We start from the raw sequence: 115,343 nt of genomic DNA on the forward strand, positions 1-115,343 counted from the left end.
ACCATTGCTCTCAATGTCTGTGATGATCAATTGATTCTGACGGTGCGAGATAACGGCTGTGGTTTCGACCCAAACCAAACCAACCATCATGCCTCTTTTGGTTTGATTGGTATGCGTGAACGAGTGCTTGCCATGCAGGCAAAATTTGCTTTAGAGAGCGTCTTAGGGGAAGGAACCCAAATTGAAATCTGCATTCCATTAATACCACAGGAGGTCGCGTAATGAGTGTCAACTTGTTGATTGTAGATGACCACTTAATTGTTCGAGAAGGTCTCAAGCAGTTGTTATCACTTTACTCAGATTTTCACATTGTGAGTGAAGCCAGTAATGGCAATGACTTACTCGAGCAATTGCAAGAGAAACCACAATATCCCGATTTGATTACCTTGGATATTTTGATGCCCGGACTCAGTGGAACGGCGTTAATTGAGCGACTTAGAGAGGATTACCCTCACATCCCGGTTTTGGTTCTGAGCATGCACAACGAAACACAAATTATTCGTCGGGCACTATTGGCAGGGGCCAAAGGCTATCTGACCAAAGATTGCGATGCGGACACTTTAGTTGAAGCGATTCGCCGCATTGCCAACGGTGGGCGGTACTTAGAGTGTGATATTGCTGAAAAATTGGCATTTGAGCCGGCAGAAATTCTCGCCAATGAGGAAAAACACCAATCATTATCCAAACGAGAGTTTCACGTTTTTTGCTTACTCGCCAAAGGGTTATCCGTTAACGATATTGCTGAGCAACTGCATATCAGCAACAAAACCGTAAGCACCCATAAGTTTCGTTTAATGCAAAAAATGGATCTCAACAGCAACAGTGAAATTGTTCGTTATGCCCTCGCCCACAACCTTATTCAGTAATTCATAGATATACCCAAGTAACCGCATCTTGAGGTCATTTGGGTATATGGAACTAGCCATGAGATTCGACCACATAAGCAATGGAGAACGACACCCTCGCACTCTTGTGTAGGGCATCGCCAACCACCCAATGCCACAAGCCCGAAGGACTTGATGGCACAGTCAAATCTTAGAGATAGGAACATAACGGATGATGTCGTTAACAATTCAAACCGGTTCGGCCGGCGGAATGAGTGGCCTAGGCGGTCTAGGCGATATGGGTTCATCAAATTCACTCTCTGGCTCCAACTCCCTTGGACTGAGTGGACAAGATTCAGGATTACTTGGCTCACAAAGTGGTCAAAGCAATCCACTTGAGCAGTTGATCGGCATGATGGTGAAAGCCCTACTGAAAATGGTGCAAGGTGGCGAAAGTGGCGCCTCAGGCCAAGATCAGGGGACAGGCGCAAGCCAAGGTGGCCAAGGTTCCGATTTAGGTGACATGCTTAAACAACTGCTTGAGCAAATGACCCAAGGAACCCAAGGTAATAGTGGAGCATCTACCGGCCAAGGCGGCGACGGTAATAGCTCTGGTGCTCAAGGTCAAATGAGCATGGAAGAGATGATGAAACTGCTCATGATGATGATGAAACTCATGATGAACGGTTCAGACTCAAGTAGCTCAGACAGTGGCGCCGGCGCAATAGGTGGCACTGGTGGCACAGGGGGTTCTGGCGGTGCTAGTGGTCTTGGCGGCGCAAACAGCTTAGGTGGTTCAGGTTCCACCGATGGCGGTTTTTCGATGCGAGATTTGGGAAAAAGCCTCGTCGATTTGGGTAATAGTTTGATGCAAGGTTCGAGTGAAAGTGCCCTCAACAATACCATCTCACCAACTCAAGATGGCGGTGGTCAAATCGGTGATATGTTCAAAGATGTACTCAAACTGGTGGCAAAAATGATGGACAACAACAGCGGATCATTTGGGCAATCAGGATTAGGGCTAGGTGACGCGATGGGTGGAATGGGTGGCCAAAGTGGTGCTCCTTCCGTCTCACTTTCGATCGGCTGAACTCATTGAGTGAACAGGCTCTGGAGTCCAGAGCTTGTTTTTACGTGTAACAGGACCAACTATGACGCAACAAAACTCAACCACCCCACAAACATGGCTAGAGCTGATTGAAAAAGGTGACGGCTATCTTAATCCAAAGCAACGCCAAGCATTTGAACAAGCCATAGAACTTGTCATGGAACGACTCACTATCACGTTGGGGCGACATTCCACCCCTGCAGAGCAAAATGAACCTTTTGATTTTTCAACCTATATTGAACGTTTAGAAGATCGTTTCCTTGCCGATGCAGAGCAAGAGTCTGAACTTGAGCAAGATGCCGCACTCACCGCAGCTCGTGTTGTTTCTCATATTGCTCAATTAATTCAATCCCACACTCCTCACTAATTCCTCACTAGATACCTTGTCCCTGCCCACCATGTGGCAGGGCTAATCTCACCCTTCTCTGGAACTTTTTTACCCTCCGACGCCACCCATCTAAAAACCGTTGGCAAGCCGTGGTTGCTGACACCAGCCCAATGAAACGTATCGCACAACGCACTCAGTATCCGGAGCCTAAGCCCAATGAATATTCAAGCCATACCGAATACGCCACCACAACCCTTAGAGCCGATAACGCCACTCGCTGCAGCGACCAAAACGGTTGCTCCTGTCATGGTCAATCCAGCACAAGACATGGCCGACTCCATGGAAGAGATCTCGATGAGATTTAGCGAAAATGTGGAAAAAAGTACCAAGAGTCTAGCTGAACGGAGTATTAAAACTCGCTCAGAACAGCGCGTAGAAAAACTGGCAGAGCTCTACCAAATGCTGACCAGCCAAGACACCAACACATTAAATCAGGAAGTACGTAGACTTCTTGCCCTAAGCCAGCAACAGATGCAGCTTGATGATTTGCTCAAAAGTGTTGGCGGCGATCCAGCTAAAGCGGAGGTGCTGCTACAAAAAGCCTTATTGCAAGCCAAAGGCTCTCGTCCAGCCGAGCAAATTGCGCGCTTAGAACAATTGAGCCAAGAACTGCATGAACAACATGGTGCTCAGGTGATGGCTGGCCTTAACACCGCTGGTGCATTGGCTATGTTTAGCCAAGACCCCGACAATCGCCAATCGCTGCGCCAGCTTTACTATCAACATGTTGTTGGCCAAGCGTCACTCGCAACGCTTTTTGATGCCTTGTTAACCCGTTTTGATGAACACCATTTTGCTCAAGGCATTCATACTTTAATGCGGGCAATGACCGACGATTTGGCTGCGCAATTTCCATCACTACCTCGCGGGCATTTGCGAGTATTACTGCGCGATCTCACCGCAAGTCAGCAACTCACTAATATTCTCAATGGCGTACAAGCCATGCTACTTAAATTATCGGCTAAAGGCATGCTCAAAGAGATGAGCGCCGCTCGCCTTACTCGCCGACTGATCGATTTTACCCAAACCAGCCTCTACCCAAGAGAGGTAAAAACGTTAAGTAATGAAACGGTCGGAGAGAATCCTTTAGCACATGTAGTGCTGCTTAACACCCTTTATCCCCTGATTCAAAAAATGCCACTACCACTATGGAAAGACAGCAAATCCCGTCAGAGCACCCTTAATCTCATTTTGCGTTTGATGACCGAATACGCACATTACGAACGACAACAAAACGCCCAGTCAGCAGGGAGTTCTAACCCACAATGAACCAACTTTTTATTCTACTCAATCGCTTCGCTATCAGTGCGATGAAACGCTCCGAAATTGTTGGAGCCACCTTCGTTATTGCCATTGTGTTTATGATGATCATCCCCCTACCAACGGGGTTGGTAGATGTTTTGATCGCTCTGAACATCAGCCTTTCGTCCCTGTTGATTGCACTGGCGATGTATCTGCCGGGTCCTTTGGCTTTCTCCTCGTTTCCAGCCGTACTGCTGCTGACCACCATGTTTCGCTTGGCGTTATCTATCTCCACCACTCGGCTTATTTTACTTGAACAAGATGCTGGGGATATTGTTGAAGCCTTCGGTAACTTCGTGGTGGGCGGTAACTTAGCGGTCGGCTTGGTGATCTTTTTGATTTTGACCGTAGTAAACTTTTTGGTGATCACCAAAGGTTCTGAGCGCGTAGCAGAAGTAGCCGCTCGCTTTACTCTTGATGCTATGCCGGGCAAACAGATGTCCATCGACAGTGACTTACGCGCTGGCTTGCTTGAAGCTCATGAAGCCAGACATCGCCGCGAATTGCTTGCCAAAGAGAGCCAATTGTTTGGTGCTATGGACGGTGCGATGAAATTCGTGAAAGGAGACGCCATCGCTAGTTTAGTGGTTGTGTCTATTAACCTTATCGGTGGGTTTGCCGTCGGCACATTACAGCACGATATGAGCGCCAGTGACTCGATGCACCTGTACTCTGTACTGACCATCGGTGATGGTTTGATTGCACAAATCCCGGCCCTACTCATCTCCTTGACCGCTGGTATGATCATCACCCGTGTTGCCCCTGATAGCCAAGCGGTCGACGCCAATATTGGCCGTGAAATGGCCGAGCAGATCACCAGCCAACCTAAAGCGTGGATCATAGCTGCATGCGGTATGATCGGTTTTGCCCTTTTGCCAGGGATGCCTACGGTGATCTTTTTGGTGTTAGCGGGCCTGTCACTGTTGAGTGGCTTTTTCCAGCTGTTTAAAGCCAAACAGATCGCCCGTTATGAATCAATGCATCACGTTCCTGAAGGCACGCCGGCAGAATTTAATGGTGAAGAGGATGTGCGCCGCTTTAATCCGGCGCGACCTTACACTTTGCTCTTTCATCCTTGTCGTAGCCAACCCAATGATCCAATAACGGTTGAGTTGATTCGCCAAGCTCGCCGATGCCGTAACCGCATTGTGGATAAATTCGGCATTACCCTGCCTTCATTTGACATTGATTACAGCTCAGATTTGGAACCTGACGAATTTCAGTTTTGTGTTTATGAAGTTCCAACCCTACGAGCAACCTATTTAGAAAACCGTATTGCCATTCCAATAAATCAATTGAGCGAAGAAGAGTTTGCCCAAGGGGATGCCGGACGCAACGATCGCCAAGAAGAGGAATGGGTGTGGTTCGACGATAATCACCTAATCATGCAACGAGAAGATCTCGCCAAAGTGACACCATTAATGTTGGTGATTGAGCGCCTTGAGCGCCTCTTTTTTGCTACTGGACCGCAATTTATTGGCCTACAAGAAGCCAAAGCTATTTTGAGCTGGGTTGAGAATGAACAATCGGAACTGGCGCAAGAGCTGCAACGCGTTTTACCCACATCACGCTTTGCAGCGGTGTTACAACGCTTGGCTGCAGAATGTGTTCCGCTGCGTGCGATTCGCCCCATCGCCGAAGCGTTAATTGAACATGGCCAATACGAACGAGACATCGGCGCATTAACCGACTACGTTCGTATCAGCCTCAAAGCGCAAATTTGCCACCAATACACCAGCGAAACGGGTATGCATGTTTGGTTATTGACGCCAGAAGCAGAAGAATTATTGCGCGACTCCTTACGTCAAACCCAAACAGAATCATTCTTTGCTTTACCACAATCAGCAAGCCAAATATTGGTTGAACAGCTGCGCCAAGCCTTTCCGGTATTGGCTGCGCCCAAACCCGTATTGTTAGTGGCTCAAGACTTACGCCGTATTCTGCGCAACTTATTACAAGATGAATTTAATCACGTACCAGTGCTGTCGTTTACTGAACTGCAAAGCACTGCTCAAATCAACGTATTGGGACGGATATCTCTTGAAAGCTGATTCATCACACAAGCCACAACTCGCCACCAGTACGCAAATTGCTAACTGGATATCATTACAACAAGTCGCCTTGATCTTAGTGTGCATCATAGGATTAACGCTGTTCTTTACCTACACCCATGCTAAAGAGCAACGTGAAGAAGCATTACGCCACGCCAAGCTGTCGCTTAAATTGGTGCAAGACGCCTTATTAGAATCACATACTGAACCTGAAACATGGCGTTATATCGATCTGCAGCGTCCAAGTATCCAAGAACTGCTCGATCACTTAGCTAACGATCTAGACACTCGGGTATATCTTTACGTTGATGATGAACAGCGTCTAGCCCCTTCGTCTTCGGTAAGGAAAGAAGAATACTCTGCCGTTGATCTTTCAAGGAATGCCATTATCGAATTACAGATGGGGGCCACCTCTGCCTACTACACCAATAACAACACGCCTCGCTATCTACTGGCACAAGCTTTGAGTAACGACCTGTTATTAGTTGCTGATGTTCCACAGCCTAGCTGGCGTGAACGTTTTGGTGCGCCCATATACGTGCTACTCACGTGTGGCTTTATATTGACTCTATTTATTCGCCGTAGTGGACGCCGTTTAAGCCGATTATGGCGAAAACAAAGTGTCGCCCAAGCGATGATAGATCCTCTCACCATGGTGCCAAGTCGTTATGGGTTTAGTCTGCTGTCAAAAGCGTACTTTCCTCCCAATACCGCTGCTTCGCTCCCTATCGGGATACTGGTCGTTAATGTGCAGCAGTTTAATCAGTTCAATCAAAGATATAGCCCAGCATTTGCCGACAAAATATTGCAAGCAATAGCCCAATGGTTGACGCAACAGGTTGATTCTCAGCACCTGCTGTGCCGTTGGAATGGTGATGAGTTTCTGATTTTGCTCCAAGATTGCGAAGCAGAAGAAGCTCAGATTCGAGCGCAGTACATTTTGCATCACTTCAATCACGCTCCTCTTGTCATTGACGATATTCAACTCAAGGTGGATGTGCAAATTGGCGGATGTTGTGGGTACGCCCATCATTCAGCCGCTTCGTTGGTGCTTGGAGCAAACGAAGCGCTGCAAATAGCCAAAGTACAACAATCTGAGTTCATCCTTCATCACTGCGGGAACTGAATACGCCCAGTCGCCACATAGAAGATAGCCACAAAGCCATGGGGGCATAGTGGCCTTTTCTTCAACCTGAGAGCGACAACCATGTATGAATTACGTGTACTAACCGGTTTAAACCGGGGCGCAGCTCTGCCACTCATCGGCGAGGAGTGGCTGATAGGCGCAGACCAAGAAGCCGACTTGGTTCTTTTAGATAGTGATATCGCCCCACAACACTGCTCTATTACCTCTCAACAATCGGGCTGGGTATTAACCAAGCGACAAGGTGAGATGACCGACAACGAAGGACATGTTATCGAACACTTAGAGATTGCCGAAGGAGAGGTTAGTTTCGCTCTTGGCAGTGTTTGGCTCACCATGTGTCCTGCAGAAACCCCGTGGCAATATGAACTACCAGCAACTCAAGTGACATCCGGCGTCACGCCAGAGTCGATAGCAGTTGAGCCAGCGCCAGCCCGTAAAAAGACAGTATTGCCCTTTTTGCTAGGTTTTATTAGTGCGGTCACCATTGCCGCAACCAGCACTTGGGCAGCATTGTATCCAACGCCGCAAAGCACTAGCGCACCCACATTGCCAACCATTCAAGATGATAGAGAAAAACTATCTGATAGTGCCGCTGTGGAACAAACATTGCTCAACATGCTCTCAGAACGAGAACTCAATCGTTTTATAGCGCTGTCTCATCAAGGCTCTCAGGTGGCAATGACCGGCTCACTCACCACCGACCAAAGTCAAAAACTTGAGCGAATGATGGCGCGTTTTCATGAGCAATACCAAACCCCGGTAACCATCGCTAAACGGATATCTGCCCAAAAAAGCGCTCTGCCCTTTGAGATAGTACAGATTGTTTCTGGCCCAATGGCGAGTGTCGTCACCAGCAATGGCAAACGTCTCTTTGTGGGAGATGAAATCGAAGGGCTACGCTTAGTCTCTATCGATGCCAACAAAGTCGTGTTCAAAGGAAAAGACAACTTTGAGGTCTCTTGGTGAACAGTTCACAGCAGCAAGCAAGCCCCCACCAGCGCCTACAGCAATGGCAACAGCAAGTGTCCCATGATTGGCAGCAAGCCTCTTGCGTCACCATTCAAGGCAAAGTGAGTGACATCAACGGAATTTTGCTTGAAGGGTCACTGCCCTTCGCTCGTATTGGTGATTTATGCAGTGTCTCAGGCACTGCAGGCAGTGATGTGCTGGCGGAAGTGGTGGGCTTTAGCGCCGATAAAGTTCTGCTCTCAGCGCTTGGCAACTTAGAGGGTATTGAAGCTGGGGCGCCTATTGTTCCGCACTATGTACAACATCAAATTGTGTGTAACGATGCCCTATTGGGGTCGGTGCTGGATGGTTTTGGACGCTTGCTACAAGGCCAACAAGCCGCCTTTTCTCTTAAACCATCAAGCACCACAACGCCTGTCATTCAAGATGCATTAGCGCCAACTAAGAAACCTCGTATTAGCGTGCCCATTCCCACTGGCTTGCGCGCTATCGATGGTTTAATGACCTTGGGCGAAGGACAGCGCGTTGGCGTATTTGCGGGTGCGGGCTGTGGTAAAACCACCTTGCTTGCTGAACTTGCCCGCAATATGCCCTGTGATGTCATCGTTTTTGGTTTGATCGGTGAACGTGGTCGAGAGCTACGCGAATTTCTCGATCACGAACTGGACGAACAACTGCGCCAACGCTGCATTCTCGTCTGCAGCACCTCAGATAAAACCAGTATGGAGCGCGCCCGCGCGGCCTCAACCGCAACAGCCATTGCAGAAGGATTTCGCGCTCAAGGGAAACGAGTATTGCTGCTGATTGATTCACTAACCCGCTTCGCTCGAGCGCAACGTGAAATAGGTTTGGCCGCCGGCGAGCCTCCCGGTCGTGGTGGCTTTCCTCCGTCGGTTTACACCATGTTACCAAGACTGGTTGAACGAGCGGGAAACATGGAAGGTGCGGGCTCCATCACGGCTTTGTATACCGTGCTCATTGAAGGCGATGTCATTGCCGGTGACCCGGTCGCCGATGAAGTCCGATCCTTACTTGATGGACACATTGTTCTCTCACGCAAGCTGGCCGAAAAAAACCACTACCCTGCGATCGATGTCTTGGGCAGTTTAAGTCGCATCATGACCAACGTGACCGAATACGACCATCGCGTCAAGGCTGGGGTACTGCGTAACCTACTGGCATCCTACAAAGAGGTGGCCATGTTGCTGCAGTTAGGCGAATACGAAACGGGGTTAAATCCGTTCACCGATTACGCCATCGAAGTCTATCCAGAGATCCTCGCGTTTTTACAGCAAGGCATGAGCGATCCCATGGAATACGACACCATTATCGACGCACTAGCTGAGTTGATTGACGATGCGCCGCCACTTCATTCCTGAGCCTGAAGTACCTCGCGATGAGGACGAACTTGCCCTAGAGCAGACCCTCAATTGCTTAGGGCCGATACGAGATCATCGTTTAAGGAAAAGCCAACGAACGTTGCGTAAAGAACAACAAAAACAACGTGAACTTGAACGACGTCACCAAGAGCAAGTTTGTCACCTTGAAACCCGTCAACTTGAGCAAATTGCACAGAAAAAAGCCCTAAGCGATCACCATCAGGGCCGACCTATCGACCAATCCACCTTGCACTGTTGGATAGGTCAAGAACGGGAGTTGCTCGCGCAAATTGAGCAAATAAAACAAACCATCAATCAACTAAAAAATGCCCTTGAACAACAAGCAGAGCGGGTCGAACAAGCCAAGCATCTTATGATTCAAGAGCAGCAACGCCATGAAAAATGGCAACAAATGCAGCAATGGGTAAAGGAGTCACAATGAGTACACTCGCGCCAATTAAAGAATCATTACCACCACCTAAAGGCCAAGAGGAAGACACCTCAACGTGGCACTCATCCCTTGGTACGAATCCAAACTCTTCACCTTTGCCCCAATTACAAGATATCGGGCTGTTTACCTCCTTAATCACGAATCAGTCTCAAGAAACAGCAACCACAGATCTAGGCGCAAACCCCACTCGCTGGCTAGAAAATATCACCCTGCGCGTAACCGACTGCTTACCTACTCAACCGCAAGATTTCCATTGTCAGCTTTTACTGCCCAATTTAGGAGAAGTGCAATTGCAAGCACAGTACCAAGCCTCTACCTGGCAAATCCAGTTGTCGTTTCGCCGTCACCAAAGTGCTCAAGCGGTACGCAAGGAACATGGTCAACTGAGTGATCACTTTAGCCGAGCACTTCAAGCACCGGTCGTACTCTCCATCCACTCGCTAGAAGGTGAACATGATGCCTAATTTTATCAGCCAGCTGCCACAGCGCACACATGCCCAACAACGTCACAGTAACCTAATTGGTTATGGTAAACAGACCATATTTAACACGCAGCGTGGTCATTTACGCATGGCCCTTTATCCTTTAAACGACCTAGATTCGTCGATAAAAGTGGCCGAATATCACACCGATTTAGGTTCCCTCAGTCTAGAAGCTGAGCAAGCTGAACATTGGCTCAATCAACTCTCAAGCGCCCCTTGTCCGAGCACTCTAAATCTTGACCAATCATGCTGGGAAGTGCAGTGGTATCAACAACAGATCCACCACGAGTTACTCCCTCTTTTTTATCCTTTAACCCGCATGATGATTGAAGATAACCACACGTTGGAACGTCATTGGTATCGACTACATTGGCAGCAAGGGGATAGCCGCGCGAGTCTAACAATTGGCCTTACCGATGACACACTCAGCGAGTGGCTACGCCGTCACACTTGGCAGTCGATTGCAACTCTGGATACGGGGTCTCTTATACTCACCACCCCGCTCATTGTCGGTTCTTTGGCATTTGACCAAAAAGCCCTCAAGCAACTCAGCATTGGCGATGTTTTGCATTGTACTCAACCTCGTTTTTCCTGTGAGGGAATGGGAGCTTTGCAACTCGGCAGCACCCTTTTTACCCTGCAAGCAAATTTTGATGGAACCGTATGCCACTATCTGGTCACTCAAAGGACATCCATTTTGCAGACAGAGAGCAGCATGAATCATTCCGAAGATTGGTCTTATGAATCAAACTTACCGCTTGAAGAGAGTCATTCTCTTTCCGCAAGCGACACGCTTCCTATTACCCTAACAATTCATGCCGGTGATGTAACGTTAAGCCTTGAAGAACTTAGCCAGCTAACGGTTGGTTCTCTACTCACGGCCAAGGGAGTGGCTCCGGGTCATGCGGAGTTGCGCCAAGGTCAGCGCCGTATTGCCAGTGGTGAACTCGTCAGCATTGAAGGTGAGCTAGGGTTACAGTTGACCGATATTTACCTACCCACTCGCCGTTTAACATCATCACCTGAGTTAAATGAGGAATTCGATAGTCGCACTGTAGAAACGGAGTCTGATTCATGGGATTAGGCCAAGTTGATCCGCTACTCTTTGCCCTGTTTTTAGGCGGCCTATCACTGTTACCTATGCTGCTCATTGTCTGCAGTGCCTTTCTCAAAATTGCCATGGTATTGCTCATCACTCGCAACGCCATGGGGGTTCAACAAGTGCCTCCTAATATGGCGATTTATGGCATCGCTCTGGCGGCCACCTTTTTCGTCATGGCTCCGGTTTTTCACGACATAAGCGAAAGAGTCAAAGAGACGCCGCCTGATTTCAGCTCGCTGACGACCATGCAATCAAGCGTCAATCACATTATTGGTCCTTTGCAACAATTTATGGTCAAAAATGCTAACCCTGATGTGATAGCCCACATCATGGATAACACCGCTCGAATGTGGCCAAAAGAGATGGCGGAAAATGTGCAAAAAGACGACTTAATGGTGGTGATTCCGGCCTTTATGCTGTCTGAGTTACAAGCAGGTCTGCAAATTGGCTTTTTGATTTATATCCCCTTTATCGTCATCGACTTGATTGTCTCTAACGTGTTACTCGCCTTAGGGATGCAAATGGTGTCGCCCATGACCATCTCATTACCACTGAAAATTTTATTGTTCGTTTTGGTCGACGGATGGAGTCGTTTATTGGATGGTCTGTTCTACTCCTATCTGCACTGACCAAACTTTTGATTGATTTAACGTATCGGCTGGCATCCACCAGCGGAAGCAATCCATTGTCAGTGAACTGCTGCTGTTGAGTTTACTGTCACTGTTGGTTTAACGGATAGGCGCGTTTTATGGATACTCTAACTCTTTTTAAACAAGGTATGACTTTGGTGGTCATGCTTTCCGCCCCACCATTACTGGTTGCCCTTTTGGTTGGCGTTCTAACCTCATTGCTTCAAGCACTATTCCAAGTCCAAGACCAAACGCTGCCTTTCGCTATAAAGCTGGTCTGTGTGGCCGTTACCCTAGCATTAACTGGTCGCTGGATTGGCGTAGAGATTTTGTCCTTTACCAGCGCCGCTTTTCAAGCCATGGCGTTCGTAGGTCATTAACCATGGTATTTACAATGATCCCACAACTGAGTGATTGGATACTTGCCATGACCTTAGCCATGGCTCGTCTGTTGCCTTGTTTGATCTTCATTCCTCTGTTCTCGTTTCATGAACTGAAAGGCGTGCTGCGCTACTGTGTTGTGGTGGTACTGTCGCTGATGGTCGCCCCAGGCATACACGCAGCGCTTCCTAAAGATCATGCTTGGATCACTTGGTTTGCTCTCTATTTCAAAGAGGGATGCCTAGGGATACTGCTTGGCACACTACTTTCCATTCCATTTTGGTTGTTCGAATCCGTGGGGGCACTCTTTGATAACCAACGTGGCGCCTTAATGGGCGGGCAGTTAAACCCAAGTCTTGGGGTTGATTTCACCCCTCTTGGCTTTTTGTTCAAACAATCGCTCATGGTGATGATGATCACTTCAGGCTCGTTTCTCGGCCTAATGCAAGTGATCTGGGATAGCTACTTGTTGTGGCCACCAACGCAATGGACCCCTTTACCAACCCCAGACGGCTTTTCCGTCTATTTAGAATTACTCACTAAGGCGTTCTCCGACTTGGTGCTCTACGCAGCGCCCTTAGTCGGCCTACTGTTATTCATCGAATTTGGCATGGCCATACTAAGTTTATACAGCCCACAATTGCAGGTATTTATTTTAGCCATGCCGATTAAGTGCTTGGTGGGATTGCTCTTTGTGATCTTCTATATGCCGAACCTGTTTGACTTTATCAGCCAGCGGAACCTCGACTGGCCGAACTTGTCACAGACGCTCTCATTGTTACTCCAAATCCCCAAGTAATAGAGTGGTTCTATGAGTGAAAAAACCGAAAAACCCACCCCGAAGAAAATTCGTGATTCACGCAAAAAAGGGCAAGTGGGCCAGAGTCAGGACGTACCCAAACTGCTTATCGTCACCGCTCTTATCGAGATTATTCTTGCCATGGTAGAAGATGGTATGAAGCAGCTAGAAACTCTCGTCGCTTCTCCCTTATCTCTGATGAACCAACCTTTTGGCTATGCTCTTAACGCGGTTATTGTTGACTGCTTTAGTATTGCTATCGCCATGATGGGAATTGTGTTGGGCGTCGCCGTTATAATGCGCTTAGCCGGCGCTTGGTTGCAGTTTGGATTTTTATTTGCACCAGAAGCTCTAAAAGTTGACTTCAATAAACTCAACCCAGCGACACAACTAAAAAACATGTTTTCCGGCAAAAAATGGTTTGAACTACTCAATAGCCTATTAAAAGCCATTATTCTTGGCTTATTAATTTATTGGCTGCTGTATCAAGCCTTGCCGACCCTGATCAAGCTGCCTTACCTGTCACTTACCGAAAGTTGGCTTGCCATTGCAACGCTGTTTAGTCATGTGGCCCGCAGCTGTTTGTTAGTCTTGTTAGTACTCGCCGCTCTCGATTTTGGAATGCAAAAGTACTTTTATTTTAAAGGCTTGCGCATGAGTAAAGACGACATCAAAAACGAATTTAAAAACTCGGAAGGCGATCCCCATACCAAGGGACATCGCCGCTCAGAAGCAAGGCGACTTGCGAACGAAGAACCACAACCACGCAAAAATAAGCCGGTATTAAATGAAGCCGATATGTTGGTGGTAAACCCTACCCACTTTGCAGTCGCATTATTTTATCAATCAGAAAGCACACCATTACCTTTAATTATGACGAAAGGACAAGATGAAGATGCTTTGGATTTGATTGAGCAGGCAAAACAAAAAAACATTCCTGTGATTCGTTTTATTTGGCTAGCGAGAACATTATATAAAAATGATATTGGCAGTTATATTCCTCGAGAAACCTTACGATATGTTGCAAAGATATACCAGGTATTACATAAATTTGATACAGAGAACGTTTCCGATGTTTATAGCCAAATATCCGACATAGAGTCTTAATTAAAAATATGACAACAATATAAAAGATTAAAGAAGAATCATTGACACTAGTTCCAAAAAACAAGAGAAAATGGAGTTATTACTCTAACTTACATAATTAAGCAAAAGCTTAATTATGTATTTTTATACCTGTAGGAATATCCTTACAAAAAAATAATCCAATTTAAAAAACCTTATAAAGCTAGAGACAATCCCTTACTAAAATAATTCAACGTATTGAATATAAACAAATAATTTAATTTAAACCAATCGGTTAATATTATTAAAAAGTAAATTACATTTATTTACACTGTCTTGGAACAAAGTAGCGAATTCTTTTACTTATTAAACATCGCTAGATTCACTGGCGTTATTAATAATTAAATAGGTAAAAGCATGAATAGTTCAATTTCTTTCCAAGAATTCAAAAAACCAGTAATAAACATAGAAGAGTTATACAAAAGTCAAAATGAACGTCTACGTCGTTTTATTCAGAAGAAAGTGTGGCATGAAGAAGATGCAGAAGAAATCTTGCAACTAACCTACTTAGAAGCCATGCGTTGTAAAGACAAATTCAGTGGCGCATCCAAACCGGAAACTTGGTTATTTGGTATCGCAGTAAACTTAACTCGTAATTATTTCAAACAATACTACGGACAGACGGTTTTAGTCGACGAAATGACCGAAGCCATGAGCCAAGAGTTACAGAGCGACGTGGATGAAAATCCGGCAATGTTAGTAGAGCACGAACGTCTCCTAAATCGCACCATGGAAGCGATTGAAAACCTACCCAGCGAAACCCAATCCATTTTAAAGCTGATCATAGATGAAGACCTAAGTTACCAAGACACTGCAGACTATATTGGTATTCCTATTGGCACCATTCGTTCTCGATTGTCACGCGCACGCCAAACATTAAAAAGTTACCTGGAGCCCTCTGCCTAATGCTATGTAACCGCCATCTAATCCCTTTAAGATTCAGGCGTGATAACCACTTTGATACCATGTTAGACCAATGGCCCGTTATTATCACCCCCCCTTCTCCACCGCCAAACTGCCGTACACCGTTCCCTAAACACTTATTCTTACTCACCTATTCTCTTCTTGATTCACTCCTACTTACTCCACTCTCAAAAATTAGAGTAATAAATCTAGTTTTGCGTCTCACGTTACTTCTTAGTCGAGGTCCTCCATTCCCAAAAGGAACTGAACCCTTAGCAACGCCACTCAGCACCAGAACACGTGTTCTATTTTTATTTTACTAACAACGAGGCCATGGACATGACCCCCACACAAACTAAAACTGATCAATACCTACGCAATTTCGCACATTCAATGAATACACAATTGAGCCTACGTAACGGCGTGTGTGCCATTTATGATCACCTTTCCCAACAAAATGCGGTGGTTGAAGTCCCTGATTTTAGCGACAACATTATCTTCCACTGTGTGATCATGACATTACCTAGCGATCTCAGTGCAGAGGTCATGCGAAAAATCCTGCTATTGAACTTTGAAATCAGCGCCATGCAGGGGTGCTGGCTCGCCATTGATGAACAACAGCAATTGTGCCTCTGCCATCTATTGCCGATTGATAAAACCGATCAACAACTCTTCAACGACTCACTGATTGGCTTTATCGAACAAGTAAAGCAAGTACGCCCATTTGTAACACCTTGGTTCTCAGCGCCTGTCACTCACTAGCAGCATTTGTGCATGCGGCAGGTGATGCCCTGTCGCATGCACAGCAGCTTGGTTAACCGTCAACTCCACTGGGAACTAATTTAGCTCACATTCCACCCAAGCTTTGTATCGAGTAAAACCGAGCTGCGGCAACATGTTTTGCGCGCAACACCCACACTGTTTTATCAAGGAGAGACTGATGCCATCCGTTGAATCTGTACGCCATCGTCTAGACATGCAATTTGAACGCACCCAAAACAACATGGACAAATTGGTGACCAACTTAGACAACGCATCATTAGATGATATCTATGCGTTTAACTCGGCGATGCGCCAAAACGCCACCGCGAGTTGGGCAGTCAACCAAGAGCTGCAAGTCAAACACAACTTGGCAAAAGCCATCATTAACGAAATACGCTAATGATGTTATCGATCACAGAGCTAACCGCCACCTTAGACCATTGGTTAACGCAAGGGACGCCCAATATTGCCATCGAAGTGGACAAGCGTCCGATTGATCTAACTCAGATGGATCGCGGGGTAACAATGCGCATTCCATTTCCGCTAACGCTTTCTCAATGTCCTCATCCAGGAATGTTGGTCATGTTAACGGGAATGGGATCTGATCGTTTCACTGCCCTACCAAGTCTTGATTGTCATGGTCAGTATCATTTAGTGGATTTTATCGCTATGGATAAGAAATCACCTTCTGTTGAACCTCTTATGGCCAGAATTGAGCAGATCGTAAATCAAGTCACCTGTTGGCAAGCGTGTTTAAAAACACAATTTCCTGATTTGGATGAGACACCTAAGCAACGACCCAATCAGGTTCCTTTTGTTCCGTTGAGTTTGTCACAGCAACTGCGACCGTTTTGACAGTACGAGTGGTTTTAACAATCCAACCGAATAAAAAGAACTTTCTGTAATCCAGCATGAGCACATTATGAAAAAGACGATTCATTGGTTTCCTCTGGTTCTGACGCTATTTGTCATGTTAACCAGCACCGCCGTCCATGGTGCCGTACCAACCAAATGGCAAAGCACGGCATACGCGTTTGATGCCCAAAAAACACCCTTGATTGACGCTTTAAACGAATTTGCCAAAACATTCGGCGTGAAGCTAAATCTGGGTAAAGTCAGTGGTGTGGTTAATGGAAAATTACGTGCCGCTTCAGCAACGGATTATTTGAATCGGCTAGCTTTGGAGCATCAGTTTTTATGGTTCGTTTACAATGGCACCCTTTACGTTAGCCCGCTTGACGATCAAACCTCGACCACCATAGAAGTGTCTCAAGATGCGATATCCGACCTCAAAAATGCTCTAACTCAAGTCGGTTTACTCGACAAACGCTTTGGTTGGGGGGAGTTACCCGATGAAGGCATCGTGATGGTCTCTGGTCCAACTCGCTACGTAGAACTGATTCAAAAATTCAGTAAAAAGAAAAAGAGCAAAGAAGACAAAATGCAAGTCATGGTCTTCCCGCTAAAATACGCATTAGTAGGCGATCGTGACATCAAGTTTCGTGACAAAAACATCCAAATTCCAGGCATTGCCAGTATGCTGCGCGATCTACTCGAAGGACACAAAAATGCACCAATGGCAATGAACACAAATGGACTAACGTTAGACAGTAGCTTGCAATCACTCGGTAATTTGCAAACCTTGGCTGAACAGCGCATGCAGAGCAAAATGCTGGGTAATAGCATGAGCCAAAGCCAAGTCAACTCCCAACTAACTAGCAAACGCAGCTCAGGCTCCAAGATCAGTGCGGATACACGTAATAACGCCGTACTGATTCGTGATGATATTGATAAACGTCAGATGTATCAGGATTTGATCAACAAGCTGGATCGTCCGCGTAACGTGATTGAAATCGATGCGGTTATCCTTGACATAGACAAAAACAAACTCGATCAATTAGGTATTAACTGGCAGGTCGGCGCAGGGAGCACCGAAGCACAGATCAACCCAGCGGGGGTGACACCGTTTCTTTCTACAGGCACCGCAGCAACGGTGATGATCCAAGACTTTGGTCACTTCTTTGCTAATATTCGCGCGCTAGAAAATCAAGGTGAAGCATCGCTTATCGCCAATCCATCCATCTTAACCATCGAAAATCAACCGGCAGTGATCGACTTTAATGACACGGCGTACATCAGTTCCATTGGTGAACGAGTGGCCAACGTCTCCCCCGTCACGGCCGGCACAAGCTTGCAAGTTATTCCACGCATGATCGAATCAGCCACCGCGCCACTGATTCAACTTTCTTTAGATATTGAAGATGGCCGAATTGAATACAACGATAGCAGCACAACGCCTACCGTAAACCGGGGCACCATAAGCACTCAAGCGATTATGCAGACGCAACGCTCTTTGGTAGTCGGTGGTTTTAAAGTGGAAAAAAACGCCCAGCAAGAGAGCAAAGTGCCTTTACTTGGCGACATTCCGGGCGTGGGCAAACTGTTTAGCTACAAAAATAACGACCAATCAAAACGTGAACGCCTCTTTATTATCACGCCACGCTTAGTAGGTAATGAATTGAATCCTCATCAATTTATCCCAGAAGAGGACAATGACAATGTCCAACAAGCGCTAGATAAAGACCGCGCCAAACGGTTGGGGATTACTCGCACTCTGGTTTCTAAGGCACTGACTCAACTGAACAACTTGTTTTTACCCGATGGATTTAGCGCTGAAAAAGAGATTCCTTATACGCTAGAACACTATTGCCAACGTACCGAAGGTGTCACTTTCAATCGCAAGAATCGCGAATGGTACACCGGCGAAAAATTTGCACTGTTAGTCGGAACCGTGACCAATAAAACCGACCACTCGATTCGTTTTGATGAAGCCACTTGTACTCATCGCGACACGCTTGCTGTTGCGGTACGTCCTAGCACCTTAATGGGGCCCGGCGAATCAGCAGAAGTGATGCTTGCAGTGATCAAACCAGAAACTGATAAGCCCACCCGTACGTCATTGCTTGATAATGCAGTCAGTCACTAAGGAGCTTTTAGATGTTATACCGCCAAGCATTACTGTGCCTTTTCATCACTTTAATTAGTGGCTGTGCCACCACTAGCACTAACGTACCCAAGTGCTTAGATAACCATTGTGCAAGAGAAATGTCCTCACCAACGCAGTTGGTGATCTGGTGGGGACCCGCCCTGCGTGACGAATTGAAAAAAGACCCAGATACCACCGTATACGATTTAAGCCAATATGATTAAGCAACAAATAACCCAGTGGCTGACGACTAGCCAGCATACCTCGGGTACCAGACTGCCCCTTAGTCATGATGCCGTATTGCAACGGCAATCTAGAGCAGGACAAGACGGAGTCACACTGGAACTAAACCCACTGATCTACGATGAATTGTGGTTACAAAGCCTGCTTCGTCAATACCATGCTCAGCCAGAGCAATTTTGGTGTTGTAAGCCCTTTATGTCGGAGAAAAAAACATGGTGTTTATGGATTGAGTTACCCTCATCAGGCAACGTTGAGCAGCACGTCGAACAACTGCTGGTAATGCTCACCTTGGCGCAGTTGGACTAATGAGACGCTAAACTCAATCATTACTGCCTAGCTATTGCATCTATCTGCATAAGGTTACACACTGAACTGTATAACTTTTTAAGAACAGAGATGAGGCCGGGATGAAAATCATCAACGCGCGCTTGCGCCAACAGACACAGCTTTACACTCTCACTTGCGAAAATGGACGTTTCGTCGCAATTGAGGCACAGACTCAAGGAATGGTCGACACCTCGGCTGATATTGACGCCCAAGGTCACCTGCTTTGTGCGCCCTTTGTTGAGCCACACATCCACCTTGACGCTGTAATGACCGTCGGTGAACCACGCTGGAATAAAAGCGGCACTCTGTTTGAAGGAATTGCCTGCTGGGCAGAGCGCAAACCCATGCTAACCGAGCAAGATGTCCAAACTCGCGTACGCAAAACCGCTCGGTTACTGGCTGAAAACGGCGTGCAGTTTGTCCGCACTCATGTGGATGTAACTGACCCAGAGCTTACTGCGCTTAAAGCCATTGTAGCCCTTAAAGCAGAACTCGCCCCATTCATGGATTTGCAAATTGTTGCTTTTCCTCAAGAGGGCATTCTCTCCTACCCTAACGGCAAAGGTTTGATGGAACAAGCGGTAGAACTCGGTGCCGATGTTATTGGCGGCATACCTCACTTTGAATTCACCCGCGAATATGGGGTGGAATCGATGCGTTGGGTTATGGCGTTTGCTAAACAACACGACAAATTGGTGGATGTGCATTGCGACGAAATTGATGATGAAGCGTCGCGCTTTTTAGAGGTTCTCGCTACTGCAGCCCTTGAAGCCGGGATGGGCGATAAAGTGACTGCTAGCCATACCACAGCGATGCACTCTTACAATAACGCTTACTGCTCTAAACTGTTTCGTCTATTGAAAATGTCGAAAATAAACTTTGTCTCGTGCCCAACCTCCAACATTCATTTGCAAGGTCGCTTTGATAACTTACCTAAACGGCGCGGAATCACGCGCATTAAAGAGCTCACCGACGCGGGAATGACCGTCGCTTTAGCTCAAGATTCGATTCAAGATCCTTGGTACAGCCTAGGTAATGGTAAGTTATTGCGCGAGCTTGATTTTGCCCTACATGCTTGCCATATGATGGGCTTTGATGATTTCTCCCACGGTTTGGATTTCATCACTGACAATGGCGCGAAAGTGCTGCACATCACAGAAAAATACGGTATTGAAGTCGGAAAACCAGCGAGTTTCATCATTCTTGATGGAGCCGATGATGTTGAGGTGATTCGCGACCAAGCAGACGTGCTTTGGTCGGTAAGAGAGGGGAACGTATTAATCGAGCGTAAGCCAGCAACACTGACCAAGACCATTGCGTGGTCATGAGTTAAATCACGACTCAATGCACAGTGAGTGTAGTAAAGAAAGCCAATCGCTCTACAAGTGATAAAAAAAGCGCATTCCCTGAGGAAGGCGCTTTTTATTCGTTATCAAACAATTCAACCAGCTCATGAACCAACCAAGTTGCCGCCAGTAAATCAGCACTACCGCCTGGACTTAAGTGTTTTTCTATCAACATCTTATCGAACTCAATAAGCTCATTCTCTATTTCTGCATATTGATAGCCACCCAAATTAAGCAGATGAGCTGCATGGTTTTGCACCAAGCGCAATCCTTCAATACCACCACGCGAGACCAAATTGCTATCATCATTGTTGGCCATTAACACCAACAAGGTATGCCACATGGCTTGTTCGGTCGAAACACCATTACGCAAACACATTTGATAGGCTGGCAGCGCGTGCTTCATGATGGTGCCAAGACCGGAAGCGGCTTCGCCACGAGCACCGGTTAAACCGTATTGTTGGAACATACGCTCCCCTGCGGTTTTCGGCTCGTGTTTGGCGTTACCCTTCAACTCATCAAACACCAAAAATTCGCAGGCTTGGCGAATCACTTCTTTGATGTGCAAAGCATCGACTTTAAGTTGTTTGCCTTTAAGCCACCCAACCGCTCCGCAGATCAACCCTAAGTTGAAAATCATGCCCTTATGAGTATTCACCCCATTCGTGGCCCGAAACATTGCACGCTCTGCTTCAACGCCAATGGGGCGCAACACATGCAATAATTGGGTAACCGGATGACGCGAATGATGGCTCCCTGCAGCCACAAAACGTTCGAGATAAGGCACGATCGCATCCGCACTCGCGACAAACGTATCGAGCGTCATATCATCATGAGAACCGTTGTTAGCGGTATCCACTAAACCCGGTTTCGGTGTTAGGTGCACTTCCAGCATCATGGCATGGTAGGCCAAATGAGCGACCAACTTAGGTAGGCTGAATGCACGTTGACTAGGAGACGGAGCAGCCACAGCAACCTCTTGAGAAAAGTCGATTAATAACTCAAGCGTAGCATTCATACTCATGGGTCATTTCCTCGATTTTCGCCAAAAGCTCTTTTAAATCATGACGACGTGAACGTGCGCACACTTTCGCCTCTTCTTCACATAGAAAACAGCGGCGACGTGGCTGATTAACGCCATCACGAGAAACGGTTTTTCCTCGTACATCAATCACATCCAAGTCCATTAGTCGGCCAAGTTGATGATGATTTTCGATCTCCATCATGGCCTTTTTCAACAAAGAAGCAGAAGGTGCTTTGATGGCAACAATTGCTTCGGGACCGGTGTTTTCGACAATCTTTTGACTGCCGATGATTTCCCAACCTTGTTTCGCACATAGCGCACGAATCGCGGCTAAACCGGCTTTCATAACTACACGGCTAGAGCCATTCATCTTAACTGGACCAGGCATGTTAACAGTGAATGAAACAATGGGAAGAGAGTGGCGTTTAAGCCACTCTTGTTGTTGTTTCACCCGAGTTTCTTTGCGGTCAAGCAGTTCGTTTAAGCTCACCTCAGAATCGGTTGAAAAGGTCATTATGCTTTTACCTGTTTAATCACATCAATGATAGAACCATCGCGGTAGTGAACAAAACCAACAGTACGTTCTTCAAACTCTAACGGCTCTGGTTTACCTGTTAGCAATTCGGCACGTTGTTGCAGTTCAGTAACCTCAAATACTGGTAGGCCAGCCGCAACCAAGCGCTCTTTCACATCAGGACGATTAGGGTTAACAGCGATACCTTGGTCAGTCACCAATACGTCGATAGTTGAACCAGGCGTCACCACGTTAGTCACTTTTTCAACAACTGTTGGGATACGACCACGAACCAGAGGAGCAACGATAATGGCTAGGTTAGCTGCAGCAGCAGTATCACTGTGGCCACCTGATGCACCGCGAATCACGCCGTCAGAACCTGTAATCACGTTGACGTTAAATTGAGTATCGATTTCTAGAGCACTCAAGATAACCACGTCTAGACGATCCACAACCGCACCTTTTGATGATGGGTTAGCGTATTCGTTAGCCGAGATTTCAATGTGATGAGGGTTGCGAGAAAGCGATTCAGCAGCCACTGAGTCAAAGCACTGAACATCTAACAGATTCTCAATCAAACCTTCTTCATGTAGGTCGACCATAGTGGCAGTGATACCACCAAGAGCAAATGATGCGCGAATATCTTTACGAATCATTTTTTCTTTTAGGAAACGAGTTACCGCTAGTGATGCACCACCTGAACCAGTTTGCATTGAGAAACCGTTGTTGAAGTAACCAGAGTTTTCGATGACGTCTGCACAGTATTTAGCAATCAGAAGTTCACGAGGGTTTTTGGTCATACGAGTCGCATCACCACCAATTTTGCTTGGGTCACCTACTTCTTCAACCTGCACAACAGCGTCTACGTTGTCTTGGTGAATCGATGCTGGGTACGCTGGGTAGCCAACTAAAGATTCAGTCAACATCACCACTTTATCTGCGTATTCTGAGTCCACTTTGGCGTAGCCTAGTGAGCCACAGATAGATTTACCTTTGAAGCCGTTTGCGTTACCAAACTCATCACAACAAGGCACACCAATAAACGCCATATCAATGTGAATTTCACCTGATTGAATAAGGTGAACACGACCACCGTGAGAGTGAATGTGCACAGGCTCTTCTAATAGACCACGAGAGATTTCGTCAGCCAATTCACCACGAATACCAGACGTATAAATTTTAGAAACCACACCGTTTTTGATGTGCTTAACTAAAGGCGCGTGAACAGAAGTCAATGAGCTTGATGCCAAAGTTAGGTTTTTAATGCCTAGCTCAGCGATCACATCCATCACCATGTTAATGGTTTTATCGCCGCCACGGAAAGCGTGGTGGAAAGAGATAGTCATACCATCTTTCAAGCCGAGGTCTTTAATTGCTTCAACAAGAGAAGCTTTTATTTTGCGGCTTTTTTTGTCTGACTCGTTCGCTAAATGCGGAGTCAATTTCAGAGCTTCAGTGTATGGAGTTAATGAATAACGTTCCATCTCATCAGCAGTGAGGGGATTATTTAAAGTACTAACACTCATGACACTACCTTTACTGTTTGATACCAGATTCAGCACGTTGAAGTGTCCAGCGTGCGCGTTCGATAATTGGGCTGTCGACCATTTTGCCGTTCAGTGAAACAACGCCCAGGCCATTTGCTGCTGCTTCTTCAGCGGCTTCAATAACTGCATTAGCGTAATCCACTTCTTTTTGCGTTGGCGCAAATACGTTGTGAACCATGTCGATTTGGCGTGGGTTAATCAAAGATTTACCATCAAAGCCCAACTGCTTAATAAGCTCAGCTTCTTTTAGGAAGCCTTCTTCGTTATTAGCATCAGAGTAAACCGTATCAAATGCCATGATACCGGCAGAACGAGCGGCTTGGAGAATCGAGCAACGAGCAAACAGTAACTCAATGCCTTCAGGCGAGCGTTGAGTTCGAAGATCGCGCACGTAGTCCTCCGCGCCTAAAGCGATACCGATTAAACGTTTAGAACTGTGGGCAATTTCAACACAATTGTTGATGCCTTGTGCACTTTCGATAGCAGCCAATAGTTTGGTGCTGCCAACTTCACGGCCACAGCTGATTTCAATTTGTTCAATCGCTTTTTCCATTTCAATGATGTCGTTCGCAGAGTCCGTTTTAGGTAAACGAACACAATCTGCACCGCCACGAACCACAGCATTCAAGTCTTTAAGACCAAATTCAGATTCAAGAGGGTTAACACGAACAACGGTTTCAATGTCTTGATACATTGGATGTTGTAGCGCATGGAACACCAACATACGAGCGGTGTCTTTTTCACGTAGCGCAACAGAATCTTCCAAGTCAAACATCAATGAATCTGGCTTGTAAATAAAGGTGTTACTTAGCATAGCTGCGTTGGCGCCAGGTACGAACAGCATACTGCGACGAAGTTTAATCATGACAACTGGCTCCAATCGATCTCTTGCTCACCACAAGCACGTAATACTGCAGCTTGAACGCGTGCTTTAATCACACAATCAAGTGCACCTTTGTCTTCGATAATGATTTTTGCATCAGCCACTTCCATATTAGAAAGCGTTTCCAATACAACATTTCGAATCGCCTTACCAAACTGCTGTTCAACGGTGCTGTCCAGAGACAGTTCAATACCGCCACTCACATTAGGTTCGATACGGACCTGAAGATCACTGGATTCCAGTGTACCCGCGAACGCGGGGTGAGAAATTTTCATTGGTTCGACCTTGATGAATAGTTTGTAAAAAAGCAATCAGCATGCATTACACAGTGGCCACGGAATGAGGCTGCTGTGCCGGGGCAATGTAATGCTGATTGAGATAAGAATACGTCGTTTGTGGCACTAAACTGCGCACGGATGGAATATCCTCTGCTCGCAGCAGGTCACGCACTCTTGACGCAGAGATAGGCTCTGCTCCTTCCTGACACCGCTCAATTTCAACCACTTCAATCGCAGGACCACACTCATCTTCGAGATCTTTTTCTAACCATTGACGCATTGCCTGATTGTAATGGCGAGTAACAGGGCACAGAGGTTCACTACCGACGAAGCGGTGCGTGATCCCAAGCGCTGGGGCAATAGCATTGCGGAAAATCTTAAGATCCAATGCGGTGTGCGCATAGTTGATCACTTGCTGATCTTTGATGAAGTACGTTGGGAATGTCACCCGAGAAATAATGTAATCAGATCCGGTATGAATGGTCAGATTTTTAAGATGCTCGGTTCCAGCACGAATCATGGCAAGCCTGTCGGCAAAGGAGAATTCATTACCCTCTTCTTTGACGGCAAACAGATGCACCCAATCACACTGTAGACATGCTTTTTCTATCAGATATTGATGACCAAGAGTGAACGGGTTCGCGTTCATTACGATGCCACCGATTTTACCGCCTGGCTTACGTTTAGCAGACAGTTCCTGACAATAAGTTTTTAAACGGTTAGGGCTATTTTCCAGCAGTGCAACATTGGGTTCCACCTTTTCAACTAAGTGGAAGCCACACTGGCGAAACATCACGATATTGGCAGGCTTAGTAAACAAAAATAGATTAAATCGGCCAAGTTCATAAGCAAAACTCGTGAGCTCTGACATTAACTTGAGCGCAAACCCAGTGCCTTGTAAGTCTGGCGATATCGCAATCGACTTTAGAACATTGCCAGCTAATCCACCACAGGCAATGATCTCCATGTCCTCTTGGTAAGCCACGACGAAGTGTTCCACATCTTCATCGATCCCTAACTCATGTAGAGACAAAAACTGTCTTATAGCCAGCATCCGATTGCTCTGCTTAGTAGAAATCCGGGAAAAAGTGTAACTCTCCAACATCACGTGCCTCACCTATCTCTTTACGGGAGCAGTATTACGCGCTTTAGTCTATAAAATATCGAGCGTAATCACTTTATTTTTCAGAATAAAAGTACTTTATGAATTTTATGTTTTTTATTTATAAGTTACTGAAAAATAACACATTGAAAATTAAAAATCATAAAAACCATTGAGATTTTAAACGCCACTTTATTCAATGACAGTTTTCACAAATATTAGAGAAGTAATCCCATAAATTGAATAAAGTGTTATTAACCTGCTGGATAATAAAAATGAACGAAAAAACCCTACAAATTAATGAGAGCAAAAGCTCTTCATTAAGTTCAAACTTGCTTGATAGCAAAATATTTGGTGTACCATTGCCATTATTTGCTTTACTTACCGCCATTATAGCAATTGCACATTTTACTAACACCCTTCCAAAAAATATTGTTGGTGGTTTTGGTTTTATGTTCGTTGTTGGCGCTATATTTGGTGAAATTGGTAAACGTTTACCAATATTTAACAAATATATTGGCGGTGCTCCTGTAATGATATTTTTGGTCGCAGCTTGGTTCGTGCAAATGGGCTGGCTCCACCAAAGTGAAGTCACTACAGTGAGTGACGTAATGAAAAAAACGGGCTTTCTAAACCTATTTATTGCGGTTTTGATTACCGGCTCGATCCTTGCGGTTGAACGTAAATTACTTATCCGTTCTCTAGCCGGTTACATCCCAACGATCCTTGCAGCCGTTGCTGGCGCTTCAATCATGGGGTTACTTGGCGGCCTAATGTTTGGTATTACCCCAGACCGTATCATGATGATGTACGTGCTACCTATCATGGGTGGTGGTAACGGTGCTGGCGCAATTCCGCTATCTGAAATCTACGCTTCAGTAACCGGTGGTTCTAAAGAAGAATATTACTCTGTTGCAATTGCTATTCTTACTATCGCTAATATCGTCGCGATTGTTGCTGCAGCTGTTCTTAACGGTATTGGTACCAAACACCCTGCGTTAACAGGTAATGGCGAGTTATTACGTAAATCGAATTTTGATAGCAACAATAATGATAAAGATGTAAAAATCACACCACGCGAAATAGCAATTGGTTTGATGTTAGCAACTTGTATTTATACATTCTCATCATCACTATCAAAAGATATTTTACCTGGTTTTGGCGATATTAAGATCCATACTTTTGCTTATATGGTTATTATCGTTGCTGTTATTAATGCCCTAGGCTTATGCTCTGACGAAATAAAAGAAGGCGCAAAACGTCTATCTTCTTTCTTCTCTAAACATCTACTTTGGGTATTGATGGTTGGTGTTGGTATCGCTTACACAGACCTCGGTGAAGTAATCTCAGCTATCTCATTTATGAACGTTATCATCGCAACGCTAATCGTTGTCGGCGCTATCTTTGGTGCGGCACTTGGTGGCTGGGCGATGGGCTTCTATCCAATCGAATCCTCAATCACGGCGGGCCTATGTATGGCTAACCGCGGTGGTTCCGGTGACTTAGAAGTGCTTGCTGCGGCAAACCGCATGAGTCTTCTCTCTTACGCTCAAATATCCTCTCGTTTAGGTGGCGGTATCGTCCTCGTTATCGCGAGCGTGGTATTTGGCATGATGATGTAAATCACCCCCTTGCTCCACTGGCGCGCTTTGCGCGCCTTTTCTTCTCTTTGGAAATGTTGCTATGCAAGAAACATCGCTCTTTATGGAGGGCATTAACCTACTCACTTTGGGTATGGGATTTGTCTTTATCTTCCTTGTCTTTTTAGTCTTTGCGACAACGGGAATGTCTCGCTTCATTACCCGCTTTGCGCCTCCTCCCGTCGCACCAAAAGCTAAAGCTAAAACCAAACCTGTTGTAGCTCCAAAACCTGCACAAGATGATCAACTAATCGCCGTTTTAACTGCTGCAGTTCATCACCATCGAGCTCAACAACAGCAAAACTCATAATCATAATAAAGGAGAACTTCGAGATGACTCAGGCTACTAAACGCGTTGGTATTACCGACGTAGTGCTTCGTGACGCCCACCAATCTCTTTTTGCAACTCGTCTACGTTTAGACGACATGTTGCCTATTGCTGCACAACTTGACGACATCGGTTACTGGTCTCTTGAGTGTTGGGGCGGCGCAACATTTGATAGTTGCATTCGTTTCTTAGGCGAAGACCCATGGGAACGCTTGCGTACTCTAAAAAAAGCCATGCCTAAAACGCCGCTGCAAATGCTGCTGCGTGGTCAAAACCTACTGGGCTACCGCCACTATGCTGACGACGTGGTTGATACGTTTGTTGAGCGTGCAGTGAAAAATGGTATGGACGTATTCCGCGTGTTTGATGCGATGAACGACCCGCGCAACATGCAACAAGCGATTCGTGCTGTGAAAAAACAGGGCGCGCATGCGCAAGGCACTCTAAGCTACACCACCAGCCCGGCACACAACCTACAAACTTGGGTTGATGTAGCGCAGCAATTGGCAGAAGAAGGTGTCGATTCAATTGCCATTAAAGACATGTCTGGCATTTTAACGCCTTTCCAAGCTGCTGAGTTGGTTCAAACCTTGAAAAAACAAGTCGACGTTGAACTGCACTTGCACTGCCACTCCACCACTGGCATGGCTGACATGACCCTGCTTAAAGCGATTGAAGCGGGTGTTGACCGCGTTGATACCGCTATTTCAAGCATGAGTGGTACTTACGGCCACCCTGCCACAGAATCTCTCGTAGCCACATTGCAAAACACCGGTTACGACACGGGTCTTGACCTACACAAGCTAGAGAAAATTTCTGCATACTTCCGTGAAGTACGTAAGAAATACCATGCGTTTGAAGGCATGATGAAAGGCTCTGACTCACGCATTCTGATTGCTCAAGTGCCTGGCGGCATGTTGACCAACATGGAAAACCAGCTCAAACAGCAAAATGCGTTAGACAAACTTGACCAAGTATTGGAAGAAATCCCACGCGTTCGTGAAGACCTTGGTTCTATCCCACTGGTTACCCCAACATCGCAAATTGTGGGTACTCAATCGGTTATCAACGTCTTGATGGGTGAACGCTACAAGAGCATCACCAAAGAAACGGCCGGTATCCTAAAAGGCGAATATGGCCGCACTCCCGCGCCAGTCAACACTGAGCTACAACAACGCGTGTTAGATGGCGCACAAGCCATCACATGTCGTCCAGCAGATAACATCGCGCCAGAAATGGTGGAGCTGCAACAATCTGTTGTTCAACAAGCCAAAGAGAAAGGCATCACCTTAAGTGAAAACGCCGTTGATGACGTATTGATGGTCGCTCTATTTGACCAAGTAGCTTGGAAATTCCTAGCTAACCGTAATAACCCTGATGCATTTGAACCTGCACCTCAAGCACCAACGAAGGAAGAGAAAAAAGTGACCGCTGCAAATTCAACCCAAAAAGCCGATGCTGGTATCTACACCATCACAGTCAACAACCAAAACTATGTGGTGAAAGTGGCTGAAGGTGGCGACATTACACAAGTCTCTACCGCCCCTGCTGCCGCTCCGGTTGCTGCTTCTGCTCCAGCACCAGTCGCTGCCGCAACAGGCGAAACCATGAATGCCCCTCTTGCAGGTAACATCTGGAAAATCAACGCTAAAGCGGGCGAGCAAGTGCAAGAAGGCGACGTATTGCTAACGCTTGAAGCAATGAAAATGGAAACTGAAATTCGTGCACCTCATGATGGTGTCGTAAGCAGTATTGATGTGAGTGAAGGTGATGCCGTACAAATGGGTGATGCCCTACTGGTATTGGCATAATCGAGTGAGGTGTAACCATGATGGATAACATCATCGCAATGGTGAATGACTTTGGCTTTTTCCACTTACAGTGGGGACAAGCCGTGATGATCGTCATCGGGCTGGTATTGCTCTACTTGGCGATTGTCAAACAATTCGAACCTCTTCTTTTGGTTCCAATTGGTTTTGGTGGCATTTTGTCTAACTTGCCAGACGCAGGTTTGGCCATGTCGGCAATCGAAAATGCGATTTACGCAGCGAAACCGGATGTCATGGCGGCGTTTGCTAACGTATTGCACATGAGTGCGGGGGCAGGTGCAGAAGCCATTAAAGAGGCGATTCATAGCGCAACACCAACCCAGTTAGCGTCTCTTAACTTACTGGCTGAGCAATACACTTACACTGATGGCATGCTGTATCAGTTCTATCATGTGGCAATTGCGTCAGGGGCGGCTCCACTCGTGATCTTTATGGGTGTAGGCGCAATGACCGACTTTGGTCCACTGCTGGCTAACCCAAAAACATTGCTTCTTGGCGCGGCAGCTCAATTCGGTATCTTTACCACCGTATTGGGTGCATTAGGCCTTAGCCAACTGGGTGTGATGGACTTTAGCGTATCTCAAGCAGCCGCTATCGGTATTATCGGTGGAGCTGACGGCCCAACCGCTATTTACGTATCCAGCTTGCTGGCACCAGAGCTATTAGGTGCTATCGCGGTGGCTGCCTACTCGTACATGGCATTGGTGCCGATGATCCAACCACCGATTATGCGTGCTTTAACTAGCGATGCAGAACGTAAGATCCAGATGAGTCAGCTTCGCCAAGTGCACAAGCTAGAAAAGATCTGCTTCCCGCTACTGCTGTTGGTGTTGATTGCGATGCTATTGCCATCAGCAACCCCGCTACTGGGCATGTTCTGCTTTGGTAACTTAATGCGTGAATGTGGTGTGGTAGAACGTCTCTCTGATACGGCGCAAAATGGATTGATCAACATTGTGACTATTTTCCTAGGTCTCTCTGTTGGCTCAAAACTGATGGCGGATAAATTCTTGCAACCACAAACCATCGGCATTCTCTGCTTAGGTATTTTGGCCTTCTGTGTCGGTACTGCAGCCGGTGTGCTTATGGCGAAATTGCTTAACCGCTTCTCTAAAGATCCGATTAACCCACTCATTGGTTCTGCTGGGGTCTCTGCCGTACCAATGGCGGCTCGCGTATCTAACAAAATCGGTTTGGAAGCCAATAACCAAAACTTCCTCCTGATGCATGCGATGGGTCCAAACGTTGCTGGTGTGATCGGCTCTGCGGTAGCCGCAGGCGTGATGATCAAATATGTGCTTGGATGATCTGCCTTTTTTGAGCATTTTATAAATTTGATTGGGGTTTTAGACCCCAATCAATTTTTCTATTTTGTGACAAACGTATACTCTCGCTATGGCACACAAACTTTCGTTTTTATTGCATAAATTTATCTGTGGTCACCTTTCCTTCCAAAAAAGGGTTTTCTTGCTTTTACTTGTTGTAGTTGTGCTACAGCTATTTCTTGTTGCTGGATTTTTCCATCAATCATTGAGTAGCAGTTTAGAGCATCAAGTGACCAGTAAGGCGATGATTCAGGCGAAAGAAATTGCCGGTGATACGAACTTTGTCTCGTTGATGGAGCAGCGAAATGTTTCTGAAATCCAACGTTACATTGAAAGGCTACAACGTATTACCGATGCTGATTTTATTGTTATTGGCGATAAAAAGGGCATTCGATTAGCGCACCCAGAAAGCGACAAAATTGGCAAACCCATGGTCGGCGGTGACAACATCAAAGCTCTAAAATACGGCACCAGCTACACCACGGTAAATAAAGGTAGCTTAGGAGTCTCCATTCGTGGAAAGGCCGGTATCAAATCTCATGATGGCAAAATTATCGGCGTAGTATCCGTTGGGTATTTGCTCGATAGCGTAAGTTATTGGCTGATGTTCTACTCCTACCCTGTTATCTTTGCTCTTATTGTACTGATGATTTTTTCCGCCTTAGGTGCATGGCTATTCACTCGCCATATCAAGCAACAAATGTTTGATATGGAACCAGAAGAAATCGCAATGAACTTGCATTTGCAACACTCGATATTGCAAAGTGTGTACGAAGGAACGATAGCGGTTGGACGTAAAGGCGATATTTTATCGGTAAATACTAAGGCTCTGGATACTCTAGGGATACCACACAAGCCGGAATATTTGATTGGCCGACCAATTCAAGAATATGTCACGCCATCGGCGTTTTTCTTAGGTGCAAATGCTTTTGGTGACTTTAGCTCCAATGTCCCAGACGTGATGCAAGACGAGCTCATCACCTGTAATGGTGAAACCCTCGTTGCTAACCGCGTTAACATTGAAGATGGAGACGAACATATTGGTTGGGTCGTCAGCTTTAGACGCCGCAATGACTACAACACACTCACTTCGCAAATCTCGCAAATTCGTCAACATAACGACAACCTGCGAGTTATGAGTCATGAGTTTGCTAATCGACTTTCTGTGATTGGCGGTTTGGTTCAAATCGGCGCCTATGACCAAGCGATTAGTACCATTCGTAAAGAAACAGAACAGCAACAACAGTTAGTGGACTTTATATCTCAGACCTTCCACTCCAAAGTGATTGCTGGACTCTTGCTGGGGAAATATACCCGAGCAAAAGAACTAGGTTTAACACTGGAATTCGACCCGATATGTCATCTAGAAGACGATCCGGTCAGCATTACTCCAGATGAATTAGCGGCAATTTTAGGTAACTTGCTCGATAACGCATTTGAAGCAACATTAAAAAATCCGCAAAGCAATAAGAAAGTCTCTCTACTACTTACCTATTCTGGAGAAGAATTGGTAATGGAAGTGGCTGACAATGGTACTGGCATACCCAATGAAATATCAGACACCTTATTTGCAAAAGGGGTCACAAGTAAAAATCAGCCAGGCCATGGCATTGGTCTCTACCTAGTACACCAATATGTCACCCAAGCAGAGGGGACAATTTTGGTGGACGACGCAGAGCCACAAGGCACTATTTTTCAATATTTATACCCAATAAGAGCTGAACATGATGGAACCCATTGATGTACTGATTGTTGAAGACGAATCGAGCATCGCAGAAGTACACAGTTTTTACTTACAGCGCCTACCTCGATTTCGCCCTGTCGGAGTCGCAACAACTGTCTCCGAAGCGCGCAATATGATCAGAATACTCAAACCTCAATTGATTCTTCTAGATAATTTTTTACCTGATGGTAAGGGAATTGACATTTTAAAAGAGCTAGCGACGCAAAGTCATGCCCCTGATGTTGTGTTTATTACCGCGGCCTCAGACATGGAAACCGTACGAGAGGCGGTAAGATGTGGTGTGTTTGATTATCTGCTAAAACCGATCGCATATGACCGGATGCAAGATTCACTTGAGCGCTACTTACGCTACATTAGCTCACTGCGTGCGAGTGATAACGTTAACCAGCGCCATGTTGATGAACTGTTTAACTTCCAAGCCAAGACACAACACATCGAAGCACTACCGAAAGGCATTGATGAACTGACGCTCGATAAGCTCAAAGAGATTTATATGCACCATGACCAAGCTTATACCGCAGAATCTTTAGGAAAAGCGATTGGTATTAGTAAAACCACTGCTCGGCGTTATCTGGAATATTGCGTAACAAGTGGATTTCTTGAAGCACAAATTCAACATGGCCGTGTCGGCAGACCAGAGCGTATATACCAAAGAAAGCGATAAGCTCCGGTCCAAACCACTTACCCTACAAGGTTAGATTACTGGGGATCACTTCAGTTTGGTCCCCAATTTCTAGCTGTCCTTGTAGGTTTTTGCAATGTGCTTCACACAGAGGAATCACAAAAACCTTGCCTTGCTGTTCACCACAGTTACATGTCACTAATACGCCATCTGAAGAATGGTTTAAACAATGAGCCTCAGAGCAATATTCATCGTGTTTTTTACTGTAGTGTTGCCAATATTCAAGCCACAATTCTCGTACTTCATGACTTCTTAAATCTTCGGATACTTTTTTCACTATCATGTTCAGTCACTCTAGTATTGAAAAACGTATCAATATTTAAGCCCATTTTTGGATCAATAAGTTTGCTGTGATTCAAATTTCGCTATGGTCTCTACCGATTTTTTGGTTTTAATGTTGTTAATTCTTTAAATAAGTTATTAACAATACACTCACAATCAGGTCTCGTCCATTATCTATTAGCCGTTGTGGCTGTTAGCAATGCTTGACAACTTATCGATCAACTTGGTCTCTTCCTCTATAAGATCAATCTTCTCGTGTGTCTCATGCGCTCGCATGATATCGTCTTCCGCCATTTGCGCAGCTTGATCTGAATTTTGCGACAACACAGCTAACTCTGAACTGAATTTCTCAGAATCCGATTCAATCTGGCTCAACACCGAGTTAATACTATCGATACCTTTGGCAATTTCACCAATTGATTCGGTTACCTCTTCAATGGTTTCCCCAGTCTCTTGCACACTGGTTTGCGTGCGTTTCGACAAAGCCCGAACCTCATCCGCTACCACAGCGAAACCACGCCCAGCTTCACCAGCTCGCGCAGCTTCGATGGCGGCGTTTAACGCCAATAAGTTGGTCTGTTCAGCAATACCGCTGATCGATTGAATGATATTCACAATGCGATCGGCACTGTCTTTCAATTTATCCATCCCTTGCATCAAATTTTGCCGTTGAGATTGCTGCTGCGCAATCTGAGTCATAAAGGCCTCAAATTGACCGCCTAGGCTCCGCTGTTGTTCTGCCGCACTCGAAGCTTGTGAAGCACTGCCTTCGAGCTGTTGCGTTGCTTGTTGCAACATAGGATGAATTTGACTCATGTGTTGAATGACATTCGACTGCAGCGTATTAATTTTCTTGGTACTCACCAAGCTTGAATGCAAGTAATAACGAGCAAACGATGCTAAGTAGAATGGGAAGTTGTCGGCATACTCATCGCGAAAAGAATCCCCTTCCCCGACTTTAAAGAAACCAATCGACGTAACAGTTTGGTTCTGGTGCAAACCAAGAAATTCGCCAAAAGTTGAAAAGCCCGATAAACAGACGCCATTAAATGAATCCACTTTATTTAAACTGTCTGAGTTATTGAGACGACGTAAAATACAGTCGTTGGCAATCATAGCAACCGGTTTAGACGATTTCCCGTCCATAAAGCGCTTGTAGTCATTTGCTGTAGATTGGGCAAAATCTTTCGCTTTAACTAAGAATAAACGTTCACCGAATGCGAAATCGCCGAAGAAACTGATACTACCATCAGGGTTAATGGCGGCAACTGAACGAATATACAACTCGTCGTTTATCGAAATACCAAATGAGTATTTATTAAGTTGATCGCCAACTTGCTCAGGACTACATTTGAAATGTCTTGATAGCCAATCAACGGGCGTCATCAAGTTCATCTCGTCGTCCAGTACCGTATTCAGGGTACGAGTGAATGGGTTAAAATCCACGACGTCAAAGCCTCGGTTGGTATTTTCAAAGTTGTGACTTTTGAAAATACCATATCGATATCCCCGCGCTATTTTAGCAAAACAGACAATCGCTCTATTAGCTTGAACCTGACCATCTAACGCAATCTGCGCCGCTTGAAAGTCCAGTTTTCCCCCAGCGCTCCCACCAATAAAATAGCAAGGGAATTTACGAGTACGATATAAAGCTTGCGTAAAGAAATCTTCGCTGCCAGTTAAGCCATCAAAGTAGGTAAACGCGATCGTGTCGTGACTATCCACCGAAAATGGTGCCCGCATCTGGCTAATTTCATTAGAAATTTTCTGAATTCGATGTTCAGACTGAGTGTATATATTCACCCCTTGCGGCGCTTCTTCATTAAACATCCGTAACGAATGAATTGACATTTTAGGGAGGAGTGCTTTCGCGAATGCATGCAAAATAATACTATCCCAGCGTTCAGGGGTATCGTGATAGAGTTTGGAGCCGCCACCAAGCTCACCGGCAGTCATGATACCAATAATGTGTTCAGCAAAAGGCATCGCTTGCTTGAGTTTGTTGTTTACTGACGCAAAATCGCAATGGGGAGAAATGAAGGCGATCACAAGTGCGGTACCACCAGCCAGTTTAAAATCAGCCAAGTTTGCTTCACTAATTTCACTGCTGGTTATCGTTCTCGAACGAGATACTTCAGCAGCCTCCGCTTTCTTTTGTGCTGATGTATTTTTCTTAAAAAACATGTCCCACTCCCTTCCTACTCAAATTCACATGGTTTAGCAAAGAAGGCTTACCATGCGGCACAATCGAATAACCGTTATGATGGATTTAACCGGGCTAAATCCTCTGTTATATGCGCTATCAGCAATCTATCTCATAGCATGTGGCTAGATACTCTTATTGAGCATAATAGATATTGAAAAAGTCGAAGGGTTTACCGAGTTTTTTTTCTCTTTCAAATCGTTTTTTGCGTCAACCTGTTATCAAGATCTCATTGAATCTTTCAATTGGGTTGCACTTCCAGTTAAATCTCAACTATCTCTCTAAATAGTCATGCACTTGACTTTGTAACTGTTTGATTTGACTTCGTAACCATTGAGCAAAAATCTCAGTATGTTCATTCGCATTAAGCATAATTAAATAGTAGCCAGCTCGAGCACTAATCGCCGGAAAAGGAGCGACTAATCGACCTAATTCAAGCTCTTGGTTCAATAAAGCGGTACGTGCTAAAGCAATACCAACGCCAGCCTCAGCTGCCGACATCGCCATATCAGTACGATTAAAAAAGTGTTCTTTGTGTGAAGCTAGTGGCACATTCATCTCGGTTGCCCAAAATAACCATTCATGGTCGCGAGGTGCTTTGGCCCAAGGCATAGCATCATGCAATAACACCACACTTTGCCACTGTTCCTCATTCATCTCTTTTTGCTCAATCCAAGAATGATGACTGAGATAACTAGGACTCATAACCGGTAACAAGGCTTCTTCAAGTAGTAATTCTGCACTCGCTCTTGGATAAGGAATTGGCCCATAATCTATAGCGAGATCGAAATCGCCTCGCTCACTGTCTACCAACGCTCCTTCAGCAAAGGTTTGTACCTGAATATCTGGATGTTGCCGATAAAAATCTTCCAAACGAGGCACTAACCATTTATAGGCAAATGAGGGAGTTAACTTCAATCGAACCTCTTTTCTCAACGCTCGTTGACTCAAGCTTTGCAACGTAGCATCTATTTCTTGAAAGCTACGCTGCAGTACCGCTAACAGAATTTCACCTTGCTCTGTCAAGGTCACACCTCGGGAATGGCGTTCAAAAAGGCTAAAGCCAAGTTGCTGTTCTAATTGGATCAACTGCTGACTTATTGCACCTGTGGTTAAATGCATGGCTTTCGCTGCACTACTGAGGCTTGGGTATTGAGCAACTTGGGAAAAGGTATAAAGAGCGGCGATTGAAGTCTGTTTCACTGGGCATCCTGCTTATAGAAAAACTAAACACTGATATTAATTTATATCGATTGTTAACAATAGGTAAAGAGAAGAAACTACTGGCAAATAAATAAAGGAGTTGTCTTCATGGAAGTTATCGTTTTGGGTAGTGGTGTGGTCGGCTTGACCTCCGCATGGTATTTATCACAAGCAGGTCATGATGTTACCGTCGTTGATCGTCAACCTCGCAGTGCAGAGGAAACCTCTTTTGCTAATGCTGGACAAATATCTTACGGTTATTCATCACCTTGGGCAGCACCAGGGATTCCTCATAAAGCGATAAAATGGCTATTTGAAAAACATGCCCCACTGAAGATCAAACCATCACTGGATCCTGAGCTGTTAAGCTGGATGACTAAAATGCTGGTGAACTGCAAACTTTCGCATTACAGCATCAATAAGGCTCGCATGCTTGCAATTGCTAACCACAGCCGCGACTGTTTGCTCGATTTAAACAAGCACCACAATGTACAGTATGAAGGTCGAGAGAAAGGTACCCTACAGGTGTTCCGTGATGAAAAGCAGCTAGTAGCCATCGAAAAAGACATGCGTTTACTGGCGGAAAGTGGTGTGCGTTTTGAGCTGAAAGATGTGGCGGGATGCATAGCTCAAGAGCCGGGGCTTGCTCCAGTGCAAGACAAACTTGTTGGTGGTTTATATCTACCTGATGATGCAACGGGTGACTGCTATTTGTTTTGCCAACAGATGACTGAATTAGCTAAAGCACACGGCGTACATTTCCAATTCAACACGAATATAAAACGATTAGTCACTGAAAACCGCCAAATCGTAGGGGTTGAAACGGATCAAGGCATCCTAAAAGCAGATCGCTACGTGGTGGCGATGGGCAGCTATTCTACCGCACTCCTCAAACCGATCGGTATCGATATCCCGGTTTATCCGGTGAAAGGTTACTCGCTGACCGTGCCTATTTTGGACGAAAGCTTGTCACCACAATCTACCGTAATGGATGAAACCTATAAAGTGGCGCTGACTCGTTTTGATAAGCGCATTCGCGTAGCTGGAACAGCAGAACTGGCTGGATTTGACCCTGCATTACCTCAAGCACGTAAAGACACTATTGAGATGGTAGTGCGCGATCTTTTCCCTCATGGTGGCGACTTTGCCAAAGCTGAATTTTGGACAGGTTTTAGGCCAATGACACCCGATGGAACACCGATCATTGGTGCCACTCCATACGCTAACCTCTTCACCAACACTGGTCACGGCACATTAGGTTGGACCATGGCTTGTGGTTCAGGACACATTCTTGCGGATATTATCACGCATGGTGAATCGCCAATTCATACTCAAGGATTGAGCGTCTCTCGTTATCACCACGCGGCCTAACTCCATTTACCCCAAATGCCTTCGTCGCCATGTTATGACCAAATAATGTGGCGACTTTTTATACAGAAAACTACTCTAGTTCGCATAATTAGCATTCCACATCGCCACAAACTCAATTTAAAATAGATATATTATCTAAATAAAGCCCACATTTAAGCACATATACCTGCTCATTTTCGATACACCCCAATAAAAACTCCCGTACTACGCTTAATATTCCATATATTGTTATAAATTAAATACAAAGCACAATATATAGATAAAAACATTAACATCCACGTCACATATACCTTATGATGTGGCACGCAAAACACAATAATCAGATAAATAGAACCTAAACAAATTCATTTTTGTTGCCGTAATGAAAGTGATTTTTGCGCAAGGTTCTCACATAACAGGGATATTACGTATGCAGTCATTTGTGGACTTTTTAAATGGCATTATCTGGAGTCCGGTATTGATCTATCTTTGCCTCGGTGCTGGACTGTTCTATTCAATTTTGACGCGCTTTGTACAAGTGCGACACTTCTTCGAAATGTGGCGTTTACTATTTTCTGGTAAGAGCTCCACTCGCGGGATTTCATCTTTTCAAGCGTTAGCGGTTTCGCTATCAGGCCGTGTTGGTACCGGCAACATCGCCGGCGTTGCTGCGGCAATCGGTTTTGGTGGCCCAGGCGCTGTATTTTGGATGTGGGTTGTTGCCTTCTTTGGCGCAGCAACCGCCTATGCAGAATCCACGCTAGCTCAGATCTACAAAGAAGAAGATAACGGTGAATTTCGCGGTGGTCCTGCGTACTACATCGAAAAGGCAATGGGACAAAAATGGTATGCGTGGATTTTTGCTATCGCCACCATCTTTGCTTGTGGTGTTTTACTGCCTGGCGTTCAATCTAATAGTATTGGTAACGCGGTTGAATCTGCGTTTGGTACGGGTGGTATGATTGAAACCGCCGTAGGCACGTTTAGCTTTGCTAAAATCCTCACCGGCACCATCATTTCAATTCTATTGGGTTTCATCATTTTTGGTGGCGTAAAACGTATAGCAAGCTTTACTCAAGTTGTCGTACCTTTTATGGCACTGGCGTACATCATCACTGCCTTTGTGATTATCCTATTAAATGTGAACCAAGTACCTCATGTATTTGCTTTGATTGTGGGTGATGCTTTCTCGCCTATGGCTGGCTTTGGTGCTGCAATTGGCTGGGGTGTAAAACGTGGTGTCTACTCAAACGAAGCAGGACAAGGGACTGGCCCCCATGCAGCCGCAGCGGCAAGTGTCGATCATCCCGCACAACAAGGCCTTGTTCAGTCGTTCTCGATTTATATCGATACACTGCTTGTCTGTTCAGCAACCGCCTTTATGATATTGATTACAGGCGCTTACAACGTATCAGGACCTGATGGCACTTTCTTAGTGCAAAATCTCGCTGAAAGTGTCAGTGCCAATGGCCCAGTATTTACTCAATTGGCCATTGAAAGCGCACTACCTGGCGTCGGCAAGACTTTCGTTGCCTTTGCTCTGTTCTTCTTTGCCTTTACCACAATTCTTGCGTACTACTATATCGCTGAAACCAATATTGCTTACATTCGTCGCAGCCTAAAAACCGAAGGGTTAGCTTTCTTACTTAAGATTGTCATCATGGCTGCCGTGTTCTATGGAACCATCAAAGCAGCTAACCTTGCATGGGCTATGGGTGATATTGGTGTGGGTTTAATGGCATGGCTCAATATCGTGGGCATCTTGATCATTTACTTTATGGCAAAACCTACCATGCGAGTGCTGCGAGATTATGAAGAACAACAAGCGCAAGGCGTAACCGAATATCTATTTAACCCAGTAAAACTTGGCATTAAGAATGCGACTTACTGGGAAGAACGTTACGAGCGAAAAACAGGTCAATCCTGTGCTGCTGCGGCAGCAACAGATTCAGCAACAAACCCATCCGCTAAAGCTTAGATAGAGCCAAACGTTATCAAGCGTTTAACGTAAAAAGGTTAGCCAATTGGCTAACCTTTTATTTTTTTTATTGGAAACTAGTTCGCTTGCACTTGTTGAGCATCAAGATGTGATTCAGCTTCTAATGGACGTTTTGCCCAATAACCTGCAAGTAACGAACCGGAAAGATTATGCCATACCGAGAAAAGTGTACCAGCGACAGCAGCAGCCGGAGTAAAGAACTTCATCGCTAACGCTGTGGCTAACCCTGAGTTTTGCAGACCAACCTCAAATGCCACTGTGCGGCAGGTCTTCTCTTCAAATCCAACTAAACGACACACCCAATAACCGAGCGTTAAACCGATCGAGTTATGCAGCACTACCGCTAAAGCGACAATAGGACCAATTTGAGTCAACTGATGCGCATTTAACGCCACAACAATGGCAATGATCGCAACTATCGCCGCCATTGAAATTAAGGGCAATACTGGCTCAAGTTTCTCAGTAAATGAATGAAGAAAAGCGTTAAGCAATACACCAAGCGCCACTGGAACCAGCACGATTTTTACTAGACTGATGAGCATACTCATTACTGGCACATCGACGTTTTTACCCGCTAATGCTTCCACTAGTAGTGGTGTGATTACCACACCTATTAGCGTAGATATGGCCGTCATGGTAATAGAAAGCGCAACGTCACCTTTGGCCAAATAACACATCACATTGGATGACGTTCCCCCCGCGACACTGCCAACGAGCACCATTCCGACCGTCAAAATCGGATCAAATTGAAGAACATAACTCACTAAAAGAGCGGCTAAAGGCATAATCGAAAATTGTAAAACCAGCCCTACTCCAATAGCTTTTTTGTTTTTAACGACATTTAAAAAATCTTGGGGTTTTAGCGTAAGCCCCATAGCCAACATGATAATAGTGAGCAATGGCACAATGTTAGATTTGAAGTCTGTAAATAACGAGGGTTGAAAGAAAGCCAATAAAGAAAAGAGCACTGCCCACAGAGGGAACAGATTGGTGATGGTACGTAGCATGATACATTCCTGTAGATCGCACAGAGCAGGAAAGCCTCATTATTCCTTTGAGGTCATTATGTATTAGTGCTTCCTGCACGTGCTAGTGTGTTGTGTTTAAAGTTAAAAGGACAAATCAACGGTTGATTTGGTGCATAATCTGCACAGAACATCTCTATCGAGACAATTAACCTAACCTTTTTGAAACAATATTCACATCCCTTTTTCATGTTTTTTTTTGCAGAGAAGTCGCTCACTCTCTTTAGTGACCCACAGAAATGAAAAACGCCAGCAATATTGCTAGCGTTTTAATAGGTTTAATCTAACTATAGATTAGTGTGCAGCAGCTTCTGTTAGAGCAACTTTTTTCGCGCCTACAGGCAAGACTTCACGACCAAATTCATTATTTAGTACGATTGCCATTGCAAAGTAGATTGCGCTTAGACCACAGAAGATACCTTCATAGCCTGCAATGTGACCTAGAGTTTCGCTACCAGTAAAGTTATGCGCTGCAAGTAGAGCGAATAGAATGGTCAGTGAACCAAACACAACGCGTTTTGCTACTGGGTAACAGAAAGTACCGATAAACATGAAACCAGTAAATAGCCCCCACAAAGCCAAGTACCATCCCATGAAAGAGGCTGGACTAGCAGCTAGCCCCATGCGTGGCATTACGATTAAACCAACTAAGGTCAACCAAAATAGGCCGTAAGAAGTAAATGCTGTAGTACCAAAAGTGTCACCACGTTTGTAACACATGATTCCCACGATTACCTGACCCAGACCACCATAGAAAATACCCATAGCAAGAATCATTGAATCTAGTGCAAAAAATCCCGCGTTATGGATGTTCAATAATACAGTGGTCATCCCAAAGCCCATTAGGCCTAATGGTGCTGGGTTGGCTAATTTTGTCGACATTCAAACTACCCTAAATAATAGAATTAGAAATAAGTAAAGCGCGGATTTTAAAGAAGCTTTGTATAAAAGATAGATAGCAAAAATGAAATGTTAGATTTATTTATTGATCACATCAATAAATACTCAATCTTATGGGTTGTCTCTGGTAAAAATATTGGCATTTTCATTGAAAACACCCGATTTATATCAAAAAAAACCAGAGTCTTTACCCCCGTAAGGTCAGAGATTACCTAGGAAATGATCGCTCCTACTCCATGCTTTGAAAATATTCTCAATAGAGCAGTTTATCGGTCGCATAAACAACGAGAATGACAACAAGCAGCAAAAGAAACAGAATTAACGCTACCTTTTTGATAGAGCTTGATTGATCCACCACCTCACCTGCTTCTTCTTTCACTCTTTTATCTTCATCAAAGTGCCATTTAATCGCCAAGAAGGCGCCAATACCTAATATGATCAGCTTAAAAGCGCCTGCAAGATATGGGAACCAATCACCCCAACTGCCATCGTTCATTCTCTCTCTCCATCAAATACAATTTCGGCTGTACAGTATACCCAAATGACCTAAAAATGCAGAATTCTGAGCTTCAATAAGCGAATACTGACTCCCTGACACAACATCTTGAGGCTCATTGGGTATAAAAAATGCCAGTCACATTTCTGACTGGCATTTTGTTTATTTTATACAAACAGTTAGTAATTTACTGTTTGTTTTATTCCCACTCGATAGTTGCTGGTGGTTTACCAGAAATATCGTAAACAACACGTGAGATGCCATCAACTTCGTTAATGATGCGGTTAGAAACCTTACCTAGGAAGTCATATGGTAGGTGTGCCCAATGCGCCGTCATAAAGTCGATAGTTTCTACCGCACGTAGCGATACAACCCAATCGTATTTACGACCATCACCCATTACGCCAACAGAGCGTACTGGTAGGAACACAGTAAATGCTTGTGATACTTTGTTGTAAAGATCCGCTGCGTGAAGCTCTTCAATGAAGATAGCGTCAGCACGACGTAGCAAGTCACAGTACTCTTTCTTCACTTCACCAAGAACACGCACACCTAGACCAGGACCAGGGAATGGGTGACGGTAAAGCATGTTGTATGGAAGACCTAGCTCAAGACCGATCTTACGCACTTCATCTTTAAACAGCTCACGTAGAGGTTCAACCAAGCCCATTTCCATATCGTCTGGCAGACCGCCAACGTTATGGTGAGATTTGATAACGTGTGCTTTACCTGTTTTAGATGCTGCTGATTCGATAACGTCAGGGTAGATAGTACCTTGAGCCAGCCATTTCGCATTCTTAAGTTTGCGTGACTCTTCATCAAATACTTCAACGAAAACGCGACCGATGGTTTTACGTTTTGCTTCAGGTTCATCGATGCCAGCAAGTGCATCAAGGAAGCGATCTTCTGCATCGACTTTGATGATGTTCAGACCGAACTTATCACCAAACATGTCCATCACTTGTTGCGCTTCGTTCAAACGAAGAAGACCGTTATCAACGAATACACAAGTCAGTTTATCGCCGATTGCTTGGTGAACAAGCATCGCAACAACAGATGAATCAACACCACCAGAAAGGCCTAGAATAACTTCATCATCGCCTACTTGCTCTTTAATGCGAGCAACAGCATCTTCAATGATAGAAGCTGAAGTCCATAGACGTTCACAACCACATACGCCCATCACAAAGTTTTCCAGCATTTTCATGCCTTGTTTTGAGTGAGTTACTTCTGGGTGGAACTGTACGCCGTAGTATTTCTTCTCTTCGTTTGCCATAGCAGCGTATGGGCAAGTATCAGTAGTACCGATGGTTACGAAGTCTGAAGGGATCTCAACCACTTTATCACCGTGGCTCATCCAAACATCAAGAAGAGGGCTGCCATCTTCGGCTAGTGCATCTTGTAGACCAGCAAACAGTGCAGACTCAGCAGTTACTTTTACTTGAGCGTAACCAAATTCGCGTTCGCTAGAACCGGCTACTTTACCGCCCAACTGCTCAGCCATTGTTTGCATTCCGTAGCAAACACCCAATACAGGCACACCTGAATCAAATACATATTGAGGTGCACGTGGTGAGTTTTCTTCCGTAACACTTTCCGGACCACCAGAAAGAATAATGCCGTCAGGATTAAATTCGCGGATGTCCGCTTCTTCTACATCCCAGCTCCAAAGTTCACAGTAAACACCAATTTCACGCACACGACGTGCAACAAGTTGTGTGTATTGTGAGCCGAAGTCTAGGATCAGAATACGTTGGTCATGAATGTTCTTAGTCATATTGAGCAGTCTTACCAGCTAAGTTTAGAAACGGAGGCGAGTCTACCCGCCTCCTATTGAGTCTTCAAGCAAAAAAGCAAACGTTTACTATCGCTGTATAATTAAGCGCGGTAGTTAGGTGCTTCTTTTGAAATTTGTACGTCGTGAACGTGTGATTCTTTGATACCAGCACCAGAGATACGAACAAACTGCGCTTTAGTACGTAGTGTTTCAATATCTGCAGAACCAGTTAGACCCATACAAGAACGTAGACCACCCATTTGTTGGTGAACGATCTCTTTCAAACGGCCTTTATAAGGAGTACGACCTTCAATACCTTCCGGTACTAGCTTGTCTGCTGCGTTATCAGATTGGAAGTAACGGTCTGAGGAACCTTTAGACATTGCACCTAGTGAACCCATACCACGGTAAGACTTGTATGAACGACCTTGGTAAAGGATGATTTCGCCAGGGGCTTCTTCAGTACCAGCAAACATAGAGCCAACCATCACACATGATGCGCCAGCAGCAATCGCTTTAGAGATATCACCAGAGAAACGGATACCGCCGTCACCAATCACTGGAATGCCGTATTCGTCAGCAACAGCAGCAGCATCAGCAATAGCGGTTACTTGAGGAACACCAACACCAGTTACGATACGAGTAGTACAGATTGAGCCTGGGCCGATACCTACTTTAACTGCGCTTACGCCTGCTTCGATAAGTGCACGAGCACCTTCAGCAGTTGCAACGTTACCACCGATGATATCTAGATCTGGGAATGCTGCGCGAGTTTCACGAATACGTTGTAGAACGCCTTCAGAGTGACCGTGTGAAGAGTCGATAAGTAGAACGTCCACACCCGCTTCAACAAGAGCAGCAACACGTTCTTCATTACCAGCACCAGCACCAACAGCAGCACCAACACGTAGACGACCGTGCTCATCTTTACATGCGTTTGGTTTACGTTCTGCTTTGTGGAAATCTTTTGCAGTGATCATGCCTTTTAGTTGGAACTCTTCATTCACAACCAGTACTTTTTCAACACGAGCACGGTGCATACGTTCTTGAACTTCTTCGCGAGATGCACCTTCAGTTACTGTTGCTAGGCGGTCTTTCGGCGTCATTACTGCTGAAACAGCTTTAGTTAGGTCTGTCACGAAACGAACATCACGACCCGTAATGATACCAACTAATTCGTTGTTTTCAGTAACAACTGGGAAACCAGCAAAACCGTGTTTTTTAGTCAATTCCATTACATCAGCAATGGTAGCTTCTGGACGAACGGTGACAGGATTTGTCACAACACCAGCTTCGAAGATTTTCACTTGGTGAACTTGCTCAGCTTGCTGTTCAATAGACATGTTTTTGTGAATGAAGCCGATACCGCCTTCTTGCGCTAGAGCAATGGCAAGGCGTGCCTCTGTAACTGTGTCCATGGAAGCTGAAATCATTGGAATATTCAGCGTGATGTTTTTAGTCAGACGAGTGCGAAGATCGGCTGTGTTAGGAAGAACAGTTGAGTGTGCTGGGACGAGTAAAACGTCGTCGAAGGTAAGAGCTTCTTTTGCAATTCGTAGCATGTGCAATATCTCACAACAAAGGTGTTAAAAGGTAAGAAACCACTTTATCGTTTCGCATAATAAAGGGATTCATAATTGATATTGCGAACGGATTATACGCCCTGCGCAATCGCTTGACCACACATTTTTTTGTTTTTTATTTGCAATTCCCCCCTTGCTATGTATTATATTGCCGCTAACTTCCATACTAACGTCTTGGGAATCAGCTTTGTCCTCTCTTGCTAATCAGAATATCTACACTGTTTCACGTCTAAACGCCGAAGTTCGCTTACTGCTTGAAAATGAGATGGGAATTGTCTGGTTACTCGGTGAAATATCTAACTTTTCTGCGCCTGTTTCCGGGCACTGGTACCTCACACTAAAAGACTCTCGTGCACAAGTAAAAGCCGCTATGTTTAAGGGCAGCAATCGCTTTGTGCAATTTAGACCACAAAATGGTCAGCAAGTCCTGGTAAAAGCACGCTTATCTCTTTACGAGCCTCGTGGTGATTATCAAATCATCATCGAAAGTATGCAGCCTGAAGGCGACGGTCGTTTGCAGCAAGAGTTTGAAAAACTTAAAATGCAGTTAGCCGCGGAAGGTCTATTTGCCCAAACGCTAAAACATCCTTTACCAGAACATCCCAAACGTGTGGGTATCATCACCTCTAAAACTGGCGCGGCATTACACGACATTCTAAATGTCTTAAAACGTCGAGATCCTAGCCTGCCTGTCATTATCTATCCAACGATGGTTCAAGGTGATGAGGCCGCCATTCAGATCGCTCAAGCGATTGGTCGTGCAAACAGTCGTAATGAATGCGATGTACTGATCGTTGGTCGCGGTGGCGGTTCGTTAGAAGATCTCTGGTGTTTTAACAACGAAATTGTCGCCCGAACCATTGCGGCAAGCCAAATACCGATCATCAGTGCTGTAGGTCATGAAGTGGATGTCACCATCGCCGATTTCGTAGCCGATGTACGTGCTCCAACACCATCAGCAGCGGCCGAATTAGTGAGCCGCGACAATAGCCACAAAATGCAGGCGTTTTTTAATGCTCAGCAAAAACTGGTCAATAGCTGGCGCTATTACTTATCGCAACAAAAGACACAGCTAACCCAACTGAATTATCGGCTAGATAAACAGCATCCGATGTATCGTTTAGAGCGTCAACAGCAGCGTTTGGATGAACGGGAAATGCGCTTGAAACAAGCGATATTGAAACGCTGTCAGCAAACTCGCCAGCATTTGGCGCGGCAAGAGTATCGCTTACAACTGCAGTCTCCCGTTAAACGTCTTACACAGCAAAGACACCAGTTGGCCATAACAGAACAAAAACTACTAGAAGCAATGCAGCGCTCTCTACTTAAAAAACGTTATCAATTTGGTATGTTGGCAGAAAAACTCGATACCGTAAGTCCGCTATCAACACTTTCTCGTGGTTACTCCATTACACAGAATGCACAAGGTAAGGTTGTACGTAGCGCGCAAGAAGTTAACGTCGGAGATACTCTCATAACTCGTCTTGCCGATGGCGAAATCCATTCAACCGTCGACCAATAATCTCTCTTGAGTTTCAAGGAGGCGTTATTGCCTCCTTAATTTGTCACAAATTCAATTCTCACTCGCGATTTAGACTTTAGCTCATTGCACTGTGGGCAGAAATAACTCACCGCACCACACGCCTGTAGCTTTTCCATCTGCGCATCGCAATCAGGGCAGTGAACCAGTTTTTTATAATGCTTCTGACACTGTTTACAGAGATATTCTCCATCCCAACTCAGTTCTTCCTGACATTCTGGGCACAAATTACTCATTGATCTTACCTAATACCTTATAGATAAAGCCATTTAACGAGATCCATAACACAACATAAATGATCTACATCACACTTTACTGCAAAATTATGGCTAGTAATTACACAAACCAACCGGATCATGAGCAGGATCGTAGGCTGATCTTATGCTTTATACACTTTGATCAGCGATCTGCACGAAAAAGAACTTTTATATAACCACATCCCGAAAGCATAAGTTACATGTTCTGTATTTCAATTTATAGCAATATAAAATATCGCAATTATATATAATGAACCTAATAATTAGCATTTAATAAAAGGATCATTTATTCAGATCGAGCTTTTACATTGGTGTGTATTTCGAGGTTCTGTGCATCTATCTGCCTAATTATAATGCGGATTGACGCAAAATCACTCAGAGATCTTGCATGGGTACCACCACATGGGATCGTAGCCACAGAATCTTCGTCTAAGCGACATTTCCAGTAACGCGATTCCGTTAGCACTGTTCCTTCACAGATCAAATCAATCGTACTTCCTAATTCGATCCAACTCGCAAGTTGTTGATTCACTGAATCCTCAATGAATTGAAGATCCGCACTAAACACCTCAGTATTAAACCCACGCTTACGTAAAGTTTTACCTAATCGATAACCAACAATGGCTTGATGAGGCAGTATTTGACTTGATGACTGAGCATAACGATGAAAATCCCAATGGTTGAGAGAATCTTTCATCTCAGCGTCTTTACGCCAATAGGTTTCCTTCCCTAGCACTTTGTTCAAAGCAAGGCTTGTAAGGTGTTCAGCGCTGTGAGCCAAGCTCAGTTCTTTCTGGTGTATGGCATCCACCTCTAACAAAAGGTCTTGCCCAAGCTGAAAACCATGACCAGTACCTTCGATACGATGTACCACGACAAAAACCCAACCTTGCGTATCACGTTTTACCGAAATCGCTTTATCAACCTCAAGCTTACCTGATTCAATCTCGACGGCCCCAGTTAGGCAATCCACTACTGAAAAGCGACTGTCGTTAATAAGCAACGAGCCTTGATCTGCAGGATGATCTGGCCATAAATGACTGACTGGATGAAAGTTAGAACTTAGTGTAACAATGTCTGTATAGGACTCCCCTTCCTGTATTGCCATAATCGTTGTTTTAACGGGTTCACTCGAGTAAGGAAAGGTGACCTCAGTAGGTACTAACTTGGTGTGGGCGTAGGTTGACATGTGGGCTCCTTTATCAAAAGCCCAGAATAGCAAAAAGCCCAAGAAACTTGGGCTTTTTTGTGATTACTTTCTACGAGATTTTACTGCGCTCATCAGACGCTTACGTTTACGCTCTTGCGATAACGTCAGTTTATCACCCTTATTCTCAAATGGGTTTTCACTGCTTTGGAACTGGATACGAATTGGCGTACCCATGATTTCCAATGAACGACGGTAGTAGTTCATCAAATAGCGTTTGTACGCATCAGGTAGTTCATTCACCAAGTTACCGTGAATCACAATGATTGGCGGGTTATAACCACCAGCGTGAGCGTATTTCAATTTCACACGACGACCACGTACCAAAGGTGGCTGGTGATCTTCGGTCGCCATTTTCATGATACGCGTCAGAACTGAAGTACCAACACGTGTTGTAGCTGACTTATATGCTTCTTGAACAGATTCAAATAAGTGACCAACGCCAGTACCATGCAATGCAGAGATAAAGTGAATACGAGCAAAATCAACGAAACCAAGACGGCGGTCTAGTTGCTTCTTCACACTCTCTTTCACATCAGTAGAAAGACCATCCCACTTATTCACAGCGATAACAATTGAGCGACCCGCATTCAGAGCAAAACCTAACAAGCTCAAATCTTGATCAGATAGGTTTTCACGTGCGTCAACCACTAGCAGAATCACGTTAGCATCTTCAATCGCTTTCAGTGTTTTAACAACTGAGAATTTTTCGACTGTTTCATTGATACGTTTACGACGGCGAACACCTGCAGTATCAATCAATACGTATTCACGACCATCACGTTCCATCGGAATGTAGATAGAATCGCGTGTTGTTCCGGGCATGTCATAAACAACCACTCGTTGTTCACCCAAAATACGGTTAGTTAGCGTCGATTTACCTACGTTTGGACGACCAATGATCGCCAACTTGATTGGCTGATCTTGCAGACGTTTAAATTCTTGTTCTGCTTCTTCTTCAGAGTACTCTAGTTTCTCTTCATCAGTATCTTTAAACTGAGTCAAATCTTCTAGACCCTCGTCTTCTTCAGACATCGCTTCTGCAAGAGGATTCAAAGCGCGATCGATCAACGCATTGACACCACGGCCATGAGCTGCAGCAATTTGGAACATTTTATCCATGCCCAGTTGCCAGAATTCAGCACTTGCTGCTTCTGCATCAATACCATCAACCTTGTTGACTACCAAGAATGAAGGCTTTTCAATTTTACGTAAATGATTGGCGATCGCTTCATCAGAAACGGTCAAACCTGCACGACCATCAACAAGGAAGAGCACAACGTCAGCTTCTTCAATCGCGGCAAGCGACTGTTCAGCCATTTTGGTTTCTACACCCTCTTCACTGCCATCGATACCACCAGTATCGATCACAATGAACTCATGCTCACCAAGTTGAGCACGTCCATATTTACGGTCACGTGTTAGACCAGGAAAGTCAGCGACCAATGCATCCCGTGTGCGAGTGAGTCGATTAAATAGCGTTGATTTACCAACGTTAGGACGCCCAACAAGAGCAACAACAGGTACCATAATAACCTCTACAAATCTTCGTTCTTATGTAGTTATAGGTAAAGATTCTCTCTCTAGAATTAATTTTTACCTAAAATCACATTTAATTTAATACCAATAAAACGGCTCCTAGCTGTTTCCAACCAGGAGCCGTTTGTGAATTATATCACGATTTATTGTTTAATCGTCAGTTTCTTTACAGAACCATCACGAGTCACAACGATAAATCCGTCGTCTACAGCAAGAGGGGCAACCGCAAAGCCGCTGCTATCAATATCCTCTTCTGCAACGAAGTCGCCTGTATTAGGATCGAGCCAATACAGATAACCTTGTGCATCACCAACAACAATATAACCATCGATGACTGCAGGCGGGGTCAGTAGTCGGTTTTCCAACTTGGTATTTTTCCAAAGTTCGGTACCACTACGCGCATCAACAGCCACTAGGTGATCATTATCAGTCACTAAATAGAGAGAGCTACCACTGGTCGCCATGTTTTTCGACGATGAGTAATTACGCTTCCACACAGGGTTACCAGAACGCAAATCAATAGCAACGAGCTGGCCGTTAAAACCGATAGTGTAGAGGTTCGACCCAATCAACAATGGAGAAGCATCAACATCAACCAAACGATCGATCTCGGTCGCTCCTTTTGGTTGACCAATTGGTTGTTGCCAAATCAACTGACCACGCTCAACGATAGCTGCCGCAAGACGACCAGAAGGTGTTCCCCAGAACACGCCGCCAGAAAAAGCAACGGGTTGACTATCACCACGCAAAGTTAACGTCGGAACTTCGGTATTAATGACCCAAGCCTGCTTACCATCCTCATGATCAAGCGCGACCAAAGTACCACGACTGGTATTGAACATTACAAGGCTGTTATCAGTAGCTGGTGCAGCTAACACTTCACCATCAACTTTTGCAGACCACTTCTTCTCGCCTGTTTTTTCATCCAGAGCGAAAACAACACCATTTTCACTGCCAATGTATATTAGCCCATAAGCAGCAGAAATACCGCCAGAGAGACGCGCAGTATCGTCCTCTTCTAAGTCCGTTTCCCACAGCGTATCGCCTGTTTTTGGATCGAGTGCTTTAACCAATCCATCACGAGCAGCAACAAACACTTTGTCGTAATTCACCACTGGAGTCAGTTCAGAAAAGTACTGACCAACACCAGAACCAATTGACGCACTCCAATCTGTGTTTGAAGAAAATTGGTTTTCCACTTGTGGTACAGGTGCCATAACCACGTTATCTTCTTCACCAGCACAGCCAGCCAACAGCCCCAATACAGACATCGACAGCAGTACCTTGTTGAACATCTTATTCATCAACTCAGGTTCCCTTATTTGGCTAGATCGTCCAGTTTCATCTGTAGCGTTTGACTAGCATCATGAGCTTGCTGTGCTTCAGTATATGCAGTGTAAGCACCTGACGTATCACCTTTACGCATCAGTACATCACCGCGCAATTCAGCAACACGTCCAGTTAGGCTTTGATCTTTAATACCATCTAAGGTTTTCAATGCTTCGTCATATTTGCCAAGTTCAGTTTGAACTCGAGCAACACGCAGTGTAATCACAGCATTTAATGCCGTATCATCAGTATGTTGTTGAGCCCATTGAAGTTGAGTTAGAGCATCGTCTAATTTACCCGCTTCAATTTGAACTTTAGCCAGCTGAGTAGCTGCCAACACTGCATATTGAGTATCTTTGTTTGCATCGATGTAGTTCTGAATATCTTGATCCGCTTTTACGCCTTGCGCAGCAAGAGTCTGAACAACTTTGGTGTAATTCGCCGATGCTGATTCTTGTTCAGCCACCATAGAGTCATGGTAATAACGCCAGCCAAATAGACCACCAAGACCGATCACCGCGCCGATAACAACAGCAGTACCGTTCTCTTTCCACCAATCTTTGATCGCTTCGACTGTCTGTTCTTCAGTATCGTAGAGTTCCACTTCCTGTCCTTCTTAAATAAGATGTCTCAACAATTAGTACGTTTAGACGAGATGATTCAATTGAGCTGCAACATCAGTCAGTGCAACGGTAGTTTGTTCGCCACCAGCGAGGTCTTTCAGTACTACTGTACCTTGAGCAACTTCGTCTTCCCCAAGAACTAAAGCAACAGCCGCACCGACTTTATCCGCACGTTTAAACTGCTTCTTGAAGTTACCGCCACCGAAGTGATTCATCACTCGTAGGCCTGGTACTTGTTCACGTAATGTTTCAGCAAGTTTCATACCTGCCATCATAGTACCTTCACCACCCGTCACAATGTAAGCATCAACGGCACGACGAACCTCTTGGTTACCCAAGGTTTCCATCATCAGTACTAAACGCTCAAGCCCCATGGCAAAACCAACTGCTGGCGTTGCTTTACCACCAAGTTGCTCGACCAAACCGTCATAGCGGCCACCACCACATACTGTACCTTGAGAGCCTAAGCTTTCAGTCATCCACTCAAATACTGTACGGTTGTAATAATCTAAGCCACGTACTAAACGTTCATTTACGGTGTATTCGATACCAGCAGCGTCAAGAAGTTCACACAGACCTGCAAAATGTTGCTTAGATTCTTCATCTAAATAGTCTGACAACTTAGGTGCATCGCCAAGAATTGCTTGGATATCTTTGTTTTTCGTATCAAGAACACGCAACGGGTTAGTGTACATACGACGTTTAGCATCTTCGTCCAACACCTCTTCGTGTTGTTCAAGGAAAGCGATAAGAGCGGTGCGATAGTTACCACGCGCTTCCAGAGAACCGATAGAGTTCAATTCCAAACGTAGGTGTTCTGCAATACCGAGTTCACGCCAGAGACGAGCCGTCATCATAATCAATTCTGCATCGACGTCTGGACCATCGATACCGAACACTTCCACACCACATTGGTGGAATTGGCGGTAGCGACCTTTCTGCGGACGTTCGTGGCGGAACATTGGCCCCATGTACCATAGGCGCTGTTCTTGATTGTAAAGTAAGCCGTTTTCAATACCAGCGCGCACACAACCGGCGGTACCTTCAGGACGTAGAGTCAGGCTGTCACCATTATCGTCAAAGGTGTACATCTCTTTCTCTACTACGTCGGTCACTTCACCAATCGCACGTTTGAATAGATGAGTCATCTCAACGATTGGCATACGCACTTCGCTATAGCCGTAAGCGCTAATTACATTTTTTACAATGCCTTCCACTTTTTGCCAAAGCGGAGACTGAGTTGGGAGGCAGTCATTCATGCCTCGAATTGCTTGGATAGTCTTAGCCACAATACTTACCGTAATATCGTTGAGATTAATCGTTGTCTAGTTGCTGTACATCGATGCGATTTTTTTCATCAAGCATCGCAGCTTTAGCGCGAATTTTAGATTCAAGTTGGTCGATCAGGTTATCGTTATCGAAACGTTCTTTCTGACGCACGCCATCTTCATAAAGCGCACTTTTCTTGTTGCTGCCAGCAAGACCTAGATGAGCAGCTTCGGCTTCACCTGGGCCATTAACAACACAACCGATGACCGATACATCCATAGGAGTTAACACATCTTCAAGACGTTGCTCCAAGGCGTTTACTGTGCCAATGACATCAAATTCTTGGCGTGAACATGTTGGGCAGGCAATAAAGTTAATGCCACGAGATCGAATACGTAGAGATTTAAGAATGTCGAAACCAACTTTAATTTCTTCTACAGGATCAGCAGCCAAAGAGATACGCAATGTATCGCCAATACCTTCCGACAGGAGTAGGCCGAGGCCCACTGCAGATTTAACCGCACCAGCTCGAGCGCCACCTGCCTCTGTGATACCTAAATGCAAAGGTTGATCAATTTGTTTTGCTAAGAGGCGATATGCGTCTACTGCTAAAAAGACATCTGATGCTTTAACGCTAACTTTGAATTGTTCGAAGTTCAACCGATCTAAAATGTCCACATGGCGCATCGCGGATTCCAACAAGGCTTGCGGAGTTGGTTCGCCATATTTTTCTTGAAGATCTTTCTCTAGAGAACCGCCATTAACACCAATACGAATTGGAATGTTTTTATCACGCGCACAATCAACAACAGAACGAATACGGCTTTCATTACCGATATTGCCTGGGTTAATACGCAAACAATCCACGCCATACTCTGCCACTTTTAACGCAATGCGATAGTCAAAGTGAATATCCGCAACCAGCGGAACAGAGACTTGCTGCTTGATAAGTTTGAATGCTTCTGCGGCGTCCATTGTTGGAACGGAGACGCGAACGATATCCGCGCCGACTTTCTCTAGTGATCGAATTTGAGCAACTGTCGCATCCACGTCAGTTGTTCGGGTATTCGTCATAGACTGAACGGCGATAGGTGCACCATCGCCAATGGGTACATTACCCACATAAATACGTGTCGATTTACGACGTTTAATTGGAGACTCGTGCTGCATAGTAATTGTCTAAGGTAAGGTCAATCTTGCTACTTTGCCTGAAGTATACCGAGAAAGGTCGACAGGTTCACTCGCAAATGTCATTTGAACTGCTTCTGGAGCACCCAAAACAACTTTAAATGGCTTATCGCCACGCAAGTTCAATGACTGACCTTCTTTTTTGACACCAATCGCCAATGTCTTACCGTTCGCGTCGGTAACTTGAATCCAACAATCGGCAGAAAACACCATGGTCATTTCTGCAGGATCAGAAATTGCGGCTGGTGCTGGAGTCTCAACCACAGGTGGTTTAATTGGTGTTACTTTGGTTTGAGTAGACTCAACAGGCTTCGATGGTGCTTCTTGTTGCACCTCAGGAACCTCATCTTTCGTGGCGTCTACTTCTGTAGATTCATCCGCATTAGAACTTTCTGGTTCAGTGCTCTCTGTATCTGAGATTTCTGAATCAGCACTATCTTGCTCCTGACTCAGAGAACTTACTGTTGCAAAATCATCGTCTTTTGCGGCATCGGTTTGTGAATTATCATCTGCTGGAGAGGCAGGTTCCGTCTGTAGCGATGGTTTAGGCACCTGTGGAGACAAAGTATCTTGATGGCTATTTTGCCACCACCATAATGACGACATACCAATTAATATGATCAAAATGCCCCAAGTTAATACCATGATGCGCTGATCGTGTTGTTCACGCTTGGTCTTTTTAGAAAAACTCTGCATTGGTTGTTCTTTAGGTACAACTTGGCAATGCTCTTGATAAGATTCAAGAATTTCTTTATCCGTAATACTCACAGCTTTTGCGTAAGAACGAAGATAGCCGCGGGTAAAGGTAGCGACTTGCTCTGAATCGAATTCATTATTTTCGATACTAATGATGATGGATTCTTTTAAGCGTAAACGAGCAGCAATCTCTTTCTGGCTTAAACCTAATTCTTCCCGTTTATTTTTCAACAACGTTCCTGGTTGTAACGTGTTGCATTCCTTTTGAATGTCGTCTTGCTGTTCTGTATTCATCCGCGATATCAATCTCGTATTTTGATGTCCAAGTCAAAAGCCAGCTTATCGATTTTTATTAGAGTTAGTTTTAGCTGTAACTCAAGACTTCAACAAGGTGAAACTTTTCCAACGCTATTAACTAGCGATGTCTCAAATTTAATTTTGAGAATAGTGAATCATTCTAATAGATATTAGACGTTAAACAACAATGAATTGGGCAAGAAATTGCAAACTGGTCAAGGTTTTTCGTTAATTTAACAATTTGAGCGACCAAAATAGACTCAAAATGATAAAAAACAGGCCAGATAAAATCTGGCCTGTTGATAAAGTGTTCGCTTAAAGTGCTTTCACTGGAATAGCGAGAGCGTCGGCTTCTTTCGCTTTTGTCCGTTTGGTACGGTCGATAACGTCCCCGACCAACTGACCACAAGCTGCGTCGATATCATCACCACGCGTTTTACGAATCGTTACTGTATGCTCATATTTCATGAGTGTTTTTTGGAAGCGGTCAATGCGAGAGTTGCTTGGCTTCCCGTAAGGTGATCCAGGGTAAGGGTTAAACGGAATCAAGTTTATCTTACATGGCGTACCTTTCATTAGGCGCGCTAATTCTTCCGCATGCTCTGTACCATCATTCACATGGTCAAGCAGAACATACTCTACCGTCACCTTACCACGGTTAGCATTGGACGTTGCAAGGTAACGACGGACAGTTTCTAAGAAAGTGTCGATATTCCAACGATCGTTGATCGGCATAATATCGCTACGCAACGTATCATTTGGTGCGTGCAAAGAGATCGCCAAAGCGACGTCGATTCTACCAATCATTTGCTCTAGACCAGAGACAACACCAGAGGTCGAAACAGTCACACGACGTTTTGATAGACCAAAGCCAAGATCATCCAACATGATCTCCAACGATGGAATTAGGTTTTTCATGTTCAATAGTGGTTCGCCCATCCCCATCATTACCACGTTGGTAATTGGGCGACGACCGGTCTCTTTTTCTAAACCGATTTCGCGAGCAGCACGCCATACCTGACCAATGATTTCAGATACACGTAAGTTACGGTTAAAACCCTGCTGAGCTGTGGAGCAAAATTTACATTCCAGTGCACAACCTACCTGAGATGATACACATAAGGTAGCACGGTCTTCTTCTGGGATGTAGACAGTTTCAACGTCTTGGTCGCCTACACGCATAGCCCATTTAATGGTGCCATCAGAAGAGTGCTGTGCTGCCGAAACGTAAGGCGCACGAATTTCACATCTTGCGTGTAGTTTTTCACGTAACTTTTTGTTGATGTTACTCATCTTATCAAAGTCATCACAACCAAAGTGATAAATCCACTTCATTACCTGATCGGCACGAAATGCTTTCTCACCTAGTTCTTCAGCGAAAAATGCACGCATGCTAGCGCGATCAAAGTCGAGTAGATTGACTTTCTCAATTGTCATGAAGGCCTCTCAAAGATGGAACGATAATTAAGGGCGCGAATTGTACAGCCTTTATTCAGCAACAACAAGTGCCGCAAGCCCTCGTTTTTTCTATGGTAATGACAACTCATTGATTAAAAAACAACCAAAGATATTCTTTGCTAAAAAAAAGCTCCCTGCAAGGGAGCCTTCTTATCAAAATCACAAAATTAAGGACGGGGACAAATTTCCGCAGCAGGGAAAAAGAACTCAATTTCACGAGCCGCTGACGTTGGGCTATCACTACCATGAACCGAGTTTTTACGCATGCTGAGAGCGTAGTCGTTACGCAATGTACCACATGCAGCTTCTTCTGGATTCGTTTTGCCCATCAGCTCACGATAACGTGTAATTGCGTTTTCACCTTCAAGTACTTGAACCATTATTGGGCCAGAGGTCATAAACGCTTTTAGGTCATCAAAAAAGGCTTTACCTTCATGTTCAGCATAAAAGCCACTCGCCTGCTCTTCGGTTAGATGTACCATTTTAGCAGCAACAATACGCAAGCCCGCCTTTTCCATACGATGGTAGATTTCACCAATCAAATTACGTTCGACGGCGTCTGGTTTGATGATAGAGAATGTTCTTTCTAGAGCCATAAGATGTTTTTCCTTCTCGTTTTGATTTTATAGTTTTGTTTACTCAACCCTGAGATTGGCCAAAATCAAGCTGGCTACGACAAGCATAGATAACTTGTTGTATTTTATGTAATGAAATTCATCACAAAAGACAATAAAAGGGCGAATGAACAGGCGGCACAAGACCGCCTGTGGCTGACTTCATTAGGATAACGACTTATTTCATCAAAATATTAGCTAGGGTTTTAACACCAATACCTGTTGCACCAGCAGCCCATTTATCAGTAGATGACTTACGATAAGTAGCAGCACAGTCTAAGTGTAACCACCCTTTCTCGTACCCCTCGACGAAGTAAGATAGGAATGCAGCCGCTGTGCTTGCACCAGGAACATAATCACCAGAGGCAATATTAGACATATCCGCAAAGTTTGATGGCAACATATCACGGTGGAAGTCACACAAAGGTAGAGGCCATAGGCCTTCGTTTTCTTCTTTCGCAGCTGCGAGCGCTTTATGTGACAGTTCATCATCAAAGCTTAGTAGTGCGTGAAAATCATTACCAAGAGCATTCTTTGCTGCACCAGTTAGTGTTGCACAGTCAACAATGATCTCTGGGTTTTGCTCACTTGCGTAAATTAAGCCATCAGCTAGCACTAAACGACCTTCAGCATCCGTGTTCATCACTTCAACTGTTTTACCGTTTTTATAAGTGATAACGTCACCCAATTTAATAGCGCGACCTGAAATCATATTTTCAGCACAGCAAAGAATCAATTTAACACGCTTATTAAAACCACGTAAAATAGCCAGAGCAAGCGCGCCAGTTACTGTGCCTGAACCACCCATATCTGACTTCATTGATGTCATGAAGTTAGAAGGTTTGATACTGTAACCGCCTGAGTCAAATGTGATGCCTTTACCAACAAGACAAGCATACACTGGCGCGTCTTCTTTACCGGTTGGGTTGAAATCTAGCTGCAACATTGCAGAGGTGCGTTCTGAACCACGACCAACCGCATAAATCCCTTCCCAACCTTCAGTGAGTAGGTCTTTATCTTTAACGATTCGGTAAGTGACATGTTCTGGCGCGAGGGATTTAATAAAATCACCAGCCATAGTTGCTAGTTGGCGAGGTGCCACTTCTTCTGCACTTTTGTTGATGATGTCACATGCCCAATCAGTTGCTTTGATGCGCGCATTTAATTCGTTTTGATCAGCTTCAGCCAATGCTGTCCATTCTAGCTGATTGCGTTTTTTAGGGTCGCGATAACCTTGATAGAAAGCCCAAACCTCTTCTAGGTTCCAACCTTCACCAGCGAGTACAACTTGACGAAGACCTTGGCCATCAAATTTGCGCGCAGCGCGTTGAATCGCAACAAGATCATTTTCACCTTTTAGATGAATTGTCGCACCTTGTTCTGTGTAAGAAAGTAGCGCACCTTCTCCCCATTGAGGCTGAGCACTATCTGTGCTGATAAAAACAGACATCTGTGTAGACATGGTTTCTCCTTGTCTTATAAATATGGCTTTAACCTATGCCATTTAGTAAGTAATGCTTTGATGGTAGCATTTTGCTCAAGCAAAATGTCAACTCTGTTTAAGCGGGTCAAATAGACAAAAACGGACCCTAGGGTCCGTTATATTGCTTTAAAACGGCGAACTCGCCTAGATTAACTTCCGAATTATCGGAAATATTTAATCTAACTCGTCCATCCAGCACAAAATGATCGCTTCCAATATTTTCTCATTGGAACGCTCTGGATCATCATCGAAATCTTCCAAGTCCATGATCCACTGATGCAAATCGGTAAAACGAACGTTTTTAGGATCAACATCAGGGTACTGTTCACACAGCTCTATCGCGATATCAAGCGAATCTGTCCACTTCATAATCATTTCCGTCCTAATATTGGCGTCGCATAATCATTCAATGCAGCGTCATGTGCTTAAAATTAATGATCTTCTTTAGCGTGGTTTAACGAGTACTTTGGAATCTCAATCACTAGGTCTTCATCTGCTACAACAGCTTGGCAGCTTAGACGTGATTCAGGTTCTAGACCCCACGCTTTATCTAGCATGTCATCTTCTAACTCATCACTCTCTTCTAGGGAGTCAAAACCTTCACGAATAATGACATGGCAAGTCGTACATGCACAGGATTTCTCACAAGCGTGATCGATGTTGATCCCATTTTTTAGGGCAACATCCAATACTGATTGGCCTTTTGGTGCATCAAATGCAGCGCCTTCAGGGCATAGATCTTCATGAGGTAATACAATAATTTTAGGCATGATAGTTTCTCTTAAATCTCATCAACCGAATGGCCAGCTAATGCAGCACGAATGGATTTATCCATGCGGCGTGACGCAAAGTCTTGGCTTGCTTTATCAGTCTCTTTTATTCCCTGTTCAATTGCATCGGCATTATCACCATTACGCAGTTGAATTAGGTTTTCAATCGCAGCCAGCAGAAGAGCACGCTCTTGCTCTGACAACAACTCATCACCATCTGCTTGTAGCGCAGACAATAAACTTTCAATAACCCGGTCAGCTTCAACACGCTGCTCAACAAGAGCTCGTGCTTTCATGTCGTCTTCAGCGAAGCTCATTGAATCGCGCAGCATATTCGCCACTTCATCATCGCTCAAGCCGTAAGAAGGCTTAACTTGAATCTCTGATTGAACCCCGGTGCTCTTTTCCATCGCTGTCACAGACAGCAACCCATCAGCGTCAACTTGGTAGGTCACACGAATATGCGCCGCCCCAGCCGCCATTGGTGGAATCCCTTTTAAAGAAAAACGAGCCAGTGAACGACAGTCATCAACCAATTCACGTTCGCCTTGCACTACGTGCACGCTCATCCCCGTTTGACCATCTTTAAAAGTAGTAAACTCTTGAGCGCGAGCGACAGGAATGGTGGTATTGCGTGGAATAATTTTCTCTACCAAGCCCCCCATAGTCTCTATACCAAGAGACAAAGGAATCACATCCAATAGCAACATTTCAGCATCGGGTTTGTTACCGACTAACACATCGGCTTGCAATGCTGCACCAATCGCAACCACTTCGTCTGGATTGATACTGGTTAGAGGTGTGCGACCAAAGAAATCACCAACCATTTCGCGCACAAGTAGAGTACGGGTTGAACCACCCACCATGACCACTTCTAAAACATCATCCGCTGTCACGTCAGCATCACGCAGAGCGCGACGACATGACATCAAGGTTTTCTTCACCAACGGTGTGATAAGATCATTTAACTCTTCGCGAGATAAAGTACCTTGCCAGCCCAACACATCGATAGATGCTTGTTCTTGCGTTGATAAATCGATCTTCGCTTGAGTCGATGCATTTAACAATGCTCGGTAATCTTCTGCACTCAGTTTACCGCTAAGGCCCATCTGTTCTTTTAAGTGATCAGCAATCAAATGGTCAAAGTCATCGCCACCAAGAGCAGAATCACCACCCGTTGCTAGTACTTCAAACACACCTTTAGACAAACGTAAGATAGAGATATCAAACGTACCACCACCTAAATCATAAACCGCGATAACACCTTCTTGACCAGAGTCTAAGCCGTACGCAATGGCAGCTGCGGTTGGTTCATTTAGAAGACGTAATACATGTAACCCAGCCAAATTTGCCGCGTCTTTGGTCCCTGCACGCTGCGCATCATCAAAATAAGCAGGTACAGTAATAACCACTCCCGCCAACTCGCCATTCAGCGCTTCTTCAGCACGAGCGCCTAAAGAACGCAGAATATCAGCCGAGATTTGAATAGGATTACGATCGCCTTGCGCTGTGGTAATCACAGGTAAACCTTTTTCACTCGCTTTAAAACGATAAGGTAAATTGGGGTAACGGGCTTGGATATCATGAAGAGAACGGCCAAGTAGACGTTTTACCGAAACCACCGTATTCTCGGGATCCACTTTTGCACGTTCACGCGCTTCATAACCGACACATACATCTTCTTGTGAATAATTCACAATAGAAGGAAGAATGCTACGCCCCTCAACATCGTTAAGAGTGATCGCGGTACCACTGCGTACAGAGGCCACTAGGGAATTGGTCGTACCAAGATCGATACCTGCCGCAAGCTTATGTTGATGCGGCGCAGAGCTTTGACCTGGTTCTGCAATTTGAAGTAATGCCATGGATGGGTCCTTGTTGTTGAATTAGCCGAGTAGCTTCTCTTCTACTTTGGCCACTTCATCTTTTAATTTTGCTATAAATTTAAGCTTACGTACGGTATCAGCGGCGGTATCCCAAGCGGCATCATTTAGCTGTTGTTCCACTTGCTGCAGATAACTCTTCAACATACGCGAGACTTTACTGTCAAAATCAAACAAGGCACTTTCAGGATCTGAGCTTTGCTCTACTGCCTCAAGCTCTTCGCGTAATTCCATCTGCTCCATAAGGAACATAGGATCTTGAAGGGTTTGCTGTTCACCACGTAATTCAATGCCATGCAGTAAAATAAGATATTCGGCCCGACTAACAGGGGCTTTTAAAACTTGATAGGCATCGTTAATTTCCGCCGCTTTTTGCACCGCCATTAAACGGTCACGTTCAGAAGCCGCGGCAAAATTATCGGGATGGAAACGTTTTTGTAACTCTCTAAATTGAGAAGAAAGAAGGCTACCATCCAGTGCAAACTGAGTTGGTAGCCCAAATAATTCGAAATAATTCATATCAGAAGTCGGTCCTATAGTTCGGTTTCGGAACGCAAGCAATCGTTCCGAACCACCGAGGATTAACCGTTAAACGTTAAAGCTTTCGCCACAACCACATTCGCCTTTAACGTTAGGGTTGTTAAATTCAAAACCTTCGTTTAACCCTTCTTTTTTGTAATCTAGCTGAGTACCGTCGAGGTAAACCAAACTTTTGCTATCAACAATAACTTTCACGCCATTGTTCTCAAAAACCTGGTCTTCTTCGTTAAGTTCATCAACGAACTCCAGTACGTACGCCATTCCAGAACAACCAGTCGTTCTTACACCTAAACGTAAGCCGAGCCCTTTTCCACGGTTATCCAGGAAAGTTCTCACACGATTTGCTGCGCTCTCTGATAGGGTAATGGCCATACTGCAACCTTAATGATCTAAATTAATAAACAGAGTGGGATTATCTCCCACTCGCTGGTAAATGACTATTGATGTTTTTTCTTGTAGTCAGCAACCGCTGCTTTAATTGCATCTTCAGCCAAAATTGAGCAGTGAACTTTCACTGGTGGCAACTCTAGCTCTTCAGCAATTTCAGCGTTTTTGATCGCTGCCGCTTCATCAAGAGACTTACCTTTCACCCATTCTGTTACAAGTGAGCTTGACGCAATAGCGCTGCCACAGCCGTAGGTTTTAAATTTTGCATCTTCAATAATACCTTGTTCAGATACTTTGATTTGCAGACGCATAACGTCACCACATGCTGGCGCACCAACCATACCACTACCGATGCTTGGATCTTCTTTATCGAACGAACCAACGTTACGCGGGTTCTCATAGTGGTCAATTACTTTTTCGCTGTATGCCATGGTATTTTACCTCGAATCCTTAATGTTTCTGGTGTGCTTAGTGGCTAGCCCACTCGACAGTGTCTAGGTCAACACCTTCTTTGTACATATCCCAAAGAGGTGATAGTTCGCGCAGCTTAGTGACAGCAGCACGGATTTGAGTCACTGCATGGTCCACTTCTTCTTCCGTTGTATAACGACCGAATGAGAAACGGATTGAGCTGTGTGCAAGTTCATCGTTAAGACCAAGAGCACGCAATACATAAGATGGCTCTAAGCTTGCTGAAGTACATGCACTGCCTGAAGATACAGCAATATCTTTCAGTGACATCAGTAGTGATTCACCTTCAACGAAGGCAAAACTGATGTTCAAGTTATTTGGAAGACGTTGTTCTAGGTCACCGTTAACGGTTACCGCTTCCATATCTTCTAGACCTGCAAGCATGCGATCACGAAGTGCTTTTGCGTGGTCGTAATCTTGTTGCATTTCTTCTTTCGCGATGCGGCATGCTTCACCGAAGCCAACGATTTGGTGAGTAGCTAATGTACCAGAACGGAAACCACGTTCATGGCCACCGCCGTGCATTTGCGCTTCGAGACGAATACGAGGTTTACGACGAACGTAAAGTGCTCCAATACCTTTTGGTCCATAAATTTTGTGCGCAGAAAGGGAGATCAAATCCACTTTCATTTCTTGCACATCAATAGGCAATTTACCCGCTGATTGAGCTGCATCAACGTGGAAAATAATTTTGCGCGAACGGCATAGTTCACCAATCGCTGCAATATCTTGAATCACACCAATTTCGTTGTTTACATGCATGATAGAAACCAAAACGGTGTCTTCGCGCATTGCTGCTTCCAATTTAGCTAGGTCGATCAAACCATTGCTTTCTGGCTGCATGTAAGTGACTTCGTAACCTTCGCGTTCAAGCTGACGACAAGTGTCGAGAATCGCTTTGTGCTCGGTCTTAGAAGTGATGATGTGTTTACCTTGCTTACCATAAAAGTGCGCAGCACCTTTAAGAGCCAGGTTATCTGATTCGGTCGCACCAGAAGTGAACACAATCTCACGCGGATCTGCGTTAATTAAATCTGCTATTTGCTCACGAGCAGTATCAACTGCTTCTTCTGCCTGCCAGCCATAACGGTGTGAACGCGACGCCGGGTTACCAAAGGTGCCGTCCATCGTCATGTACTGAACCATCTTTTCAGCAACGCGAGTGTCAACAGGACAAGTTGCTGAATAGTCTAAATAAATAGGCAGTTTCATTTTCTACTCCAATGTATAAATTGCCGCTACGAGCGTGCATTAATACCTACGGGTGCCGCACCGACGGTGACAGAGTTCGAATTCTTGTGTGTCAGCCCGTGGTTTACCGTAAGACCAAAGTCTTGACGATCTGAAATTTCTAAAACTTCATTGTCAATCATTAACTCACCAAGAGTAATGTTGTTCAAGAAGTCGCTGATACGAGAGCTAAGGTCACGCCACAGCGTATGCGTTAAACAACGCGTGCCACCTTGACAATCGCCTTTACCATTACATTTAGTTGCATCAACTGATTCGTCGACTGCGGCAATGACAGTACCAACAGAAATATCGGTTGCTTCAGCACCTAAACGGTAACCGCCCCCTGGACCACGAACAGAAGCCACTAGCCCAGCTTTGCGCAGTTTGGAAAATAACTGCTCTAAGTAGGAAAGTGAAATTCCTTGTCGTTCTGATATATCTGCCAAGGGTACTGGGTTCTGTTGCGAGTGAAGAGCCACATCCAGCATGGCTGTCACAGCGTATCTTCCTTTTGAGGTCAGTCTCATATCACACCGTATCCACATTGATTATGTGGAGTAAGTGTTCCATACCTGACAAAACTGGTCAAGTATTTATTTGACTAATTTACTCAACTATTCATCCACAAAATAATAATGGTTATTTCTTATTCGGCAATTGCTTCTCTACCGAGGTTAAAATACCACGTAAAATATTGAGTTCTTGAGCCTCTGGACGAGCACGACTAAACAATCGTCTCAGCTTATTCATCACCAAACCCGGTTGCTCTTTAGAGATAAATTGGGTATCTGTTATCACCTTTTCAAGGTGCGAATAAAACAATTCCAGCTCATGTTGGCGAGGATATTCTTGCTCTTGCACCTCGGAATATCGTTCAGCTTCTTGAGCCAAATGTGCGACACGAATTTCGTAACAGAGTGTTTGCACCGCCATAGCCAAATTCAGAGAACTGTATTCGGGATTAGCTGGAATGCTGACGTGGAAATGACAGGTCTGCAATTCAGTATTCGTTAAACCGGTACGTTCACGGCCAAACACGATTGCCACTGGATGTTGTAAGCCTTCTTGCGCAAATTTCTCACCGCACTCTCTTGGATTCAACATCGGCCAATCCAGAGTACGGGAACGAGCGCTCGTGCCCACGACCAAACCGCAATCATGCACAGCATCATCGAGGTTAGACACGATCTCAGCACTTAACGCAATATCACTTGCCCCAGCCGCTAAAGCGATCGCTTGAGCATCAACTTCGCATTGAGGATTCACTAACACCAACTGACTCAATCCCATCACTTTCATCGCACGGGCTGCAGAACCGATGTTACCGGAATGAGATGTTTCAACTAAAACGACTTTAACATTGTCTAACATGGAATAATCACACCACTCTCTAAATAGCGTGGGGAGTTTACCATAAACCTGAGTAAAATGGTCAGACCCTTTTTTGCTCACTGACTTTAGTTGAACACAAAATAACCACTTCCCTTTTCTCTCGCTTTTGGTATACTGCGTCCCGCTTTTTTCGTTCTTTAACATCCGTTGGGAAATTCGTATGCATCCAATGCTAAACATTGCTATTCGCGCAGCGCGAAAAGCAGGCAACCATATTGCTAAATCTTTAGAAAACGCTGAGAAAATCGAATCAACTCAGAAAGGCACTAATGACTTTGTTACTAACATTGACAAAGAAGCCGAATCTATCATTATCCATACTATTCAAAGCTCATACCCAGAGCACTGCATCGTAGCGGAAGAAAGCGGTCTTATCGAAGGTAAAGATAAAGACGTACAATGGATCATCGACCCACTGGATGGCACTACTAACTTTGTAAAAGGTTTACCTCACTTCGCAGTTTCTATCGCAGTTCGCATGCGTGGTAAAACTGAAGTGGCGTGTGTTTACGACCCAATGCTAAATGAGCTTTTCACTGCTCAACGTGGCGCTGGCGCACAACTGAACAACGCTCGTATTCGCGTTAAACAATTGAAAGACCTACAGGGCGCTGTTCTAGCAACAGGTTTCCCATTCAAGCAAAAACAACATTCTGAATCTTACTTGAAAATCGTATCTTCTCTATTTGTAGAATGTGCCGATTTCCGTCGTACTGGTTCAGCAGCGTTGGATCTATGTTACCTAGCAGCTAACCGCGTTGACGGTTATTTTGAGCTAGGCTTAAAACCATGGGATATGGCAGCTGGTGAGCTTATCGCTCGTGAAGCTGGTGCAATCCTAACTGACTTTGCTGGCGGCACTGATTACATGAAGTCTGGCAACATTGTTGGTTCAAGCGCTCGCGGCGTTAAATCAATTCTAAAACACATCCGTGAAAACGGTAACGACGCGATCCTTAAATAATCAATACCATGTCTGATATTATCTGACATGACATTCCGTCACAGCTGAAAAAGCCCGAGTATAACTCGGGCTTTTTTTATCTTATTTTCTAATTAGTTAAGTAGAGTAAGTAGTTCTTGAGTTGAACCAATCTCTCCTAGCATTGGGAAAATACACTCAACAGAGTTTTTATGGTTAACCAAACTCTTATCCGTCATGGCATCTTCAATCAATACAACGTTGTAACCCAGCTCATAACCTTGGCGCGCGGTCGATTCAACGCCCATACTCGTAGCAATACCAACCACAACGATTTGGCTCACTTGACGAGCTTGTAGCTGCTCATGTAAGTCAGTGTTAATGAATGCGCCCCAGTTATTTTTGGTGATTATGATGTCACTCTCTTGTCGAGGAAGCTCATCGATTAGGGTTGCCCAGTTATTGGGTAAAGCGCCACCGGAATGAGGCAAACTTGTGCGACCAGGAGCGCCACCAGCAACATTGACTAGTACCACTGGCTGACTTTTATCGTGAAATGCATTGATCAATTCAATCGAGTGTTGCACTGCTAAATCGGCATTTTCTTTTGGAGGTAAAGGGACAATCCCCTCTTGAAGATCGATAACAATGAGCGCCACATTTGAATCGAGTTGCGTAATAGCCATAGGACTCTCCCTTTTAGATAATGGATGACAATTATAGTTATATAAAAAAAGCCACTGCATGCAGTGGCTTTTTCATTTATGGGCGACCTTCTAAGTCGGCCCCCTCTTTTTCGACTTTCACCGGCATTAAATGCTCTTTGGTGATACCGAGCTTCAAGGCCAAGGCCGAAGCAACGTAAATCGATGAGTAAGTACCAACAGTGATACCCAATAGCAATGCGGTAGCAAAGCCATGAATCATCGCACCACCCTCAACAAACAGTGCGATAACTACAAACAGGGTTGTTCCTGATGTAATCAAAGTACGACTTAACGTTTGAGTGATTGACGTATTCATAATTTCCGCTGGGTCACCTTTACGTAACTTACGGAAGTTTTCACGAATACGGTCAAATACCACGATAGTATCGTTCAACGAGTACCCCACCACAGTGAGCAATGCTGCAACGATAGTCAAATCGACCTCAATCTGCATGAACGAGAAAACACCGATGGTGATGATAACGTCGTGTGCCAAAGCCATTACAGCACCAGCAGCCAAACGCCATTCAAAACGTGCAGATACGTAGATAAGAATACAGATAAGGGAAACCAAAATGGCTAGGCCACCATTTTCTGCTAATTCACCACCCACGTTCGGACCAACAAATTCAATACGACGCATTTGAACGTCTTTACCCGTTCCTTCTTTGATCGCATTGATGATTTGGTTGCCTAGCTCTTCGCCTTTTACATTATCGCGCGGGCGTAAACGCACCATGACTTCGCGTGCTGAACCGAAGTTTTGCACTGTTGCGTCATCAAAGCCTTTCGTCTCTAAAGAAGCGCGAACGTCATCTAGATTAGCCGCTTGATTGAAACCGACTTCAATTAATGTACCGCCTGTAAAATCAAGGCCCCAGTTTAAGCCTTTCATACTGATCACTGCTATAGAGGCAATAATCATCAAGCTAGACAGAACGAAAGCGTATTTCGACCGACTCATAAAGTCGATCAGTTTTCCTGGTTTAAGAATTTGAAACATAATGATTCCTAACCTTAGATCGACAATTTCTTGATGCGTTTACCACCGTACATCAGGTTCACGACACAACGTGTACCGACAATAGCAGTAAACATGGAGGTTAAAATACCGATCGACAAAGTCACGGCAAAACCTTTAATAGCACCTGTACCTACTGCGAAAAGAATAATCGCTGTAATCAAGGTAGTAATGTTAGCATCGGCGATAGTACTGAATGCGTTAGCGTAGCCTTGGTGAATCGCTTGTTGAGGATTACGTCCCTCAGCTAGCTCTTCACGAATACGCTCGAAAATCAATACGTTGGCATCGACTGCCATACCGACAGTTAATACGATACCCGCAATCCCAGGCAAGGTCATGGTCGCACCAGGAATTAACGACATCACACCAATAATCAATACTAAGTTCGCCATTAGCGCTAGATCGGCAATCAAACCAAACTTACGGTAATAGACGAAGGTAAAGATCATTACGGCAATCAAACCCCAAACACAGGCTTGAACACCCATATCGATGTTTTGTTGCCCCATTGATGGACCAATCGTACGTTCTTCGACAATGGAAATAGGAGCAATCAGTGCACCAGCACGCAATAGTAACGACAGGTTATGCGCTTCAGCAATCGAGTCGATACCTGTGATACGGAAGTTGCTGCCCAATGCTGACTGAATCGTCGCTTGGTTAATAACCTCTTCATGCTTCTCAAGAATCACACGACCTTCTGCATTTTTACGGCCACTGTCTTTGTATTCTGCAAAGACCGTTGCCATCAACTTGCCGATATTTTTCTTAGAGAACGCAGCCATTTTGCTACCACCTTCACTATCAAGTGAGATGTTAACTTGTGGGCGACCATATTCGTCAGTACTTGAACTTGAATCGGTGATGCTCGAACCGTTTAAAATAACGCGCTTCTTAAGAACGACAGGACGATTGTTGCGGTCAAACTTAACTTCTGTACCCGCTGGTACACGACCAGCAGCCGCAGCTGTTAGGTCAGCACTGTCATCCACTTCACGGAACTCAAGTGTCGCTGTCGCACCCAAAATTTCTTTCGCACGAGCGGTATCTTGAACACCAGGCAGCTCAACAACAATACGAGTCGCACCTTGACGTTGAACCAAAGGCTCAGCAACACCGAGTTCGTTTACACGGTTACGTAGAATAGTGATGTTTTGCTCTACTGCGTAGTTACGAATCTCTTGCATACGAGCTTCGGTAAATGTAGCAGTTAACACATAGCGACCTTCTTCCGCAGCCGGAGTAAATAGCATGTCCGGATGTTTACTGGTCAGGAGCGTTTGTGCTTCATCAAGCTGCTCACTATTGCGTAGGGTAATATCAACTGATTCTTTCTGAGAACGAACAGCACGGTAACGAATTTTCGCTTCACGCAATTCTGTACGGAACGCATCTTCTTGTTGACCGACCAGTTTTTCCATCGCAGCATCCATGTCCACTTCCATTAAGAAATGCACACCACCACGAAGGTCAAGACCAAGTTTCATCGGCGCTGCGCCGATATCTTGTAGCCAAGTTGGTGTTGATGGCGCGAGGTTCAGAGCTACGATCTTGTCTTTACCAAGCGCTTCACTGATCACATCACGAGCAGTTAATTGAGTATCGGTGTCTTTAAAACGAACTAGCACAGAGCCATTTTCAAGAGCAACAGATTTATGAGAGAGTTGCGCTGTATCGAGCGCTTTGGTGACAGAGTCCAGCGTTGACATATCAACAGAGGCGCCACGCGCCCCTGTAATCTGAATAGCCGGATCTTCACCGTATATATTTGGAAGTGCATAAATCGCTGCTACCAAGATAGCAAACAGCACCATTAAATACTTCCATAAAGGATAACGGTTTAGCACAGCGAGGATCCTTGAGCTGTCTTATAGAGATTTTAGTGTACCTTTAGGTAGCACCGCTGAAACGAAGTCTTTTTTGATAACCACTTCGTTGTTTGCATTCAGTTCAATCGCAATGTAGTCATTGTCGTCAGAGATTTTGCTGATTTTGCCAACAAAACCGCCGCTAGTTAGCACTTCATCACCTTTGCTCATAGAAGACATTAGGTTTTTATGCTCTTTGGCGCGTTTTGCCTGTGGGCGATAAATCATGAAGTAGAAGATGACTGCAAACATGCCAAGCATGATGATCATGCTGAATTCACCGCCAGGTTGTTGCGCGGCACCTTCGCCTGCTGCATGCGCTACAGAAATTAGACTCATTGAGAAACGTCCTCTAAGTTATTGTTTGTTAATTCTGATGTTTAATTGGGCCAAATTGGACCAAATTCAAGCCAGTAGCCCCAATTCGGTCCAACTTAAAAATTACGCTTTGTCTTTTTGTAACGGTGGCACTTCGCGATCACGACGAGCATAAAACTCAGTTACAAATTGTTCAAAACGATCTTCTTCTATCGCCTGACGGATTGCCGCCATTAGACGTTGATAGTAACGTAAGTTATGAATCGTGTTGAGACGTGCACCAAGAATTTCATTACAACGATCTAAATGATGCAAATACGACTTCGAATAATTTTTGCAAGTGTAACAGTCACACTCAGGATCCAGTGGTGTTGTATCCGTTTTATGTGCCGCATTACGGATCTTGATCACACCTCCAGTCACAAATAGGTGTCCATTACGAGCATTTCGTGTCGGCATCACACAGTCAAACATGTCAATACCACGACGAACACCTTCTACTAAATCTTCCGGTTTGCCAACCCCCATTAGGTAACGAGGTTTGTCTTCAGGCAATTGTGGACAGGTATGCTCTAGAATGCGGTGCATATCATCTTTCGGCTCACCTACGGCCAAACCGCCGACAGCATAACCATCAAAATCGAGTTCAGTTAGACCTTTTACTGATACATCACGTAAGTCTTCATAAACACTACCCTGAACAATGCCAAATAGCGAGTTCTGGTTTTTCAGTTTTTCAAAATGATCACGTGAACGTTTTGCCCAGCGTAATGACATTTCCATCGACTTTTTCGCTTCATCGTGTGTCGCAGGGTATGGCGTACACTCGTCAAAAATCATCACGATGTCAGAACCTAAATCTTTCTGAATCTCCATAGATTTTTCTGCATCCATAAAGATTTTATCGCCATTTACTGGATTACGGAAATGCACGCCTTCTTCAGTAATTTTACGAATATCACCTAGGCTGAATACTTGGAAGCCACCGGAATCGGTAAGAATAGGACCTTGCCAGTTCATAAAGTCATGCAAGTCACCATGTAGTTTCATCACCTCTTGTCCAGGACGAAGCCACAGGTGGAAAGTGTTTCCGAGCAGAATTTGAGCACCAGTATCTTTCACTTCTTCTGGTGTCATACCTTTTACCGTGCCGTACGTACCCACCGGCATAAATGCAGGGGTTTGAACAGTACCACGTTCAAAAGTAATCTGGCCGCGACGGGCATTGCCGTCTTTTTTCTTAAGTTCGAACTGTAATTTCACATAGCCTCCAATGTCAGAGAAACAGTCTGACGGGATATCAGTTACTAAGTTTACAACCCTAGTCACTGGGTATTGATAAATATTGAGCCGTTATAAAAACACACTATTATTGCGTTTTTTTGCTGATAAACATCGCGTCGCCGTAGCTAAAGAAACGATATTTTTCGGCCACAGCGTGATGGTAAGCTGCCATCGTATGATCGTAACCAGCGAAAGCACTTACCAACATAATCAAGGTAGATTCTGGCAAATGGAAGTTGGTGATTAAACAATCCACCAATTGATACTCATAGCCAGGGTAAATAAAGATCTCGGTATCACCAAAGAACGGTACTAATTCAGTGCCTTTTTTCAGTGCATCTTGCGCGGCACTCTCTAGAGAACGAACAGAAGTAGTACCAACCGCAATAATGCGTCCACCACGTTCTCTCGTTGCTTTGATAGCATCAACAACTTCCTGCGGCACTTCTACGTACTCTGAGTGCATGTGATGATTTTCAACATCATCCACGCGCACAGGCTGAAAAGTACCAGCACCCACATGCAAGGTCACATAAGCAAATTCGACACCTTTTGCTTTGATTTGTTCAAGCAATGGTTTATCAAAATGCAACCCCGCAGTAGGAGCAGCCACAGCGCCCGGTTTTTTGTTGTAAACCGTTTGGTAACGCTCTTTATCGGCATCTTCATCAGGGCGATCGATATACGGAGGTAACGGCATATGTCCAATGGTATTAAGGATATCGAGTACAGCGGTTGCCGAAGTAAAACGAATTTCAAACAGCGCATCGTGGCGAGCCACCATTTCCGCTTGGAACTCATCATTTTCGCCAAGGAACAATTCGGTACCTGGTTTTGGCGGTTTTGAACAACGGACATGAGCTAAAATAGAATGCTCATCCAACATACGTTCAACCAACACTTCTAGCTTACCGCCGGAAGCCTTACGGCCAAACATACGCGCAGGAATGACGCGAGTATTATTAAATACCAGCAAATCACCTGGTTGAACGAGTTCTAGAACGTTTTTAAATGTTCCATCCGTAAGTTCGCCACTGTTGCCGTTAAGCTGCAGCAGACGACTCGCGGTTCGTTCTGTCTTGGGATAGCGAGCAATAAGCTCGTCTGGGAGTTCAAAACTAAAATCTGAAACGTGCATGACTTCTGATTCTTTATTGAGTGAATTTGTGCGATGGATATTTCGCGGCGCGCTAGTATATACCGTTACCTAGAGGACTTCAAAATACGCACCTATTCCCAAACAACCTCAACATACAGAATTCATTACTTCATCCACAACCACAGGTTAAGCTCATCACCAAAGGAATGCTCATTCTTTTTTACATCCATCCAACGTTTATAGTTAAAGTCACTGCTCAACTAAAGAAAATGCATCATTTTTAACTTTGGTCACGCCTTATCACCACAAATAACGATTCACATCTCACTCTCTTTCTCTTAAAAAAACTATAGTCAGTTCATTAATGGACAATAGGAGATGGCCATGATTAAAGTGGAAGAGATGATGACTCGCAACCCACATACGTTGCTACGCACCCACACGCTGTCCGATGCAAAAAGCACAATGAAAGCGCTTGATATACGCCATATTCCAATTGTTGATGCCAATAGACAATTGCTAGGCGTAGTATCACAACGTGATATTTTGGCAGCTCAAGAGTCAAGCTTGCATCACGTACCAGAGGACTCTTCTTATACGGCTGATACTCCATTATACGAAGTCATGCATCAACATGTGATGAGTGTCGCGCCTCAGGCTGGATTAAAAGAAAGTGCTTTATATATGCAAAAGCATAAGGTTGGCTGTTTACCCGTTGTGAGCAAAGGGCAGCTTGTCGGCATCATTACGGAAACCGATTTTATCGCGATTGCAATTACATTATTGGAGCTGCAAGAAGAGTCAGAACCCGACGAATACGGCGATGAGGCCAATTAGTCCGCAAAGCCCTATTTTCTCCAATATGCCATTTAGCACTAGGTAACGCCTGCATCTTGAAGTTACTTAGGTTTATAAAGTAAAAAAAGAGCGGCTTACGCCGCTCGAAAATAAGATACCAAAGTATTGAACATACATGGAATGAGATAATAAAAAGTCAGTGGAGTTTGCTAGGTTTAAAACTGATCTTCTTCCGTCGACCCAGTCAGTGCCGTTACAGATGAGTTTCCACCTTGAATCGTATTCGTCACTTTATCAAAATAGCCAGTTCCCACCTCTTGTTGGTGTGCCACAAAGGTGTAGCCTTTTTCTGCTGCGGCAAACTCTTTACGCTGCACCATTTCAACATAGTGACGCATACCTTCGCCTTGAGCATAAGCATGGGCCAATTCAAACATGTTGAACCACATGTTATGGATACCTGCCAAAGTGATAAATTGATATTTATATCCCATGTCAGATAGTGCTTGTTGGAACTCAGCAATGGTTTTAGCGTCGAGATTTTTCTCCCAGTTAAACGATGGCGAACAGTTATAAGCCAACAGTTGATCTGGGTACTCAGCCAACACCGCCTCTGCAAACTTGCGCGCTTCTTCAAGACACGGTTTTGCTGTTTCACACCACACTAGGTCAGCGTAGGGCGCATAAGCAAGACCTCGGGAAATAGCTTGGTCAATACCCGCTTTAACGCGGAAGAAACCCTCTGAGGTACGTTCACCCGTAAGGAAGTCTTTATCGTAAGGGTCGCAATCCGATGTCAATAAATCCGCAGCGTTAGCGTCAGTTCGCGCAATAACTAACGTGGTCGTTCCCGCAACATCTGCAGCTAGACGAGCAGCAACTAACTTTTGAACCGCTTCTTGAGTAGGAACAAGAACTTTCCCCCCCATGTGTCCACATTTTTTCACCGATGCGAGTTGGTCTTCAAAGTGAACCCCTGCCGCTCCAGCTTCAATCATAGATTTCATTAGCTCATAAGCATTCAAAACGCCACCAAAGCCCGCTTCAGCATCCGCAACAATAGGCAGGAAGTAATCGATACCACCTTCATCTTGCGCCGACTTGCCGTTAGTCCATTGAATTTGGTCTGCACGACGAAACGAGTTATTGATTCGCTTCACTACAGACGGAACAGAATCAACAGGATAGAGAGATTGGTCAGGATACATAGTCGATGCAGTGTTGTTGTCTGCTGCCACTTGCCAACCAGACAAATAGATCGCTTCAATACCTGCTTTTGCCTGTTGAACCGCTTGACCACCAGTCAACGCACCAAGACAGTTAACATACCCTTTTTTAGCACTGCCATTGACCAAGGACCATAATTTATCAGCACCACGCTGAGCTATTGTATTGGCAGGAACCAGCGAACCACGTAGGTTCACGACTTCTTCGGCAGTATAAGTACGTTTTACATTTTTCCAGCGTGGATTGGTTGCCCAATCTTTTTCTAGTGCTTCGATTTGTTGACGACGAGTCAATGTCATGGTCTTTCCCTCTTTGTAAGGCGCATTGGCTTGCGCTTATGTTCCCTCTACTCAAAGTCTTCTTTGATGGGAGGCTTGTTTCACGTTCTTTGGCTATTTGGTTACGACAAATAGTCGTATCCCGGAATGGTTAAAAAGTTGGGCAGTTCGTCACTGGTTGTAATACGTTCCATTAAATCGGCTGCCTCAGCAAAACGTCCTTGCGTGAAACGCTTATCTCCTACTTCCGTTTTCACGACATCTATCTCTTGTTTTAGGTATTCTCTAAATAGGTCTTTTGATACGACCTTACCGTTATCTAAAGTTTTACCTTGTTGAATCCATTGCCATATTGATGCTCGAGATATTTCTGCGGTCGCGGCATCTTCCATCAACCCATAGATTGGCACACACCCATTCCCTGAAATCCAAGCTTCGATGTATTGCAAAGCGACCCGAATATTGTGACGCATCCCTTGCTCGGTTCGCTCACCGTAACAGGGTTCGAGTAACTCGTTCGCAGTAATAGGCGCGTCAGCCATACGCGATACATCCAGTTGATTTTTACGTCCGGCAAGCACTTCATCAAACACGGCCATGGCGGTATCCGCCAGTCCAGGATGCGCAACCCAAGTGCCATCATGGCCATTATCGGCCTCAAGACGCTTATCTCTTTGAATTTTCTCAAGTACTGCGGCATTTTCTTGCGGATCTTTGGCAGGAATAAAGGCAGCCATCCCCCCCATAGCAAAGGCACCTCGACGATGGCAGGTGTAGATCAATAATCGGGAATACGCATTGAGGAACGACTTATCCATGGTAACCACTTGACGATCTGGTAACACTCGATCAGGATGCTTTTTCAATGTCTTGATATAGCTAAAGATATAATCCCAGCGTCCACAGTTAAGACCAACAATATGCTCTTTTAGGGAGAATAAAATCTCATCCATTTGAAAGACGGCAGGTAGAGTTTCGATGAGCACCGTTGCTTTGATAGTGCCGGTATGTAAACCAAAATATTCTTCGGTGAAATGGAAAACATCACTCCACCACTTCGCTTCTTGGTATGACTGCAGCTTAGGTAAGTAAAAATAAGGACCAGAACCTTTAGCAAGTAAAGCTTTGTGGTTATTAAAGAAATACAAGGCGAAATCAAACAAACACCCAGGGATTACTTTGTCTGCAAATAGCACGTGCTTTTCTGGTAGATGCAAACCACGCACGCGACAAATAAGAACCGCTGGATTCTCTTTTAATTCGTAGACCTTACCGTTGTCTGGATTGGAATAACTAATGGTGCCTAAGATGGCATCACGAAGGTTTATTTGACCGTCTAAAACTTTGTCCCAAGCAGGAGACATCGAATCTTCAAAGTCGGCCATAAACACTTTCACATTGGCATTAAGCGCGTTGATCACCATTTTCCGGTCGGTTGGCCCGGTAATCTCTACACGACGATCTTGAAGGTCGTTGGGAATACCCATAATTTTCCAACTGCCTTCACGAATATCAACTGTGTCTTGCAAGAAGTCGGGGAGCTGTCCTTGGTCTATTCGAGCTTGAAAAGCAGTTCGCTGATTTAATAATTCGTCTAGACGAGGGGCAAACTTTTGGCACAAAGCGGTAAGAAAAACCTGCGCAGGCTCTGAAAAAATCTCCTTGTGGGGATCGCTAAGTGGACCGATAACTTTCAGACTCTCAAGAATTTGCATCGGATTAGTTTCACGCGTTTCTGCCAACATATTGCATCCTTAACTTAAACCAAAATCACATTTGTAATTTTAGAACTACAAAATTCCATTTAAATTTTGAGAAGGGCTTAACAATTAATAGGGCTTTACGGCCTAACCATTAACTTTCCAAATACTAACCGCTCTCTTTGACGCCTTTAAAATTAACCTACAACGCAGATTAAATAAAGGTTTGGCAATAGCAAAAACACAACTTTGAAGTTTTATTCCGATCAATGACTTGTGTTATTTATCAAGTAAGAAATGTAATAAATTACGTAATTAAATTACAAAAAGAACTCTGTAATTTACAGACATAAAGATTAAGAACCAACGGGGGGCTGGTGAGAGTAAGATATGATTTTATTGATAAATTAGTTATACCTAAAAATAATAAGCGTAGAGAAATCAATTGCACATATGTAAAATTAACAATGTCAACATTGCCGATTTTATGAAAGCTTCATTCGAGAAAAGCTGTAAAATTTTACAATTAAAAAATCACTAACAGAGCAATATGCTACTAAAAACACTAAATCTTGGTGAAATAAACTAGTTTTAGTAGCAATAAATACTCACTCCTGTCTAAAGTAGCTCGCTGACTACCTCTGCTAACTGACTAAATGTGGCTGTTCTGGAAGAACTAGGTCGCCAAACTAGACCTATATTGCGATAAGCCTGCTGACCGGGAGGATCCACCACCAGCAAATTTTGATTGTCTAACAAGCCATGCTCTATTGCCATTTGCGGAATAAATGTTGTACCAAGACCGTTAGCCACCATTTGCACTAATGTATGCAAGCTGGTTGCCGTGAATGGATTAATTTTCTCTTTATCAGTTAACTTACAGGCTGATACCGCATGCTCTGTCAAACAGTGTTCATTCTCGAGAAGAAACACCGATTGATCGGGTAAATCTGCGTATTTGATTGGCACTCGAATCGAATTCGCTTGATTACGGCTGATCACCATTCGAAACGGATCTTGCCCTACTACTTTGCTTTCCATCTCACCAATATCAACCGGAAGTGCGAGAACCAACACGTCTAACTCCCCTGAGCGGAGTGCTGTTAATAAATTGGTAGTGGTATCCTCACGCAGCAATAAATGCAGTTTAGGAAACCGAATATTAATCTCCTGAACCAAATCGCCTAGCAAAAATGGGGCAATAGTCGGAATACAACCCAGTTTGAGCTGCCCTTCCATAACACCGCCATGGCAAAGTTTACCTAGTTCAACTAAGTCTTGCCCTTTAGCAAGTAGCTCGCGGCCTTGTTTCACCACGGCTTCACCTGATTGGGTAAACACCAAAGGACTCTTCTTATCTTTTTTTTCATACAGTGCGCAGCCGATAAGTTCTTCGAGGTTTTGGATGCCTTTACTCAAGGTTGACTGACTAACAAAACATCGCTCAGCAGCTTCACCAAAATGCCTAGTTTCGTGTAAGGTGACGAGGTAATGTAACTGTTTTAAACTGGGCCACTTGTTCATAATCTATCCGACTCTTTTTTCTCATAAAGTGTTCTCTTTCTTTACAGAGTCTATCATCGTTTTTTTCGATTAACACAATCTATTTTATTCGCTTTTTTCTATGCTCTGCTTTGTACTATAGTTTGTTCTGTAGTTACACGGAATGAGTCATTTCAACCCTATATGACTCAGCAAAAAACTAAATTATTAGGAGCAAAAAATGGTACTAGTAGGTCGCAAAGCCCCTGACTTTACTGCTGGAGCTGTTCTAGGCAACGGTGAAATCGTTGACAACTTTAACCTTTTCGAACACATCAAAGGTAAAAAAGCAGTTGTATTTTTCTACCCACTAGACTTCACATTCGTATGCCCTTCAGAAATCATTGCATTCGACAAACGTCTTGCTGATTTCCAAGAAAAAGGTTGCGAAGTGATCGGTGTTTCTATCGATTCAGTATTCTCACACAATGCATGGCGTAATACTGCAGTGGATAAAGGCGGTATTGGCGAAGTGAAATACACTCTAGTTGCAGATACAACTCACGAAGTTGTGAACGCATACGACGTTGTTGATCCAAACGGCCCTGGCATTGCTCTTCGTGGTTCATTCCTAATCGACGAAGAAGGTGTTGTACGTCACCAAGTAATCAACGATGGTCCTCTAGGCCGTAACATCGACGAAATGCTACGCATGGTTGACGCACTAGCGTTCCACCAAGAGCACGGCGAAGTTTGTCCTGCACAATGGGAAAAAGGTAAATCAGGTATGAAAGCATCTCCAGACGGCGTTGCATCTTACCTATCTGAACACACTTCAGACCTAGATAAAAAATAAGCATAATTCGTAGCCCGCGCTCAACTCGGGTTAATGGTTGGAATATAGAGCATTAAAGCCAAACCAATCAGTTATGAAGTAAAGTCTTATCGAATCCCGATACTCTTGAGTATCGGGATTTTTTGTTATTGAATAGACCCAAGCTATTTATCCCATTTTAGGAATCCCAATGAAATACCAAATGGAAGTGTGCATTGATAACATCGAATCACTATCTAATGCGATGCAAGGTGGCGCAACTCGGATAGAGCTTTGTTCATCACTGGCATTAGGTGGCCTAACCCCAAGTTGGGGACTGATGCGTTGTGCTAGCGAGTTCAGTGTTGTTCCTGTTTTTGCGATGATTCGTCCAAGACAAGGGGATTTTCTCTATCTTCCGGCTGAAATTGAGCAAATGAAATGGGATATTGAAATGGCCGCACAAGCAGGTTTGCAAGGCGTGGTACTCGGCGTATTAACCGCAGACGGTGATGTTGATAAAGAAGCAACCTCAAAACTGACTCATCATGCTCAGGCGTTTAATTTGCAAGTGACCTATCACCGAGCCATTGACCAATGCCGCAACTATCAAAAAGCGATTGATACTTTGCTCGATATTGGTGTTAACCGCATACTTACCTCAGGCACAGCACCTTGCGCCGAACAAGGTTGTGATGTCATCGCTCAAATGGTTGAGCAAGTTAAAGATCAAATGGTGATCATGGCGGGAGCCGGAATTAATGCCCATAATGTTGCTAACATTGTGGCCCGAACAGGCGTAAAAGAAGTGCATTTATCAGGGAAAACTGTGCGTCCAAGCCTGATGAAACTAGCCAAATCCAGTGCTCGGATGGGCAATGCCGATTGCGACGATTTCAGCATTCCCATAACCAATATTGAAGCGCTCAAAGCGGTAGCCAAACAGCTTACTTCACGCTAACGAATAACGTCATCTATCGATTGGTCACCAAGGTGGCGCACGTCTTTACCTTTCACATAATAGATGATGTATTCACAAATGTTCTGGCAGCGGTCGCCAATTCGCTCGATAGCGCGAGCAGACCACATGACCTGCAAAATATGAGGGATATTTTTCGAATCTTCCATCATATAGGTCATCAGTTGGCGAATAACCGCTTCCACTTCGCTGTCTAAACCATCGTCTAACTTGTAGATTTGGGCCGCAGCCTCGACATCCATTCGAGCAAAAGCATCCAGTACCTGATGCAACATTGAAATGGCAGAGCGACACAATGGCTCTAACGAGACCTGAAATTGACGCTCACGGGTCGAAGGGCTTTCGATAACAACAAAGGCCATTTTGGTCGCTACATCACCAATACGCTCCAAGTCGGTAATGGTCTTAATAATCGCCATAATTAAACGCAAATCTTTAGCCGTGGGCTGGCGCTTAGCAATAATGCGCGTACATGCCTCATCAATCGAGACTTCCATCGCATTTACTTTGTGGTCGTCTTCGACGACTTTGCGCGCTAATTCAACATCATCTGTATGTAATGCATGCATTGCGTATGAGAGCTGCTGCTCAACCAACCCGCCCATAGTGAGCACATGAGTTCGTATCGCTTCGAGCTCGGTATTAAACTGACCAGAAATATGCCGACCTAACTGCATAACTTATCCTTAAATACAGACAATAAATTAACCATAACGACCTGTAATATAGTCCTCGGTTTGTTTTTTTGACGGTGATGTGAAGATAGAATCCGTGTCCGCGTATTCAATCAATTTTCCCATATGAATAAAAGCAGTATAGTCACTCACTCTAGCTGCTTGCTGCATATTATGCGTGACGATCACGACTGTATATTGGTTTTTCAAATCGTGAATAAGTTCCTCAATCGTAAGCGTAGAGATCGGATCCAGTGCCGATGTGGGCTCATCAAGTAATAACACTTCAGGCTCAATCGCAATAGCACGAGCAATCACCAAACGCTGTTGCTGACCACCAGAAAGACCAAATGCATTTTCATGGAGGCGATGCTTCACTTCATCCCACAGAGCTGCAGCTTTCAACGCTGATTCTGCTGCATCATCTAACGTGCGACTATTTTTCACCCCTTGCAGACGTAACCCATACACAACATTTTCATAAATAGATTTGGGAAATGGATTGGGACGCTGGAACACCATACCAACCCGTCTACGCAGCGCTGCCACATCAACATCACGTTGATAAATGTTCTTACCGTGTAAATGCACTTTCCCTTCAATATGACACCCTTCAACAAGGTCATTCATTCGGTTAAGACAACGTAACAGTGTTGACTTTCCGCACCCTGAAGGTCCGATAAACGATGTGACCTTTCCTTTTGGGATGCGCATCGTAATATCGACTAAGGCACGCTGGTTATGCTCGTAGTGAAGGCTCAAATTTTCTATCGAAATAGCCGTTTGCGCATCCGACAAATTATTTACATCCAATGGTGGGGCATACCCCAATGCTTGATTAACTGAAAGCATATTAATCTTGTCCTAATGTCCGATATTTTTCGCGCAAATTATTTCGAATACTGATAGCTGTTAAATTCAGCAATACGATGACCATCACCAATAAAAACGCTGTTGCATAAACAAGCGGACGCGCTGCCTCAATATTGGTAGTTTGGAATCCTAAGTCATAGATATGAAACCCTAAATGCATAAATTTACGCTCTAAATGCAAATAAGGAAATTCGTTATCTACCGGGAGATTCGAAGCAAGTTTCACCACACCAACTAACATTAATGGGGCAACCTCTCCAGCAGCCCGAGCAATAGCGAGAATCAACCCTGTAATCATAGCAGGGCTAGCCATCGGCAGAACAATACGCCACACCGTCTCAAACTGCGTGGCCCCAAGCGCTAGAGAACCATGACGAATTGAGTTGGGAATCCGACTAAGGCCTTCTTCGGTGGCGACGATCACGACGGGTAATGTTAATACTGCAAGGGTTAATGCCGACCACAGCAAGCCGGGCGTTCCAAACGTGGGAGTTGGTAAGTTCTCAGTAAAAAACCATTTGTCGATGGTTCCACCAATGGTGTAAACAAAAAAGCCCAAGCCAAATACACCATAAACAATGGAAGGGACACCTGCTAGATTAATCACCGCTACACGAATTAAACGAGTAAAGGCGTTATCTTTGGCATACTCATGCAAATAGACCGCGGCAATAATCCCCAAAGGCATCACCACGATTGACATCAAAAGCACCAACAAAACCGTACCAAAAATAGCAGGAAATACCCCGCCCTCTGAATTTGATTCACGAGGATCATCTGACAAAAATAGCCACACACCATGAGCCCAATGCGCAATTTTCTCTCCCATCGACATCTTGTTGGGATACCAAAAACGCAAGATTTGTCCAATGGGTAACGTCACTTGCTCCCCAGTCATATCCTCCATGATAAGTGCTTGCTTACCCAGCTGTTCTCTCAAGTCATCAATGTCTTGTTCAGCAAGGGCCATTGCATTATCGAGTTGGTTTTTCTCTAATTTATACTCGATAAGATAAGATTTGCTGAGTTGTCCGTTAAGCTCTTTTCGTCGTTTTTCATGCTGCAACTGCTCTACCTGATGGCCTAGGGCTGCGATTTTGTCCGTTATTAACGAATGAATTTGATCACGAATACGCTCGGCTTGCTCCATTCCATCAATAACAGCAGCATCGACATCATTAGCCATGGAACCATCTTGCTGAATATATCCCACAGGCCGACCGAAAAACTGCCCGTTACGTTCTCTATCGACAACAGCCCAATCTTTCGGCTGGGTTTTATCGCGTAAATGAATATCGAGAATCGAGATAAAATCCGACGTATTTCGTTCTCGATTGGCAATTTTGACACTTAAACGAGCAACACTGCCTCGCTCAATCTGCTCTTGGGTTAGAGGCAAATTTAAACTGTGAAGATGACTTAATGGCACCCATTCTTGCTCATAGAGCTGACCTACCAGTCTAGCGCCTTGATCGGTCTGCCACATATACAATGGCGAGGGCCAAAAGTAGGTGAGCCCCTTCCAACCGATGAACAGCATTAATCCTAAAACAGATAGCAAACTAGCGCTAACTGCACCTCCTGTAAGCCAAATCCAAGGAGCTCCGGACTTTATCCAACTAAATAGTCTCATTCTGTCTCCCGCTTACAATGATCGATATTTTTCGCGCAGTCGTTGTCGTACCCACTCAGCAATAGAGTTAACAACAAACGTAAAGGCAAATAAAATTAACGCGGCTAAGAATAGAATCCGAAAATGCGAACTGCCTACTGCAGCTTCAGGCAATTCAACCGCAATAGTCGCGGATAAAGTGCGCATGCCTTCAAAGATGTTCCAATCTAAAATAGGGGTATTTCCTGTCGCCATCAGCACAATCATAGTCTCGCCTACCGCACGACCTAGCCCCATCATGATCGCAGAAAAAATCCCAGGACTAGCCGTCAATAACACGACTCGGGTTAATGTCTGCCAAGGTGTTGCCCCCAGCGCTAACGAACCATCAGAAAGGTGTTTAGGTACGGAAAATATCGCGTCTTCGGCAATAGTAAATATGGTAGGAATGACAGCAAAACCCATCGCCAATCCCACAACTAGGGCATTACGCTGATCAAAATCGATACCATGTTGCACAAGGAATACTCGCACATCTCCATTAAACAACGCGCTTTCAATCAATTGGCTATTCGACATCATCAACCATGTCACCATCACTAACACTGGCATCAAGATAACAACGTGTAATCCATTGGGGATAAATCGCTTCCAGTCGTTGGGGAGTAATGTCCAAATCAAACCGGCAATAATGGTAGAGAGTGGTAATATCACAAGAAGGCACATCACCGCGGTTAAATGACTCTCAACTAATGGCGCTAACCATAACCCGGCTAAAAAGCCGATGATAACAGTCGGTAGTGCTTCCATTAACTCGATGGTCGGTTTCACTACACGACGTAGCTTTGGCGTCATAAAATACGCGGTATAGATAGCACCAAATACAGCAATGGGAACAGCAAAGAGCATGGCATAAGTCGCCGCCTTTAACGTACCAAAGGCAATAGGCACCAAACTAAATTTAGCTTCGAACTTGTCACTCGCAGAGGTCGACTGCCACACAAATTGCGGTTCAGGATAATGCTCGTACCACACTTTTTGCCACAACGCAGAAAAAGAGACTTCCGGATAATCATTACTAATTTTGGCGAGGCTTGCTACTTTCCCATCCCAAGTAACTATATAGCGTTCATTATTCGACATAGTCGCTAATAATGGCGACAACGACTCAATATGTTTGGTTAAAACCGTTTTTTCACTGGTGGTAAAATGATTTTGCACGACGCCTTGGTCATGAAAACTATAAAAACCTTTGCGGTAGGTGTCTGGCAACAAGAATCGAGTTGCTTTCGCTAGATGAAAAGTACGAATCTGTTGTAAACGTCGCTGTCCGTCTTTAAGAACATCAAACCATTGGCTTACTTGATCATTGTTATATGAGACCAAAAGTGAGTAAGCACCTGCTAACAATTTAATGTCGGTAACCAAGGCCCCTTGCTGAGAACCGCCTAAATCCACCAATTCTCTTACAACAAACTTATTACCTTTACGTTCTGCAACCACCAGCTCATTACGATCGCGTATGTAGAGAGTTTGTCCATCAGGAGTAAATAGCAATTGGTCGATATTATCTAATACGATAGGAAAGCGATAGTGATAAGACAATTTCGCCTCATCTAACGAGCCCCAATAAATTGTTAACGAACCATCATTTCGATATGTTGCAAGTGATACTTCACCCTCGTTGACCGAGAACGTGAAAACTCGGGCAACGGCATTGATATCGTTGAAAGTATAGTGATGCGTGATCAATTCGGGTTTCAAGTTTCGACCAGCACTGGTAATCTTGTAACTGAACTTTGGCTTCAACAGGGTGAAATGATGGTAAGCATCAAGAGTGGCAAACCATCCATAATCGATAGGCATATTTGCGATCAGCGCATTTTTCTCAGCGACTTTTTGACTAAACATCGCAGATTGTTCAGGCTGAGTTAGAGACCAAAACTGCGCTTCGCCATCTTGAGACAAGGTAAATAGAGCTTGGCCATAGTCATCAACGGCCATGGCATTGACATGATTAACAGGAATTGTGACCGTTGCTTGATTAGCTTGGAATTTTGCGCCACTAAACAGCGGAGTTACTACCATAGCAAAATAGACAAACATGAGCACTAATGCTCCGAGGACTCCCACTCCACCGCAAGTAACGGCAATACGAACCACACGATCTTTCCACAACCGTTGGTGGTCCCTTTTATTGAGTGAGAAATCAGTATCTGCCATGAATAACTCTAGTTAGAAAGCCTTGCATAAATTGTATGTCGATTAGGTGACAATTTTATTACAACGGTTATTTAACCGCCTGATAAAACAACAACTCTTCACATTGTGACATTATGTAATATAACTGTCATATAAAAACCCTAGTTTGCGAATGTTCAAATCGTTTATTCCAGTCGAAGGTGTGGTTCATGAGTGCGGAAAAGCTTTACTTAGATAAAGAGTTAAGTTGGTTATCTTTTAACGAAAGAGTTCTTCAAGAAGCGGCTGACAAAAGTGTCCCTCTAATCGAACGTATTCGGTTTCTTGGTATATTTTCTAATAACTTAGATGAGTTCTATAAGGTTCGCTTTGCTGATGTAAAACGTCGAATTGTGATAAACAATGAACAAGGTGGAAACAATAGCGCCAAACACTTGCTGAGTAAGATGCAAAGTAAAGCATTCAAACTTAATCAAGATTTTGACAATCTCTACAATGAACTCATCTTAGAAATGGCTCGTCGTCGAATCTTCTTGGTAAACGAAACCCAACTTGATGAAAACCAACAGCGCTGGATCGCTCAGTATTTCCGCCACGAAGTGCTTCCACACATCACCCCACTACTGATGAATGATGACATTGATGTCATGCAGTTTCTCAAAGACGAATACGCGTATATTGCGGTAGAGTTGAAAAACGCTGGCGATTCACACTACGCTTTGGTCGAGATACCAACCGACCAACTCCCCCGCTTTGTTCTCGTTCCAGAAGCAAAAGGTAAGCGACGTAAAACAATTATTCTGTTAGATAATATTATTCGTTTTTGTTTACACGATATTTTTAGCGGTTTTTTTGAATACGATCAGCTCAACGGTTATGCGATGAAAATGACTCGTGATGCGGAATACGATTTAAGTCACGAGGTAGAATACAGTTTGCTTGAGCAGATGTCCGAAGGATTGAGCCAACGCTTAAGTGCCATGCCTGTACGCTTCGTTTATGAGCGTGAAATGCCAGCAGAGATGCTCAAATTTTTGTGCGATAAACTTAAAATTTCTCACTATGACAGTTTGTTACCCGGCAGTCGCTACCATAATTTTAAAGATTTTATGGGCTTTCCTAACTTAGGCCGAGCTTACTTAGAAAACAAACCTATGCCGCCAATGCGCTGCGCTGATTTTGAAGGTTATGCTAACTCCTTTGACGCCATTCGTGACAAAGATATTCTGCTCTATTACCCATACCACCAGTTCGATCATGTGACAGAATTGGTTCGCCAAGCATCATTTGATCCCAAAGTCATTTCAATCAAAATCAATATTTACCGAGTAGCAAAAGACTCTCGCTTAATGAACTCCTTAGTCGATGCCGTTCACAACGGGAAACGAGTGGTTGTGGTGGTTGAGCTACAAGCTCGTTTTGATGAAGAAGCGAATATTGAGTGGTCGAAGATCCTAACGGAAGCGGGAGTACAAGTGATCTTTGGTGTGCCGGGAATGAAGATCCACTCTAAGTTACTACTCATTTCCCGTAAAGAAGGGGATGAATTCGTTCGCTACGCCCATATTGGTACTGGTAACTTCCATGAGAAAACCGCTCGCATTTACACCGACTTTGCTCTTTTAACAGCAGACAAAGAACTCACTAATGAAGTGCGTAATGTGTTTGGCTACATCGAGAACCCTTTCCGCCCTGTGAAATTCAATCACCTGATAGTTTCACCTCGTAATTCCCGAACTCAACTTTATCGTATTATTGATAGTGAAATTGCTAATGCGAAAGCAGGTAAAAAAGCGCAAATCAAACTCAAGGTAAATAACCTCGTTGATAAAGGATTAATTAATAAGCTTTATGGCGCGAGTGCAGCGGGTGTAAAAGTGGATATGATCATTCGAGGTATGTGCTCATTAGTTCCTGGCGTTGAGGGTGTCAGTGATAACATTCGGATTATCAGCATAGTCGATCGTTACCTTGAACACCCGCGCGTTATCATCACCTATAATGATGGTGATCCCCAAGTTTGGATCTCATCGGCTGACTGGATGACTCGTAATATCGATTACCGCATTGAAGTTGCCACTCCAATTCGCGATTCAAGACTTAAAAAAAGAATCATCGATATCATCAATATTCAGTTTACCGATACGGTAAAAGCTCGTTTAATAGACAAAGAAATGAGCAATAATTATGTCGAACGAGGTAACAAGAAGAAAGTGCGCTCGCAAATAGCCATCTATGATTACCTAAAGAATGTTGAGAAACAGACTCGCAGACTGAATAACAAAGAAGAGACCAATGAATCAACCTTATGACTCTAGAGATATAGCTGCAATCGATCTCGGCTCTAATAGCTTTCACATGGTCGTAGCTAAAGTCATCGATAAAGATCTACAAATTGTAAGTCGCCATAAGCAACGGGTAAGACTCGCCTCTGGATTAGATGAAAACAAAAACATTGATGAAGATGCTTTCTCTCGAGGCTTAGATTGTTTGGCCATGTTTGCGGAACGACTCCAAGGGTTTCCTATCGAAAATGTACGAATAGCAGCCACACAAACCCTACGCATTGCCAATAATGCCCACATGTTTTTACAAAGAGCTCGCGATGTACTGCCCTTTCCTATTGAGATCATTCCAGGAACGGAAGAAGCCCGTTTGATATATCTTGGTGTGGCTCACACCCAGCCTCAAGCAGAATCAATGCTCGTGGTCGATATTGGCGGTGGCAGCACGGAGATCATCATAGGGCAAGGATTTGATGCAGAACTGGTTTCGAGCAAACAGATGGGGTGTGTTAGCTACAACAATCGTTACTTTGCTAACAACAAACTGTCGAAGAAGAATTTTGTTGATGCGATTCTTGCAGCGCAGCAACGACTAGAATCGATCGCCAGTAAATATCGTAAGAAAGGTTGGAAAGTAGCCTTTGGCTCATCAGGAACCACCAAGGCCATCTATGAAGTATTGATTGGATTGGGATACACCGATGGCATTATTACTCTTGAACGCTTGGAAAAGCTTATCGAGCATTTGTGCCACTGGAACAGTATTGATGATATCCAGCTTGATGGCCTTAATGACGAACGTAAACCCGTTTTCGCCGCTGGTGTCGCGATCATGGCGGCGATTTTCCGTGACTTAAAAATCAAGGAAATGCACTTCTCTGATGGCGCTCTACGCGAAGGTTTACTGTATGAAATGGAAGAACGCTTTAAGTATAGCGATATTCGTCTTCGCACGGCTGAAGCGTTGGCGAACAAACATGCCGTTGATCTCGAACACGCGGCAAAAGTTCGCGGCTACGCTGGTGAATTTTTAAGCCAAGTATCAAGTGAAGTGGGTATCAAAAAACAGAGTGAACTGGCTACTCTGCTTGAGTGGGGCGCACTTTTACATGAAGTGGGCCTAAATATCAGCTATCAAGCATTCCATAAACACTCAGCTTATATTCTGCGTTATACCAATATGCCTGGCTTTAACAACGAACAACAACAAGTGTTAGCAACGTTGGCACGTTTCCAACGTAAGACACTAAAGCTCAATGAAATGGACTCATTTTCTCTTTTCAAAAAGAAACACATTCTTGGCTTAGTTCGGATTTTGCGATTAGCGATATTGGTCAATGGTCAGAGAAACGATGACCCATTACCTGAGTTACAACTGTCAGTTGAAGACGATGTGTGGACGCTGCGTTCAGACAATAAAAATTGGCTAGACGAAAATAAACTGCTGCATGCCGATTTACAAACTGAACAGCAATTTTGGGCAAACGTAGGTTGGGAATTGGCTTTCTAAATAACATCCTTCTCAAGCAGAAGTATCCTGCTTGAGAAGGGGCGATAAACACGTATCGATAAACACGACACGCACTTACCTATACAGGTTCGACAGTTTCACGTTTCGACGGAGTTATCGAACTTCAACACCGACTTTAGCAAGTTCCGTTTGCGCCACTTCTGGCGGTATCGCTAAATATCCTTCACGCTGAACCAAAGCTTGTCCTCGCTTAGAATAAATAAAGCGAACAAACTCTCTCGCCAACGGTGAAAGAGGCTCCAATGGATTTTTATTTACATACACATATAGATAACGCGAAAGTGGGTACTTACCAGCCACAATATTGGCCTTAGTGGGTGCAATGAAATGTTCACCCTGCTTGGCTATCGGAATCAGCTTAACACCAGAAACACGATACCCCATGCCTGAATAACCAATGGTTGTAATCGAAGAAGCGACTGACTGAACCACGGATGCAGAACCGGGCTGTTCATTCACTCCCCGCTTAAAATCCCCACTACAAAGAGCAACCTGTTTAAAATACCCATAAGTACCGGACACTGAATTACGACCAAAGAGCTGAATGCTCCGTTTGGCCCATTCATAAGGTATACCCAGTTGCTCCCAGGTATTTACACGCAAAGAACCACCGCAATTGAGTGTCGAAGAGAAGATACTATCGATCTGCTCAAAGTTAAGCCCTTTAATCGGGTTATCTTTATGGACAAATACCCCAATAGCATCAATCGCAATACGTAACTCAGTGGGTTTATAGCCATGTTCACGTTCAAACGCGTCCATCTCTCGAGCTCGCATAGGGCGACTCATAGGACCAAACTGCGCCGTACCATCCGTTAATGCGGGGGGAGCAGTAGCAGAACCAGAAGCTTGAACTTGCGCATTCACGTTAGGGTAAATTGATTTAAATTCTTCTACCCATGCAGTGGTTAACCCCGCAAGTGTATCCGACCCCACAGTGGTTAAACTACCTGCAATACCAATACTTTTTGCATAATCAGCTAATTCACTCTTCTGAGCAAACGCTGAACTGGCACACAACAAAATACCGAAAGCGCATACTCGCAGCCAAGACGAGCTAATTCGTTTTCTTATTGTCATGTATCACTAATCTCTTCGGTAAAATGAAAGAAAACTTACTGCCAACCCCGACTTCACTTTGGATTTCCAAACGAGATTCATGATGTGACAATGCGTGTTTAACAATCGCTAAGCCTAAACCACTGCCGCCAGTATCGCGAGAACGTGCTTTATCAACACGGTAGAAACGCTCAGTCAAACGATGCAAATGTTGTGGCTCAATACCATCACCGGTGTCAATCACCTCAAGACAGGCACCCTGTAGTGATTCAAACCATTTCACCGTAATTGAGGCACCAGATGGCGTATATTTAACGGCGTTATAAACAAGGTTAGAAATAGCACTACGCAGCTGATCTTCATCCCCCAACACCGTGAGGTTTTTATCCACTTCAAAATGGAAAGAGTGCCCAGCATCACCACTTAAACTCTGCGCTTCTTTTTCTAAGATCTCCAGCATGACCGGTACTTTTACTTCCTGATCCAGCTCATGCATCGGTGACGCTTCAATCTTAGATAGGGTTAAAAGCTGATTCACTAAACTGTTCATGCGGGCAAGTTGCTGAGACATCACCCCATGCGCTTTCGTCCACATTGGGCCAACTAACATATCTGGATCTTCAGTCATTTCCAAATACCCCTGCAGTACAGTCATTGGGGTACGCAATTCATGAGAGACGTTAGCAAAGAAATTACGACGCATGCCTTCCAACTGTTTTAGCTGAGTAACATCACGCACCACCATAAGATGTTCGCCTTCCGTGTAAGGCACAATACGTAATTCTAATGAACGCTCCACATTAAGGGGAGAGCGCATCTCTAAAGGCTCGGTAAAGTCATCTTTTTGCAGATACTTTATAAAATCAGGCGTGCGAATTAGGTTAGAGATAGGCTGACCAGAATCGTCTGGCCAATGAAAACCTAATAAATGTTGAGCAAGACGGTTACACCAAACAATATTACCTTCTGAGCGAAACACCACTACAGCATCGGGTAACGATTCAGCACCATTACGGAAACGACGTATCAAGTTACTTAATTCTTTACGTTTTTTACGTTGGCGTTGCTGCAAACGGTATAAACCGTTAAAGAGAGATTCCCATTGGCCAGAGCCAGAGGGCGGCGTTAAACGCTTTTCATCCCATAGCCACGCAGAAAGGCGAATTTGGTTGTGCAGATGCCATAATAATTGCATTGCCGTCGCAGCTAACAACAGCCAAGACATGTAACCAAAGATCCAGCCAATGATAATCCAAGGTAAGTAAAAAAAAGCCAGCTCCCAGGCTAGCTTTTTCCAAGTAAGTCGTTCAACCATAATAGAGATGAAATATCCTTAAGCTTTGGTTGAGAATCGGTAGCCCGCCCCACGCACTGTTTGGATCAATCGATCGTGTCCTGCGTCTTCCAGTGCTTTACGTAAGCGACGGATATGTACATCGACGGTTCTATCTTCAACGTACACATTGGTTCCCCAAACATTATTTAACAACTGTTCACGACTGTATACACGCTCTTGGTGTGTCATAAAGAAGTGCAACATCTTAAATTCGGTTGGTCCCATGTCTAGCGGTCTATCTTCAGCAGTAACACGATGAGAAACAGGATCCAATTTCAAACCTTGAACATCAATAACATCTTCAAGGGCAGTAGGCGTTACACGACGAATAACCGCTTTCAGTCGGGCAACCAGTTCCTTAGGCGAGAACGGCTTAGTGATGTAATCATCTGCGCCGACTTCTAAACCTCGAACTTTATCTTCTTCTTCACCGCGGGCTGTTAACATTACAACAGGGATGTTTCGCGTCATATCCTCGCGTTTCATATGCTTGATAAAGTTGATCCCACTACCGCCAGGTAACATCCAATCTAGCAAAACAAGATCAGGGAAGGGTTCGCATAGTTTGTTGACCGCAGTGTCATAATCTTCTGCTTCAACAGCTTGATAGCCTTTCTGTTCGAGCACGAAACAAAGCATTTCACGAATAGGTGCTTCGTCCTCTACAACCAGAATCCTTCTAGACATAATTGAATAACCTTTGCTTTTAATCAACGCTACGCATTATCAGAAATAATTATGACACTTTTGTGACCTTTGCAAAGAATTTTTCATATAACTTTCGCATCAAATTCATGATCAATATCTGACTATTCCATAAGACATTAGGACTCAAATCTCCTATTATGTTTCGCTTTCGAACAAGGAAAAGAAAAATATGTGGTTTAAAAACTGTATGGTTTACCGCGTAAATCGCGATGTAAACTTTAATGCTGATAAGCTAGAACAACAGCTAGCTGAGTTTCACTTCACCCCATGTGGCAGTCAAGATAAGCAAAAATTTGGCTGGGTACATGCGATGGGTAAACATGGCGACATGATGACTCACGTCAGTGAAGACCGCATTTTAATCTGTGCCAAAAAAGAAGAAAAAATGCTTCCTGCATCAGTTATAAAAGAATCTCTTGCAGAAAAAGTGGCACAAATGGAAGTGGAAGAAGGTCGTCCTCTAAAGAAAACAGAAAAAGACAATATCAAAGACGATATTATCATCGACTTGCTACCTCGCGCTTTTTCTCGCAGCCACTTAACTTACGTACTTATCATGCCAAGCCAAGGTTTAATTTTGGTTGATGCTAGCAGTTATAAAAAGGCAGAAGATGTTCTCGCTTTATTACGTAAAAGCATGGGAAGTTTGCCAGTGGTTCCAGCCATTCCAGAAACAGCAGTAGAAAGCACCATGACGGAATGGGTAAAAAGTGGCAATTTACCACAAGGCTTTAACCTCCTGGATGAAGCTGAGTTGAAATCACTTCTTGAAGATGGCGCAACGATTCGCTGTAAGAAACAAGAGTTAACAAGCGACGAGATTCTTAGCCACATTCAAGCCAATAAAGTAGTGACCAAATTAGCGCTTAATTGGCAGGATCGAGTGAGTTTTATCTTAGGTGATGATTGCAGTATTAAACGCATCGCGTTTAGTGATGAATTAAAAGATCAAAATGAAGATATTCCGCGTGAAGATCAAGCCGCACGCTTTGATGCTGATTTTTCGCTCATGTGTGGTGAATTAAGCACGCTATTGCCTAACTTATTCGATGTATTGGGTGGTCTTCCTAATACCAACGAATAAAACCACAGTCACTCTGATGATATTTATCAGAGTGACTTCCTCTCACCACTATTCATTCGCTTCAATTTGACGTAAAATTTGCGCCCCTCAATACCATCAGGTGGTATTGAACTGACTTGAGATCAGATAGAGAAAGAAGCAATGACTACAGAAAACACATTCGTACCCGAGCTATTGTCACCCGCTGGCAGCCTAAAAAATATGCGTTACGCTTTTGCTTACGGTGCAGACGCAGTATACGCAGGCCAACCTCGCTATAGCCTACGTGTTCGTAATAACGAGTTTAATCACGAGAATTTGCAAATTGGCATCAATGAAGCGCATGCCCAAGGCAAAAAATTCTACGTGGTATGTAATATCCAACCGCATAACTCGAAATTAAAAACCTTTATTCGCGATTTAAAACCAGTTGTCGATATGGGCCCTGACGCACTTATCATGTCAGACCCGGGCTTGATCATGATGGTGCGTGAAGCATTCCCTGAAATGACTATCCACTTATCAGTACAAGCAAACGCGGTTAACTGGGCAACAGTGAAATTCTGGGCTGCTAATGGTGTGGAACGCGTTATTGTTTCTCGTGAATTGTCTCTAGAAGAAATTGAAGAAATTCGTGAACATTGTCCTGAGACTGAAATCGAAGTGTTTGTACACGGTGCACTTTGCATGGCGTATTCTGGTCGTTGCCTACTATCTGGCTACATCAATAAACGTGACCCTAACCAAGGCACTTGTACCAACGCTTGTCGTTGGGAATACAAAGTAGAACAAGGTAAAGAAGACGCAGCAGGTCAAATCGTTGAAGCATTCGATCCTAAAGAAGCTCAAGCAATTGAAGTTCAAGAAGAACGCCCAGACAACACCATTGGTCTTGGCAAACCTTCTGATGAAGTCGTGCTACTTTCTGAAAGTCACCGCCCAGAAGAAAAAATGGCGGCATTTGAAGATGAGCATGGTACTTACATCATGAACTCTAAAGATTTGCGTGCCATTCAACACGTTGAACGCTTGACTAAAATGGGCATCCACTCCCTTAAAATCGAAGGTCGTACGAAGTCTTTCTACTACTGCGCTCGTACAGCTCAAGTTTACCGTAAAGCAATTGATGATGCGGTAGCAGGCAAGCCATTCGATGAATCACTAATGACTACCTTAGAAAGCCTAGCGCACCGTGGTTATACCGAAGGCTTCCTACGTCGTCACACTCACGATTCATACCAAAACTACGATTACGGCTATTCTGTATCGGATGCACAACAATTCGTTGGTGAATTTACCGGTAAACGCCGTGGTGAATTGGTTGAAGTAGAAGTGAAAAACAAATTTGTTATTGGTGACAACTTAGAATTAATGACACCACAAGGTAATGTCATCTTCACTCTAGAAATGATGGAAAACCGCAAAGGCGAAGCGGTAGAAGATGCGAAAGGTAATGGTCACTTTGTTTATATCCCTGTACCTGAAGAAATGAATCTTGAGTACGCTCTTTTGATGCGTAACCTTAACGCAGGACAAGATACTCGCAATCCAACAGGCAAGTAATCTATGGCATTATTGATTAAATCAAAATGTACTAACTGCGACATGTGTGAGCCAGAGTGCCCTAATAATGCAATCTTCATGGGGGATGAGATTTATGAAATTGATCCTAACCTATGTACTGAGTGTAAAGGTCACTATGAAAAACCGACATGTCAGTCAGTTTGCCCGATCAATAACTGTATTATTACCGATCCAGACCATATTGAGACTGAAGAGCAACTTCTAGAAAAGTTTGTAATCATCCAAGGTCTTGCATAATAAAGACAAAAAGCCCAATCTCTTGATTGGGCTTTTTATTATTTCTTCGCTAATCCTTTCGACTGTAAATAGCCCAAAATAAACGGGCGTGACTCTTTGGAAAGATAAGCGGTAATCTCTTTTGACCACCCTGCTTGTTTTACATTACTACTGCGAGACAAATAGTAGTCATGCATTGTCTGATCATAACCATCAATCAATGCCTTATCTAATGAATGGTAACTATCCGTATGAACTACCACCTCCTGCGGCAAACGGGGTTTGTGCTCTGGATTCTGATCAGGATGACCTAGACACATACCAAATAAAACTGCTGTATGCGCAGGCAATTCAAGTAAGGCATCAACTTCTGCTGGATTATTTCTTAAACCACCAATGAACACACCACCAAGCCCCATAGACTCAGCGGCAACTAAGCAGTTTTGTGCCATTATTCCGGCATCTACCGCACCAACAAGAGTCAGCTCCATAAACTCTGGCTTCACGTTCTCATTCAACTCATAATGACGTTGGAAATCGATACAAAACACCAGAAACTCTGCGGCTGATTCTACATAAGCTTGATTTCCCGCTAACTGAGCAAGTTTCTTCCGTTTATCTTTATCCTTAATTCGGATAACAGATAATACCTGCATAAAGTGCGATGAAGAGCCAGACATCCCAGCTTGAATAATTGTGTTAAATTCCTGCTCTGTAATAGCTTCATCGGTAAATGCGCGAATGGAGCGGTGCCCCATTATTGTATTAATCACTAAATTCATAAACTTAGCCTCTACTTATCAATAGTGCTCAGCGTTATCGTAGTAGCCCTTTGGCTCTAAAGCAGTAAAAATAACAGCAACATCGATTTCTTCACCAACAATTGCTTTTACTTGCTGAGTTAAGATTTTTGCCACTTTATCCTGGATATCTTGACCCCGATCGAACCAAAGCACTTCCACGAATGGATAGGCAGGAGCAACTACACCATCGAAAAAGAAAGTTGTATAGATATATTCAAAGGTAAAATCTTCGCGTGGTGAGTCCATTAATGGCTGTAGCTCATCAATTAAAACCGTAGATAAAGCTTGAACTGTTTGCGGTTCAACCGCTCTGAAACGAAAATGTGGCATTGGTAAAATCCTTCTGTTTTACACGATGATAACAGTTAAGGAAACAGGCTGCGAATAATGAATAATTCAAGCAAGATGAATTTATTTGCCAAGATGAAAAATAAAAAAGGCGATCATTCAGCCTTGATCGCCTTTAACCAATCTTCTTTCCTTCACTCGATGACTGGTATGAGATTATCTGTAACGTCTAACTAACCACAGTGGACGTGATAACCTACCGAGATATACCGTGAATATCCCGATACAACAAACTCTATCACAGTAGACCACCCATTGAAATGATAATAATTATCATTTGATTTTTATTGGTAAAATATCACATCTAGAACTTCATCGAGTACCCTAATTCTAACTTGGCCAATGCCAAACCGGAGTATCAAACATCTCTTGGCCAAATATGTAAGTTTCCCCAAGCTCTTTTTCTAGACGAATCGCATTACATTCTGGGTATTCTTCCAGAGCCCAAACGAGTTCTTGTGCATGTGACACCACCCAAACTTGGGTTTCATTAGCCGCTTTTGTAATTAAGCGACCTAGTGCAGGAAGCAAATCGGGATGCAAACTTGTTTCTGGCTCGTTTAACACCAGTAAAGATGGCGGACGAGGAGACAGTAAAGCGGCCACAAGTAACAAATAGCGCAATGTTCCGTCCGATAGCTCAGCGAGCGACAGTGGACGTAGTAGACCATGTTGATTGAATTCGAGGGAAAAACGTGACTCATAAACTTTAGTAAATGAAATAGTTGCCCCTGGGAATGCATCGCTAATCGCACTCTGCATACCTTCTCTATCCCCTATTTCATGGATCGTACGTAAAGCCGCTACCAGATCATGCCCATCGTGGCTTAAAATGAGTGTACGAGTACTGATTTGCGGCTGGCGAATAGGAGAGTCACGATCCGTACGAAAGGAATCATAAAAACGCCAACTATCAATCTGTTTCTTGACAGCAAACACCTCTGGAGCTGCCATAGGATCCGCAAGTTCAGATAAGAGACTGTCAAATGTCGCTAAATGTTGAGCATGAACCTGCCAACTACTCCCTTGCCTAACCTTAGCTACTGGACCAATACGATCCACTAAACAGCTAGCAGGTCGATAGTAATCTCCTACCCAGATACATTCTCGACGAACCACAGGATCAGCGGTAAACATTGTTGGATCGCTCCCTCCACCAATAGGGGGAGGCGGAAGGCCCAAAGAAATACAAAAGCCAAAATCATCACTGGAAAATCCAAGGTCAATACGAGTCAATGCCTTTTCATGCTTGCCTTGAACGTCACTTTTACCAGCTAATTCCGCTTTGGTAAAACTGGTGGGGCCAGCCCAAAATGCAGAGAGAATACCACCATCATGAGCTATAGAAGAAGATACATTTCCTTTAGCCACTTCAGATAACAGCCGCAGTGATTTATAGAGGTTTGACTTACCACTACCATTCGGACCAGTCACAACATTAAGCCGACTCAATGGAATAATTATTTTCTTAAGTGAGCGGTAATTACTGACAGAAAATGATTTGAGCATACTAACCAACAGAATTTAGTTTTTATGATCCGATTATTATAAAGACAGTCTCATTAAAAGAACAATTATGATGTTGGTGATGGCAGAATAAATTAGCTAACCGATGTTTTGCTAATTCTGAAAATATTATTGATATCTATGTGACTGGGATGGTTTTTCTAAGCCAAAAAATAAAAAACCTTAACATTTCTGCTAAGGCTTTAAATTATGGCAGGGGTCGACTGGGTCGGCACTCCGGAGATTCGAACGGACTGGCATTCCTGCTCACTACACTGACTTTTATAAACCATAAAATAAAAAGCCTTAGCATTTCTGCTAAGGCTTTAAATTATGGCAGGGGTGGAGAGATTCGAACTCCCAACACGCGGATTTGGAATCCGCTGCTCTGCCAATTGGAGCTACACCCCTAAAATAAGTGGCGGAACGGACGGGATTCGAACCCGCGACCCCCGGCGTGACAGGCCGGTATTCTAACCAGCTGAACTACCGCTCCGCTATGTTCAGATTAACAAGACTTGCATCTCGCTAACGGAAATTAAAGCCTGGCGATGTCCTACTCTCACATGGGGAAGCCCCACACTACCATCGGCGCTAATTCGTTTCACTTCTGAGTTCGGCATGGAATCAGGTGGGTCCAAATCGCTATGGTCGCCAAGCAAATTCTTTAATTCGGAAAGCTGTTTTTATAAAGTCTCAACACAATTCAAGTGTCTTAATCGAGTCCTACAAAACCCTTTTGGTGTTGTATGGTTAAGTCTCACGGGCAATTAGTACAGGTTAGCTCAACGCCTCACAACGCTTACACACCCTGCCTATCAACGTTCTAGTCTCGAACAACCCTTTAGGACGCTTATAGCGCCAGGGAGAACTCATCTCAAGGCTCGCTTCCCGCTTAGATGCTTTCAGCGGTTATCGATTCCGAACTTAGCTACCGGGCAATGCGTCTGGCGACACAACCCGAACACCAGAGGTTCGTCCACTCCGGTCCTCTCGTACTAGGAGCAGCCCCTTTCAATTCTCCAACGCCCACGGCAGATAGGGACCGAACTGTCTCACGACGTTCTAAACCCAGCTCGCGTACCACTTTAAATGGCGAACAGCCATACCCTTGGGACCGACTTCAGCCCCAGGATGTGATGAGCCGACATCGAGGTGCCAAACACCGCCGTCGATATGAACTCTTGGGCGGTATCAGCCTGTTATCCCCGGAGTACCTTTTATCCGTTGAGCGATGGCCCTTCCATTCAGAACCACCGGATCACTATGACCTGCTTTCGCACCTGCTCGAACCGTCATTCTCGCAGTTAAGCGGGCTTATGCCATTGCACTAACCTCACGATGTCCAACCGTGATTAGCCCACCTTCGTGCTCCTCCGTTACTCTTTGGGAGGAGACCGCCCCAGTCAAACTACCCACCAGGCACTGTCCTTATCCCGGATAACGGGACCAAGTTAGAACATCAAACATACAAGGGTGGTATTTCAAGGATGGCTCCACAAATACTGGCGTACTTGCTTCATAGCCTCCCACCTATCCTACACATGTAGGCTCAATGTTCAGTGCCAAGCTGTAGTAAAGGTTCACGGGGTCTTTCCGTCTAGCCGCGGGTACACTGCATCTTCACAGCGATTTCAATTTCACTGAGTCTCGGGTGGAGACAGCGTGGCCATCATTACGCCATTCGTGCAGGTCGGAACTTACCCGACAAGGAATTTCGCTACCTTAGGACCGTTATAGTTACGGCCGCCGTTTACCGGGGCTTCGATCAAGAGCTTCGACCTAAGTCTAACCCCATCAATTAACCTTCCGGCACCGGGCAGGCGTCACACCGTATACGTCATCTTACGATTTTGCACAGTGCTGTGTTTTTAATAAACAGTTGCAGCCACCTGGTATCTGCGACTCTCAATAGCTCCATCCGCAAGGGACTTCACCGTCGAGAGCGTACCTTCTCCCGAAGTTACGGTACCATTTTGCCTAGTTCCTTCACCCGAGTTCTCTCAAGCGCCTTGGTATTCTCTACCCGACCACCTGTGTCGGTTTGGGGTACGATTCCTTACAATCTGAAGCTTAGAGGCTTTTCCTGGAAGCATGGCATCAATGACTTCACATCCTTAGATGCTCGACATCGTGTCTCGGCCTTAAGAGTATCCGGATTTGCCTAAATACTCAGCCTACGCACTTGAACCTGGACGACCGTCGCCAGGCCCACCTAGCCTTCTCCGTCCCCCCATCGCAATTGTAAGAAGTACGGGAATATTAACCCGTTTCCCATCGACTACGCTTTTCAGCCTCGCCTTAGGGGTCGACTTACCCTGCCCCGATTAACGTTGGACAGGAACCCTTGGTCTTCCGGCGTGGAGGTTTTTCACCCCCATTATCGTTACTCATGTCAGCATTCGCACTTCTGATACCTCCAGCATGCTTTACAACACACCTTCAACGGCTTACAGAACGCTCCCCTACCCAATACGATAAATCGCATTGCCGCAGCTTCGGTTTATAGCTTAGCCCCGTTACATCTTCCGCGCAGGCCGACTCGACTAGTGAGCTATTACGCTTTCTTTAAATGATGGCTGCTTCTAAGCCAACATCCTAGCTGTCTAAGCCTTCCCACATCGTTTCCCACTTAGCTATAATTTGGGACCTTAGCTGGCGGTCTGGGTTGTTTCCCTCTCCACGACGGACGTTAGCACCCGCCGTGTGTCTCCCGGATAGTACTTACTGGTATTCGGAGTTTGCAAAGGGTTGGTAAGTCGGGATGACCCCCTAGCCTTAACAGTGCTCTACCCCCAGTAGTATTCGTCCGAGGCGCTACCTAAATAGCTTTCGGGGAGAACCAGCTATCTCCGAGTTTGATTGGCCTTTCACCCCTAGCCACAAGTCATCCGCTAATTTTTCAACATTAGTCGGTTCGGTCCTCCAGTTGATGTTACTCAACCTTCAACCTGCCCATGGCTAGATCACTCGGTTTCGGGTCTATATCCAGAGACTGAACGCCCAGTTAAGACTCGGTTTCCCTACGGCTCCCCTAATTGGTTAACCTTGCCACTGAATATAAGTCGCTGACCCATTATACAAAAGGTACGCAGTCACCCCACAAGGAGGCTCCTACTGCTTGTACGTACACGGTTTCAGGTTCTATTTCACTCCCCTCACAGGGGTTCTTTTCGCCTTTCCCTCACGGTACTGGTTCACTATCGGTCAGTCAGGAGTATTTAGCCTTGGAGGATGGTCCCCCCATGTTCAGACAGGATATCACGTGTCCCGCCTTACTCGATTTCACTGAATATACGCTAACGGCTACGGGGCTATCACCCTGTATCGCGGTCCTTTCCAGAACCTTCGCCTGACGCATAGAAAGCTTAAGGGCTAATCCAATTTCGCTCGCCGCTACTTTCGGAATCTCGGTTGATTTCTTTTCCTCGGGGTACTTAGATGTTTCAGTTCTCCCGGTTCGCTTCATTAACCTATGTATTCAGTTAATGATAACTGCTTATGCAGTTGGGTTTCCCCATTCGGAAATCGTAGACTCAAGTGGCTCTTACTGCCTCATCTACGCTTATCGCAAGTTAGTACGTCCTTCATCGCCTCTGACTGCCAAGGCATCCACCGTGTACGCTTAATCACTTAACCATACAACCCAAAAGAGTCTTATGCTTGGTCTTTTGCTCCCAGACTGTCTTGCTGTTCGTTTTTGCTTGGTCATGTAGCGAGCTACACTCCCTGCGACAAAAACTCTCAGCGCCTTGTCTGAAACCAAAATCCACAGCGCATAATCATCAGGTTGTAACCGTAATTAAGGTTTTGTCTGCATTTTTATACATGTTGCAGACTCGATATTGCCGGACTCAATTTTCCTCTTATCTCTGCTTTGAAAAAGCAGAAACAAAAGGTTTACTTAAAAAGTAAATCCAAGAACACTTGAATGTGTTTTTGTTTGTCTTCATAAAGAAGACAATTGAGAACTTTACAAACAATCTTCTATTTCATTGAAATAAAACATTGTTTTGTCAGCTTTCCAAATTGTTAAAGAGCAAAGATTTCTTTCGAAACCATTTTTAAGAACACTTACGCAAATGCGCTTAAAGATGGTGGAGCTATGCGGGATCGAACCGCAGACCTCCTGCATGCCATGCAGGCGCTCTCCCAGCTGAGCTATAACCCCAATCCTTTGCATGTAATCAAGTTACATGGGCAAACTTCATGCTCTAACTATTAAACCGTATCAATCTGTGTGAACACTCATCGCAATAATCTTCGTATTAAGGAGGTGATCCAGCGCCAGGTTCCCCTAGCGCTACCTTGTTACGACTTCACCCCAGTCATGAACCACAAAGTGGCAAGCGTCCTCCCGAAGGTTAAACTACCTGCTTCTTTTGCAGCCCACTCCCATGGTGTGACGGGCGGTGTGTACAAGGCCCGGGAACGTATTCACCGTGGCATTCTGATCCACGATTACTAGCGATTCCGACTTCATGGAGTCGAGTTGCAGACTCCAATCCGGACTACGACGCACTTTTTGGGATTCGCTCACTTTTGCAAGTTGGCCGCCCTCTGTATGCGCCATTGTAGCACGTGTGTAGCCCTACTCGTAAGGGCCATGATGACTTGACGTCGTCCCCACCTTCCTCCGGTTTATCACCGGCAGTCTCCCTGGAGTTCCCGACATTACTCGCTGGCAAACAAGGATAAGGGTTGCGCTCGTTGCGGGACTTAACCCAACATTTCACAACACGAGCTGACGACAGCCATGCAGCACCTGTCTCAGAGTTCCCGAAGGCACCAAAGCATCTCTGCTAAGTTCTCTGGATGTCAAGAGTAGGTAAGGTTCTTCGCGTTGCATCGAATTAAACCACATGCTCCACCGCTTGTGCGGGCCCCCGTCAATTCATTTGAGTTTTAATCTTGCGACCGTACTCCCCAGGCGGTCTACTTAACGCGTTAGCTCCGAAAGCCACGGCTCAAGGCCACAACCTCCAAGTAGACATCGTTTACGGCGTGGACTACCAGGGTATCTAATCCTGTTTGCTCCCCACGCTTTCGCATCTGAGTGTCAGTATCTGTCCAGGGGGCCGCCTTCGCCACCGGTATTCCTTCAGATCTCTACGCATTTCACCGCTACACCTGAAATTCTACCCCCCTCTACAGTACTCTAGCCTGCCAGTTTCAAATGCTATTCCGAGGTTAAGCCCCGGGCTTTCACATCTGACTTAACAGACCACCTGCATGCGCTTTACGCCCAGTAATTCCGATTAACGCTCGCACCCTCCGTATTACCGCGGCTGCTGGCACGGAGTTAGCCGGTGCTTCTTCTGCAGCTAACGTCAAACGAATGCGCTATTAACACATCCGCCTTCCTCACTGCTGAAAGTACTTTACAACCCGAAGGCCTTCTTCATACACGCGGCATGGCTGCATCAGGCTTGCGCCCATTGTGCAATATTCCCCACTGCTGCCTCCCGTAGGAGTCTGGACCGTGTCTCAGTTCCAGTGTGGCTGATCATCCTCTCAGACCAGCTAGGGATCGTCGCCTTGGTGAGCCCTTACCTCACCAACTAGCTAATCCCACCTGGGCATATCCTGACGCGAGAGGCCCGAAGGTCCCCCTCTTTAAGCCAAAGCTATTATGCGGTATTAGCCATCGTTTCCAATGGTTATCCCCCACATCAGGGCAATTTCCCAGGCATTACTCACCCGTCCGCCGCTCGCCGCCCATAATCGCCCCCGAAGGTTTGTTTATGTCGCTGCCGCTCGACTTGCATGTGTTAGGCCTGCCGCCAGCGTTCAATCTGAGCCATGATCAAACTCTTCAATTAAAAGTTTTTTCGGCTCAATGAATACTGAATACATTACTAAGTAATGTTGAATTGACTGTGCCGATAATAAATTATCGATTGGTCACTCAGTTCATTGAAACCATTTTGCTTCCTAAGAAGCTATGATTATCATCAACGAGTGCCCACACAGATTGATAGGTTTAAATTGTTAAAGAGCTTTGCTTTTCGATTTCATCTCAAAGCGGACGGACATTTTAGCGATTACCTTTCGTTAGTCAACCACTTTTTTCATTTAATTTCTTAAACTTAATTGTCCTGTTGATTCCGAGTAAAACTGATTACTGCGTGACAACGGAAGCGAATTATAGGCGCTTTTCTTAATGACGCAAGAGAGAAACTTATAAAATATCGACTTTCGCGTTCTAATGCTCAAAACTTCCCCAAAGCGAACAAGTTTAATGCAAAAATATGAAAGAAAAAGGAGAGCTCACTAGCTCTCCTTTTCACTTTATGTAACTTTTACTGATGCTCGGTTATTGGTAAGCATCAATATTGCCATCTTTTACGCTAATGTGAATCGATCGTCCTGGTATAAATTTCCCTGCCAGAATAGCCTTCGCTAATGGATTCTCGACATTTTGCTGGATCGCACGTTTCAATGGTCGAGCACCATACACAGGGTCAAAGCCGACATCAGCAATCAAGGCTAGAGCTTCATCGTTAATTTTTAATTCATAGTCTCTATCTAATAGACGCTTGTGCAAACGTTCCAATTGGATAGAAGCAATAGAACGAATATGCTCTTGACCCAACGGATGGAAAACCACCGTTTCATCAACACGGTTGAGAAATTCAGGGCGGAAATGCTGATTAACCACCTCCATAACTTGATTTTTGATTCCTTGGTAATCAAGTTGAGCGAAGTTTTCTTGAATTCGTTCAGAGCCTAAGTTGGATGTCATGATCACAACGGTGTTTCTAAAATCAACCGTACGACCTTGTCCATCAGTTAACCTGCCATCATCAAGCACTTGAAGTAAGATGTTAAACACATCAGGATGCGCTTTCTCTACTTCATCTAGCAAGATAACTGAGTAAGGTTTACGACGAACAGCTTCCGTTAAATAACCGCCTTCTTCATAACCTACATAACCTGGAGGCGCTCCGACTAAACGAGCCACAGAGTGTTTTTCCATAAACTCGGACATATCGATACGCACCATGGCATCTTCACTATCAAACATAAAGTTTGCCAGTGTCTTACACAATTCCGTTTTACCAACACCAGTTGGACCTAAGAATAGGAACGAGCCTATTGGTCTATTTGGATCAGATAAACCAGCGCGACTACGACGAATCGCGTTTGCAACCACTTCTACTGCTTCAACCTGACCAATCACACGCTCATGCAATACTTCTTCCATGCGCAACAGTTTTTCTTTTTCCGCTTCCAACATTTTAGAAACGGGAATACCCGTCTGCTTAGACAGTACTTCTGCGATTTCGGCGTCAGTGACTTTATTACGTAATAAGGTCATCTCTTGCATTTCTGCTTGGGCGGCAAGGTCGAGCTGTTTTTCTAATTCAGGAATACGACCATATTGCAATTCAGACATACGGCTTAAATCACCAGCACGACGAGCTACTTCCATATCCAGTCTAGCTTGTTCTAGCTCAGATTTAATATGCTGAGTACCAGATAATGCTGCTTTTTCGGTTTTCCACACTTCTTCCAGCTCGGCGTAATCACGTTCTTTTTCTTGCAACTCTTCATTAAGAATTTTTAAACGTTTTTCACTCGCATCATCATGTTCATTTGATAGAGCCTGTTGTTCAATTTTTAATTGGATGATTTTGCGTTCCAATTTATCCAACGCTTCTGGCTTTGAATCTATCTGCATACGAATACTGGATGCAGCTTCATCTATCAAATCGATCGCTTTGTCGGGTAGCTGACGATCAGAAACGTAACGGTGGGACAACGTCGCTGCCGCTACAATTGCGGGATCGGTAATTTCAACATGATGGTGTAGTTCATAACGCTCTTTCAGGCCACGTAAAATGGCCACTGTATCTTCTACACTCGGTTCATCCACCAGCACTTTTTGGAAACGACGTTCAAGTGCTGGATCTTTCTCTATATATTGACGGTATTCATCGAGTGTGGTCGCACCGACACAATGCAACTCACCGCGAGCTAATGCTGGTTTTAGCATATTACCCGCATCCATAGAGCCTTCGCCTTTTCCAGCACCGACCATAGTATGCAGCTCATCGATAAATAGGATGACGTTGCCTTCTTCTTTAGATAACTCGTTTAATACCGATTTCAAACGTTCTTCAAATTCACCACGATATTTAGCGCCAGCAACTAATGCGCCCATATCGAGAGCAAGCACACGTCGGCCACGTAAACCTTCCGGTACTTCGTTATTAATAATACGTTCCGCCAAACCTTCAACGATTGCAGTTTTACCTACACCCGGTTCACCGATAATCACTGGGTTGTTTTTAGTACGACGTTGCAGAACTTGAATAATACGACGAATTTCGTCATCACGACCAATCACAGGATCAAGCTTACCTTGTTCTGCACGTTCAGTAAGATCGACAGTATATTTTTCTAGTGCTTGCCTTAACTCTTCTGCATTTGGGTCGTTAACTGTTTGACCGCCACGAATTTTTTCTATCGCGTCATTCACTTTTTTCTCGGTCAAACCTAGCTCTTTAAGCAATTGACCTAAAGGCCCTTTATCTTGCAGTGCTGCTAAAAGAAAAATCTCAGAAGAGATATAAGCATCTTTGCGCTTTTGCGCGACTTTATCGCAAGCGTTAAACAAAGTGCCTAGATTATTTGAAAGCTGAACATCACCGCCGATACCACTTACTTTAGGTAAACGATCAAGCATCTCACCGAGTTTAGACCGTAGTTGCATTGCATCAACGTCGAGCATAGTGAGTAGTGGTCGAATTGGACTGCCATTTTGGTCCATTAATGCAACCATCAGATGAACAGGTTCAATGTATTGATGATCACGCCCAAGCGCGAGCGACTGGGCGTCGGAAATGGCTATTTGAAATTTGCTTGTGAATCTATCAAGACGCATAACAACCTTCCTAACCTCAAATAAGTTAAATTGATTACGTTAAGAAAATGGTCACGCATAAAGTGAATTTCAAGGGGAATAGGTTAGTTTATTTGTAGAATTTGAATCACTAGTCAATCCAAATAAACGAGGCCTGCCGACCAGTAATGCCATCTCTGCGATAAGAATAGAAACGCTCTGAATCGTTAAAAGTGCAAAGGTTCGATGAATATACTTGAGTAACCCCCAACTCGTTTAAGCGAATTCGTGTAATTAAGTCCATATCGGCGAACCACTTGCCTGTCACGCCTTTACGAGGAACAAAGGCCCGTTCGGTTGCGCTATGCATCGACACAAAAGCACTTAACACGTCTTCACCAACTTCAAATGCGCTCGGTCCAATCGCAGGGCCTAACCAAATAAGGGGGTCACCACTCATTTTTTGCAACGCATTTTCGATAATCCCGCAGGCCAATCCGCGCCACCCTGCATGAACTGCAGCAACTTGAGTGCCTGCCGAATTGGTAATCAACACAGGCAGACAATCAGCAGTCATTACTGAGCAAACCACCTGAGGTGTAGACGTCACAACCCCATCAGCATCAATAATCACTGATGTTGGTTCTTCACACACGGCAACCACGTTTGAGTGTGTTTGATTCAACCACACAGGCAAACTTGGCATACCGACCTCTTGGGCCAAGATATTACGATTACGCTCGACAGTAACCGAATCATCCCCAACATGCATACCCAGATTAAGTCCTTGATAAGGTTCTTGGGAAAAGCCACCTAGTCGGGTTGATGCTATGGCTTTCACTTGCTTGGGTGCTGGCCAGTTAGGGATGATAGGGTTCATGTTTAGTACTCTTCGATTGGATTAGCTAATGCATCTTGGCGTAGTGCTTCAGCCATTTCTACCATGTCATCAGGTACTGGTGCGTGAAATTCCAGTGGTACATCCGTAATTGGATGATCAAATTTCAACATTACTGCGTGCAGTGCTTGACGATCAAACCCACGAATCATATCGGTTAGTTCTGCTGATGCACCTTTAGGGATACGCGCACGACCGCCATATGCACTATCGCCTAGCAATGGATGCTGAAGGTAAGACATATGTACACGAATTTGGTGTGTACGACCCGTTTCAAGGCGTAAGCGAATACGAGTGTGTTCACGAAAATGCTCTGCCACACGATAGTGAGTCACCGCATGACGACCAGTTGGACTAACCGACATAAGCGTACGCTTGGTTGAGTGACGACCGATCGGTTTATCGATCAAGCCACCAGCTGTCATACGACCAATTGCAATCGCTTCGTATTCACGAGTGATATTGCGTTTTTGCAGTTCACGAACCAACTTAGTTTGAGCTGGTACCGTTTTAGCAACCACCATCAAACCCGTCGTATCTTTATCGAGACGGTGCACGATACCTGCACGAGGTACTTCTGCAATAGCTGGATAATGAAACAGCAACGCGTTTAACACGGTGCCATCAGGTGTTCCCGCGCCTGGGTGAACAACAAAATCGCGTGGTTTATTAATCACGATAATGTCATCATCTTCATAGACGATATTCAACGGTATATCTTGTGCTTCCCAGCGTTCTTCATCTTCCAATTCTGCAAGAACAGTGATCACTTCCCCACCGAACACCTTGGTTCTTGGTTTAGTAATCACATCACCGTTAAGAGAGATTTTTCCTTCCAACAACCATTCTTTCAAACGAGAACGGGAAAAATCACTAAATAATTCAGCCACAGCTTGGTCAAGACGTTGACCAAGTTGACTTTCTTTGACTGTTTGAGTTAATTCAATCTGCTGAGCCATATCGAACTTTTTTAAAAACCGTGGGACTAATGCCACTAGTATGGATAATATATGACGCCATTGTATCTGTTACTGAATAGAAAGTAACGTCACGTTTTACGGAGCGCACTTAGCTCTACTGTTTAAGAAGCACTAATTTCAAGGAAGTTTCTCCTGATATGAAATATAAGACTATTACCAGCCTACTCGCGATAACCCTTCTAGCTGGCTGCTCTAGCAGCAAAAAAGTGGTTCCTGACGTTCCACCTTCCCAACTGTATTCGGAGTCTCAAGAGTCATTACAATCAGGAAGCTGGCAAACTGCGATCGAAAAATTGGAAGCTCTCGATTCTCGCTACCCATTCGGTGCTTACTCTGAACAAGTTCAGCTAAACCTTATCTATGCATACTATAAGAGCGATGACTTAGCGATGGCACTAGCGTCTATCGAACGCTTTATTCGCTTAAACCCTACCCATCCTAAAATGGACTGGGTGCTGTATATGCGTGGATTAACATATATGGCTCAAGATACCAATTTTATGCAGAGCCTATTTAATGTTGACCGTAGCGATCGCGATCCAGAGCCAGCAAAATCAGCCTTTGCCGATTTTAAAAAGCTGCTTGAACGTTATCCAAATAGCCAATATGCAGCCGATGCGCAAAAACGCATGTATTCACTAAAAAATCGCTTAGCAGACTACGACCTTGCTACCGCCGATTTTTACTTAAGAAGAAAAGCTTGGATTGCAGCGATCAACCGAGCGCAGGAGATTCAGAAAACTTATCCTGATACAGAAGCTGCGAGAAAATCGCTTTCTATCGAATTAGACGCCTACAAAAAACTGGGATTGACAGAATCAGCTCAACGCACAGAGCAGTTGATGAAGTTAAATCCTCTGCCATAGTCGCTAACGTTGAACATAATTCAAGACGAGACCACTTCAGCGAAGTGGTCTCGTCTTATTCATGCAATACAGAAAAGAAATGCTCCCTAATAAATAGTGATGTAAATCACGTTTTATTAGGGAGCATTTTTTGCACTACCTTATTTTCAGCACGAAAAAAATCCCTAAAAACGTTAGGATTTTTAGTTTCCACTCTCTCCACTGTAACCCGTAATTTACGAATCTCAAGCTTTTTTTGATCTTTTTAATCACACTCCTTGCGGGAGATCACGTTCAGATTCACCGCTTAAAAACCCACGCCACAAAGTGATCTAGATCACATCACATTCCTATCCAATCATGCAATCTGAACTTACCCAATGAGGGATATAACAGAGGAAAGGCACTATGCAATTGAACATTACTGGTAAAAATATCGACGTTACCTCTGCCATCCGTAATCACATTGAGAGCAAATTTAAAAAGCTAGAAAAATGGCAAGTGGACATTATTAGCTGCCAAGCAAGTTTCAGCGAAGAGCCCAACAAGCAGAAAAAATTTGACGCCAGTGTGAGTATTCCAAAAGGACAACTAAACGCTTCTGCAACCAATGAAGACCTTTATCTAGCGATTAACGAGGTAGAACAAAAGCTAGAACGTCAGTTGAATAAACTGCGCCATAAACCAGAAGCAAGACGAGCAGCAACACCCGCTCCCGACATTCTTGAATAAACGATTTCGTAATAGCGCCGTAAGGCGCTATTTTTTTGCTTGACGCCTTACCAAGCCTTGCTTATTGTGAAGACTCTATAGTGAGCATGTAGATAAAAACTATGACCCCATTCCCGTTCTTTTTTGACTTCTTTTTTCTCCAATAATGATTGGAGGCTTGCTCGTTGGCATAAAGAAGTCAAAAACGAACAGAAAGCCTCCTTCGGGAGGCTTTTTTCATATAAGGATAATGTGTTATGACAGACAACTCTCTTTCTCTTGACGAGATTAGACTGCGCTTAAATGAACTGGATGATCAACTTCTTGCTCTGTTATCAGAGCGACGTAAACTCAGTATCGAAGTAGCTAAAAGTAAAGTAAAAACCGCAAAACCAGTGCGCGATGCTAAACGCGAGCAGCAGCTTTTAGTCAAGCTGATCAACTCTGGTAAAGAAAAGTACGAGTTAGACGCTCAATACATCACAAAACTTTTTCATACCATCATTGAAGACTCAGTACTCCTACAACAATCGTATCTTCAAGAACTGGCTAATCCACAGTATTCAAAACCTTTAGCGCGTGTTGCATTCCTTGGTTCAAAAGGTTCCTACTCCCATCTAGCAACTCGCGAATATTTCAGTCGTAAACACTCAGAATTGATTGAAATTAACTGCCAGCACTTTCGCGACATTACAGAAACAGTGGAAACAGGCCATGCCGACTATGGGGTATTACCGATAGAAAACACCAGTTCCGGCTCAATCAACGAAGTGTATGACATACTGCAACATACCACCTTGTACATCGTCGGTGAGATCACCCAACCTATCGAACACAGCTTATTGGCAACTTCAGATGTAAAACTAGAAGATATAAAGGTTTTATATTCCCATCCACAGCCACATCAACAATGCAGTGAATTCTTACGGCACTTAAAAGACGTTCAATTAGAATCGTGTGTTAGTACTGCCGATGCAATGAAAAAAGTGCTCGAGATGAACCGACCAGATGTGGCAGCTATCGGTAGCGCAGCAAGTGGCAAATTATATGGGTTACAATCCATTAAATCTCATATTGCTAACCAAACAGAAAATTATACTCGTTTTATTGTTGTGGCTCGTAAACCAATCGATGTTTCATTGCAAATACCAGCGAAAACAACCTTAATTATGTCAACAGCGCAAGAAGCCGGTTCACTCGTTTCTTCTTTATTAGTACTGCAACGTTACGGTATTAACATGACAAAATTGGAATCACGTCCAATTATGGGAAATCCGTGGGAAGAAATGTTTTATGTGGATTTACAAGCACACCTTGATTCACCAGAAATGCAACAAGCACTCAGTGAATTAACTAAATTAACAACGCATTTGAAAGTACTTGGTTCCTATCCTATTGAAAATGTAAAACCAACACAAATTAAACTGAGTTAATAGGATTTAATTGCAACATTGAACAAAAGAGCTGGCAGCATCATTTTGATTACTTTACAATCGAAGAAATCGATTTCAAAGTGGTATCAATGAGTTCGCTGTCAGCTTTTTACTGTCTCCGGTTTACGGCCCCATTCATTACCACCTCTATTTTCAGTGTTTCTAATCACAAGGTTTAACAACTTGTCATGAAAAAGAGTGTCATTATTTCCTTACTAGCGAGCATCACATTCGCTAAATTAGCCATTGCTACTGAACTCAACATTTATTTATGGGAAGATACGCTATCTAAGCGAGTAATAAATAAATGGAATGAAAGTCACGATATTAAACTTAACTTATATCATTTTGATAATGATGATGAACGAAGTTTATTAATGTTAAAAAGTTTACAGTTACCATTTGATATTGTTGTCTTAGATAATATTTCGGCACATTTATTTTCTCGACAGCACGTTTTTGAAGACCTTACTGATTTATCCAACCGTAAAAATAATTTACCACGCTGGAATCAAGCTTGTGGAACTGCAGCGATTCCTTATTTTTGGGGATCGGTGGGCATTGCCTATCGCAAGAGTAAAGTAGACCATGTTCCTGATTGGAGTGACATGGTTGATATCGCTCCATCTCAACGCGGTCATATCGGAATGATCCAAGATAGTGTCGAGACCTTACTACCAGCACTATACAGCTTTAACTACTCACCGATTACAGATAATGCACATGCATTAAAGCAAGCCTATGAGGCCATGCTTAAAGCAAATCCTAATATCCTCACTTATGAGTATCTACTGAGCTATGTGCGCAGTCACAAAAACAGTGATGACTTGCACATGGCGGTCGCCTACAGCGGCGATCAATATTCACTCAATCGCTATTTTAAGACAAATGACTGGGATTTTGTGACGCCGAGTGGAGAACCGTACTTATGGATTGACTGTATGGCAATAAACAGTAATTCTCATGTAAAAAAAGAGGCTAAGCAATTCTTAGAGTTTCTGATGGAACCTGAGATAGCCAAGTTGAATGCCCTCGACATAGAGGCGGCAACTCCAAATACAAAAGCAATTAAATTACTACCGAAGTCGTACGCTAATGATAAGTCGATCTTTCCCCCTGAGGCTTTACAGGGTGGCGGTCTTATCGACAGTGAACTCACTCCGGAAAATTTAAATGTCAGGGCTAAAATTATAAACAGTATTATTAACCAGCATGAAGTTAAACCATAGAATACTATTGCTTATCGCACCGGTAATCCTACTCAGTTCCGCGGCGTCAAGCTACATTATCTATAACAGTCAAAAAGATGCACTGATCAAGCGTACTGACAGCTATCTGCAACTTAATATGGAAAAACTGGCCAGCCACTTTCAACAAACGAAAGCGCTGGTCGGTAGCTATTCATTTACTCTGTCGAAGAGTGACATCATTCGCTACTATTTTTCTCATAAGCAGAATCCCTACCGAGAGCTAGAACTTGTCGACAATATGCATGAAACACTGCACATCTTGCAGCCAAGTGAGCAACAATTTGTCGCCCTATCTATTTTAGATGGAAATAAAAAGGTTCTTTATTACGCAGAGAACAGCAATGACCCATTTGCTCAAATCGATCCTACTGTTAAAAAGTACGTTGACCGTCGTTTTGAGAAAACACGTAGAACATCGGATGTAAGCTATACCACTAACGCCGCGGGGGAAGGCGTATTAGTGCGTTATGATGTACTTGATACCCAAACCCTTGAAACGCCTTTAAGCTACAACCGCAATCAGGTTTTCTTTGTTGTTGTTTATGTCAAACTCGACCAATTCAATGCACTACGCAAAAAGATGGAGTTTGACAACAAAACTCTGATTTATTTTTCGCACCAACTCCCGAAAAAACAGCATGAATTATTGCAAACAGCAGAACTGATGCCCGGCTATTATGCCATTCTCGATCCTGCGCCTATGATTCTAAAAAATCAGCTTAATGGCATTCAAAAAGACCTGCTCGTCTCTTTTTCAGTTTCGGCTTTTGTCACTGTATTGTTATTGTTGCTTCTACTTTACCGACACGTGATTAACCCAATCTTGCGCTTAGATACACAACTGCAAGAAGTAGAAAACAAAAAACGACGTAACATTGAAAAACTCAACACGAATGATGAAATAGGTCGTCTTTCAACCCGTTTCTACGCTATGTATACTGAGCTTGAAAGTACCTATCAACGTACTAAAGTTCTGGCAGAAAATGACCATCTAACAAAATTAGCCAATCGACATCAATTCCAAGTCCAGGCACAAAAAACATTAGCGGAACTGCCAGCCAAACATCAGGCATGGGTTCTGTATGTAGACCTAGACAATTTCAAATACGTCAACGACAAATATGGGCATCAAGTGGGTGACTCATTGCTGATTAGCTTCGCTACCCACATGCGTTTGCTATGTGATGAATTTAACCGTACTTACGGTGTATTCAGCATTGCCTCTCGTCTTTCTGGCGATGAATTTGCTATCTTGATTGGTGGACCGCAGCGCCTAAATGACTGCGCTTCAGAATTTTCCCAACGGCTATTGGATCCGATTCGCAATAACGATAACACCTCATTATCCAACTTTCCTATTACTGCCAGTGTTGGTATCGCAACCTTTATGGTCGATGGTGATCATATTGACAAATTATTGATACATGCCGATGCCGCAATGTACCAAGCAAAAAATTCCGGTAAAAACAAAATTGCATTTTATT

General features: G+C 44.4%; 102 protein-coding genes, 3 tRNA genes, 3 rRNA genes, 2 pseudogenes and 1 other annotated feature (2 of these 111 running past the window's edge). Of the genes and pseudogenes, 47 read left to right on the forward strand and 63 right to left on the reverse strand.

Annotated elements, in window-relative coordinates; translation table 11 throughout:
- From JCM16456_RS11945 to codA, 24 genes are all read left to right on the forward strand, one after another.
- Positions 1-222 carry the 3' portion of a PAS domain-containing sensor histidine kinase gene (locus JCM16456_RS11945; RefSeq protein ID WP_068714623.1) on the forward strand. Its footprint begins 1,665 nt before the window's first position, so 222 of the gene's 1,887 nt are visible here — the last part of the coding sequence; its start codon lies beyond the left edge, outside the window; its stop codon occupies positions 220-222.
- Positions 222-866 carry a response regulator transcription factor gene (locus tag JCM16456_RS11950; RefSeq protein ID WP_068714624.1) on the forward strand — a complete coding sequence of 215 codons (645 nt, stop codon included), beginning with the start codon at positions 222-224 and terminating at the stop codon, positions 864-866. The genes JCM16456_RS11945 and JCM16456_RS11950 overlap by 1 nt, the downstream gene beginning before the upstream one ends.
- A gap of 190 nt (positions 867-1,056) precedes the next feature.
- On the forward strand, positions 1,057-1,914 hold the full coding sequence (locus JCM16456_RS11955; protein ID WP_068714625.1) for a hypothetical protein: 858 nt from the start codon (positions 1,057-1,059) through the stop codon (positions 1,912-1,914).
- 61 nt (positions 1,915-1,975) lie between these two features.
- Positions 1,976-2,299: a hypothetical protein gene (locus tag JCM16456_RS11960; protein WP_068714627.1), complete on the forward strand. Its 324-nt coding sequence runs from the start codon at positions 1,976-1,978 to the stop codon at positions 2,297-2,299.
- A gap of 177 nt (positions 2,300-2,476) precedes the next feature.
- Positions 2,477-3,589: a type III secretion system gatekeeper subunit SctW gene (gene sctW / locus JCM16456_RS11965; protein WP_068714629.1), complete on the forward strand. Its 1,113-nt coding sequence runs from the start codon at positions 2,477-2,479 to the stop codon at positions 3,587-3,589.
- Positions 3,586-5,673 (forward strand): type III secretion system export apparatus subunit SctV, encoded by a 2,088-nt coding sequence (gene sctV, locus JCM16456_RS11970; protein ID WP_068714632.1) that lies wholly within the window; start codon positions 3,586-3,588, stop codon positions 5,671-5,673. The genes sctW and sctV overlap by 4 nt, the downstream gene beginning before the upstream one ends.
- Positions 5,663-6,799: a GGDEF domain-containing protein gene (locus tag JCM16456_RS11975; RefSeq protein WP_068714634.1), complete on the forward strand. Its 1,137-nt coding sequence runs from the start codon at positions 5,663-5,665 to the stop codon at positions 6,797-6,799. The genes sctV and JCM16456_RS11975 overlap by 11 nt, the downstream gene beginning before the upstream one ends.
- An 81-nt stretch (positions 6,800-6,880) precedes the next feature.
- A complete protein-coding gene (locus JCM16456_RS11980) occupies positions 6,881-7,786 on the forward strand; it encodes an FHA domain-containing protein (RefSeq protein WP_068714636.1) in 906 nt (301 codons plus the stop codon).
- Positions 7,783-9,168 carry a FliI/YscN family ATPase gene (locus tag JCM16456_RS11985; RefSeq protein WP_269450795.1) on the forward strand — a complete coding sequence of 462 codons (1,386 nt, stop codon included), beginning with the start codon at positions 7,783-7,785 and terminating at the stop codon, positions 9,166-9,168. The genes JCM16456_RS11980 and JCM16456_RS11985 overlap by 4 nt, the downstream gene beginning before the upstream one ends.
- Positions 9,146-9,610, forward strand: coding sequence for a hypothetical protein (locus tag JCM16456_RS11990; RefSeq protein ID WP_156430521.1), 465 nt, complete (start codon positions 9,146-9,148; stop codon positions 9,608-9,610). The genes JCM16456_RS11985 and JCM16456_RS11990 overlap by 23 nt, the downstream gene beginning before the upstream one ends.
- Positions 9,607-10,083 carry a type III secretion system HrpP C-terminal domain-containing protein gene (locus tag JCM16456_RS11995; RefSeq protein ID WP_068714642.1) on the forward strand — a complete coding sequence of 159 codons (477 nt, stop codon included), beginning with the start codon at positions 9,607-9,609 and terminating at the stop codon, positions 10,081-10,083. Before JCM16456_RS11990 ends, JCM16456_RS11995 begins: the two co-directional genes overlap by 4 nt.
- Positions 10,073-11,185: a FliM/FliN family flagellar motor switch protein gene (locus tag JCM16456_RS12000; protein ID WP_082712297.1), complete on the forward strand. Its 1,113-nt coding sequence runs from the start codon at positions 10,073-10,075 to the stop codon at positions 11,183-11,185. Before JCM16456_RS11995 ends, JCM16456_RS12000 begins: the two co-directional genes overlap by 11 nt.
- A complete protein-coding gene (gene sctR, locus JCM16456_RS12005) occupies positions 11,176-11,832 on the forward strand; it encodes a type III secretion system export apparatus subunit SctR (protein WP_068714647.1) in 657 nt (218 codons plus the stop codon). Before JCM16456_RS12000 ends, sctR begins: the two co-directional genes overlap by 10 nt.
- Positions 11,833-11,951: 119 nt before the next feature.
- The gene (sctS, locus tag JCM16456_RS12010) at positions 11,952-12,212 is read left to right on the forward strand and encodes a type III secretion system export apparatus subunit SctS (protein WP_068714649.1); all 261 of its coding nucleotides are present in this window, start codon (positions 11,952-11,954) and stop codon (positions 12,210-12,212) included.
- A 14-nt stretch (positions 12,213-12,226) separates the two neighbouring features.
- The gene (gene sctT / locus JCM16456_RS12015) at positions 12,227-13,012 is read left to right on the forward strand and encodes a type III secretion system export apparatus subunit SctT (RefSeq protein ID WP_197655206.1); all 786 of its coding nucleotides are present in this window, start codon (positions 12,227-12,229) and stop codon (positions 13,010-13,012) included.
- Positions 13,013-13,024: 12 nt separating this feature from the next.
- Entirely contained in the window at positions 13,025-14,119 is a 1,095-nt protein-coding gene (gene sctU / locus JCM16456_RS12020) for a type III secretion system export apparatus subunit SctU (RefSeq protein WP_068714653.1), read from the forward strand.
- 375 nt (positions 14,120-14,494) lie between these two features.
- Positions 14,495-15,043 carry an RNA polymerase sigma factor gene (locus JCM16456_RS12025; RefSeq protein ID WP_068714655.1) on the forward strand — a complete coding sequence of 183 codons (549 nt, stop codon included), beginning with the start codon at positions 14,495-14,497 and terminating at the stop codon, positions 15,041-15,043.
- Between the two features lie 336 nt (positions 15,044-15,379).
- Positions 15,380-15,802: a type III secretion system chaperone gene (locus JCM16456_RS12030; protein WP_068714657.1), complete on the forward strand. Its 423-nt coding sequence runs from the start codon at positions 15,380-15,382 to the stop codon at positions 15,800-15,802.
- 178 nt (positions 15,803-15,980) lie between these two features.
- Entirely contained in the window at positions 15,981-16,202 is a 222-nt protein-coding gene (locus tag JCM16456_RS12035) for a serine kinase (protein ID WP_068714659.1), read from the forward strand.
- Positions 16,202-16,657: a hypothetical protein gene (locus JCM16456_RS12040; RefSeq protein WP_068714661.1), complete on the forward strand. Its 456-nt coding sequence runs from the start codon at positions 16,202-16,204 to the stop codon at positions 16,655-16,657. Before JCM16456_RS12035 ends, JCM16456_RS12040 begins: the two co-directional genes overlap by 1 nt.
- Positions 16,658-16,724: 67 nt before the next feature.
- Complete coding sequence (gene sctC / locus JCM16456_RS12045; RefSeq protein ID WP_068714663.1) at positions 16,725-18,788, forward strand: type III secretion system outer membrane ring subunit SctC; 2,064 nt, start codon at positions 16,725-16,727, stop codon at positions 18,786-18,788.
- Positions 18,789-18,799: 11 nt separating this feature from the next.
- Positions 18,800-19,012, forward strand: coding sequence for a hypothetical protein (locus tag JCM16456_RS12050; protein WP_068714665.1), 213 nt, complete (start codon positions 18,800-18,802; stop codon positions 19,010-19,012).
- Positions 19,005-19,337: a hypothetical protein gene (locus JCM16456_RS12055; protein ID WP_068714667.1), complete on the forward strand. Its 333-nt coding sequence runs from the start codon at positions 19,005-19,007 to the stop codon at positions 19,335-19,337. Before JCM16456_RS12050 ends, JCM16456_RS12055 begins: the two co-directional genes overlap by 8 nt.
- Before the next feature lie 101 nt (positions 19,338-19,438).
- A complete protein-coding gene (gene codA / locus JCM16456_RS12060; RefSeq protein ID WP_068714669.1) occupies positions 19,439-20,686 on the forward strand; it encodes a cytosine deaminase in 1,248 nt (415 codons plus the stop codon).
- Positions 20,687-20,780: 94 nt separating this feature from the next.
- Here the strand turns inward: codA and citG are convergent, their stop codons facing one another.
- From citG to citC, 6 genes are read right to left on the reverse strand one after another with little or no spacing between them, the layout of a single operon-like run.
- Complete coding sequence (citG, locus tag JCM16456_RS12065; RefSeq protein WP_068714671.1) at positions 20,781-21,728, reverse strand: triphosphoribosyl-dephospho-CoA synthase CitG; 948 nt, start codon at positions 21,726-21,728, stop codon at positions 20,781-20,783.
- Positions 21,706-22,242, reverse strand: a complete 537-nt coding sequence (gene citX / locus JCM16456_RS12070; RefSeq protein WP_068714673.1) for a citrate lyase holo-[acyl-carrier protein] synthase — start codon at positions 22,240-22,242, stop codon at positions 21,706-21,708. Before citX ends, citG begins: the two co-directional genes overlap by 23 nt.
- The gene (gene citF / locus JCM16456_RS12075; protein WP_068714675.1) at positions 22,242-23,768 is read right to left on the reverse strand and encodes a citrate lyase subunit alpha; all 1,527 of its coding nucleotides are present in this window, start codon (positions 23,766-23,768) and stop codon (positions 22,242-22,244) included. Before citF ends, citX begins: the two co-directional genes overlap by 1 nt.
- 10 nt (positions 23,769-23,778) lie before the next feature.
- On the reverse strand, positions 23,779-24,654 hold the full coding sequence (citE, locus tag JCM16456_RS12080; protein ID WP_068714677.1) for a citrate (pro-3S)-lyase subunit beta: 876 nt from the start codon (positions 24,652-24,654) through the stop codon (positions 23,779-23,781).
- Complete coding sequence (gene citD, locus JCM16456_RS12085) at positions 24,651-24,947, reverse strand: citrate lyase acyl carrier protein (protein ID WP_068714679.1); 297 nt, start codon at positions 24,945-24,947, stop codon at positions 24,651-24,653. Before citD ends, citE begins: the two co-directional genes overlap by 4 nt.
- 46 nt (positions 24,948-24,993) lie before the next feature.
- Positions 24,994-26,055 carry a [citrate (pro-3S)-lyase] ligase gene (gene citC, locus JCM16456_RS12090; protein ID WP_068714681.1) on the reverse strand — a complete coding sequence of 354 codons (1,062 nt, stop codon included), beginning with the start codon at positions 26,053-26,055 and terminating at the stop codon, positions 24,994-24,996.
- Positions 26,056-26,327: 272 nt separating this feature from the next.
- Between citC and citS the strand changes: the two genes are divergently transcribed.
- The 6 genes and pseudogenes from citS (at position 26,328) to JCM16456_RS12120 (ending at position 33,582) form a co-directional block, all read left to right on the forward strand.
- Positions 26,328-27,674 (forward strand): citrate/sodium symporter CitS, encoded by a 1,347-nt coding sequence (citS, locus tag JCM16456_RS12095; protein ID WP_068714683.1) that lies wholly within the window; start codon positions 26,328-26,330, stop codon positions 27,672-27,674.
- Positions 27,656-28,002: pseudogene (locus JCM16456_RS12100) on the forward strand (OadG family protein). The gene citS and the pseudogene JCM16456_RS12100 overlap by 19 nt, the downstream one beginning before the upstream one ends.
- A 23-nt stretch (positions 28,003-28,025) precedes the next feature.
- Positions 28,026-29,831, forward strand: a complete 1,806-nt coding sequence (oadA, locus tag JCM16456_RS12105; RefSeq protein ID WP_068714687.1) for a sodium-extruding oxaloacetate decarboxylase subunit alpha — start codon at positions 28,026-28,028, stop codon at positions 29,829-29,831.
- Positions 29,832-29,869: 38 nt separating this feature from the next.
- On the forward strand, positions 29,870-31,156 hold the full coding sequence (locus JCM16456_RS12110) for a sodium ion-translocating decarboxylase subunit beta (RefSeq protein WP_408068380.1): 1,287 nt from the start codon (positions 29,870-29,872) through the stop codon (positions 31,154-31,156).
- A gap of 88 nt (positions 31,157-31,244) precedes the next feature.
- On the forward strand, positions 31,245-32,915 hold the full coding sequence (locus tag JCM16456_RS12115) for an ATP-binding protein (RefSeq protein ID WP_082712299.1): 1,671 nt from the start codon (positions 31,245-31,247) through the stop codon (positions 32,913-32,915).
- Positions 32,899-33,582: a response regulator gene (locus JCM16456_RS12120; protein ID WP_068714689.1), complete on the forward strand. Its 684-nt coding sequence runs from the start codon at positions 32,899-32,901 to the stop codon at positions 33,580-33,582. The genes JCM16456_RS12115 and JCM16456_RS12120 overlap by 17 nt, the downstream gene beginning before the upstream one ends.
- A 22-nt stretch (positions 33,583-33,604) precedes the next feature.
- Here the strand turns inward: JCM16456_RS12120 and JCM16456_RS12125 are convergent, their stop codons facing one another.
- The 4 genes and pseudogenes from JCM16456_RS12125 to JCM16456_RS12135 form a co-directional block, all read right to left on the reverse strand.
- Positions 33,605-33,883 (reverse strand): hypothetical protein, encoded by a 279-nt coding sequence (locus JCM16456_RS12125; RefSeq protein WP_068714691.1) that lies wholly within the window; start codon positions 33,881-33,883, stop codon positions 33,605-33,607.
- A gap of 176 nt (positions 33,884-34,059) precedes the next feature.
- On the reverse strand, positions 34,060-34,698 hold the full coding sequence (locus JCM16456_RS24480; protein WP_404819190.1) for a methyl-accepting chemotaxis protein: 639 nt from the start codon (positions 34,696-34,698) through the stop codon (positions 34,060-34,062).
- 201 nt (positions 34,699-34,899) lie between these two features.
- Positions 34,900-36,066 (reverse strand): annotated as a pseudogene (locus JCM16456_RS24485) (FIST signal transduction protein); the annotation flags it as partial.
- Between the two features lie 292 nt (positions 36,067-36,358).
- Positions 36,359-37,288, reverse strand: coding sequence for a LysR substrate-binding domain-containing protein (locus JCM16456_RS12135; RefSeq protein WP_068714695.1), 930 nt, complete (start codon positions 37,286-37,288; stop codon positions 36,359-36,361).
- 108 nt (positions 37,289-37,396) lie between these two features.
- Between JCM16456_RS12135 and JCM16456_RS12140 the strand changes: the two genes are divergently transcribed.
- Together JCM16456_RS12140 and JCM16456_RS12145 are read left to right on the forward strand one after the other, a co-directional pair.
- Positions 37,397-38,659: a D-amino acid dehydrogenase gene (locus JCM16456_RS12140; RefSeq protein WP_068714697.1), complete on the forward strand. Its 1,263-nt coding sequence runs from the start codon at positions 37,397-37,399 to the stop codon at positions 38,657-38,659.
- 409 nt (positions 38,660-39,068) lie between these two features.
- On the forward strand, positions 39,069-40,616 hold the full coding sequence (locus JCM16456_RS12145) for an alanine/glycine:cation symporter family protein (protein ID WP_068714699.1): 1,548 nt from the start codon (positions 39,069-39,071) through the stop codon (positions 40,614-40,616).
- Between the two features lie 77 nt (positions 40,617-40,693).
- Here the strand turns inward: JCM16456_RS12145 and JCM16456_RS12150 are convergent, their stop codons facing one another.
- The 5 genes from JCM16456_RS12150 to guaB all read right to left on the reverse strand — a co-directional run bounded on the left by JCM16456_RS12150 (position 40,694) and on the right by guaB (position 46,397).
- Positions 40,694-41,644 (reverse strand): bile acid:sodium symporter family protein, encoded by a 951-nt coding sequence (locus JCM16456_RS12150; RefSeq protein WP_068714701.1) that lies wholly within the window; start codon positions 41,642-41,644, stop codon positions 40,694-40,696.
- A 312-nt stretch (positions 41,645-41,956) separates the two neighbouring features.
- A complete protein-coding gene (locus JCM16456_RS12155; RefSeq protein ID WP_068714703.1) occupies positions 41,957-42,544 on the reverse strand; it encodes an acetate uptake transporter in 588 nt (195 codons plus the stop codon).
- A gap of 271 nt (positions 42,545-42,815) precedes the next feature.
- Entirely contained in the window at positions 42,816-43,058 is a 243-nt protein-coding gene (locus JCM16456_RS12160; RefSeq protein ID WP_068714705.1) for a hypothetical protein, read from the reverse strand.
- Between the two features lie 199 nt (positions 43,059-43,257).
- Complete coding sequence (guaA, locus tag JCM16456_RS12165; protein WP_068714707.1) at positions 43,258-44,835, reverse strand: glutamine-hydrolyzing GMP synthase; 1,578 nt, start codon at positions 44,833-44,835, stop codon at positions 43,258-43,260.
- 101 nt (positions 44,836-44,936) lie between these two features.
- On the reverse strand, positions 44,937-46,397 hold the full coding sequence (gene guaB, locus JCM16456_RS12170; RefSeq protein ID WP_068714709.1) for an IMP dehydrogenase: 1,461 nt from the start codon (positions 46,395-46,397) through the stop codon (positions 44,937-44,939).
- 208 nt (positions 46,398-46,605) lie between these two features.
- Between guaB and xseA the strand changes: the two genes are divergently transcribed.
- Complete coding sequence (gene xseA, locus JCM16456_RS12175) at positions 46,606-47,940, forward strand: exodeoxyribonuclease VII large subunit (RefSeq protein ID WP_068714711.1); 1,335 nt, start codon at positions 46,606-46,608, stop codon at positions 47,938-47,940.
- A gap of 35 nt (positions 47,941-47,975) precedes the next feature.
- Here xseA and JCM16456_RS23315 read toward each other — a convergent pair whose 3' ends face one another.
- The 20 genes from JCM16456_RS23315 to trmJ all read right to left on the reverse strand — a co-directional run bounded on the left by JCM16456_RS23315 (position 47,976) and on the right by trmJ (position 66,573).
- Positions 47,976-48,194, reverse strand: coding sequence for a zinc ribbon domain-containing protein (locus tag JCM16456_RS23315; protein WP_082712300.1), 219 nt, complete (start codon positions 48,192-48,194; stop codon positions 47,976-47,978).
- 307 nt (positions 48,195-48,501) lie between these two features.
- A complete protein-coding gene (locus JCM16456_RS12180) occupies positions 48,502-49,404 on the reverse strand; it encodes a hypothetical protein (protein ID WP_068714713.1) in 903 nt (300 codons plus the stop codon).
- A gap of 63 nt (positions 49,405-49,467) precedes the next feature.
- Positions 49,468-50,952, reverse strand: a complete 1,485-nt coding sequence (der, locus tag JCM16456_RS12185) for a ribosome biogenesis GTPase Der (protein WP_068714716.1) — start codon at positions 50,950-50,952, stop codon at positions 49,468-49,470.
- 152 nt (positions 50,953-51,104) lie between these two features.
- Complete coding sequence (gene bamB, locus JCM16456_RS12190; RefSeq protein ID WP_068714717.1) at positions 51,105-52,265, reverse strand: outer membrane protein assembly factor BamB; 1,161 nt, start codon at positions 52,263-52,265, stop codon at positions 51,105-51,107.
- A gap of 14 nt (positions 52,266-52,279) precedes the next feature.
- Entirely contained in the window at positions 52,280-52,894 is a 615-nt protein-coding gene (locus JCM16456_RS12195; protein WP_068714718.1) for a YfgM family protein, read from the reverse strand.
- A gap of 42 nt (positions 52,895-52,936) precedes the next feature.
- The gene (hisS, locus tag JCM16456_RS12200; protein ID WP_068714719.1) at positions 52,937-54,202 is read right to left on the reverse strand and encodes a histidine--tRNA ligase; all 1,266 of its coding nucleotides are present in this window, start codon (positions 54,200-54,202) and stop codon (positions 52,937-52,939) included.
- A gap of 25 nt (positions 54,203-54,227) precedes the next feature.
- Positions 54,228-55,352, reverse strand: coding sequence for a flavodoxin-dependent (E)-4-hydroxy-3-methylbut-2-enyl-diphosphate synthase (ispG, locus tag JCM16456_RS12205; RefSeq protein WP_068714721.1), 1,125 nt, complete (start codon positions 55,350-55,352; stop codon positions 54,228-54,230).
- A gap of 9 nt (positions 55,353-55,361) precedes the next feature.
- The gene (rodZ, locus tag JCM16456_RS12210; protein WP_068714723.1) at positions 55,362-56,360 is read right to left on the reverse strand and encodes a cytoskeleton protein RodZ; all 999 of its coding nucleotides are present in this window, start codon (positions 56,358-56,360) and stop codon (positions 55,362-55,364) included.
- Positions 56,361-56,678: 318 nt separating this feature from the next.
- Positions 56,679-57,800 (reverse strand): bifunctional tRNA (adenosine(37)-C2)-methyltransferase TrmG/ribosomal RNA large subunit methyltransferase RlmN, encoded by a 1,122-nt coding sequence (locus JCM16456_RS12215; protein WP_068714725.1) that lies wholly within the window; start codon positions 57,798-57,800, stop codon positions 56,679-56,681.
- Positions 57,801-57,988: 188 nt separating this feature from the next.
- Positions 57,989-58,417 (reverse strand): nucleoside-diphosphate kinase, encoded by a 429-nt coding sequence (gene ndk, locus JCM16456_RS12220; protein WP_068714727.1) that lies wholly within the window; start codon positions 58,415-58,417, stop codon positions 57,989-57,991.
- 196 nt (positions 58,418-58,613) lie between these two features.
- Positions 58,614-59,897 (reverse strand): aminopeptidase PepB, encoded by a 1,284-nt coding sequence (pepB, locus tag JCM16456_RS12225; protein WP_068714729.1) that lies wholly within the window; start codon positions 59,895-59,897, stop codon positions 58,614-58,616.
- A gap of 195 nt (positions 59,898-60,092) precedes the next feature.
- Positions 60,093-60,287 (reverse strand): Fe-S cluster assembly protein IscX, encoded by a 195-nt coding sequence (iscX, locus tag JCM16456_RS12230; RefSeq protein WP_068714731.1) that lies wholly within the window; start codon positions 60,285-60,287, stop codon positions 60,093-60,095.
- A gap of 62 nt (positions 60,288-60,349) precedes the next feature.
- Positions 60,350-60,688 carry an ISC system 2Fe-2S type ferredoxin gene (fdx, locus tag JCM16456_RS12235; RefSeq protein ID WP_068714733.1) on the reverse strand — a complete coding sequence of 113 codons (339 nt, stop codon included), beginning with the start codon at positions 60,686-60,688 and terminating at the stop codon, positions 60,350-60,352.
- 11 nt (positions 60,689-60,699) lie between these two features.
- Positions 60,700-62,553, reverse strand: coding sequence for a Fe-S protein assembly chaperone HscA (hscA, locus tag JCM16456_RS12240; RefSeq protein WP_068714735.1), 1,854 nt, complete (start codon positions 62,551-62,553; stop codon positions 60,700-60,702).
- Between the two features lie 21 nt (positions 62,554-62,574).
- Positions 62,575-63,090, reverse strand: coding sequence for a co-chaperone HscB (gene hscB, locus JCM16456_RS12245; RefSeq protein ID WP_068714737.1), 516 nt, complete (start codon positions 63,088-63,090; stop codon positions 62,575-62,577).
- 69 nt (positions 63,091-63,159) lie between these two features.
- Complete coding sequence (iscA, locus tag JCM16456_RS12250; protein WP_068714739.1) at positions 63,160-63,483, reverse strand: iron-sulfur cluster assembly protein IscA; 324 nt, start codon at positions 63,481-63,483, stop codon at positions 63,160-63,162.
- Between the two features lie 65 nt (positions 63,484-63,548).
- Complete coding sequence (gene iscU, locus JCM16456_RS12255; protein WP_068714741.1) at positions 63,549-63,929, reverse strand: Fe-S cluster assembly scaffold IscU; 381 nt, start codon at positions 63,927-63,929, stop codon at positions 63,549-63,551.
- A gap of 37 nt (positions 63,930-63,966) precedes the next feature.
- The gene (locus tag JCM16456_RS12260; protein ID WP_068714743.1) at positions 63,967-65,181 is read right to left on the reverse strand and encodes an IscS subfamily cysteine desulfurase; all 1,215 of its coding nucleotides are present in this window, start codon (positions 65,179-65,181) and stop codon (positions 63,967-63,969) included.
- Positions 65,182-65,207: 26 nt separating this feature from the next.
- Entirely contained in the window at positions 65,208-65,729 is a 522-nt protein-coding gene (iscR, locus tag JCM16456_RS12265) for a Fe-S cluster assembly transcriptional regulator IscR (RefSeq protein ID WP_082712301.1), read from the reverse strand.
- 112 nt (positions 65,730-65,841) lie between these two features.
- Positions 65,842-66,573 (reverse strand): tRNA (cytosine(32)/uridine(32)-2'-O)-methyltransferase TrmJ, encoded by a 732-nt coding sequence (trmJ, locus tag JCM16456_RS12270; RefSeq protein WP_068714745.1) that lies wholly within the window; start codon positions 66,571-66,573, stop codon positions 65,842-65,844.
- Positions 66,574-66,754: 181 nt separating this feature from the next.
- On the opposite strand from trmJ, the gene suhB reads away from it, so the two are divergent.
- Complete coding sequence (gene suhB / locus JCM16456_RS12275) at positions 66,755-67,558, forward strand: inositol-1-monophosphatase (RefSeq protein ID WP_068714747.1); 804 nt, start codon at positions 66,755-66,757, stop codon at positions 67,556-67,558.
- A gap of 92 nt (positions 67,559-67,650) precedes the next feature.
- Here suhB and JCM16456_RS12280 read toward each other — a convergent pair whose 3' ends face one another.
- The 6 genes from JCM16456_RS12280 to queA form a co-directional block, all read right to left on the reverse strand.
- Positions 67,651-68,202, reverse strand: a complete 552-nt coding sequence (locus JCM16456_RS12280) for an isochorismatase family protein (RefSeq protein WP_068714749.1) — start codon at positions 68,200-68,202, stop codon at positions 67,651-67,653.
- Positions 68,203-68,278: 76 nt separating this feature from the next.
- Positions 68,279-69,226: a protein translocase subunit SecF gene (gene secF, locus JCM16456_RS12285; protein ID WP_068714751.1), complete on the reverse strand. Its 948-nt coding sequence runs from the start codon at positions 69,224-69,226 to the stop codon at positions 68,279-68,281.
- Between the two features lie 14 nt (positions 69,227-69,240).
- A complete protein-coding gene (gene secD / locus JCM16456_RS12290; RefSeq protein ID WP_082712302.1) occupies positions 69,241-71,094 on the reverse strand; it encodes a protein translocase subunit SecD in 1,854 nt (617 codons plus the stop codon).
- A gap of 21 nt (positions 71,095-71,115) precedes the next feature.
- Positions 71,116-71,454 carry a preprotein translocase subunit YajC gene (yajC, locus tag JCM16456_RS12295; protein ID WP_068714755.1) on the reverse strand — a complete coding sequence of 113 codons (339 nt, stop codon included), beginning with the start codon at positions 71,452-71,454 and terminating at the stop codon, positions 71,116-71,118.
- A 102-nt stretch (positions 71,455-71,556) separates the two neighbouring features.
- Positions 71,557-72,696: a tRNA guanosine(34) transglycosylase Tgt gene (gene tgt / locus JCM16456_RS12300; protein WP_068714757.1), complete on the reverse strand. Its 1,140-nt coding sequence runs from the start codon at positions 72,694-72,696 to the stop codon at positions 71,557-71,559.
- Positions 72,697-72,802: 106 nt separating this feature from the next.
- On the reverse strand, positions 72,803-73,855 hold the full coding sequence (gene queA, locus JCM16456_RS12305) for a tRNA preQ1(34) S-adenosylmethionine ribosyltransferase-isomerase QueA (protein WP_068714759.1): 1,053 nt from the start codon (positions 73,853-73,855) through the stop codon (positions 72,803-72,805).
- 345 nt (positions 73,856-74,200) lie between these two features.
- On the opposite strand from queA, the gene JCM16456_RS12310 reads away from it, so the two are divergent.
- Positions 74,201-74,653 carry a CBS domain-containing protein gene (locus JCM16456_RS12310; protein ID WP_068714761.1) on the forward strand — a complete coding sequence of 151 codons (453 nt, stop codon included), beginning with the start codon at positions 74,201-74,203 and terminating at the stop codon, positions 74,651-74,653.
- 176 nt (positions 74,654-74,829) lie between these two features.
- Here JCM16456_RS12310 and aceA read toward each other — a convergent pair whose 3' ends face one another.
- The 3 genes from aceA to JCM16456_RS12325 form a co-directional block, all read right to left on the reverse strand.
- Positions 74,830-76,140 (reverse strand): isocitrate lyase, encoded by a 1,311-nt coding sequence (aceA, locus tag JCM16456_RS12315; RefSeq protein WP_068714763.1) that lies wholly within the window; start codon positions 76,138-76,140, stop codon positions 74,830-74,832.
- Positions 76,141-76,241: 101 nt separating this feature from the next.
- Positions 76,242-77,864, reverse strand: a complete 1,623-nt coding sequence (gene aceB / locus JCM16456_RS12320) for a malate synthase A (RefSeq protein ID WP_068714765.1) — start codon at positions 77,862-77,864, stop codon at positions 76,242-76,244.
- 573 nt (positions 77,865-78,437) lie between these two features.
- Positions 78,438-79,343, reverse strand: coding sequence for a hydrogen peroxide-inducible genes activator (locus JCM16456_RS12325; protein ID WP_068714767.1), 906 nt, complete (start codon positions 79,341-79,343; stop codon positions 78,438-78,440).
- Positions 79,344-79,542: 199 nt separating this feature from the next.
- Between JCM16456_RS12325 and JCM16456_RS12330 the strand changes: the two genes are divergently transcribed.
- Together JCM16456_RS12330 and JCM16456_RS12335 are read left to right on the forward strand one after the other, a co-directional pair.
- A complete protein-coding gene (locus JCM16456_RS12330) occupies positions 79,543-80,157 on the forward strand; it encodes a peroxiredoxin (protein ID WP_068714769.1) in 615 nt (204 codons plus the stop codon).
- A gap of 169 nt (positions 80,158-80,326) precedes the next feature.
- Entirely contained in the window at positions 80,327-81,076 is a 750-nt protein-coding gene (locus tag JCM16456_RS12335; RefSeq protein ID WP_068714771.1) for a copper homeostasis protein CutC, read from the forward strand.
- Here JCM16456_RS12335 and phoU read toward each other — a convergent pair.
- From phoU to JCM16456_RS12355, 4 genes are read right to left on the reverse strand one after another with little or no spacing between them, the layout of a single operon-like run.
- Entirely contained in the window at positions 81,073-81,771 is a 699-nt protein-coding gene (gene phoU / locus JCM16456_RS12340; protein ID WP_068714773.1) for a phosphate signaling complex protein PhoU, read from the reverse strand. The genes JCM16456_RS12335 and phoU overlap by 4 nt on opposite strands.
- A 27-nt stretch (positions 81,772-81,798) precedes the next feature.
- Positions 81,799-82,620, reverse strand: coding sequence for a phosphate ABC transporter ATP-binding protein PstB (gene pstB / locus JCM16456_RS12345; RefSeq protein ID WP_068714775.1), 822 nt, complete (start codon positions 82,618-82,620; stop codon positions 81,799-81,801).
- Between the two features lies 1 nt (position 82,621).
- A complete protein-coding gene (pstA, locus tag JCM16456_RS12350; RefSeq protein WP_068714776.1) occupies positions 82,622-84,274 on the reverse strand; it encodes a phosphate ABC transporter permease PstA in 1,653 nt (550 codons plus the stop codon).
- Between the two features lie 12 nt (positions 84,275-84,286).
- Entirely contained in the window at positions 84,287-86,476 is a 2,190-nt protein-coding gene (locus JCM16456_RS12355; protein WP_068714778.1) for an ABC transporter permease subunit, read from the reverse strand.
- Between the two features lie 188 nt (positions 86,477-86,664).
- On the opposite strand from JCM16456_RS12355, the gene ppk1 reads away from it, so the two are divergent.
- Together ppk1 and ppx are read left to right on the forward strand one after the other, a co-directional pair.
- The gene (gene ppk1, locus JCM16456_RS12360; protein ID WP_068714780.1) at positions 86,665-88,767 is read left to right on the forward strand and encodes a polyphosphate kinase 1; all 2,103 of its coding nucleotides are present in this window, start codon (positions 86,665-86,667) and stop codon (positions 88,765-88,767) included.
- Positions 88,751-90,250, forward strand: a complete 1,500-nt coding sequence (gene ppx, locus JCM16456_RS12365) for an exopolyphosphatase (RefSeq protein ID WP_068714782.1) — start codon at positions 88,751-88,753, stop codon at positions 90,248-90,250. Before ppk1 ends, ppx begins: the two co-directional genes overlap by 17 nt.
- Before the next feature lie 114 nt (positions 90,251-90,364).
- Here ppx and JCM16456_RS12370 read toward each other — a convergent pair whose 3' ends face one another.
- Genes JCM16456_RS12370 through phoB form a run of 3 tightly spaced genes read right to left on the reverse strand, consistent with a single transcriptional unit; the run spans position 90,365 to position 93,353 of the window.
- Entirely contained in the window at positions 90,365-91,351 is a 987-nt protein-coding gene (locus tag JCM16456_RS12370; RefSeq protein WP_068714784.1) for a PstS family phosphate ABC transporter substrate-binding protein, read from the reverse strand.
- Positions 91,329-92,645: a phosphate regulon sensor histidine kinase PhoR gene (gene phoR, locus JCM16456_RS12375; protein ID WP_068714786.1), complete on the reverse strand. Its 1,317-nt coding sequence runs from the start codon at positions 92,643-92,645 to the stop codon at positions 91,329-91,331. The genes JCM16456_RS12370 and phoR overlap by 23 nt, the downstream gene beginning before the upstream one ends.
- An 18-nt stretch (positions 92,646-92,663) precedes the next feature.
- Positions 92,664-93,353, reverse strand: coding sequence for a phosphate regulon transcriptional regulator PhoB (gene phoB / locus JCM16456_RS12380; protein WP_068714787.1), 690 nt, complete (start codon positions 93,351-93,353; stop codon positions 92,664-92,666).
- Between the two features lie 190 nt (positions 93,354-93,543).
- Between phoB and rdgC the strand changes: the two genes are divergently transcribed.
- From rdgC to JCM16456_RS12395, 3 genes are all read left to right on the forward strand, one after another.
- On the forward strand, positions 93,544-94,458 hold the full coding sequence (rdgC, locus tag JCM16456_RS12385; protein ID WP_068714788.1) for a recombination-associated protein RdgC: 915 nt from the start codon (positions 93,544-93,546) through the stop codon (positions 94,456-94,458).
- Positions 94,459-94,599: 141 nt separating this feature from the next.
- Positions 94,600-96,000: a prephenate-dependent tRNA uridine(34) hydroxylase TrhP gene (gene trhP, locus JCM16456_RS12390; protein ID WP_068714789.1), complete on the forward strand. Its 1,401-nt coding sequence runs from the start codon at positions 94,600-94,602 to the stop codon at positions 95,998-96,000.
- A gap of 3 nt (positions 96,001-96,003) precedes the next feature.
- Positions 96,004-96,258: a YfhL family 4Fe-4S dicluster ferredoxin gene (locus JCM16456_RS12395; protein WP_068714790.1), complete on the forward strand. Its 255-nt coding sequence runs from the start codon at positions 96,004-96,006 to the stop codon at positions 96,256-96,258.
- Positions 96,259-96,296: 38 nt separating this feature from the next.
- On the opposite strand, the gene nfsA is transcribed toward JCM16456_RS12395, so the two are convergent.
- The 12 genes from nfsA to rluD form a co-directional block, all read right to left on the reverse strand.
- A complete protein-coding gene (nfsA, locus tag JCM16456_RS12400) occupies positions 96,297-97,019 on the reverse strand; it encodes an oxygen-insensitive NADPH nitroreductase (protein WP_068714791.1) in 723 nt (240 codons plus the stop codon).
- An 18-nt stretch (positions 97,020-97,037) separates the two neighbouring features.
- Positions 97,038-97,370: a DUF1904 domain-containing protein gene (locus tag JCM16456_RS12405; RefSeq protein ID WP_068714793.1), complete on the reverse strand. Its 333-nt coding sequence runs from the start codon at positions 97,368-97,370 to the stop codon at positions 97,038-97,040.
- A gap of 348 nt (positions 97,371-97,718) precedes the next feature.
- Positions 97,719-98,897 carry an AAA family ATPase gene (locus tag JCM16456_RS12410; RefSeq protein WP_068714795.1) on the reverse strand — a complete coding sequence of 393 codons (1,179 nt, stop codon included), beginning with the start codon at positions 98,895-98,897 and terminating at the stop codon, positions 97,719-97,721.
- Between the two features lie 331 nt (positions 98,898-99,228).
- Positions 99,229-99,305 (reverse strand) — tRNA-Trp (locus tag JCM16456_RS12415).
- An 8-nt stretch (positions 99,306-99,313) separates the two neighbouring features.
- A tRNA-Asp gene (locus JCM16456_RS12420) sits at positions 99,314-99,390 on the reverse strand.
- Positions 99,391-99,437: 47 nt separating this feature from the next.
- A 5S ribosomal RNA gene (rrf, locus tag JCM16456_RS12425) occupies positions 99,438-99,553 on the reverse strand.
- A 90-nt stretch (positions 99,554-99,643) separates the two neighbouring features.
- Positions 99,644-102,533 (reverse strand): 23S ribosomal RNA (locus tag JCM16456_RS12430).
- A 456-nt stretch (positions 102,534-102,989) separates the two neighbouring features.
- A tRNA-Ala gene (locus JCM16456_RS12435) sits at positions 102,990-103,065 on the reverse strand.
- 98 nt (positions 103,066-103,163) lie between these two features.
- Positions 103,164-104,716 (reverse strand): 16S ribosomal RNA (locus JCM16456_RS12440).
- Together the 16S, 23S and 5S rRNA genes with 3 tRNA genes alongside form the textbook arrangement of a ribosomal RNA operon.
- 494 nt (positions 104,717-105,210) lie before the next feature.
- The gene (clpB, locus tag JCM16456_RS12445) at positions 105,211-107,784 is read right to left on the reverse strand and encodes an ATP-dependent chaperone ClpB (protein WP_068714797.1); all 2,574 of its coding nucleotides are present in this window, start codon (positions 107,782-107,784) and stop codon (positions 105,211-105,213) included.
- A 109-nt stretch (positions 107,785-107,893) separates the two neighbouring features.
- Positions 107,894-108,622, reverse strand: coding sequence for a peptidoglycan editing factor PgeF (pgeF, locus tag JCM16456_RS12450; RefSeq protein WP_068714799.1), 729 nt, complete (start codon positions 108,620-108,622; stop codon positions 107,894-107,896).
- A 2-nt stretch (positions 108,623-108,624) separates the two neighbouring features.
- Positions 108,625-109,599, reverse strand: a complete 975-nt coding sequence (gene rluD / locus JCM16456_RS12455; RefSeq protein WP_068714801.1) for a 23S rRNA pseudouridine(1911/1915/1917) synthase RluD — start codon at positions 109,597-109,599, stop codon at positions 108,625-108,627.
- Positions 109,600-109,757: 158 nt separating this feature from the next.
- Between rluD and bamD the strand changes: the two genes are divergently transcribed.
- From bamD to JCM16456_RS12480, 5 genes are all read left to right on the forward strand, one after another.
- Positions 109,758-110,486, forward strand: a complete 729-nt coding sequence (gene bamD / locus JCM16456_RS12460; protein ID WP_068714803.1) for an outer membrane protein assembly factor BamD — start codon at positions 109,758-109,760, stop codon at positions 110,484-110,486.
- A 387-nt stretch (positions 110,487-110,873) separates the two neighbouring features.
- Positions 110,874-111,197, forward strand: a complete 324-nt coding sequence (gene hpf, locus JCM16456_RS12465) for a ribosome hibernation-promoting factor, HPF/YfiA family (protein ID WP_068714805.1) — start codon at positions 110,874-110,876, stop codon at positions 111,195-111,197.
- A gap of 100 nt (positions 111,198-111,297) precedes the next feature.
- Positions 111,298-111,417, forward strand: a sequence feature (Phe leader region).
- A 16-nt stretch (positions 111,418-111,433) separates the two neighbouring features.
- A complete protein-coding gene (pheA, locus tag JCM16456_RS12470) occupies positions 111,434-112,609 on the forward strand; it encodes a prephenate dehydratase (protein ID WP_068714807.1) in 1,176 nt (391 codons plus the stop codon).
- A gap of 188 nt (positions 112,610-112,797) precedes the next feature.
- Positions 112,798-113,838: a polyamine ABC transporter substrate-binding protein gene (locus tag JCM16456_RS12475; protein WP_068714810.1), complete on the forward strand. Its 1,041-nt coding sequence runs from the start codon at positions 112,798-112,800 to the stop codon at positions 113,836-113,838.
- A protein-coding gene (locus JCM16456_RS12480) for a putative bifunctional diguanylate cyclase/phosphodiesterase (protein WP_068714812.1) crosses the window boundary here: on the forward strand, positions 113,822-115,343 show its 5' portion. 836 nt of this gene lie beyond the right edge of the window; the window shows 1,522 of its 2,358 coding nt (coding positions 1-1,522); its start codon is at positions 113,822-113,824; the stop codon falls past the right edge of the window. Before JCM16456_RS12475 ends, JCM16456_RS12480 begins: the two co-directional genes overlap by 17 nt.

This window comes from Vibrio tritonius (genome assembly GCF_001547935.1).
Classification (GTDB): domain Bacteria; phylum Pseudomonadota; class Gammaproteobacteria; order Enterobacterales; family Vibrionaceae; genus Vibrio; species Vibrio tritonius.

Excerpts from the sequence above, each read along its gene's own strand:
- sctC (WP_068714663.1), top strand. The coding sequence starts at position 16,725 with ATGAAAAAGACGATTCATTGGTTTCCTCTGGTTCTGACGCTATTTGTC.
- JCM16456_RS12160 (WP_068714705.1), bottom strand. The coding sequence starts at position 43,058 with ATGAACGATGGCAGTTGGGGTGATTGGTTCCCATATCTTGCAGGCGCT.
- phoR (WP_068714786.1), bottom strand. The coding sequence starts at position 92,645 with ATGGTTGAACGACTTACTTGGAAAAAGCTAGCCTGGGAGCTGGCTTTT.
- sctW (WP_068714629.1), top strand. The coding sequence starts at position 2,477 with ATGAATATTCAAGCCATACCGAATACGCCACCACAACCCTTAGAGCCG.
- sctS (WP_068714649.1), top strand. The coding sequence starts at position 11,952 with ATGGATACTCTAACTCTTTTTAAACAAGGTATGACTTTGGTGGTCATG.
- pepB (WP_068714729.1), bottom strand. The coding sequence starts at position 59,897 with ATGTCTACACAGATGTCTGTTTTTATCAGCACAGATAGTGCTCAGCCT.
- queA (WP_068714759.1), bottom strand. The coding sequence starts at position 73,855 with ATGCACGTTTCAGATTTTAGTTTTGAACTCCCAGACGAGCTTATTGCT.
- pgeF (WP_068714799.1), bottom strand. The coding sequence starts at position 108,622 with ATGAACCCTATCATCCCTAACTGGCCAGCACCCAAGCAAGTGAAAGCC.
- JCM16456_RS12055 (WP_068714667.1), top strand. The coding sequence starts at position 19,005 with ATGATTAAGCAACAAATAACCCAGTGGCTGACGACTAGCCAGCATACC.
- iscR (WP_082712301.1), bottom strand. The coding sequence starts at position 65,729 with ATGAGACTGACCTCAAAAGGAAGATACGCTGTGACAGCCATGCTGGAT.
- bamD (WP_068714803.1), top strand. The coding sequence starts at position 109,758 with ATGAAATATAAGACTATTACCAGCCTACTCGCGATAACCCTTCTAGCT.
- suhB (WP_068714747.1), top strand. The coding sequence starts at position 66,755 with ATGCATCCAATGCTAAACATTGCTATTCGCGCAGCGCGAAAAGCAGGC.
- ispG (WP_068714721.1), bottom strand. The coding sequence starts at position 55,352 with ATGCAGCACGAGTCTCCAATTAAACGTCGTAAATCGACACGTATTTAT.
- ndk (WP_068714727.1), bottom strand. The coding sequence starts at position 58,417 with ATGGCTCTAGAAAGAACATTCTCTATCATCAAACCAGACGCCGTCGAA.
- JCM16456_RS12040 (WP_068714661.1), top strand. The coding sequence starts at position 16,202 with ATGATGTTATCGATCACAGAGCTAACCGCCACCTTAGACCATTGGTTA.
- iscA (WP_068714739.1), bottom strand. The coding sequence starts at position 63,483 with ATGGCCATTACCCTATCAGAGAGCGCAGCAAATCGTGTGAGAACTTTC.
- JCM16456_RS12125 (WP_068714691.1), bottom strand. The coding sequence starts at position 33,883 with ATGATAGTGAAAAAAGTATCCGAAGATTTAAGAAGTCATGAAGTACGA.
- JCM16456_RS11955 (WP_068714625.1), top strand. The coding sequence starts at position 1,057 with ATGATGTCGTTAACAATTCAAACCGGTTCGGCCGGCGGAATGAGTGGC.
- JCM16456_RS12335 (WP_068714771.1), top strand. The coding sequence starts at position 80,327 with ATGAAATACCAAATGGAAGTGTGCATTGATAACATCGAATCACTATCT.
- JCM16456_RS11980 (WP_068714636.1), top strand. The coding sequence starts at position 6,881 with ATGTATGAATTACGTGTACTAACCGGTTTAAACCGGGGCGCAGCTCTG.
- sctT (WP_197655206.1), top strand. The coding sequence starts at position 12,227 with ATGATCCCACAACTGAGTGATTGGATACTTGCCATGACCTTAGCCATG.
- JCM16456_RS12260 (WP_068714743.1), bottom strand. The coding sequence starts at position 65,181 with ATGAAACTGCCTATTTATTTAGACTATTCAGCAACTTGTCCTGTTGAC.
- citC (WP_068714681.1), bottom strand. The coding sequence starts at position 26,055 with ATGTTGGAGAGTTACACTTTTTCCCGGATTTCTACTAAGCAGAGCAAT.
- JCM16456_RS12180 (WP_068714713.1), bottom strand. The coding sequence starts at position 49,404 with ATGTCAACCTACGCCCACACCAAGTTAGTACCTACTGAGGTCACCTTT.
- JCM16456_RS12120 (WP_068714689.1), top strand. The coding sequence starts at position 32,899 with ATGATGGAACCCATTGATGTACTGATTGTTGAAGACGAATCGAGCATC.
- nfsA (WP_068714791.1), bottom strand. The coding sequence starts at position 97,019 with ATGAATTTAGTGATTAATACAATAATGGGGCACCGCTCCATTCGCGCA.
- JCM16456_RS11950 (WP_068714624.1), top strand. The coding sequence starts at position 222 with ATGAGTGTCAACTTGTTGATTGTAGATGACCACTTAATTGTTCGAGAA.
- aceB (WP_068714765.1), bottom strand. The coding sequence starts at position 77,864 with ATGTTGGCAGAAACGCGTGAAACTAATCCGATGCAAATTCTTGAGAGT.
- citX (WP_068714673.1), bottom strand. The coding sequence starts at position 22,242 with ATGACCTTTTCAACCGATTCTGAGGTGAGCTTAAACGAACTGCTTGAC.
- rluD (WP_068714801.1), bottom strand. The coding sequence starts at position 109,599 with ATGGCTCAGCAGATTGAATTAACTCAAACAGTCAAAGAAAGTCAACTT.
- hpf (WP_068714805.1), top strand. The coding sequence starts at position 110,874 with ATGCAATTGAACATTACTGGTAAAAATATCGACGTTACCTCTGCCATC.
- hscA (WP_068714735.1), bottom strand. The coding sequence starts at position 62,553 with ATGGCATTACTTCAAATTGCAGAACCAGGTCAAAGCTCTGCGCCGCAT.
- JCM16456_RS12155 (WP_068714703.1), bottom strand. The coding sequence starts at position 42,544 with ATGTCGACAAAATTAGCCAACCCAGCACCATTAGGCCTAATGGGCTTT.
- JCM16456_RS12000 (WP_082712297.1), top strand. The coding sequence starts at position 10,073 with ATGATGCCTAATTTTATCAGCCAGCTGCCACAGCGCACACATGCCCAA.
- citD (WP_068714679.1), bottom strand. The coding sequence starts at position 24,947 with ATGAAAATTTCTCACCCCGCGTTCGCGGGTACACTGGAATCCAGTGAT.
- oadA (WP_068714687.1), top strand. The coding sequence starts at position 28,026 with ATGACTCAGGCTACTAAACGCGTTGGTATTACCGACGTAGTGCTTCGT.
- phoB (WP_068714787.1), bottom strand. The coding sequence starts at position 93,353 with ATGTCTAGAAGGATTCTGGTTGTAGAGGACGAAGCACCTATTCGTGAA.
- yajC (WP_068714755.1), bottom strand. The coding sequence starts at position 71,454 with ATGAGTCTAATTTCTGTAGCGCATGCAGCAGGCGAAGGTGCCGCGCAA.
- iscU (WP_068714741.1), bottom strand. The coding sequence starts at position 63,929 with ATGGCATACAGCGAAAAAGTAATTGACCACTATGAGAACCCGCGTAAC.
- JCM16456_RS12410 (WP_068714795.1), bottom strand. The coding sequence starts at position 98,897 with ATGCTCAAATCATTTTCTGTCAGTAATTACCGCTCACTTAAGAAAATA.
- JCM16456_RS24480 (WP_404819190.1), bottom strand. The coding sequence starts at position 34,698 with ATGAGTCAAATTCATCCTATGTTGCAACAAGCAACGCAACAGCTCGAA.
- JCM16456_RS23315 (WP_082712300.1), bottom strand. The coding sequence starts at position 48,194 with ATGAGTAATTTGTGCCCAGAATGTCAGGAAGAACTGAGTTGGGATGGA.
- JCM16456_RS12215 (WP_068714725.1), bottom strand. The coding sequence starts at position 57,800 with ATGACAATTGAGAAAGTCAATCTACTCGACTTTGATCGCGCTAGCATG.
- der (WP_068714716.1), bottom strand. The coding sequence starts at position 50,952 with ATGGTACCTGTTGTTGCTCTTGTTGGGCGTCCTAACGTTGGTAAATCA.
- guaA (WP_068714707.1), bottom strand. The coding sequence starts at position 44,835 with ATGACTAAGAACATTCATGACCAACGTATTCTGATCCTAGACTTCGGC.
- JCM16456_RS12025 (WP_068714655.1), top strand. The coding sequence starts at position 14,495 with ATGAATAGTTCAATTTCTTTCCAAGAATTCAAAAAACCAGTAATAAAC.
- trmJ (WP_068714745.1), bottom strand. The coding sequence starts at position 66,573 with ATGTTAGACAATGTTAAAGTCGTTTTAGTTGAAACATCTCATTCCGGT.
- citG (WP_068714671.1), bottom strand. The coding sequence starts at position 21,728 with ATGAGTATGAATGCTACGCTTGAGTTATTAATCGACTTTTCTCAAGAG.
- JCM16456_RS12355 (WP_068714778.1), bottom strand. The coding sequence starts at position 86,476 with ATGGCAGATACTGATTTCTCACTCAATAAAAGGGACCACCAACGGTTG.
- bamB (WP_068714717.1), bottom strand. The coding sequence starts at position 52,265 with ATGAATAAGATGTTCAACAAGGTACTGCTGTCGATGTCTGTATTGGGG.
- JCM16456_RS12140 (WP_068714697.1), top strand. The coding sequence starts at position 37,397 with ATGGAAGTTATCGTTTTGGGTAGTGGTGTGGTCGGCTTGACCTCCGCA.
- JCM16456_RS12370 (WP_068714784.1), bottom strand. The coding sequence starts at position 91,351 with ATGACAATAAGAAAACGAATTAGCTCGTCTTGGCTGCGAGTATGCGCT.
- JCM16456_RS12145 (WP_068714699.1), top strand. The coding sequence starts at position 39,069 with ATGCAGTCATTTGTGGACTTTTTAAATGGCATTATCTGGAGTCCGGTA.
- iscX (WP_068714731.1), bottom strand. The coding sequence starts at position 60,287 with ATGAAGTGGACAGATTCGCTTGATATCGCGATAGAGCTGTGTGAACAG.
- sctR (WP_068714647.1), top strand. The coding sequence starts at position 11,176 with ATGGGATTAGGCCAAGTTGATCCGCTACTCTTTGCCCTGTTTTTAGGC.
- JCM16456_RS12280 (WP_068714749.1), bottom strand. The coding sequence starts at position 68,202 with ATGGCTATTACGCAACTCGATTCAAATGTGGCGCTCATTGTTATCGAT.
- JCM16456_RS12330 (WP_068714769.1), top strand. The coding sequence starts at position 79,543 with ATGGTACTAGTAGGTCGCAAAGCCCCTGACTTTACTGCTGGAGCTGTT.
- JCM16456_RS12115 (WP_082712299.1), top strand. The coding sequence starts at position 31,245 with ATGGCACACAAACTTTCGTTTTTATTGCATAAATTTATCTGTGGTCAC.
- JCM16456_RS12405 (WP_068714793.1), bottom strand. The coding sequence starts at position 97,370 with ATGCCACATTTTCGTTTCAGAGCGGTTGAACCGCAAACAGTTCAAGCT.
- JCM16456_RS12395 (WP_068714790.1), top strand. The coding sequence starts at position 96,004 with ATGGCATTATTGATTAAATCAAAATGTACTAACTGCGACATGTGTGAG.
- JCM16456_RS12030 (WP_068714657.1), top strand. The coding sequence starts at position 15,380 with ATGACCCCCACACAAACTAAAACTGATCAATACCTACGCAATTTCGCA.
- guaB (WP_068714709.1), bottom strand. The coding sequence starts at position 46,397 with ATGCTACGAATTGCAAAAGAAGCTCTTACCTTCGACGACGTTTTACTC.
- aceA (WP_068714763.1), bottom strand. The coding sequence starts at position 76,140 with ATGACATTGACTCGTCGTCAACAAATCGAAGCACTAGAAAAAGATTGG.
- sctU (WP_068714653.1), top strand. The coding sequence starts at position 13,025 with ATGAGTGAAAAAACCGAAAAACCCACCCCGAAGAAAATTCGTGATTCA.
- JCM16456_RS12310 (WP_068714761.1), top strand. The coding sequence starts at position 74,201 with ATGATTAAAGTGGAAGAGATGATGACTCGCAACCCACATACGTTGCTA.
- pstA (WP_068714776.1), bottom strand. The coding sequence starts at position 84,274 with ATGAGACTATTTAGTTGGATAAAGTCCGGAGCTCCTTGGATTTGGCTT.
- trhP (WP_068714789.1), top strand. The coding sequence starts at position 94,600 with ATGACTACAGAAAACACATTCGTACCCGAGCTATTGTCACCCGCTGGC.
- JCM16456_RS12050 (WP_068714665.1), top strand. The coding sequence starts at position 18,800 with ATGTTATACCGCCAAGCATTACTGTGCCTTTTCATCACTTTAATTAGT.
- citF (WP_068714675.1), bottom strand. The coding sequence starts at position 23,768 with ATGAGTGTTAGTACTTTAAATAATCCCCTCACTGCTGATGAGATGGAA.
- rdgC (WP_068714788.1), top strand. The coding sequence starts at position 93,544 with ATGTGGTTTAAAAACTGTATGGTTTACCGCGTAAATCGCGATGTAAAC.
- fdx (WP_068714733.1), bottom strand. The coding sequence starts at position 60,688 with ATGCCTAAAATTATTGTATTACCTCATGAAGATCTATGCCCTGAAGGC.
- JCM16456_RS11995 (WP_068714642.1), top strand. The coding sequence starts at position 9,607 with ATGAGTACACTCGCGCCAATTAAAGAATCATTACCACCACCTAAAGGC.
- codA (WP_068714669.1), top strand. The coding sequence starts at position 19,439 with ATGAAAATCATCAACGCGCGCTTGCGCCAACAGACACAGCTTTACACT.
- sctV (WP_068714632.1), top strand. The coding sequence starts at position 3,586 with ATGAACCAACTTTTTATTCTACTCAATCGCTTCGCTATCAGTGCGATG.
- JCM16456_RS12035 (WP_068714659.1), top strand. The coding sequence starts at position 15,981 with ATGCCATCCGTTGAATCTGTACGCCATCGTCTAGACATGCAATTTGAA.
- JCM16456_RS12475 (WP_068714810.1), top strand. The coding sequence starts at position 112,798 with ATGAAAAAGAGTGTCATTATTTCCTTACTAGCGAGCATCACATTCGCT.
- JCM16456_RS12110 (WP_408068380.1), top strand. The coding sequence starts at position 29,870 with ATGGTGAATGACTTTGGCTTTTTCCACTTACAGTGGGGACAAGCCGTG.
- hscB (WP_068714737.1), bottom strand. The coding sequence starts at position 63,090 with ATGAATTATTTCGAATTATTTGGGCTACCAACTCAGTTTGCACTGGAT.
- ppk1 (WP_068714780.1), top strand. The coding sequence starts at position 86,665 with ATGAGTGCGGAAAAGCTTTACTTAGATAAAGAGTTAAGTTGGTTATCT.
- citS (WP_068714683.1), top strand. The coding sequence starts at position 26,328 with ATGAACGAAAAAACCCTACAAATTAATGAGAGCAAAAGCTCTTCATTA.
- JCM16456_RS12150 (WP_068714701.1), bottom strand. The coding sequence starts at position 41,644 with ATGCTACGTACCATCACCAATCTGTTCCCTCTGTGGGCAGTGCTCTTT.
- clpB (WP_068714797.1), bottom strand. The coding sequence starts at position 107,784 with ATGCGTCTTGATAGATTCACAAGCAAATTTCAAATAGCCATTTCCGAC.
- citE (WP_068714677.1), bottom strand. The coding sequence starts at position 24,654 with ATGATTAAACTTCGTCGCAGTATGCTGTTCGTACCTGGCGCCAACGCA.
- ppx (WP_068714782.1), top strand. The coding sequence starts at position 88,751 with ATGAATCAACCTTATGACTCTAGAGATATAGCTGCAATCGATCTCGGC.
- secF (WP_068714751.1), bottom strand. The coding sequence starts at position 69,226 with ATGTTTCAAATTCTTAAACCAGGAAAACTGATCGACTTTATGAGTCGG.
- JCM16456_RS11990 (WP_156430521.1), top strand. The coding sequence starts at position 9,146 with ATGCGCCGCCACTTCATTCCTGAGCCTGAAGTACCTCGCGATGAGGAC.
- JCM16456_RS11960 (WP_068714627.1), top strand. The coding sequence starts at position 1,976 with ATGACGCAACAAAACTCAACCACCCCACAAACATGGCTAGAGCTGATT.
- pheA (WP_068714807.1), top strand. The coding sequence starts at position 111,434 with ATGACAGACAACTCTCTTTCTCTTGACGAGATTAGACTGCGCTTAAAT.
- rodZ (WP_068714723.1), bottom strand. The coding sequence starts at position 56,360 with ATGAATACAGAACAGCAAGACGACATTCAAAAGGAATGCAACACGTTA.
- JCM16456_RS12325 (WP_068714767.1), bottom strand. The coding sequence starts at position 79,343 with ATGAACAAGTGGCCCAGTTTAAAACAGTTACATTACCTCGTCACCTTA.
- pstB (WP_068714775.1), bottom strand. The coding sequence starts at position 82,620 with ATGCTTTCAGTTAATCAAGCATTGGGGTATGCCCCACCATTGGATGTA.
- phoU (WP_068714773.1), bottom strand. The coding sequence starts at position 81,771 with ATGCAGTTAGGTCGGCATATTTCTGGTCAGTTTAATACCGAGCTCGAA.